The 113,761-nt window shown below is 71.1% G+C and carries 106 protein-coding genes, 1 tRNA gene and 1 pseudogene (2 of these 108 running past the window's edge); 54 read left to right on the top strand and 54 right to left on the bottom strand.

Annotated elements, in window-relative coordinates; genetic code table 11:
- Positions 1-1,140, bottom strand: partial view of a cytochrome P450 gene (locus ABZW11_RS06570; protein ID WP_355413333.1) — the 5' portion only. It extends 120 nt beyond the left edge of the window; the window shows 1,140 of its 1,260 coding nt (coding positions 1-1,140); it begins with the start codon at positions 1,138-1,140; the stop codon falls past the left edge of the window.
- 350 nt (positions 1,141-1,490) lie between these two features.
- On the opposite strand from ABZW11_RS06570, the gene ABZW11_RS06565 reads away from it, so the two are divergent.
- From ABZW11_RS06565 to ABZW11_RS06555, 3 genes are all read left to right on the top strand, one after another.
- The gene (locus ABZW11_RS06565; protein ID WP_355413331.1) at positions 1,491-1,898 is read left to right on the top strand and encodes a PaaI family thioesterase; all 408 of its coding nucleotides are present in this window, start codon (positions 1,491-1,493) and stop codon (positions 1,896-1,898) included.
- 224 nt (positions 1,899-2,122) lie between these two features.
- Entirely contained in the window at positions 2,123-4,924 is a 2,802-nt protein-coding gene (locus tag ABZW11_RS06560; RefSeq protein WP_355413329.1) for a CocE/NonD family hydrolase, read from the top strand.
- Positions 4,921-5,769, top strand: a complete 849-nt coding sequence (locus ABZW11_RS06555; protein ID WP_355413327.1) for an ABC transporter permease subunit — start codon at positions 4,921-4,923, stop codon at positions 5,767-5,769. Before ABZW11_RS06560 ends, ABZW11_RS06555 begins: the two co-directional genes overlap by 4 nt.
- Before the next feature lie 30 nt (positions 5,770-5,799).
- Here the strand turns inward: ABZW11_RS06555 and glpK are convergent, their stop codons facing one another.
- The 3 genes and pseudogenes from glpK to ABZW11_RS06540 form a co-directional block, all read right to left on the bottom strand.
- Entirely contained in the window at positions 5,800-7,311 is a 1,512-nt protein-coding gene (gene glpK / locus ABZW11_RS06550; RefSeq protein WP_355413325.1) for a glycerol kinase GlpK, read from the bottom strand.
- Positions 7,312-7,320: 9 nt separating this feature from the next.
- A complete protein-coding gene (locus ABZW11_RS06545) occupies positions 7,321-8,127 on the bottom strand; it encodes an MIP/aquaporin family protein (protein WP_355413323.1) in 807 nt (268 codons plus the stop codon).
- Between the two features lie 121 nt (positions 8,128-8,248).
- Positions 8,249-8,389 (bottom strand): annotated as a pseudogene (locus tag ABZW11_RS06540) (GNAT family N-acetyltransferase); the annotation flags it as partial.
- A 231-nt stretch (positions 8,390-8,620) separates the two neighbouring features.
- On the opposite strand from ABZW11_RS06540, the gene ABZW11_RS06535 reads away from it, so the two are divergent.
- Positions 8,621-10,741 (top strand): ATPase, encoded by a 2,121-nt coding sequence (locus tag ABZW11_RS06535; protein WP_355413321.1) that lies wholly within the window; start codon positions 8,621-8,623, stop codon positions 10,739-10,741.
- Positions 10,742-10,751: 10 nt separating this feature from the next.
- Here ABZW11_RS06535 and ABZW11_RS06530 read toward each other — a convergent pair whose 3' ends face one another.
- Complete coding sequence (locus tag ABZW11_RS06530; protein WP_355413319.1) at positions 10,752-11,753, bottom strand: hypothetical protein; 1,002 nt, start codon at positions 11,751-11,753, stop codon at positions 10,752-10,754.
- A gap of 554 nt (positions 11,754-12,307) precedes the next feature.
- Here ABZW11_RS06530 and ABZW11_RS06525 point away from each other — a divergent pair.
- The gene (locus tag ABZW11_RS06525) at positions 12,308-13,207 is read left to right on the top strand and encodes a PAC2 family protein (RefSeq protein ID WP_355413317.1); all 900 of its coding nucleotides are present in this window, start codon (positions 12,308-12,310) and stop codon (positions 13,205-13,207) included.
- A 63-nt stretch (positions 13,208-13,270) separates the two neighbouring features.
- Entirely contained in the window at positions 13,271-14,365 is a 1,095-nt protein-coding gene (locus ABZW11_RS06520) for a Gfo/Idh/MocA family oxidoreductase (RefSeq protein WP_355413315.1), read from the top strand.
- Positions 14,366-14,501: 136 nt separating this feature from the next.
- Here ABZW11_RS06520 and ABZW11_RS06515 read toward each other — a convergent pair whose 3' ends face one another.
- The gene (locus ABZW11_RS06515; protein WP_355413313.1) at positions 14,502-15,305 is read right to left on the bottom strand and encodes a tyrosine-protein phosphatase; all 804 of its coding nucleotides are present in this window, start codon (positions 15,303-15,305) and stop codon (positions 14,502-14,504) included.
- Positions 15,306-15,486: 181 nt separating this feature from the next.
- Here ABZW11_RS06515 and ABZW11_RS06510 point away from each other — a divergent pair, with 181 nt between their 5' ends.
- Complete coding sequence (locus ABZW11_RS06510; protein ID WP_355413311.1) at positions 15,487-16,242, top strand: hypothetical protein; 756 nt, start codon at positions 15,487-15,489, stop codon at positions 16,240-16,242.
- A 125-nt stretch (positions 16,243-16,367) separates the two neighbouring features.
- Here ABZW11_RS06510 and ABZW11_RS06505 read toward each other — a convergent pair whose 3' ends face one another.
- Positions 16,368-18,467, bottom strand: coding sequence for a M6 family metalloprotease domain-containing protein (locus tag ABZW11_RS06505; protein ID WP_355413309.1), 2,100 nt, complete (start codon positions 18,465-18,467; stop codon positions 16,368-16,370).
- Between the two features lie 106 nt (positions 18,468-18,573).
- On the opposite strand from ABZW11_RS06505, the gene ABZW11_RS06500 reads away from it, so the two are divergent.
- The gene (locus ABZW11_RS06500; RefSeq protein ID WP_355413307.1) at positions 18,574-19,731 is read left to right on the top strand and encodes a helix-turn-helix domain-containing protein; all 1,158 of its coding nucleotides are present in this window, start codon (positions 18,574-18,576) and stop codon (positions 19,729-19,731) included.
- Here the strand turns inward: ABZW11_RS06500 and ABZW11_RS06495 are convergent.
- Positions 19,698-20,144 (bottom strand): MarR family transcriptional regulator, encoded by a 447-nt coding sequence (locus ABZW11_RS06495; RefSeq protein WP_355413305.1) that lies wholly within the window; start codon positions 20,142-20,144, stop codon positions 19,698-19,700. The two genes, ABZW11_RS06500 and ABZW11_RS06495, sit on opposite strands and share 34 nt — an antisense overlap.
- A 71-nt stretch (positions 20,145-20,215) precedes the next feature.
- On the opposite strand from ABZW11_RS06495, the gene ABZW11_RS06490 reads away from it, so the two are divergent.
- From ABZW11_RS06490 to ABZW11_RS06460, 7 genes are all read left to right on the top strand, one after another.
- On the top strand, positions 20,216-21,949 hold the full coding sequence (locus tag ABZW11_RS06490; RefSeq protein WP_355413303.1) for an ABC transporter ATP-binding protein: 1,734 nt from the start codon (positions 20,216-20,218) through the stop codon (positions 21,947-21,949).
- A 182-nt stretch (positions 21,950-22,131) separates the two neighbouring features.
- On the top strand, positions 22,132-22,281 hold the full coding sequence (locus tag ABZW11_RS06485; RefSeq protein WP_355413301.1) for a hypothetical protein: 150 nt from the start codon (positions 22,132-22,134) through the stop codon (positions 22,279-22,281).
- On the top strand, positions 22,281-22,979 hold the full coding sequence (locus ABZW11_RS06480) for an MFS transporter (protein ID WP_355413299.1): 699 nt from the start codon (positions 22,281-22,283) through the stop codon (positions 22,977-22,979). Before ABZW11_RS06485 ends, ABZW11_RS06480 begins: the two co-directional genes overlap by 1 nt.
- Before the next feature lie 109 nt (positions 22,980-23,088).
- Positions 23,089-23,520 (top strand): Hsp20/alpha crystallin family protein, encoded by a 432-nt coding sequence (locus ABZW11_RS06475; protein ID WP_355413297.1) that lies wholly within the window; start codon positions 23,089-23,091, stop codon positions 23,518-23,520.
- A gap of 59 nt (positions 23,521-23,579) precedes the next feature.
- Positions 23,580-23,891 carry a MerR family transcriptional regulator gene (locus ABZW11_RS06470; protein WP_355413295.1) on the top strand — a complete coding sequence of 104 codons (312 nt, stop codon included), beginning with the start codon at positions 23,580-23,582 and terminating at the stop codon, positions 23,889-23,891.
- 46 nt (positions 23,892-23,937) lie between these two features.
- Positions 23,938-25,482, top strand: a complete 1,545-nt coding sequence (locus ABZW11_RS06465) for a gamma-glutamyltransferase (protein ID WP_355413293.1) — start codon at positions 23,938-23,940, stop codon at positions 25,480-25,482.
- 126 nt (positions 25,483-25,608) lie between these two features.
- Positions 25,609-25,932 carry a DUF5709 domain-containing protein gene (locus ABZW11_RS06460; RefSeq protein WP_355413291.1) on the top strand — a complete coding sequence of 108 codons (324 nt, stop codon included), beginning with the start codon at positions 25,609-25,611 and terminating at the stop codon, positions 25,930-25,932.
- A gap of 23 nt (positions 25,933-25,955) precedes the next feature.
- On the opposite strand, the gene ABZW11_RS06455 is transcribed toward ABZW11_RS06460, so the two are convergent.
- The 3 genes from ABZW11_RS06455 to ABZW11_RS06445 form a co-directional block, all read right to left on the bottom strand.
- Positions 25,956-26,609 (bottom strand): HAD family hydrolase, encoded by a 654-nt coding sequence (locus tag ABZW11_RS06455; RefSeq protein ID WP_355413289.1) that lies wholly within the window; start codon positions 26,607-26,609, stop codon positions 25,956-25,958.
- 105 nt (positions 26,610-26,714) lie between these two features.
- Positions 26,715-30,638: an ATP-dependent RNA helicase HrpA gene (gene hrpA / locus ABZW11_RS06450; RefSeq protein ID WP_355413287.1), complete on the bottom strand. Its 3,924-nt coding sequence runs from the start codon at positions 30,636-30,638 to the stop codon at positions 26,715-26,717.
- A 92-nt stretch (positions 30,639-30,730) separates the two neighbouring features.
- Positions 30,731-31,090: a VOC family protein gene (locus ABZW11_RS06445; protein WP_355413285.1), complete on the bottom strand. Its 360-nt coding sequence runs from the start codon at positions 31,088-31,090 to the stop codon at positions 30,731-30,733.
- A gap of 57 nt (positions 31,091-31,147) precedes the next feature.
- On the opposite strand from ABZW11_RS06445, the gene ABZW11_RS06440 reads away from it, so the two are divergent.
- A complete protein-coding gene (locus tag ABZW11_RS06440) occupies positions 31,148-31,579 on the top strand; it encodes a MarR family transcriptional regulator (RefSeq protein WP_355413283.1) in 432 nt (143 codons plus the stop codon).
- Positions 31,580-31,651: 72 nt separating this feature from the next.
- Here ABZW11_RS06440 and ppgK read toward each other — a convergent pair whose 3' ends face one another.
- Entirely contained in the window at positions 31,652-32,374 is a 723-nt protein-coding gene (ppgK, locus tag ABZW11_RS06435) for a polyphosphate--glucose phosphotransferase (RefSeq protein WP_355413281.1), read from the bottom strand.
- A gap of 219 nt (positions 32,375-32,593) precedes the next feature.
- Between ppgK and ABZW11_RS06430 the strand changes: the two genes are divergently transcribed.
- A complete protein-coding gene (locus ABZW11_RS06430; RefSeq protein WP_355413279.1) occupies positions 32,594-33,619 on the top strand; it encodes a TIGR03118 family protein in 1,026 nt (341 codons plus the stop codon).
- A gap of 155 nt (positions 33,620-33,774) precedes the next feature.
- On the opposite strand, the gene ABZW11_RS06425 is transcribed toward ABZW11_RS06430, so the two are convergent.
- Positions 33,775-34,380: an HAD-IA family hydrolase gene (locus ABZW11_RS06425; protein ID WP_355413278.1), complete on the bottom strand. Its 606-nt coding sequence runs from the start codon at positions 34,378-34,380 to the stop codon at positions 33,775-33,777.
- 110 nt (positions 34,381-34,490) lie between these two features.
- Between ABZW11_RS06425 and ABZW11_RS06420 the strand changes: the two genes are divergently transcribed.
- Positions 34,491-35,309, top strand: coding sequence for a DUF4253 domain-containing protein (locus ABZW11_RS06420; RefSeq protein ID WP_355413276.1), 819 nt, complete (start codon positions 34,491-34,493; stop codon positions 35,307-35,309).
- A gap of 65 nt (positions 35,310-35,374) precedes the next feature.
- Here the strand turns inward: ABZW11_RS06420 and ABZW11_RS06415 are convergent, their stop codons facing one another.
- Positions 35,375-36,202 carry an SAM-dependent methyltransferase gene (locus ABZW11_RS06415; protein WP_355413274.1) on the bottom strand — a complete coding sequence of 276 codons (828 nt, stop codon included), beginning with the start codon at positions 36,200-36,202 and terminating at the stop codon, positions 35,375-35,377.
- Between the two features lie 183 nt (positions 36,203-36,385).
- On the bottom strand, positions 36,386-37,642 hold the full coding sequence (locus ABZW11_RS06410; protein ID WP_355413272.1) for a Scr1 family TA system antitoxin-like transcriptional regulator: 1,257 nt from the start codon (positions 37,640-37,642) through the stop codon (positions 36,386-36,388).
- Positions 37,643-37,866: 224 nt separating this feature from the next.
- Between ABZW11_RS06410 and ABZW11_RS06405 the strand changes: the two genes are divergently transcribed.
- The 5 genes from ABZW11_RS06405 (at position 37,867) to ABZW11_RS06385 (ending at position 43,684) form a co-directional block, all read left to right on the top strand.
- The gene (locus ABZW11_RS06405; RefSeq protein WP_345387553.1) at positions 37,867-38,604 is read left to right on the top strand and encodes a hypothetical protein; all 738 of its coding nucleotides are present in this window, start codon (positions 37,867-37,869) and stop codon (positions 38,602-38,604) included.
- A gap of 775 nt (positions 38,605-39,379) precedes the next feature.
- A complete protein-coding gene (locus ABZW11_RS06400; RefSeq protein ID WP_355413270.1) occupies positions 39,380-39,592 on the top strand; it encodes a hypothetical protein in 213 nt (70 codons plus the stop codon).
- Positions 39,593-39,650: 58 nt separating this feature from the next.
- On the top strand, positions 39,651-40,397 hold the full coding sequence (locus ABZW11_RS06395) for a hypothetical protein (protein WP_355413268.1): 747 nt from the start codon (positions 39,651-39,653) through the stop codon (positions 40,395-40,397).
- A complete protein-coding gene (locus ABZW11_RS06390) occupies positions 40,394-41,611 on the top strand; it encodes an FAD-dependent monooxygenase (RefSeq protein ID WP_355413266.1) in 1,218 nt (405 codons plus the stop codon). The genes ABZW11_RS06395 and ABZW11_RS06390 overlap by 4 nt, the downstream gene beginning before the upstream one ends.
- A gap of 48 nt (positions 41,612-41,659) precedes the next feature.
- A complete protein-coding gene (locus ABZW11_RS06385) occupies positions 41,660-43,684 on the top strand; it encodes a hypothetical protein (protein ID WP_355413264.1) in 2,025 nt (674 codons plus the stop codon).
- A 35-nt stretch (positions 43,685-43,719) separates the two neighbouring features.
- On the opposite strand, the gene ABZW11_RS06380 is transcribed toward ABZW11_RS06385, so the two are convergent.
- Positions 43,720-45,642, bottom strand: coding sequence for a Xaa-Pro dipeptidyl-peptidase (locus ABZW11_RS06380; protein ID WP_355413262.1), 1,923 nt, complete (start codon positions 45,640-45,642; stop codon positions 43,720-43,722).
- Between the two features lie 71 nt (positions 45,643-45,713).
- Between ABZW11_RS06380 and ABZW11_RS06375 the strand changes: the two genes are divergently transcribed.
- Both ABZW11_RS06375 and ABZW11_RS06370 read left to right on the top strand, forming a co-directional pair.
- On the top strand, positions 45,714-46,802 hold the full coding sequence (locus tag ABZW11_RS06375) for an ADP-ribosylglycohydrolase family protein (RefSeq protein WP_355413260.1): 1,089 nt from the start codon (positions 45,714-45,716) through the stop codon (positions 46,800-46,802).
- Between the two features lie 61 nt (positions 46,803-46,863).
- The gene (locus tag ABZW11_RS06370; protein WP_355413258.1) at positions 46,864-47,523 is read left to right on the top strand and encodes a FadR/GntR family transcriptional regulator; all 660 of its coding nucleotides are present in this window, start codon (positions 46,864-46,866) and stop codon (positions 47,521-47,523) included.
- A 148-nt stretch (positions 47,524-47,671) separates the two neighbouring features.
- Here the strand turns inward: ABZW11_RS06370 and ABZW11_RS06365 are convergent, their stop codons facing one another.
- The 7 genes from ABZW11_RS06365 to ABZW11_RS06335 form a co-directional block, all read right to left on the bottom strand.
- Entirely contained in the window at positions 47,672-48,394 is a 723-nt protein-coding gene (locus tag ABZW11_RS06365) for a hypothetical protein (RefSeq protein WP_355413256.1), read from the bottom strand.
- Positions 48,395-48,891: 497 nt separating this feature from the next.
- Positions 48,892-49,413: a nuclear transport factor 2 family protein gene (locus ABZW11_RS06360; protein WP_355413255.1), complete on the bottom strand. Its 522-nt coding sequence runs from the start codon at positions 49,411-49,413 to the stop codon at positions 48,892-48,894.
- A gap of 302 nt (positions 49,414-49,715) precedes the next feature.
- Positions 49,716-50,114 carry a nitrite reductase small subunit NirD gene (gene nirD / locus ABZW11_RS06355; RefSeq protein WP_355413253.1) on the bottom strand — a complete coding sequence of 133 codons (399 nt, stop codon included), beginning with the start codon at positions 50,112-50,114 and terminating at the stop codon, positions 49,716-49,718.
- Positions 50,111-52,537, bottom strand: a complete 2,427-nt coding sequence (gene nirB / locus ABZW11_RS06350; RefSeq protein ID WP_355413251.1) for a nitrite reductase large subunit NirB — start codon at positions 52,535-52,537, stop codon at positions 50,111-50,113. Before nirB ends, nirD begins: the two co-directional genes overlap by 4 nt.
- The gene (locus ABZW11_RS06345; RefSeq protein WP_355413249.1) at positions 52,534-53,928 is read right to left on the bottom strand and encodes an FAD-dependent oxidoreductase; all 1,395 of its coding nucleotides are present in this window, start codon (positions 53,926-53,928) and stop codon (positions 52,534-52,536) included. Before ABZW11_RS06345 ends, nirB begins: the two co-directional genes overlap by 4 nt.
- The gene (locus ABZW11_RS06340) at positions 53,925-55,952 is read right to left on the bottom strand and encodes a molybdopterin oxidoreductase family protein (protein WP_355413247.1); all 2,028 of its coding nucleotides are present in this window, start codon (positions 55,950-55,952) and stop codon (positions 53,925-53,927) included. The genes ABZW11_RS06345 and ABZW11_RS06340 overlap by 4 nt, the downstream gene beginning before the upstream one ends.
- Entirely contained in the window at positions 55,939-57,249 is a 1,311-nt protein-coding gene (locus ABZW11_RS06335) for an MFS transporter (protein ID WP_355413245.1), read from the bottom strand. The genes ABZW11_RS06340 and ABZW11_RS06335 overlap by 14 nt, the downstream gene beginning before the upstream one ends.
- Before the next feature lie 201 nt (positions 57,250-57,450).
- Here ABZW11_RS06335 and ABZW11_RS06330 point away from each other — a divergent pair, with 201 nt between their 5' ends.
- Positions 57,451-57,741 carry a hypothetical protein gene (locus ABZW11_RS06330; RefSeq protein ID WP_345387581.1) on the top strand — a complete coding sequence of 97 codons (291 nt, stop codon included), beginning with the start codon at positions 57,451-57,453 and terminating at the stop codon, positions 57,739-57,741.
- A 90-nt stretch (positions 57,742-57,831) separates the two neighbouring features.
- Here the strand turns inward: ABZW11_RS06330 and ABZW11_RS06325 are convergent, their stop codons facing one another.
- Entirely contained in the window at positions 57,832-58,299 is a 468-nt protein-coding gene (locus ABZW11_RS06325; RefSeq protein ID WP_355413242.1) for a GNAT family N-acetyltransferase, read from the bottom strand.
- Between the two features lie 162 nt (positions 58,300-58,461).
- Between ABZW11_RS06325 and ABZW11_RS06320 the strand changes: the two genes are divergently transcribed.
- On the top strand, positions 58,462-59,439 hold the full coding sequence (locus ABZW11_RS06320) for an aldo/keto reductase (RefSeq protein ID WP_355413240.1): 978 nt from the start codon (positions 58,462-58,464) through the stop codon (positions 59,437-59,439).
- Between the two features lie 177 nt (positions 59,440-59,616).
- On the opposite strand, the gene ABZW11_RS06315 is transcribed toward ABZW11_RS06320, so the two are convergent.
- Positions 59,617-60,081 (bottom strand): hypothetical protein, encoded by a 465-nt coding sequence (locus ABZW11_RS06315; RefSeq protein ID WP_355413238.1) that lies wholly within the window; start codon positions 60,079-60,081, stop codon positions 59,617-59,619.
- A gap of 38 nt (positions 60,082-60,119) precedes the next feature.
- Positions 60,120-60,599 carry a hypothetical protein gene (locus tag ABZW11_RS06310; protein ID WP_355413236.1) on the bottom strand — a complete coding sequence of 160 codons (480 nt, stop codon included), beginning with the start codon at positions 60,597-60,599 and terminating at the stop codon, positions 60,120-60,122.
- Between the two features lie 125 nt (positions 60,600-60,724).
- Here ABZW11_RS06310 and ABZW11_RS06305 point away from each other — a divergent pair, with 125 nt between their 5' ends.
- The 4 genes from ABZW11_RS06305 (at position 60,725) to ABZW11_RS06290 (ending at position 64,235) form a co-directional block, all read left to right on the top strand.
- Positions 60,725-61,441, top strand: a complete 717-nt coding sequence (locus tag ABZW11_RS06305; RefSeq protein WP_355413234.1) for a hypothetical protein — start codon at positions 60,725-60,727, stop codon at positions 61,439-61,441.
- Positions 61,384-62,049: a hypothetical protein gene (locus tag ABZW11_RS06300; protein ID WP_355413232.1), complete on the top strand. Its 666-nt coding sequence runs from the start codon at positions 61,384-61,386 to the stop codon at positions 62,047-62,049. The genes ABZW11_RS06305 and ABZW11_RS06300 overlap by 58 nt, the downstream gene beginning before the upstream one ends.
- A gap of 325 nt (positions 62,050-62,374) precedes the next feature.
- Positions 62,375-62,668 (top strand): hypothetical protein, encoded by a 294-nt coding sequence (locus ABZW11_RS06295; protein WP_355413230.1) that lies wholly within the window; start codon positions 62,375-62,377, stop codon positions 62,666-62,668.
- A 151-nt stretch (positions 62,669-62,819) separates the two neighbouring features.
- Positions 62,820-64,235, top strand: coding sequence for a glycoside hydrolase family 28 protein (locus ABZW11_RS06290; protein ID WP_355413228.1), 1,416 nt, complete (start codon positions 62,820-62,822; stop codon positions 64,233-64,235).
- Here ABZW11_RS06290 and ABZW11_RS06285 read toward each other — a convergent pair.
- Complete coding sequence (locus ABZW11_RS06285; protein ID WP_355413226.1) at positions 64,225-65,241, bottom strand: hypothetical protein; 1,017 nt, start codon at positions 65,239-65,241, stop codon at positions 64,225-64,227. The two genes, ABZW11_RS06290 and ABZW11_RS06285, sit on opposite strands and share 11 nt — an antisense overlap.
- Positions 65,242-65,323: 82 nt before the next feature.
- Here ABZW11_RS06285 and ABZW11_RS06280 point away from each other — a divergent pair, with 82 nt between their 5' ends.
- Positions 65,324-65,956, top strand: a complete 633-nt coding sequence (locus ABZW11_RS06280) for a 1,4-alpha-glucan branching protein (RefSeq protein WP_355413224.1) — start codon at positions 65,324-65,326, stop codon at positions 65,954-65,956.
- Between the two features lie 52 nt (positions 65,957-66,008).
- On the opposite strand, the gene ABZW11_RS06275 is transcribed toward ABZW11_RS06280, so the two are convergent.
- Positions 66,009-66,320: a DUF5997 family protein gene (locus ABZW11_RS06275; protein ID WP_355413538.1), complete on the bottom strand. Its 312-nt coding sequence runs from the start codon at positions 66,318-66,320 to the stop codon at positions 66,009-66,011.
- Positions 66,321-66,433: 113 nt separating this feature from the next.
- Here ABZW11_RS06275 and ABZW11_RS06270 point away from each other — a divergent pair, with 113 nt between their 5' ends.
- The gene (locus ABZW11_RS06270) at positions 66,434-67,123 is read left to right on the top strand and encodes a LysR family substrate-binding domain-containing protein (protein ID WP_355413222.1); all 690 of its coding nucleotides are present in this window, start codon (positions 66,434-66,436) and stop codon (positions 67,121-67,123) included.
- 13 nt (positions 67,124-67,136) lie between these two features.
- Here ABZW11_RS06270 and ABZW11_RS06265 read toward each other — a convergent pair whose 3' ends face one another.
- The 5 genes from ABZW11_RS06265 to ABZW11_RS06245 all read right to left on the bottom strand — a co-directional run bounded on the left by ABZW11_RS06265 (position 67,137) and on the right by ABZW11_RS06245 (position 69,279).
- A complete protein-coding gene (locus ABZW11_RS06265; RefSeq protein ID WP_355413220.1) occupies positions 67,137-67,589 on the bottom strand; it encodes an NUDIX hydrolase in 453 nt (150 codons plus the stop codon).
- A 62-nt stretch (positions 67,590-67,651) separates the two neighbouring features.
- Complete coding sequence (locus ABZW11_RS06260) at positions 67,652-68,098, bottom strand: hypothetical protein (RefSeq protein ID WP_355413218.1); 447 nt, start codon at positions 68,096-68,098, stop codon at positions 67,652-67,654.
- Entirely contained in the window at positions 68,098-68,283 is a 186-nt protein-coding gene (locus ABZW11_RS06255) for a hypothetical protein (RefSeq protein ID WP_345387610.1), read from the bottom strand. Before ABZW11_RS06255 ends, ABZW11_RS06260 begins: the two co-directional genes overlap by 1 nt.
- Before the next feature lie 44 nt (positions 68,284-68,327).
- Positions 68,328-68,597, bottom strand: coding sequence for a hypothetical protein (locus ABZW11_RS06250; RefSeq protein WP_355413216.1), 270 nt, complete (start codon positions 68,595-68,597; stop codon positions 68,328-68,330).
- Between the two features lie 190 nt (positions 68,598-68,787).
- Positions 68,788-69,279, bottom strand: coding sequence for an Imm21 family immunity protein (locus ABZW11_RS06245; RefSeq protein WP_355413214.1), 492 nt, complete (start codon positions 69,277-69,279; stop codon positions 68,788-68,790).
- Between the two features lie 68 nt (positions 69,280-69,347).
- On the opposite strand from ABZW11_RS06245, the gene ABZW11_RS06240 reads away from it, so the two are divergent.
- The gene (locus ABZW11_RS06240; protein WP_355413212.1) at positions 69,348-69,869 is read left to right on the top strand and encodes a GNAT family N-acetyltransferase; all 522 of its coding nucleotides are present in this window, start codon (positions 69,348-69,350) and stop codon (positions 69,867-69,869) included.
- Here the strand turns inward: ABZW11_RS06240 and ABZW11_RS06235 are convergent.
- Complete coding sequence (locus tag ABZW11_RS06235; protein ID WP_355413210.1) at positions 69,866-70,444, bottom strand: hypothetical protein; 579 nt, start codon at positions 70,442-70,444, stop codon at positions 69,866-69,868. The genes ABZW11_RS06240 and ABZW11_RS06235 overlap by 4 nt on opposite strands.
- A 376-nt stretch (positions 70,445-70,820) precedes the next feature.
- Between ABZW11_RS06235 and ABZW11_RS06230 the strand changes: the two genes are divergently transcribed.
- Positions 70,821-71,285, top strand: a complete 465-nt coding sequence (locus tag ABZW11_RS06230; protein WP_355413208.1) for a hypothetical protein — start codon at positions 70,821-70,823, stop codon at positions 71,283-71,285.
- Positions 71,286-71,620: 335 nt separating this feature from the next.
- Here ABZW11_RS06230 and ABZW11_RS06225 read toward each other — a convergent pair whose 3' ends face one another.
- The 11 genes from ABZW11_RS06225 to ABZW11_RS06175 form a co-directional block, all read right to left on the bottom strand.
- The gene (locus ABZW11_RS06225) at positions 71,621-71,857 is read right to left on the bottom strand and encodes a hypothetical protein (protein WP_345387620.1); all 237 of its coding nucleotides are present in this window, start codon (positions 71,855-71,857) and stop codon (positions 71,621-71,623) included.
- Between the two features lie 359 nt (positions 71,858-72,216).
- Positions 72,217-72,435, bottom strand: coding sequence for a hypothetical protein (locus ABZW11_RS06220; protein ID WP_355413206.1), 219 nt, complete (start codon positions 72,433-72,435; stop codon positions 72,217-72,219).
- Positions 72,436-72,876: 441 nt separating this feature from the next.
- The gene (locus ABZW11_RS06215; protein ID WP_355413204.1) at positions 72,877-73,290 is read right to left on the bottom strand and encodes a PIN domain-containing protein; all 414 of its coding nucleotides are present in this window, start codon (positions 73,288-73,290) and stop codon (positions 72,877-72,879) included.
- 1 nt (position 73,291) lies between these two features.
- The gene (locus ABZW11_RS06210) at positions 73,292-73,495 is read right to left on the bottom strand and encodes a hypothetical protein (RefSeq protein WP_355413202.1); all 204 of its coding nucleotides are present in this window, start codon (positions 73,493-73,495) and stop codon (positions 73,292-73,294) included.
- Positions 73,496-74,186: 691 nt separating this feature from the next.
- A tRNA-Val gene (locus tag ABZW11_RS06205) sits at positions 74,187-74,258 on the bottom strand.
- 17 nt (positions 74,259-74,275) lie between these two features.
- Positions 74,276-75,217 (bottom strand): ROK family protein, encoded by a 942-nt coding sequence (locus ABZW11_RS06200; RefSeq protein ID WP_355413200.1) that lies wholly within the window; start codon positions 75,215-75,217, stop codon positions 74,276-74,278.
- A 355-nt stretch (positions 75,218-75,572) separates the two neighbouring features.
- Complete coding sequence (locus ABZW11_RS06195; RefSeq protein ID WP_355413198.1) at positions 75,573-75,854, bottom strand: hypothetical protein; 282 nt, start codon at positions 75,852-75,854, stop codon at positions 75,573-75,575.
- Positions 75,855-75,926: 72 nt separating this feature from the next.
- On the bottom strand, positions 75,927-76,382 hold the full coding sequence (locus ABZW11_RS06190; RefSeq protein ID WP_355413196.1) for a peroxiredoxin: 456 nt from the start codon (positions 76,380-76,382) through the stop codon (positions 75,927-75,929).
- Positions 76,383-76,418: 36 nt separating this feature from the next.
- A complete protein-coding gene (locus ABZW11_RS06185) occupies positions 76,419-76,850 on the bottom strand; it encodes a DUF3052 domain-containing protein (protein ID WP_345387640.1) in 432 nt (143 codons plus the stop codon).
- Positions 76,851-76,967: 117 nt separating this feature from the next.
- Complete coding sequence (locus ABZW11_RS06180; RefSeq protein WP_355413194.1) at positions 76,968-77,375, bottom strand: secondary thiamine-phosphate synthase enzyme YjbQ; 408 nt, start codon at positions 77,373-77,375, stop codon at positions 76,968-76,970.
- 9 nt (positions 77,376-77,384) lie between these two features.
- Positions 77,385-77,567 carry a DUF1918 domain-containing protein gene (locus tag ABZW11_RS06175; protein ID WP_355413192.1) on the bottom strand — a complete coding sequence of 61 codons (183 nt, stop codon included), beginning with the start codon at positions 77,565-77,567 and terminating at the stop codon, positions 77,385-77,387.
- Between the two features lie 718 nt (positions 77,568-78,285).
- Between ABZW11_RS06175 and aceE the strand changes: the two genes are divergently transcribed.
- The 3 genes from aceE (at position 78,286) to ABZW11_RS06160 (ending at position 83,489) form a co-directional block, all read left to right on the top strand.
- On the top strand, positions 78,286-81,033 hold the full coding sequence (aceE, locus tag ABZW11_RS06170) for a pyruvate dehydrogenase (acetyl-transferring), homodimeric type (protein ID WP_355413190.1): 2,748 nt from the start codon (positions 78,286-78,288) through the stop codon (positions 81,031-81,033).
- Positions 81,034-81,220: 187 nt separating this feature from the next.
- On the top strand, positions 81,221-82,741 hold the full coding sequence (locus ABZW11_RS06165; RefSeq protein ID WP_355413188.1) for an alpha/beta hydrolase: 1,521 nt from the start codon (positions 81,221-81,223) through the stop codon (positions 82,739-82,741).
- A 10-nt stretch (positions 82,742-82,751) separates the two neighbouring features.
- Entirely contained in the window at positions 82,752-83,489 is a 738-nt protein-coding gene (locus ABZW11_RS06160) for a maleylpyruvate isomerase family mycothiol-dependent enzyme (protein ID WP_355413186.1), read from the top strand.
- Positions 83,490-83,829: 340 nt separating this feature from the next.
- Here the strand turns inward: ABZW11_RS06160 and ABZW11_RS06155 are convergent, their stop codons facing one another.
- The gene (locus tag ABZW11_RS06155) at positions 83,830-84,552 is read right to left on the bottom strand and encodes a YafY family protein (RefSeq protein ID WP_355413184.1); all 723 of its coding nucleotides are present in this window, start codon (positions 84,550-84,552) and stop codon (positions 83,830-83,832) included.
- A 225-nt stretch (positions 84,553-84,777) separates the two neighbouring features.
- Positions 84,778-85,800, bottom strand: a complete 1,023-nt coding sequence (locus ABZW11_RS06150) for a PHP domain-containing protein (RefSeq protein WP_355413183.1) — start codon at positions 85,798-85,800, stop codon at positions 84,778-84,780.
- A 129-nt stretch (positions 85,801-85,929) separates the two neighbouring features.
- Here ABZW11_RS06150 and ABZW11_RS06145 point away from each other — a divergent pair, with 129 nt between their 5' ends.
- From ABZW11_RS06145 to ABZW11_RS06105, 9 genes are all read left to right on the top strand, one after another.
- Entirely contained in the window at positions 85,930-86,445 is a 516-nt protein-coding gene (locus ABZW11_RS06145; RefSeq protein WP_355413182.1) for a hypothetical protein, read from the top strand.
- A gap of 3 nt (positions 86,446-86,448) precedes the next feature.
- The gene (locus ABZW11_RS06140) at positions 86,449-87,594 is read left to right on the top strand and encodes a glutathionylspermidine synthase family protein (RefSeq protein ID WP_355413180.1); all 1,146 of its coding nucleotides are present in this window, start codon (positions 86,449-86,451) and stop codon (positions 87,592-87,594) included.
- A gap of 32 nt (positions 87,595-87,626) precedes the next feature.
- A complete protein-coding gene (locus ABZW11_RS06135; RefSeq protein ID WP_355413178.1) occupies positions 87,627-88,058 on the top strand; it encodes a DUF350 domain-containing protein in 432 nt (143 codons plus the stop codon).
- A 115-nt stretch (positions 88,059-88,173) separates the two neighbouring features.
- On the top strand, positions 88,174-89,298 hold the full coding sequence (locus ABZW11_RS06130; protein WP_355413536.1) for a helix-turn-helix domain-containing protein: 1,125 nt from the start codon (positions 88,174-88,176) through the stop codon (positions 89,296-89,298).
- A 103-nt stretch (positions 89,299-89,401) separates the two neighbouring features.
- A complete protein-coding gene (locus ABZW11_RS06125) occupies positions 89,402-90,298 on the top strand; it encodes an ACP S-malonyltransferase (protein WP_355413176.1) in 897 nt (298 codons plus the stop codon).
- A complete protein-coding gene (locus tag ABZW11_RS06120; RefSeq protein WP_355413174.1) occupies positions 90,295-91,251 on the top strand; it encodes a beta-ketoacyl-ACP synthase III in 957 nt (318 codons plus the stop codon). Before ABZW11_RS06125 ends, ABZW11_RS06120 begins: the two co-directional genes overlap by 4 nt.
- A 75-nt stretch (positions 91,252-91,326) precedes the next feature.
- Entirely contained in the window at positions 91,327-91,566 is a 240-nt protein-coding gene (locus ABZW11_RS06115; protein ID WP_043614464.1) for an acyl carrier protein, read from the top strand.
- Between the two features lie 56 nt (positions 91,567-91,622).
- Positions 91,623-92,855, top strand: coding sequence for a beta-ketoacyl-ACP synthase II (gene fabF / locus ABZW11_RS06110; protein WP_355413172.1), 1,233 nt, complete (start codon positions 91,623-91,625; stop codon positions 92,853-92,855).
- Complete coding sequence (locus tag ABZW11_RS06105) at positions 92,856-94,280, top strand: carboxyl transferase domain-containing protein (RefSeq protein ID WP_355413170.1); 1,425 nt, start codon at positions 92,856-92,858, stop codon at positions 94,278-94,280.
- 198 nt (positions 94,281-94,478) lie between these two features.
- On the opposite strand, the gene ABZW11_RS06100 is transcribed toward ABZW11_RS06105, so the two are convergent.
- Complete coding sequence (locus tag ABZW11_RS06100; RefSeq protein ID WP_355413168.1) at positions 94,479-94,973, bottom strand: DUF3145 domain-containing protein; 495 nt, start codon at positions 94,971-94,973, stop codon at positions 94,479-94,481.
- A gap of 174 nt (positions 94,974-95,147) precedes the next feature.
- Between ABZW11_RS06100 and ABZW11_RS06095 the strand changes: the two genes are divergently transcribed.
- From ABZW11_RS06095 to ABZW11_RS06080, 4 genes are all read left to right on the top strand, one after another.
- A complete protein-coding gene (locus tag ABZW11_RS06095) occupies positions 95,148-96,173 on the top strand; it encodes a S8/S53 family peptidase (protein ID WP_355413166.1) in 1,026 nt (341 codons plus the stop codon).
- A gap of 72 nt (positions 96,174-96,245) precedes the next feature.
- A complete protein-coding gene (locus ABZW11_RS06090) occupies positions 96,246-96,782 on the top strand; it encodes a sigma-70 family RNA polymerase sigma factor (RefSeq protein ID WP_355413164.1) in 537 nt (178 codons plus the stop codon).
- Entirely contained in the window at positions 96,779-97,228 is a 450-nt protein-coding gene (locus ABZW11_RS06085) for a hypothetical protein (protein WP_355413162.1), read from the top strand. Before ABZW11_RS06090 ends, ABZW11_RS06085 begins: the two co-directional genes overlap by 4 nt.
- A 66-nt stretch (positions 97,229-97,294) precedes the next feature.
- Positions 97,295-99,817: a CHAT domain-containing tetratricopeptide repeat protein gene (locus tag ABZW11_RS06080; protein WP_355413160.1), complete on the top strand. Its 2,523-nt coding sequence runs from the start codon at positions 97,295-97,297 to the stop codon at positions 99,815-99,817.
- A 22-nt stretch (positions 99,818-99,839) separates the two neighbouring features.
- Here ABZW11_RS06080 and ABZW11_RS06075 read toward each other — a convergent pair whose 3' ends face one another.
- The 4 genes from ABZW11_RS06075 to ABZW11_RS06060 form a co-directional block, all read right to left on the bottom strand.
- Positions 99,840-100,664: a sulfurtransferase gene (locus ABZW11_RS06075; RefSeq protein WP_355413157.1), complete on the bottom strand. Its 825-nt coding sequence runs from the start codon at positions 100,662-100,664 to the stop codon at positions 99,840-99,842.
- A complete protein-coding gene (locus ABZW11_RS06070; RefSeq protein WP_355413155.1) occupies positions 100,661-101,776 on the bottom strand; it encodes a nucleotide pyrophosphatase/phosphodiesterase family protein in 1,116 nt (371 codons plus the stop codon). Before ABZW11_RS06070 ends, ABZW11_RS06075 begins: the two co-directional genes overlap by 4 nt.
- 98 nt (positions 101,777-101,874) lie before the next feature.
- Complete coding sequence (locus ABZW11_RS06065; RefSeq protein WP_355413153.1) at positions 101,875-102,465, bottom strand: DUF5998 family protein; 591 nt, start codon at positions 102,463-102,465, stop codon at positions 101,875-101,877.
- Between the two features lie 145 nt (positions 102,466-102,610).
- Positions 102,611-105,256, bottom strand: a complete 2,646-nt coding sequence (locus tag ABZW11_RS06060; RefSeq protein ID WP_355413151.1) for a GNAT family N-acetyltransferase — start codon at positions 105,254-105,256, stop codon at positions 102,611-102,613.
- Between the two features lie 182 nt (positions 105,257-105,438).
- Here ABZW11_RS06060 and ABZW11_RS06055 point away from each other — a divergent pair, with 182 nt between their 5' ends.
- On the top strand, positions 105,439-106,332 hold the full coding sequence (locus ABZW11_RS06055; RefSeq protein WP_355413149.1) for a sugar kinase: 894 nt from the start codon (positions 105,439-105,441) through the stop codon (positions 106,330-106,332).
- Between the two features lie 44 nt (positions 106,333-106,376).
- Here ABZW11_RS06055 and ABZW11_RS06050 read toward each other — a convergent pair whose 3' ends face one another.
- Positions 106,377-108,491, bottom strand: a complete 2,115-nt coding sequence (locus ABZW11_RS06050) for a RecQ family ATP-dependent DNA helicase (protein ID WP_355413147.1) — start codon at positions 108,489-108,491, stop codon at positions 106,377-106,379.
- A gap of 60 nt (positions 108,492-108,551) precedes the next feature.
- Positions 108,552-109,376 (bottom strand): TauD/TfdA family dioxygenase, encoded by an 825-nt coding sequence (locus ABZW11_RS06045; protein WP_355413145.1) that lies wholly within the window; start codon positions 109,374-109,376, stop codon positions 108,552-108,554.
- Positions 109,377-109,775: 399 nt separating this feature from the next.
- Here ABZW11_RS06045 and ABZW11_RS06040 point away from each other — a divergent pair, with 399 nt between their 5' ends.
- The gene (locus ABZW11_RS06040) at positions 109,776-112,277 is read left to right on the top strand and encodes a DNA topoisomerase IV subunit A (RefSeq protein ID WP_355413143.1); all 2,502 of its coding nucleotides are present in this window, start codon (positions 109,776-109,778) and stop codon (positions 112,275-112,277) included.
- Between the two features lie 132 nt (positions 112,278-112,409).
- On the top strand, positions 112,410-113,761 hold the 5' portion of the coding sequence (locus ABZW11_RS06035) for a glycoside hydrolase family 3 N-terminal domain-containing protein (RefSeq protein WP_355413141.1). It continues 1,699 nt past the right edge of the window; only the first 1,352 of its 3,051 coding nucleotides appear in the window; the start codon lies at positions 112,410-112,412; the stop codon falls past the right edge of the window.

The following is a 113,761-nucleotide window of genomic DNA, read 5'->3' as shown; positions in this document are numbered from 1 at the left end:
CACCGAGCGGAGCTGGGCGCGGGCCAGGTGCGCGCCGAGGCAGAAGTGCGGGCCGAAGCCGAAGCTGACGTGGTCGTTGGGGGTGCGGGCGATGTCGAAGCGGTCGGGGTCGGTGAAGACGGCCGGGTCGCGGTTGGCGGAGGCGTGGTAGACGACCACCTTCTCGCCCGCCCTGATCGGCTGCCCGCCGAGGGTGAGGTCGCGGGTCGCCGTACGTCTGAAGTGCATGACCGGCGGCCAGAACCGCAGCATCTCCTCGATGGCGGAGCCGAGCAGCTCGGGGTGCGCGCGCAGGCGCTCCATCTGGTCCGGGTGCTCAAGGAGGGTGAGCAGGCCGCCGGGGATGCCGTTGCGCAGGGTCTCGTTCCCGGCGACGGCGAACAGGAAGAACATGTTCTCGAACTCGGCCTCCGTCAGGCCGCCCTTCCGCATGGCGGACATGACGGACTCGTCGTCCACGGGGGCCTCCCCCAGCGCGTGCGCGTAGGCGAACATGTCGGCCAGGGCCGCCCGCGACCGCGGGTTGACGCCGGGCTGCGGCTCCGGCCTGGCCGTGATGGCTTGACGGCCCATGGGGGTGAGGGAGGCGACGTCCGCCGTGGACAGGCCCGCGTAGTCGGCGTCCTGGTAGCCGATGACGCGCGACGCCCAGTCGTACAGCAGCCGCCTGTCCTGCGCGGGCACCCCCATGATGTGCGCCAGCGTCCAGACGGGCAGGTCGGCGGCCACCTCCACGACGTCGCACTCCCCTTCCTCGAACAGCGCCGCGGCCCGCCGCTCGATCGTCCGCTCCAGGGCGCGTACGGCTCGGGGCGTGAACGCCGCCGCCACGATCCTGCGCAGCCTGGAGTGGCCTGGCGGGTCCATGTTCAGCATCTGCACCTGGACGAACTCCAGGTCGGACGGGGTGTCGGGGTCGCGGATCTGGGTGGCGCCGAGGTGGGAGGAGAAGTCCTCCGGGGTACGCAGGACGTGCTTGACGTCGGCGTGCCGGAACACCGCCCAGTACCCGGGCCCCGCCCGCCACGGCCCCACCGGAGGCTCGGGGACGCGGCAGACGGGGCTCTCCTCGCGCAGCCGGGCGAAGAGCTCGTACGGGACGGCCCGGTCGTAGGTGGAGGGCAGGAACACCTCGACCACTTCACCCCCAAGCCCCGCCTCCGTCGCCCGGCGCCGCCGATCCCGCTCCCCCGGTCTCTGATCCGCCTCCGTCACCTGGCGCCACCGATCCCGCTCGCCCGGCCTCTGGTCCGCCTCCGTCGCCCGGCGCCGCCGATCCCGCTCGCCCGGCCTCTGGTCCGCCGCCTCGGGCGTCGGTCGTCGGGGGCGTCGGGGGCGTGGGGGGCGTCGATCCATCGCACCGTCGTCGTTCGCGGCCGACATGTGCATCCTCCGGGCTCGTCCACAGGCAGTTCGCGGGGCGTGGCCAGTTGTCCACAGGTCGTGCGTGCGGCGGCCCGCCCGTCCTGTCCAGCGTGCATGATGTCCGCGTGACTCCAGAAGACGCAGAGGCGATCCTCCAGGAATACTTCGCCCCCTGGATCCGTCAGCTCGGGCTGCGCGTGGAGGAGGTCGGCGAGCGCCACGCGATCGTCCGCCTCCCCTGGTCCGACGACCTGGCGAGGGAGGGCGGCGGGCTGTGCGGCCAGGCCATGATGGCCGCCGCCGACACCGCCACGGTAGTCGCGATCTCGGCGGCGCGCGGCGGGTTCGTGCCGATGACGACGGTGCAGCAGTCCACCACGTTCCAGCGGCCGGTGGTCGGCGACGACGTGCTGATCGACGTCCGCATCACCAAGCTCGGGCGCACGCTCGCCTTCTCCGAGATCACCTTGCGTGCGGCGGGCGGCTCCGAAACGGCCGCCCACGCCACAACCGTCTACGCACTCCTGGCCTGACCCCCGCCTCGGCTAGGGTCCGCGCCCTGCCAGCGAGAGCGTTCGTTCAGGGCGCGCGGGTTCGGGGCCTGAGTGGCGAGGGTTCGGGGCCTGAGTGGCGAGGGTTTGCGCGATCTTGCCGGAACGGCCGCTGACCAGTCCTTTCAATCCCGGTTCACTCCTGGGCGGTGTCCGCGCGGGCGCCGTCTCAGGGATCTCTCAGGTGCGGAAAGTAGGCTCACCACATGAAGCGTGTGGCCGCTCTGGTAGTGGCACTCGCCCTCATCGGGGTGGCGACATGGCTCGTGTGGCCGTCGGCGCCCCAGGTGCGGGGCCAAGACCAGCAGATAACCGTCGTCGACGGACCGTCGGACGACCAACGGGTCGAACTCGACACGACGTTCTTCCCGCCGCCGGAAGGCGGAAAAGCGCCCGTCATCCTGCTCGCCCACGGTTTCGGCGGCAGCAAGCAGAGCATGCGGGACCAAGCGGTCCGCCTCGCCCAGCAGGGCTACGGCGTGCTGACCTGGTCGGCGCGCGGCTTCGGCCGTTCCGGCGGCCAGATCGCGCTCAACTCGCCCGACTACGAGGTCAAAGACGTCAAGCAGCTGATCGACTGGCTCGCCAAGCGTCCCGACGTGCAGCTCGACGCGGCGGGCGACCCGCGCGTGGGCATCGCGGGCGGCTCCTACGGCGGCGCCATCGCGCTGATGACGGCGGCGTACGACCAGCGCGTCGATGCGATCGTCCCGCAGATCACCTGGTCCGACCTGGCCGACGCGCTGTTCCCCAACGCGGCCGCGCCGAGCTCGGGCGAGACGGCCGGCGGGGTCTTCAAGCGCATGTGGGCCGGCATCTTCTTCGGCCAGGGCGTCTCGCTCGACGCCTCGTCGCTGCTGGGCCGGCGCGAGGCCGCCGCGCCGCTGACGCCTGAGCAGGCGCGGTGCGGCAGGTTCCTGCCCGCCATCTGCGACATCTACCAGCAGGTCGCCACCGACGGCCGGGCCACGCCCGAGGCGGTGGAGCTGCTGCGCAAGTCCAGCCCTGTCACGGTGGCCGGGCAGATCAAGGCGCCGACGCTGCTCATCCAGGGGCAGCGCGACTCGCTGTTCCCGATCGGCCACGCCGACGCCAACGCCAAGGCCATCGCCGCCGCCGGCACGCCGGTGAGCATCGCCTGGTTCGACGGCGGGCACGACGGCGGCAACGGCGAGGCCGACTGGCTGTTCGAGCAGACCTCGGCCTGGTTCGGCCGCTACCTCAAGGGCGAGGGCGCGGGTGACGCCGCGACTCCGGTGAGCGCGTTCACGGTGACCCGCGACGGCGGGCGCGACCCCGGCACCCGCCAGCGCATCCGCCTGCACCCCGAGGCCGACTCCTACCCCGGCCTGACCGGCACCGACACCACCACGGTCGAGCTGAGCGGCCCCGCCCAGCACATCGTCAACCCGCCGGGCGGCGCGCCCGCCTCCATCTCCACCGTGCCGGGCATCGGCGGCCTGCTGGGCGGCCAGGGCGCCGGCGTCTCCCTCGACATGCCGGGCCAGAGCGCCGCCTTCGAGTCCCGGCCGCTCACCGCGCCGCTCCAGCTCACGGGCAGCCCGACCGTCAAGGTCACGGTGACGGGCAAGGGCGAGGCGACGCTGTTCGCCAAGCTCTACGACGTGGCCGACGCCCTCCAGCCGCCCACCCTGCCCGCGGGGCTGGTGGCGCCGTTCCGGGTGACCATCCCCGAGGGCGCGGGCAGCGCCGAGGCGACGATCACGCTGCCGGCCGTCGACCACCGCTTCGCCGTGGGCCACCGCCTGCGCCTGGTCGTGACGACGACCGACATGGGCTTCGCGACGCCGGCCCAGCCCGCCGCGTACCAGGTGGCGCTGTCCTCCCCCGCCCTGACCGTCCCCACGGTCTCGACGCTGGCCGCCGCGCCGACGGGGGTCGCGTGGTGGGTGTGGGCGATGCCGCTGGTCGCCGTGGTGATCGCCGTGATCATCCTGGCCACGGGCCGCACCACCTCCCGCCGCCGCCCGACCTCCTCCACCAAGCCCGTCCCCTCCGACGCCACCGAGGCGAGAGAAGGCGTGGCCGCCAACGTCACGGCCGACCTCACCACCGCCGGGGCGTCCAGGAGCACGGCCGGCCCGAACGGCAAGACGCACGACCACGCAGCATCCGGCGGCACCGCCGCCATCGGCGCGTCCGGCGCAGCGGCTCGTCCCAACGGCGAGACGCGCGAGCGTGACGTGGCCGGTGGCGCCACCGCCCTCAACGAGGATGCGGGGAGTCGTGAGGTCGCCGGGGCCGGTGCGGTGGTGCCGCTGGAGATCAGTGGGCTGACCAAGGCGTACAGGAACGGTGAGCTGGCCGTCGACGACCTGTCGTTCCGCGTCGAGCAGGGCCAGGTGCTGGGGCTGCTCGGGCCCAACGGCGCGGGCAAGACGACGACGATGCGGATGATGATGGGCCTCATCCAGCCCGACGCCGGCGAGATCCGCATCTTCGGCGAGCGGGTGACGCCGGGCGCGCCCGTGCTGTCGAGGCTGGGGTCGTTCGTCGAGGGGCCTGGGTTCCTGCCGCATCTGTCGGGGCGCGACAACATCCAGCTCTACTGGGCGGCCACCGGCAGGCCCACCGCCGACGCGCACTTCGACGAGGCGCTGGAGATCGCCGGTCTCGGCAAGGCGCTGGAGCGGGCCGTACGCACCTACTCGCAGGGCATGCGGCAACGGCTGGCCATCGCCCAGGCGATGCTCGGCCTGCCCGACCTGCTCGTGCTCGACGAGCCCACCAACGGGCTCGACCCACCCCAGATCCGGGAGATGCGCGAGGTGCTCAAGCGCTACGCGCGAGACGGCCGTACCGTGATCGTCTCCAGCCACATGCTGGCCGAGGTCGAGCAGGCCTGCAGCCACGTCGTGGTGATGCAGCGCGGGCGGCTGGTCTCGACCGGCCCCGTCTCGCGGCTGCTCAGCTCGGCCGCGACAGGAAACGGGCACGGGCCGCGCCTGGAAGACGTGTTCCTCGACCTCATCGGAGACAAGGGATGACCACCGCGACCGGTTACGCGCCGCGCCGCACGCTGCCGCTGCGGGTGGAGATCGTCAGGCAGTTCAAGCGGCGGCGGACGATCGGCATGTTCGCGCTGCTGCTGGCGTTGCCGTGGATCCTGGTGATCGCGTTCCAGTTCGGGCCGCAGTCGAGCGGGCAGGGGCAGTCGTCGCTGCGCATCTCCGACCTGGCCACCGAGAGCGGCCTCAACTTCGCCGCGTTCGCCCTGTCGGTGTCGGCCAGCTTCCTGCTGGTGGTGGCGGTGGCGCTGTTCTGCGGCGACACCGTGGCCAGCGAAGCCAACTGGTCGTCGCTGCGCTACCTGCTGGCGGCGCCGGTCCCCCGCGACCGGCTGCTGCGCCAGAAGCTGATAGTCGCGCTCGGCTACTCGGCGGCGGCGGTGATCTGCCTGCCGCTGATGGCGCTGCTGGCGGGCACGCTGGCGTTCGGCTGGGACGACATCCAGGTGCCCGGCACGGGTGAGGTCATCCCGGCGTTCGACGTCCTGCCCCGGTTCGGCATCGTGATCGGGTACGCCCTGGTCAGCCAGCTCGTGGTGGCCGCTCTGGCCTTCCTCATCTCCACGATGACCGACTCGCCGCTCGGCGCGGTGGGCGGGGCCGTCGGGCTGTGGATCGTCTGCACGATCCTGCAGGCGGTCGAGGCGCTGGGGTCGCTGCGCGAGTTCCTGCCGACGTTCTGGAACAACGCCTGGCTCGACGCCCTGGCGCCGGAGCTCGACTGGAGCGGCATGGCCAAGGGCGCCTCGATCTCGATCACGTACGCCGCGATCCTGATCGCCGTCGCCTTCCGCCGCTTCCGCAGAAAGGACGTAGTGAGCTGACGCTCCACCCCCGGCTTCGGGAGGCCTGGGCTAGTCGAGCCAGGCGAAGGACTTCGTCACCGCCTTCTTCCAGCCGGCGTAGCCTTCCTCGCGTTGTTCTTCGGTCCACGTTGGTTCCCAGCGGCGGTCTTCTGCCCAGTGGGTGCGGAGTTCGGTGGTGTCTCTCCAGTAGCCGACGGCGAGGCCGGCCGCGTACGCGGCGCCCAGGGCCGTGGTCTCCGAGACCGTGGGGCGGCTGACGGGGACGCCGAGGATGTCGGACTGGAGTTGCATGCACAGGTCGTTCGAGGTGACGCCGCCGTCCACGCGCAGGACGTCCAGGACGACACCCGAGTCGCGCTGCATGGCCTCCACCACGTCGCGGCTCTGGTAGCAGATGGCCTCCAGGGTCGCGCGGGCGAGGTGGGCGTCGGTGTTGTAGCGGGACAGGCCGACGATGGCGCCGCGGGCGTCGGCCCGCCAGTACGGCGCGAACAACCCGGAGAAGGCGGGCACGAAGTAGACGCCACCGTTGTCGGGCACCTGCCGCGCCAGCGTCTCGCTCTGCGGGGCGGAGGTGATGATGTGGAGCTGGTCGCGCAGCCACTGGACGGCGGAGCCCGTGACGGCGATGGAGCCCTCCAGCGCGTAGACGGCCGGCTGGTCGCCGAACTTGTAGGCGACGGTGGTGAGCAGGCCGCTCTCGGAGCGTACGCGGGAGGTGCCGGTGTTGAGCAGCAGGAAGTTGCCGGTGCCGTAGGTGTTCTTGGCCTCGCCGGGCGAGAAGCAGACCTGGCCGACCGTGGCCGCCTGCTGGTCGCCGAGGATGGCGGTGATGGGCACCTCGCCGCCGGCCGGGCCGTACCCGAGCGTGACGCCATAGTGGGAGGGGTCGGCGGAGGGGCGGATCTCGGGGAGCATGGCACGCGGGATGCCGAAGAAGGACAGCAGCTCGTCGTCCCAGTCGAGGGTGCCGAGGTCCATGAGCATCGTGCGGCTGGCGTTGGTGACGTCGGTGATGTGCACGCCGCCGTTGACGCCGCCGGTGAGGTTCCACAGGGTCCAGGTGTCGGTGTTGCCGAACACGGCCTCGCCGCGGTCGGCTCCCTCGCGGACGCCGTCCACGTTCTCGAGGATCCACTGAATCTTGCCGCCGGAGAAGTACGCCTCGGGCCGCAGCCCCGTCTTGTCGCGGATGACCTGGCCGCGGCCGTCGCGTTCGAGTGCGGCGGCGATGCGGTCGGTGCGGGTGTCCTGCCAGACGATGGCGTTGTAGTAGGGGCGGCCGGTGCGCGGGTTCCACACGACGGTGGTCTCGCGCTGGTTGGTGACGCCGAGCGCGGCGAGGTCGCTGTGGTGCAGGCGGGTGCGCTGGAGGGTGGTCTGGATGACGGCGGCGGTGCGCGTCCAGATCTCGATCGGGTTGTGCTCGACCCAGCCGGCTCTGGGCAGGATCTGCTCGTGTTCGAGCTGGTATTTGGCGTATTCGGCGCCATCGTGATCGAAGATCATGAAGCGGGTGCTGGTGGTGCCCTGGTCCACCGCGCCGACGAAATCAGGCATGGCTCACTCTCAATCTGACGGCTTCACGGTGTCGCGGTCCTCGCCCTGCGGCAGGAAGCGGGCGATGCACAGCTGGTAGAGGGCGGCTCCGAGTGCTGCGCCGACCAGCGGGCCGACGATGGGGACCCACCAGTACGGATCGCCGTACTGATCTCGCCAGGCCCCGTCGTACCCGGTGAGCCAGCTGGCCAGGCGGGGGCCGAAGTCGCGGGCGGGGTTGATGGCGTAGCCGGCGTCGGTGCCGAACGACATGCCGATCCCGACGATGAGCAGGCCGATGATGAACGGGCCCAGGTTCGCCCCCGGCGCCATGTTGAGGACGTCGGAGAGCGCGAAGAGGACGAACAGCAGGATCGCGGTGCCGATGATCTGGTCGCGCAGCCCGCCCCACATGGAGACCGGCAGGGTGCCGTTGCCGGGCAGGGTGGAGAAGACGATCTGGGTCTTGATCGTGTGGCCGGGGTCGGCCATGGCCAGGACCTCGGTGTAGTTCCAGCGCACGATGAGCGCGGCCACGAACGCGCCGAGTGTCTGCGCCAGCGCGTACGGCAGCACCTTCGGCCACGGGAACCCCCGGAACAGCGCGAACCCCAGGGTCACGGCCGGGTTGATGTGGGCTCCCGTCGTGCGGCCCGCGACGTACACGCCGAGCGTCACGCCGATGCCCCACGCCCACGCGATGCTGTCGTGGTCGCCCAGCTCGGCGGCGATGACCTGCGCGACGACGCCGCAGCCGAACAGGATGAGCACCATCGTGCCGAGGAACTCCGCGATGAGCTCCCCCGTCAGCTTCCGCTGAGTGAGCAGATGCGCCACCGATCCACCTCCTTGCCGTGCTTGTCGGCTTTCCCGATCAACGGGTGCCGCATACGGATTGTGGTGGATAGGTTGCGCAAAGTGCTGGAGGGCGAACCTCTCAGAGAGCGCGGGTGAAGGTGACCAGGCTGGTGGCGTGGAAGTGGTCGAGGAAGAGCCGCGGGAGCGCGGCGCGGACCGGCCGGCCCCACCAGTCGTCGACCACGGCGGCGATGGCGTCGTGGTCGGCCGGTGCGGCGGGGCGGAGATCGTAAGGGGGCACCTGGTCAGTCCCAGTGCGGGGGGCGGTTCTCCAGGTAGAAGGTGTCGTCGTCGGTGTCGCGCCACTCGCCCCAGCCGAGGTCGGTGTCGTCGGAGGTCTGGTCGGGTAGGAATTCCTTCACGTCGTACATGCTACCGAGGCGTACAAACCTGTCCCCGGTGTGTCCGCTGGATCAAGGACAGTTCGCAAGGTCAGCGGTACGATGCGTAGGCAGGTGTCGCCGATCCCCCCGTGAGGCTGCTCATGGCCACCCCGACAGGCTGGCGGCGAGAAGGCAATCTACCGGCGGAGCTGACCAGCTTCATCGGCAGGACACGTCTCCTCGCCAACCTCAAACGACACCTCAACGAGTCACGCCTGGTGACCGTGACCGGCATCGGTGGTGTCGGCAAGTCGCGCACGGTGCTGCGCCTGGCCCATCAGGTGCGCGCCCACTACCCCGACGGCGTGTGGTTCGCCGATCTCGCCCGGCTGCAGGACGCGGGCATGGTCAAGCACACGATCGCCTCGGCGCTCGGCATCGCCGACCAGTCCTCGCGCACGGAGTCGGAGTCGCTGTCGGAGTGGGTCGGCGAGCGCGACATGCTGCTCATCATCGACACCTGCGAGCACCTGGTGCAGGGCTGCGCCGAGCTGGTGCACGAGCTGCTGGAGGCGGCGCCCAACCTCAAGGTGCTGGCCACCAGCCGCCAGTCGCTGCACCTGCCGTACGAGCACGTCGTGCCGGTGCCGCCGCTGCAGGTGCCGGGCGACGACCCGGCGGAGAGCCTGTTCACCAACGAGTCGGTGCAGCTGTTCGCGGCCCGTGCGAGCGCCAGCGTGCCCGACTTCGTGCTCGACGAGGACAACATCGGCCCGGTGGCCGAGCTGTGCCGCAGGCTCGACGGCATCCCGCTGGCGATCGAGCTGGCCGCGGTGCGCCTGCGCGCGCTGTCGGTCGAGCAGATCCTGGGCCTGCTGGCCGACCGGTTCAGCCTGCTGGCGGGCGCGAGCCGCACGGCGCTGCCCCGGCACCAGACGCTGCGCGCGGCGATCGGCTGGAGCCACGAGCTGTGCGAGCCGGCCGAGCGGCTGCTGTGGGCGCGGCTGTCGGTGTTCGCCGGTGACTTCGAGCTCGACGCGGCCCGGTTCGTCTGCTCCGACGGGCGGCTGCCGTCGGAGGACATCACCGACCTGGTGACGGGCCTGGTGGAGAAGTCGATCCTGCTGATCAGGAGCAACCACGCGGGCGTGCGCTACAAGCTGATCGACACGCTGGCCGAATACGGCGAGGAGTGGCTGGAGAAGCTGGGCCAGACCGAGCAGCTGCGCCAGCGCCATCTGGAGTACTACCTGAGCCTCGCGCAGCGCAGCGAGGACGCCTGGTCGGGGCCTCGGCAGATCTACTGGTTCGTCCGCATGCGGCAGGAGCACGACAACGTCCGCCTCGCGCTGGAGCACTCGCTGTCCACGCCGGGCAAGGAGCCGCTCGCGCTCACCCTGCTGTCGTCGCTGTGGTTCATGTGGGTGTGCTGCGGCTTCGCCCGCGAGGGCCGCCTCTACCTGGAGCGCGCGCTGGAGGCCAATCCCACGGTGAGCAAGGAGCGCTGCAAGGCGCTGTGGGTGCTCTCCTACACCAAGAGCGCCCAGGGTGACAGCGCGGGCGCGCTGGCGGCGGCCGAGACGTGCAGCACCGAGGCCGTGCGCGTCGGCGACTCGCGCGCGGTGATCCTGGCCTCGAAGATGCAGGGCACGGCCGCGCTGCTCCAGGGCGACCTGCAGAAGGCCAGCGCGCTGCTCGGCGTGGCGATCGAGTTCAACACCGACAACAAGGAGCTCAACCCCGGCCTGCTGCCCGCGATCGTCGAGCTGTCGATCGTGCTGACCACGCAGGGCGAGCTCTACGAGGCCGAGTCGCTGCTGCAGGACTGCCTGCAGGTGTGCAAGGAGCGCGGCGAGCTGTGGGTGGGCTCCCACGCGCAGTGGGCGCTGGCCAGCACCAGACTGGCGGCGGGACGCACCGAGGACGCGCTGCAGAACGCGCGGGAGTCGCTGCGCATCAAGCGGCACTTCCACGACACGATGGGCACCCTGACGGCGCTGGAGACGACGGCCCGGATCCTCGTCATGCTCGGCCGGTCGCTGACGGCCGCCCGCCTGCTCGGGGCGTTGCAGCAGAACTGGAAGACCGCGGGGCTGCCGCAGCTCGGCGCGCCGTGGATGACCGGCGACCACAACGGGTGCGTGCGCGAGTGTCAGCGCCAGCTCGGCGAGCTGGCCTACAAGGACGCCTTCGAGGAGGGCGCCAGGCTCGACCTCGACGAGGCGTCCGCGCTCGCGCTCGACGACGCGGACGCCCTTGACGAAGGCTGATGCGGGACCGTCAGACGGCCTTCGGCCACTGGGTGCCGTCAGGCCAGGCGTGCACGTACCGCGCACTGCCGAGGGAGAACTCGATGTGGCCGCGAACCCAGTGTTCGAGGCCGCGAACGTACTTGCGCACCGGGGGCGGCGCCCACTCTTCGAGCGCGGCGCGCCGGGCGACGAACGCCGCGATCGCGTCGTTGTGCATCTGCGCGACCTCGCGCAGAGCGTCCTGCAAGGTGAGGGACTTGTGCGTGGCGAGCACCGTCACGAGGTTGTGCCGGGCCTTGTCGTTGCCGCGCTCCTTGGCGTACGACAGCAGGTCGTTGTCCCAGCCGATGAGGTCGCACGCCAGGTCGGAGAGCATGCGCACGTCGGGGTGGTGCCATTCCTCGGCTTCGAGCCGGTAGCCGCCCCCGACGTCGATCAGCGCGAAGCAGGTGTAGGTGGCCCCCGTGATGCGGCGCATCAGGACATAGTCCTCGGGGGTGGGGATGAGATCGACCTCCCGGTTGGCGGCCTCCCAGATCTGGGCGAACAGGTATTCCTTCACCGTGATGCGCCACCGGTCCACCTGGGCGGGGGTGGCGTACTCGGAGATCCGCTGCTGGAGCTCCTGGAGCGCCAGGCCGAAGGGGTCGTCGGCGGTGGGCCGCCGGCGGCCGTCGAGGATCTCGAGGAGCGGCGGAAGGGCACGGGCGAGTGCGGAGGCCCGGTGCCCCATCAGCTCGTTTTCGCAGAACGCGTCGTCGAAGGCGAACAACCAGTTGTACCAGTCGTTGATCAGCCGGAGGCTCTCGCGCGGCACGGTGGGATTGGTCCGTGCCGCGAGCAGGCCGATCTTGGAGCGCCGGAAGTGCTCAATCGTCTCGGCGCCGTTCAGCATGTTGGAGGCGGCCAGCCACAGGTGGCTCTCCGTGTCGACCTCCGAGGCATGGACGTTGACCTCGTTCGGGAACGGACATGGCAGCGGAGGGATGTGGAGCGGTCGCCTACTGAAGGGATGCGCAGATGTAGCCACGTCTCCCAGCATGACTAGAGGGTGTTCGAAAGGCCACACTCGGCAACTTCGCGTCCTTAAATGCTTATTTCATACTATGAAGCGCTTTGCGGGAAGCATTGGATAAACAGGCTAATCGCCAACATTCGCGCATTCTGCCGGGCGGACGGCAGTCCCGCACCAGGGTCCGCTCCGGTGTCCGGCAACGCTCTGACCACGGCAGACTCTTTCATGAGCACCGCACAGGCCGCTCACGGTCATCGGCCCCATGAGCATCGGCAGCCGCGTGTGACAAGCATGCGTACAGACCCGGCGTGACCGTAATAAGCCGCCGGCATCAGCAAAGTGTCACCTTCGCCGTCGATCAGGCCGGCCGGCGCCCCGGCCTCGGCGTACGCCCCCGGCGCCGCCGCCTCCCCCCGCCCTGGCCAGGTCGAACGGCTCGGTCGCGGGCCCTTCGGGCTTCTGGTCCACGTCCATGTACGCATTCTTCCCTCGATAGGGTGCCCTGCACGGAATCGTTCCGACGCGCCGTAGGTTCTGGTGAAGAGTACCTAGGGAAAGGCTGTCCAACCGTGTTCGACCCGAAGGATCTCTACGAGCTCGCAGACGACGCGCCCGAGCTGCCCGATCCGGTGTTGCTGTACCACTTCGACGGTTTCGTCGACGCGGGCGGTGCCGGACGTCTCGCGCTGGGCCACCTGCTGGCCGAGCTGGAGCACCGGGTCGTGGCGACGTTCGATGTGGACCGGCTGCTCGACTACCGGTCGCGGCGTCCGATCATGACGTTCGACACCGACCGGTGGGTGGATTGGGAGAGTCCCGAGCTGGCCGTGCACGCCGCCAAGGACGCGACCGGCACCCAGTTCCTGGTGATGAGCGGGCCCGAGCCCGACCGGGAGTGGGAGCTGTTCGCCAAGGCCGTGGCCGAGCTGGTCGAGCGGCTGAACGTGAGCAAGCTGGTGACCCTGCACGGCATCCCCATGGCCGTGCCGCACACCCGGCCGCTCGGCGTCACCGCGCACGCCAGCCGGCCCGAGCTGATCTCCACGCAGACCAGCGTGTTCGGCCGGGTGCAGGTGCCCGGCAGCGTGGCCGCCCTGCTGGAGCTGCGGCTGGGCGCCAAGGGCCACGACGCCGTGGGCTACGCGGTGCACGTGCCCCACTACCTGTCGCAGGCCGAATACCCGACCGCCGCCGTGGCGGCCCTGGAGGCGGTGACGCGCGGCACGGGGCTGGTCTTCCCGATGGAGTCGCTGCACGACGCCGCCCGGCGTACGACGACGGAGATCGAGGAGCAGATCAAGGCCTCCGCCGAGCTGTCCACCGCGATCACCGGCCTCGAGCAGCAGTACGACGCCTTCGCCGCGGGCGCCGAGCGCGAGAACCTCATGGCCGAGACCACGCCGATGCCCACGGGCGACGAGCTGGCCGCCCAGTTCGAGCGGTTCCTGGCCGAGCGCGACGACGACTAGCGCCGCCTGGAGGGGCGTGCGGACAGCACGGTCGCGGGAGGGGCGGGCGGATAACCTGGGCCGATGAGTGATCAGGCAGACCGGCCGCAGCCGCGGCGCGCCTCTCAGCCGTCCGCCGGCACGGACATCCGTGTCGGCCTGATCGGCTACGGCACCGCGGGGGCCTACTTCCACGCCCCGCTGATCCACGCCACCCCCGGCCTGTCCCTGGCCGCCGTCGTGACCAGGAATCCCGATCGCCGGGCCGAGGTCGCCGCCACGTACGGCGCCGCCGCGGTGGACGACGTGCAGGACCTGTGGGGCCGCTGCGACCTCGTCGTGGTCGCCTCGCCCAACCGCACCCACGTCGCCACGGCCGCGGCGGCCCTCACCGAGGGCCTGCCCGTGGTCGTGGACAAGCCGCTGGCCAGGACCGCGGAGGAGGGCCGCGGGCTGGTCCGCCTGGCCGAGGAGCGTGGTCTCATGCTGACCGTGTTCCAGAACCGGCGCTGGGACGGCGACTTCCGCACCGTGCGCCGCCTGGCCGGCGAGGGGCTGCTGGGCCGGGTGCTGCGCTTCGAGTCGCGCTTCGAGCGCTGGCGTCCCGTGCCCAAGGGCGGCTGGCGCGAGAGCGGCGGGCCGGATGAGGTGGGCGGGCTGCTGTACGACCTCGGCAGCCACCTGGTGGACCAGGCGCTGCAGCTGCTCGGCCCCGTACACGCGGTCTACTGCGAGAGCGACGTGCGGCGCGAGGGCGTGGAGGCCGACGACGACACCTTCATCGCGCTCACGCACGCGAGCGGCGCCAGGTCGCATCTGTGGGCCAGCTCGATGGCCGCCCGGCTCGGGCCCAGGTTCCGGGTGCTCGGGTCGGCGGCCGGCTTCGTCAAGTACGGCATGGACGTGCAGGAGGAGCGGCTGCGGGCCGGGATGACGCCCGGCGCGCCGGGGTTCGGGGACGACCCGGAGGAGCGCTGGGGCGAGCTGGGCACGGAGAGCGAGCGGCGCGTCGTGCGTACGGAGGCGGGGGCGTATCTGGACTTCTACCGGGAGGTGGCGGCGGCGCTGCGCGACGGCGGCCCGCCGCCGGTCGACCCGGCGAGCGCCGTCGAGACGCTCGCCGTCATCGAGGCCGCCCGCCTGTCGGCCTCCCAGAGCATCGTCGTCCACCTCGGCTGAAGGCCCCGGGAAGCCGGTGGGGCCGGCTGAAAGCCCAGGCCGCCGTTCAGGCGTGCTGTCCGGGCGGGCTGTCCGGGCGGGCTGTCCGGGCGGGCTGTCCGGGCGGGCTGTCCGGGCGGGCTGTCCGGGCGGGCCGTCAGTCGCGCAGGCGGGCGCGCAGGGCGGTCGTGTCGGCGTCGGTCCAGCCGTTCGCGGCCAGCCAGCCCATCGGCCCGCCGAACCGGTCGTCGAGCACGCCCAGGAACTGCTCGATGTAGCGGGCCCGCGGCATGTGGTCGTCGGCCGGCCGCGAGTCGAGGTCGTCGCGGTAGGTGTCGCTGCCGCGCAGCCGCTTGAGAATCAGCTCAAGCCGCTCCCCGGTGGCAACGTAGTCCTCGACGATGGCCTCTCTGGTGGCGCCGGCGACCTCCAGGGCCAGCGCCGCCAGCACGCCGGTGCGGTCCTTGCCCGCCGCGCAGTGCACCAGCGCCGCGCCGTCGTCCAGCGCCATCGCCCGCAGCGCCGCGACCACGCCGTCGGGCCGGTCGCGCAGATAGCCGAAGTAGAACCCGGTGACCCGCAGCTCCTCGTCGAGCACCCGGTCAGCCCACGGCAGCACCCGCTCGCCGTCGATGCCGTCGGGCGCGACGTCCGCCTCGACGTCGGTGTGCCGGCCGCCCTCGGCGAACAACGTCAGGTGATGGTGGCGCACCTCGGGCACCCGGGTCAGCGGACCAGGCCCCTCCAGCGTCACCTCGGCCGTCGAGCGCAGATCCACGACGTGCCGCAGGTTGAGCTCGCCGACCAGCAGTTCCACGTCGGCGGGCGTCAGCCCCTGCAGGTTGTCGGCGCGATAGAGCCGGCCGCGACGGGTGCGGCCGCCGTCACGAGTGGGCAATCCGCCCAGGTCACGCGCGTTGACCGCGCCTTCAAGGTCGATCCACCTCGTCATCTCGCTCATTATTACGACCCTATATGTCCGGCAGAACGCAGCGAATTCGAGGTTCATAACGCAGCATGAACGTATGGATCCACGAGCTCTGCCTCCACGGCTGGTGATCGATCCATCGCTGCCCCCGGAAATCTCGGTCGAGTTGCGGTCGAGCCCGCACATCCTCCGCCAGGCTCGATCGGGCGCGCGAATGGACACCACGCGAAACCCCGCCACCCTGTTCGTCCTGCCGGCCTTCCTGTTGCTGCTGTTCATGCTGACCAGCAGCACGCCCCTGTTCATCATGGGCACGGGGGTCGGCATGATCGTCGTGATCAGGTGGTTGGCGACGGACGGCACCTACCGCTCGACCAAGCGAAGACTGGGGCTCGCGCGGGCCCACGCCGAGCACTACATCCTCCCCGAGGACCTCGACCACCCCTGCCAGATGCTGCTGCGCAGGGCGCAGAACGCCGTGGAGGCCATTCTCCACTCCAACGTGCACAAGGCCGGGCTCATCGACAGCGTCGACAACCAGGTCTCGCTGCCCGAGGAGGTCTGGCAGATCGCCCAGCGGCTGCGGCGGCTGTCGTCGATGCACGCCGAGCACGGCAAGCTGGTGCCGCGCGAGCTGCCGCCGGACATGGAGGCGGCGTTCAAGCCGTACACGAGCGCGCTGGACGCGGCCTGGACGTCGCTGACGCACCGCGTACGGCATCTGGAGAAGTACGCCAAGCAGGTGCTGAAGGCCGACAAGGTCTACCACGCCCACCTGCGGCTGGAGAAGCTGGCCGCGAAGACGCCGGAATACCAGCAGCTGCTGGCCGAGACCGTGCGCGACGAGCTGGCCCACGGCCGCATCAACGAGCTGTCGGACCAGGCGGCCCATGTGCGCAAGCTGTTCGAGGAGAGCATCCTGCAGGCCAGGCAGACGGCGGGCGAGCTGTTGCGCTCGCCGCTCACTTAGGCGGGGCACGAAGGGAACGGGGCACAAGCGAAGGGGGCACAGGCGAACGGGCACGGGCGAACGGGGCACGGGCGAACGGGGCACGGGCGAACGGGGCACGGCGCCGGCCGTGCCCCGCCGTCATGTCAGCCGATCACGGTGCAGCTGGCCGTGGCCTTCTTGGCCGGGTCGCTCTCGGACGTGGCCGTGAGCTTGATCTTGCCGACGTGACCGCCGCCGGTGCGTACGGCGTCCACGCTGATGAGCTGCTGCTTGCCGAACTCGACGGAGGCCAGCGCGTTGGGCAGCCGGACGTCCCAGCCCTTGCCCTGGGCCTCGGCCTTGAGCCGGTAGATGTCGGCGTTGAGGTAGGCGCTGACGTCCTCGGGGTGCTGCCCACGGGCCGCGGCCTTCTTGCCGGTGTTGAACAGCGGGAACTTGCAGGTGGAGACGTTCTTGCCGGACGGCGGCCCCACCGAGGGCAGCAGCCTGACGCCGCGCCGCTGCGGGCCCGCGCCGTCGAGCGAGCGGATCGCGACCGTGTACGACAGCTGGCCCTTCTTGTCCCGGTGCAGGTCGGTGACGTAGAAGTGCAGGCGGTTGGCCTCGTCGACGTACTCGTACTCGCTGCCGGAGTCGGTGCCGGCGTGGAAGAGGGCGTCGGACAGCTGGCGGTAGTCGCCGATGGTGATCGGCACCTTCGTGCCGTCGGGCAGCACGTAGTCGGTCATGCCGATGTCCTGCGGGTTGGCGTCGATCACCCACTCGAACGGCGACCTGTCCTCGTTCTTGGTCTTGGCGAGCAGCACGCCGGAGTCGGGCGTGAACGAGTCGGCGCCCATGCGGTCGACGACCTCGACGGTGTAGTTGTCGTAACCACCGCCGTCGCACAGCGGATCGCCGCTGTCACAGGTGCTGCGGTCCTGGTCCATCGCGATGTTGACGCCGGACAGCCCGTTCTTGCCCGGCTGCACCACGCGGGCCGTCACCTTGGCGGTCACCAGGCCCGACTCGGCGAGCGCCTCGCGGCTGAGCCGCAGCACGTTCGCCTCGTCCACCATGTTCAGCTTGATCTTGTTGCGGAGCATGTGCTGGGCGCCCATCGACCCGCCCGCGGTGGGCGGGATGAGCCAGCGGGAGTGCGGGCCGCCGGGGCCGTTGAAGCTGCCGCGGCTCAGCATCTCCCAGATGCCGGTGTACGACCGCCGCGGCGGCACCCCGTACGGGTTGTTGTAGTTGTCGGCGATGCCGAAGATGTGGCTCAGCTCGTGGGCGTAGACGCCCATGCCGGAGCTCTCGGCCTGCACCGAGTCGACGCCGAAGCGGGCGTTGGGCCAGAAGTTGGAGCCGGCCTGCCAGGAGGTCCACTCGACGTAGCGGGTCGGCGACCAGTTGGGCAGCGCGGGGTCGTCGGGGCCCCACTCGTCGGGGACGTCCTCCTTGGCCGGGAACTTCATCATCCCGAACTCCTGCCAGGTGGCCGATTCGTCCTGGCCGGCGCTGAGGTAGAAGACGAAGTCGAACTGGTCCGCCACGTCCTGGCCGACGTCGGCCAGCCAGGCGGCGTTGCCGTCGGCGCGCAGGTTCTTGGTGCAGCTGTCGCCGGAGGGGCACGACTGGCGCTGGTACTCCATCGCGTACTCGTGGTCCTTGCCCGGCATCGTGTACGGGCCGAACCCGGTCAATTCCACGCCGATGCGGCCACCGGAGTCCTCCATCCAGTATTCGTGGATGGTGTGCCCCTTGTTGAGGTCGTTCGGGGTGTTGAGGAAGTCCTGGTAGAACGTGGCGACCTGGTCGCGCGGGATGTCGTGGGCCTCGGCGCTCGGGTTGGCGTACACCGTCGAGTTCTGCGGCTGGGTCATCACGAACGGCTGGTTGGGGTAGTCGAGCAGCACGAGCGCGCCCTTGAAGGTGCGCTGCGACCCCTTGACGGCGGGGTCGTTCCACTTCGTGCCGGGGGGCTTCTTGTAGTCCGCCCACGTCATGTTGTCGGGGTTCACCCAGTTCTGCGGGTCGACGGGCTTGAGGCCGGCGCTGGGAGTCTTGCGCAGGGCCCGCTCATCGGCAGGGGTGTCGAGGGATTCGTCGAGCTGCCAGGGCTGGGTCTGCGGCCAGTGGTTCTGCCGCCACGGGTGCTCGGGGTTCTCGGGGGGTGCTGCGGAAGCAGGGGTCGCCATCAGGCTCACCGGGATCAGCACGATGGCCGCCAGCAGACCCTTCAGCAGCTTCTTCGGGGCGTTCACGGCTTGACCGTATAGACGTTGTTGACGGAGATCACCGAGCAGTTGTAGGGAAGACCTGTACTGACATTTCCGTCATTTGTCGAAAAGTCCACGTAAGGGGGTGGTTGTGGCGGATCTTCAGCGGGCCGTGGACGAGCTCGCCGCCCGCCTCGAACGCCCCCTGCTCCTGGAGGACCGCCACCAGCGCGTGGTCGCCTACAGCGAGCAGAACGGCGCGATGGACGACGTGCGCCGCGACTCGATCCTGCGCCGGCACACCGTGCCCGAAGTGCGGCGGTGGCTGCGCGCGGCCGGGATCGCCGAAGCGACCGGGCCGCTGCGCACGCCTGGCGCGCCGCAGCTCGGGCTGCTGCCGCGGGTCTGCGTCCCCGTACGGCACGCCGACGGCCTGCTCGGCTTCCTGTGGTTCATCGACGCCGAGCCGCCCATGCCCGAGCCGGCCGTCGCCGAGGCCGCCCGCGCCGTGCCGGGGCTCGCCCTCGCGCTGTTCCACGAGAGCCTGGCCAGCGGGCTCGCCTCGCAGCGGGAGCTGGAGGCGGTGACCGGGCTGCTGCTCGGCGAGCGGGACGCGGCCAGGCAGCTCATCGAGGCGGGCGCGTTCCCGCAGGCGCAGCCGGTGACCGTCCAGGTGGCCAGGCCGCGTACGGCCGAGCCCGACGACGCGCTCCGGCTGGCGCTGGAGCAGGGGCTGCTGGCGCTGCGGCGGCGGCTGAGCGGGCACCACCCGCTGCACCTGATGCGCTACGACCACGCGGTGCTGCTCACGGCGGGACCGCCGGTCCCGGCCGACGAGCTGCACGCGGCCATGCCGGTGCCGGTGGTGGTCGGGGTGGGGCGGCCCAGGCCGGAGCTGGCGCTGGCGGCGGAGTCGTACCGGGAGGCCAGGCACGCGGCCGAGGTGACGGCGCGGGTGCCCGGCCTCGGGCGTACGGCGGAGTGGGCCAGGCTGGGCGTCTACCGGATGCTCACCCAGCTGCCCGACCAGGAGCTGCACCCGGGGCTCGAAGGGCTGCTGGCGGACGCGCAGTACCTGCCGCTGCTGGAGACCCTGGAGACGTACCTGGATCTGGCGGGCAGCGCGGTGGCGACCTCGAAGGCGCTGCGGCTGCACAGGACCTCGCTGTACTACCGATTACAGCGGGTGGAGGAGCTGGCCCGCACCGATCTGAAGGACGGCGGCGAGCGGCTGGCGCTGCACCTCAGCCTGAAACTGGCCCGCCTGTCCGGGCGTTATCTGCCGCGCGAGCCGCCCGGCCCGTCCTGACCTCCGCTCTCGACGCGTTCGAGCAGCTCGCGCAGCGACGCGCGCTGCTCGGGCGTGAGCACCGCGAACAACTCCTCGCCCGCTTCCCTGCGCGCCTCGCGGGCCCGCTCGGCCAGCGCGCGTCCCTCGCCGGTGAGCACGACCAGCGTGGAGCGCCGGTTGGCCGGATCGACCTGCCTGCGCACCAGGCCCGCCGTCTCCAGCGCGTCCACCACGGGCGTGAGCGAGCGCGGCACGATGCGCAGCTCGTCGGCCAGCCGGACCATGCGCATGGGCTGCCCTGCGTCGGCCAGAGCCCGCAGCGCCCGCGCCTGGCCCGGGTTGAGCCCCAGCGGCACCAGCCGGTGGGCGTAACCGTGCCGCACGCGCTTGCCGACCAGGTAGAAGAGCTCCGCGAGCTCCTTGTCTGTCATGCCGAGAAGTTTAGCCGGAACAAATATGAGCTAACCTCTGTTCGAATGGGCAGCCGAAAGGAGGTTCCACGTTGGCGGAGGAACCGCGCGCGCCGATCGGGCGCATCATCAAGCTGTTCGGCGCCTACCGCGGCCGCCTCACCGTGGTGGCCTCGCTCATCGTGCTGTCCTCGCTGGTGGGGCTGGCCTCGCCGTTCCTGCTGCGCGAGGTGCTCGACGTGGCGATCCCGGCCAGGGACGCCGGGCTGCTCACCCTGCTCGCGCTCGGCATGGTCCTCGTGGCGGTCACGACGACCGTGTTCGACGTGCTGCAGACGCTCGTCTCCACCACCGTGGGCCAGCGGGTCATGCACGACCTGCGGCTCTCGGTCTACAGCCACCTCCAGCGCATGTCGCTGGCCTTCTTCACCAGGACCAGGACCGGCGAGGTGCAGTCGCGCATCGCCAACGACATCGGCGGCATGCAGGCCGTCGTCACCTCGACGGCCGCGTCCCTGGTCTCCAACCTGACCACGGTGATCGCCACAGTCGTCGCCATGGCCGCGCTCGACTGGCGGCTGACCCTGGTCTCGCTCGCGCTGCTGCCGGCGTTCGTGTGGATCAGCCGCAAGGTCGGCTCCGAGCGCAAGCGCATCACCTCCGAGCGCCAGCGCAAGCTCGCCGGCATCGCCTCGATGGTGCAGGAGTCGCTGTCGATCAGCGGCATCCTGCTCGGCCGCACAATGGGCCGCTCCGCCGAGCTGACCGAGCGCTTCGGCAAGGCCTCGCACGAGCTGGCCGAGCTGGGCGTGGCCACCAGCATGGCGGGGCGCTGGCGGCAGGCGTCGATCCAGCTCGTGATGGCCGCCATGCCCGCCGCCATCTACTGGGCCGCCGGCCACACCGCGGCGATCTCGGTGGGCACGCTGGTGGCGTTCACGACGTTGCAGACGAGCCTGTTCCGGCCGATGGTGTCGCTGCTGCGGCTCGGCGTCGAGGTGCAGACCTCACTGGCGCTGTTCGGGCGCATCTTCGAGTATCTCGACCTGCCGGTGGACATCAGGCCGGGCACGCGGGAGCTGACGGACGTGCGCGGCGAGGTCCGCTTCGAGCAGGTCGACTTCGCCTACGGCGACACCCCCACGCTCACCGGCGTCGACCTCACCGTGCCCGCCGGCTCGTCGCTGGCCATCGTGGGCGAGACGGGCTCGGGCAAGACCACGCTCAGCTACCTGCTCCCCCGCCTGTACGACGTCACCGCCGGCCGGGTCACCATCGACGGCGTGGACGTGCGGGACCTGACGTTCGAGACGCTCAGCGACACCGTGGGGGTCGTGTCGCAGGAGACGTACCTGTTCCACGCCTCGATCGCCGACAACCTGCGCTTCGCCCGCCCCTCGGCCACCGACGAGGAGCTGGAGGCGGCGGCGCGGGCGGCGCGCATCCACGACCACATCGCGGCACTGCCCGACGGCTACGACACGGTGGTTGGCGAGCGCGGCTACCGCTTCTCGGGGGGTGAGAAGCAGCGCCTGGCCATCGCCCGTACGCTGCTGTGCGACCCGCCGGTCCTGGTGCTCGACGAGGCCACCAGCGCGCTGGACACGCAGACGGAGAAGGCCGTGCAGGAGGCGCTGGACGCGCTGGCGCGGGGGCGTACGACGGTCACCATCGCCCACCGCCTGTCCACCGTGCGCGACGCCGACCAGATCGTGGTGCTCGACCACGGGCGGGTGGTGGAGCGCGGCACTCACGACGAGCTGATCGCCCGCGGCGGCCACTACGCGGCCCTGGTGAGCCGCGACCATCCCGTGGAACGCGTCTGACCGCGTTCTCAACGTGCTTTGCCTCACATTACAGTCAGACCGGAATCCGCTTCGCGGAAGCGCTTGTTCATCCCCCGGTGCTTCCCCAAGGCAAGGATTCTTCGTGTCTCTGTCCTCCTCCACGTTTCAGGGCCCTGCGTCATCACAATTACCGGCTCTGGGCGGGAGCCGACATCGTCTCCGTGACCGGTACCCGGATGCAGGTGCTGGGGGTGAACTGGCTCATCCTGACCCTGACGGGCTCGGCGACCAGCGTGGGACTGAGCCTTGTGATGCAGGCGCTGCCGACGCTGGCGGCCTGTTCGTGGTCAACGCCGCCAGCTTCTTCGTGATGATCGCGGCCGTGCTGGGCATGCGGCGGCGGGAGTTCCATCGGCTGGCCGCCGCCGACCGGCAGCCCGGCGCCGTGCTCGACGGCCTGCGGTACGTGCTGCGCACGCCCTGGCTGCTCGTGGTGCTCGCGCTCTGGTTCGTCTCGGGCAGCGTCGGGCGCAACTACCAGGTCACCATGGCCGCCATGAGCGCGGGGCCGCTGGAGTCGGGCGCGGGCGGCTACGGGTTGCTGTCCACGGTCTTCGCCGTCGGCACGGTGCTGGGCGGCTTCCTCGCCGCCGCGCGGCCCCGGCTGACGCTGCGGCTGCTGCTCATCATGGCGTTCCTGACGGGGCTGGTGCAGGCGCTGAGCGGGCTGATGCCGTCGCTGTGGTCGTTCGCGGCCCTGATGGTGCCGATCGCGGCGGGCGCGGTGGCGCTGGACACCACCGTCTCCGCCCGCGCCCAGCTCGACAGCCCCGACGCGATGCGCGGGCGGGTCATCGCGGCGCTGTCCATCGTCAGCGCCGCCGCGGGCGCGGTCGGCGGGCCGCTGCTCGGCTGGCTGAGCGACACGCTCGGGCCGCGCGTCGCCCTGGAGGTCGGCGGCGTGGCGTGCCTGTCGGCCGCGCTGCTCGCGGCGGTGGGGCTGGCCCGGCTCTCCGGACGTACGGTCAGGCAGGCCATCCGGCTGCGCCCGCAGCTGGAGAACGCCTGACCACCTGTTGGAATGCTCTTTCCCTCTGTTGGGTTGCATATCAGCGAACAGTTAACCTATAACTGGAGTTGGAGGTTAGCTGCGAGCGAGCAACCAGAGGAGGGTGGAAATGCTTCTGACCTCTATCGACCCGTTCCTGCAGGAGTTCGAGCGGCAGTTCGACCGTCTCACCCGTCACACGTTCGACAACGGCCGCGCGATCATGCCGATGGACGGGCTGCGCCGCGATGACGACGTCATCCTGCGCTTCGACCTGCCCGGCATCGACCCGGACTCCATCGAGGTGACCGTGGACCGCGGCGTCCTCAGCGTCACCGCCCGCCGCGAGCAGGAAGTCACCGACGACGAGCGGCTGTTCGTCCACGAGCGGACGATGGGCACGTTCACCCGCCGCGTCTACCTGTCGGAGCACCTCGACGCCGACAACATCGACGCGGGCTACGCCAACGGCGTCCTCACCGTGCGCATCCCGGTCATGGAGCGGGCCAAGCCGCGTAAGGTGGCGATCCAGCGCGGCGAGCCCAAGGCCATCAGGGCCTGACACGCGGTCTCGGGGGCGGGCGTCCCTGACCGCCCGCCCCCGACCCGTGAGGAGATGACATGCCGGACCTGCCCTTCGACGACGAGCACGCACCTCTCTACTCGCTCGGGCAGGTGGCGGAGATGCTGCAGGTGCAACACGCCTTCCTGCGCCGGCTCGACCAGCACGACGTCATCAGGCCCAGCAGGTCGAGCGGCGGCCAGCGGCGCTACTCGCGGCGCGACATCGTCGTCGTCCAGCACGTCACCCGCATGGCCGGGGAAGGCATGACGCTCATCGCCATCCGCCGCATCCTGGAGCTGGAGCGCGAGGTCGCCGCCCTGCGCCAGGAGCTCGAAGAGACGCGGGCACGGCTGCGCGAGCAGGAGTGACACCGGAGATCGGCCCGGAGATAGGAGGGGCGCGTACTCTCGTGGCGTGCACAACACGAGATACGCGCCCTCCGGCATGGTGTGCAGCGTCGACCACCTGGCCTCGGCGGCCGGGCTGGCGATGCTGGAGCGCGGCGGCTCGGCCGCCGACGCGGCGATCGCCGCCAACGCCGTGCTGGCGGTCGTCGCCCCCCACATGTGCGGCCTCGGCGGCGACCTGTTCGCCCTGGTCCACGACGGCGCCACCGTCACCGCGCTCAACGCCTCAGGACGTGCGGGGTCCGGCGCCGATCCGGCCCGGCTGCGCGCCGAAGGCCACACGCGCATGCCCCACCTGCACGACATCAGATCCGTCACCGTGCCAGGGTGCGTCGACGGCTGGGCCGCGCTGCACGGCAGGCACGGCAGGCTGCCCATGGCCGAGCTGCTGGCGCCCGCGATCCGGCTGGCCTCCGCCGGGTTCCCCGCCTCTCCGCTGATGGTGGCGGGCGCCGCCAACGCGGCCCGGCGGCCCGGTGGCGGCGACTTCGCCTCCGTACGCGCGGCGGGCGACCGCGTCACCAGGCCCGGCGTGGCCCGCGCGCTCCAGGCCGTGGCCGGGCACGGCCGAAACGGCTTCTACCTGGGCGAGTTCGGGCAGGGCCTGGTCGAGGCGGGCGCCGGCGAGTATGTCGAGGCCGACCTGGCCGCGCCTGGCGCCGACTGGGCCGAGCCGCTCAAGACCCGCGCCCACGGCCACGACGTCTGGTCCATGCCGCCCAACTCCCAGGGCTACCTGCTGCTGATGTCCCTCGCCATCGCCGAGGGGCTCGACCTGCCCGCCTCCCCTTCCCATCCCGTCTGGGCCCACCTGCTGGCCGAGTCCGCCAGGATCGCCGGGCACGACCGGCTCGACGTGCTGCACGAGGACGCCAAGGACCTGCTCGACCCGGCCGAGATCACCCGGCGGCGGTCGCGGATCGACTCGCGGTCCCGGCTGCGGCTCGGCGGGCCGGCCCAGGACGGCGACACGACCTACCTGTGCGTGGTCGACGGCGACGGCATGGGCGTCTCGCTCATCCAGTCGAACGCGTCCGGGTTCGGCAGCATGGTGTTCGAGCCCCGTACAGGGATCAACCTCCACAACCGCGGCATCGGCTTCTCGCTCAAGCCCGGCCACCCGGCCGAGTACGGGCCGGGCCGCCGCCCGCCCCACACGCTCACCCCCGCGCTGATCACCCGCCCCGGCGGCTCGCTCAGGTCCGTCGTCGGCACCATGGGCGGCGACGCCCAGCCCCAGATCCTGCTGCAGGTCATCACCCGCCTGCTGCGCCACGGCGAGGAGCCGGGCCGGGCCGTCGCCGCGCCGCGCTGGCGGCTCGGCACCGGCGGCACCGGGTTCGACACCTGGGACGCGCCCGACGACGCCGTGCTCGACCTGGAGGAGGGCGGCGGCTGGTCCGACGGCCTCGCCGCGCTCGGGCACCGGGTGGCGGCGCTGCCGTACGGGAGTTCGTTCGGCCACGCCCACCTCATCGACGTCCGCCCCGACGGCATGCTGGCCGGCGCCGCCGACCCGCGCTCGCTCGTCGGCGCCGCGATCGGGCGCTGAGCCGCCGGGTAGCGGGCGCCGCCGGCATCCCCGGCCGGTCGCAGATGGGCAGGCAAGAGCCGGCGCAGGCTGTGAAGAAGGCCGGATCCTAGGATTCCGGCCCGTTCAGCGGGTAGGGGTACCCGTATGACGGAGCTGCCTCCGGACCGGTTCGGCCTGGCTGACGAGCAGGAGATCGAAGTCGAGGAGTGGACCGACGACCTCGGGTTCCGGCACGAGGTCGTCCCCGACGACCCCCGGCACCACGACTCGCTCGACGAGCGCCTGCGCCGCGAGGCCCCCGACCGGCTGCGCGGACCCCGCCCCAAACACCGGCTCACCCAGCCGGACGAGGGGCTCGGGCCCGACCTGGACGACGAGGAGATCGCCACGGTGTACTCCGACGACGCCGACGACCTCTCGGCCGAGGAGCGCGCGATCCGCATCGACTCGGAGGACGACCTCACCTAGCGTGAAGCGCCCTCGGCCGGCGCTCAGGCGAGGCGGCGCAGGGCGGGGAGGATGGCGTGGAGGTCGTCGACGATGACGTCGGCGGCCTTCGCCTGCGGCCGCTCTGCGTGCAGGTAGCCCCACGGGCCGCGGCGCAGCAGCGCGGTGCGCATGCCCGCCGCCGCGGCCGGCAGCACGTCGTTGTCCAGCCGGTCGCCGACGTACAGGATCTCGCCGGGCGCGCATCCGGCCACCGCGGCGACCTTGGCGAAGAAGCCGGGGTCGGGCTTGGCCACGCCCCAGCCGTCGGAGGTGTGGACGGAGTCGGCGGGCAGGTCCATCGCCACCAGCGCGTCGTAGGCGCGGCACGGCTGGTTACCGGCGATGATCACCTGGTGTCCCGCCGCCCTGATGGCCGCCAGCGCCTCGCGCACGTCGGGATAGAGATCGCCGGCGTCGAAGTGGTTGCGCAGGCCGTCGGGGTCGTCACGTTCCCAGGCCGCCACCTCGGCGTCGATGTCGATGCCGGGACGCACGAGCCGGAAGGCGTCGCTGTGCGACCTGTCGAGGGCCGCCATCCCGCCCAGGGCGCCCATGAGCAGGAAGGGGCTGATGCCCAGCCGCTCGGCCCAGCGGTGCCAGATGCGGCCCTCGCTGATGAGCGTCTCACCGACGTCGAACACCACTGCCTTGATCATTGATCCCCCTGCTCACCTGGCGGCTAGGCGCACCGGCCGGCCTGGCAGAACAGGGCAAACGGTGCACGGGTGATTTTCTCACGGCACGGCCGCGAACCACACGTCTCAGGGCGCCAGCCGGTCCATCGCCTTCGCGATGCGCTTCTCCGACACCGGGGTCGGCGTGCCGAGGGTCTGGGCGAAGAAGCTCACCCGCAGCTCCTCGATCATCCACCGGATCTCCACCACGTCGGGGTCGCCCCGCCGCGCCGGATGCAGCTTGGCCAGCAGGTCGTCGTAGTCGTCCTCGACCTTGTGGACGCGGTCCATCCACTCCTGGTCGCGCCACGGGTCCTCGGGGAGCTTGGTCAGGCGACGGTCGATGGCCCGCAGGTAGCGCAGGACGTCGGACAGCCGCCCGTGACCGGTCGCGGCGACGAAGCCCGGGTAGACGAGCCTGCCGAGCTGCTCGCGTACGTCGTCGGTGGCGGCGCTCGCGCGCAGGGCGTCGAGCCGGGCCCCGGCCTCGTGCCACACGCTGAGGATCTGCTCGACCTTGCCCAGCACGTCGCGGGCGGTGTCATAGAGGTTGGCGCGAACGTGCTGGTAGAGGCGGTCGTAGCCGACCGGCTCCCAGACGACGCCGCCCGCCTCCAGCATGAGCTTGTCGACCGCCGCGTTGACGACGTCGTCGAACAGCGCCACCGCCCCGCCGTGCGGGCTGCGCGACAGCGCCAGCTTGGCCTGGTTGGACAGGCCGCCGAGCAGGGACTTCGCGGGATTGGTGACGTTGAGCAGGAGCAGGCGGCGCAGGCCCGGCCAGTGGGAGCGGCGCTGCTCGGCCTCGGTCTCGAAGATCTTGACGGAGACGGAGTCGCCGGCGTCGACGAGCGCCGGATAGCCCTTCATCCGGCCCTGCTCGAACACCTTGGGCAGGGTGCCGAAGCTCCACGTGTGCAGGCCGGTCTGCTCGAGGTCGTCGCCGGCTTGCGAGAGGGTCTGGCGCAGGCGCGGGGCCAGCCGCCGCTTGAGCGCGTCGAGGTCCTTGTCCTCGGCCACCGTACGCCGCTTCTCGTCGATCACGCGGTACGTGATGCGCAGGTGGTCGGGCACCTGGTCGAGCTGCCACGCCTCGCGCGGCACCCGGACGCCCGTGAGCCGCAGCAGCTCGCGCTCGACCGCGGCCAGCAGCGGCTCACCGCCCTGCTTGACGCCGGCCAGCACCTGCTTGGCGTAGTTGGGCGCGGGCACGAAGTTGCGGCGCAGGTGCTTCGGCAGCGACCTGATGAGCGCGGTGATGAGCTCTTCGCGCAGGCCGGGGATCTGCCAGTCGAAGCCGTCGGAGCTGACCTGGTTGAGCACCGCCAGCGGCACGTGGACGGTGACGCCGTCGGCGTCGGCCCCCGGCTCGAACTGGTAGGTCAGCTTCATCCGCTGGCCGAGCTGCTTCCACGTGTCGGGGTAGTCGCGGGCGCTGATGTCGGCGCCCTCGTTGACCAGCATCCCGGGCGAGAACGTGAGCAGGTCGGGCTGCTCCCGCCCCGCTTTCTTCCACCAGGAGTCGAAGTGGCGGGCCGAGACGACGTCGGCGGGCACCCGCTGGTCGTAGAAGTCGTAGAGCGCCTCGTCGTCCACCAGGATGTCGCGGCGGCGGGCCCGATTCTCCAGCTCCTCGACCTCGCCGAGCAGCCGGCGGTTGTCCTTGAGGAACTTGTGGTGGGTGTCCCAGTCTCCCTCGACCAGCGCGTTCCTGATGAACAGCTCCCGCGACAGGTCGGGGTCGATGCGGCCGTAGTTGACCTTGCGGCCGACGACGAGCGGGACGCCGTAGAGGGTGACCTTCTCCAGGGCGATCACCGCGCCCTGGTTCTTCTCCCAGTGCGGCTCTGAGTAGGTGCGTTTGACCAGGTGCTGGGCGAGCGGCTCGACCCAGTCGGGCTCGATCTTGGCGTTGACCCTGGCCCACAGGCGCGAGGTCTCGACCAGCTCGGCCGACATGACCCACTGCGGCTGCTTCTTGGCCAGCGCGGAGCCGGGGAAGATGGCGAAGCGGGCGTTGCGGGCGCCGATGTACTCCTGGATCGGCCGCCGGCCGTCCTGCCCGCGCTGCTTGTCGATGACGTCCTTCACGCCGATGTGCGACAGCAGGCCCACCAGCAGCGAGGCGTGGATGTGGTACGGCTCGGCGGGCTGGGAGTTGGGCTGGGCGCCGAGCGTCTGGCGGAGCTGGCTGTAGATGTCCTGCCACTCGCGTACGCGCAGGTAGTTGAGGAACTCGGCCTTGCACAGCCGCCGGAACGCGCTGGACGACAGCTCCTTCTGCTTGTCGCGCAGGTGGTTCCACAGGTTGAGGTAGGCCATGAAGTCGGACTCGGGGTCGGCGAAGCGCCGGTGCTTCTCGTCGGCCTGCTGCTGCTTGTCGGCGGGCCGCTCGCGCGGGTCCTGGATGGACAGGGCCGCGGCGATCACCATGACCTCGCGCAGGCAGCCGTTCTTCTCTGCCTCCAGCACCATGCGGCCGAGCCGCGGGTCGACCGGGAGCTGCGCCAGCTTGCGGCCGATGGGGGTGAGCTTGTTGTGGGCGTCGAACGCGCCCAGCTCGTGGAGCAGGTTGACGCCGTCCTTGACCTGGCGGCGGTCGGGCGGCTCGACGAACGGGAACGCCTCGATGTCGCCCAGCCCGATCGAGGTCATCTGCAGGATGACCGAGGCCAGGTTGGTGCGCAGGATCTCGGGGTCGGTGAACTCCGGCCTGCTGAGGAAGTCGTCCTCCTCGTAGAGCCGGATGCAGATGCCGTCGGACGTACGGCCCGAGCGGCCCTTGCGCTGGTTGGCGCTGGCCTGCGAGATCGGCTCGATCGGCAGGCGCTGCACCTTCGTGCGGTGGCTGTAGCGGGAGACGCGCGCGTAGCCGGGATCGACCACGTATTTGATGCCCGGCACGGTCAGGGACGTCTCGGCGACGTTGGTGGCCAGCACGATGCGGCGGCCGGTGTGGCGCTGGAAGACGCGGTGCTGCTCGGCGGCGCTCAGCCGGGCGTAGAGCGGCAGCACCTCGGTGTTGCGGAAGTCGGCCTTCCCCAGGGCGTCGGCGGCGTCGCGGATCTCCCGCTCGCCCGACAGGAACACCAGGATGTCGCCAGGGCCCTCACTGATCAGCTCGCGGCAGGCGTCGACGATGCCCTGGGTCTGGTCGTCGTCGTCGTCGAGCGGGCGGTAGCGCACCTCGACGGGGTAGGTGCGGCCGGAGACCTCGACGATGGGGGCGTCGTCGAAGTGGCGGGAGAAGCGCTCGGGGTCGATGGTGGCGCTGGTGATGATGATCTTGAGGTCGGGGCGCTTGGGCAGCAGCTGTTTGAGGTAGCCGAGGATGAAGTCGATGTTGAGGCTGCGCTCGTGGGCCTCGTCGATGATCAGCGTGTCGTACTGGTCGAGCATGCGGTCGTTCTGCAGCTCGGCCAGCAGGATGCCGTCGGTCATGAGCTTGACCAGCGTGCGGTCGCTCGCCTGGTCGGTGAAGCGGACCTTGTAGCCGACCACCTCGCCGAGCCCGGTGCCGAGCTCTTCCGCGATGCGCTCGGCGACCGTGCGGGCGGCGATGCGGCGGGGCTGGGTGTGGCCGATCAGGCCGCGTACGCCCCGGCCCAGCTCCAGGCAGATCTTCGGGATCTGGGTGGTCTTTCCCGAGCCGGTCTCGCCGGCGATGATCACGACCTGGTGGTCGCGGATGGCGGCGAGGATGTCGTCCTTACGCTGCGAGACCGGCAGGTTGTCCGGATAGGTCACCGCCGGGACGGCGTCGCGGCGGCGTACGAGCCGCTGCTCGGCCCGCTCGACGTCGGCGAGGATCTCGGCGGCGATCTTGTCACGCGCGTCGCGGGAGCGGACCCTGCGCATGCCGTCGAGCCTGCGCCGCAGCCGCCGCTGGTCGCGCGGCATGAGCTCGGGCAGGCGCGACTGGAGCTCCGCGAGTGACCCGGAGGGCCGCGCGGGCCGGGAAGGCGGGGCCGGAGACGGCGAGGACGGCGAGGACAACGAAGACGTTCCCATACTGCTTTCAGGATATTTGAGCTCCGCTTCGCCGGAGCCAACCGCCCATGGTGCCCGAGCCGCCCGCCGCGCGCATCCCAATATCGCCGTGACTAGCGGCTGTGCGCGGTGACCACGTAGCCGTCGGGGTCGGTGAAGCTGAACGAGCGGCCGAACGGGCCGTCCGCCGGCGGGGTCGCGATCGGCACGCCGGCCGCCTGGAGGTCGTCGTGCAGCCGCTGGGCGTCGCCGCACTCGAACCACAGGACGACGCCCGTGCCGGGGCGTTCGGGCAGCTCGACGCCGGGGAGCGGCTCGCGTACGGCGAAGGGGACGGGCTCGGTGGCGAACACCACGGCTCCGGGCGGGCCGGCGGGGGCGCGCTTGAGCCCGAGGCGCCGCTCGTAGAAGTCCGCGGCCTTGGTGAGGTCGCGGACCTGGAGGGCGACGAAGTCGATGCCGGTGACGGCCATGGTTTTCTCCTCGCATGTCAGAACATTGACATAGGAACTGTATGTCAGAATGTTGACATGACGCAAGACGAGCTTGGGCGCAGCGTCGGATACCAGCTCAAACGGGTGCAGGCGGCTCTGCGGGCGGCCATGGACGGCGTGCTGCGCGCGCACGGGCTCACCACGCCGCAGTACTCGTGCCTCGACGTGCTCGGGCAGCGGCCAGGGCTGTCGAACGCGGAGCTGGCGCGCGCGGTGTTCGTGACCCGGCAGTCGATGAACGTGCTGCTGCAGCACCTCCAGGAGGCCGGGCTGGTCGAGCGGCCGTCGACGGCCCCCTCGGGGCGCGCGCTGCCCGCCCGGCTCACCGAGGCAGGCGGGCGCCGCCTGGCGGCCGCCAAGGCCGACGTGCTGGCCGTGGAGCGGCGGATGAACTCCCCGCTGGCCCCGGACCAGGCGGAGGAGCTGGCGCGACTGCTGGCCCGCATGGCCGAAGCCCTCACGGACTGACACCCGCGGGCCCCGCACAGCGTCGGCGGCTACATGGGGGAGGGGCGGCGGCGCTATGCGTAGGCAGCGGCGCTACGTGTGGGAGGCGGCGGCGTGGGCGGCGCCGATGATGCCGGCCTGGTTCTGGAGGCCGGCCGGCACGATCGGCGTGTCGAGCCGTACGTGCGGCAGGAACTTCTGCGCCTTCTTGCTCACTCCCCCGCCGAGGACGATCAGCGACGGCGAGAACAGCATCTCGACGTGCCGCAGGTACTCCTCGACCCGCTCGGCCCACTTCTCCCAGCTGAGGTCGTGCTCCTCGCGCACCCGGGCGGCGGCGCGGTGCTCGGCGTCCTTGCCGTGCAGCTCCAGGTGCCCCAGCTCGGTATTGGGAACGAGCACCCCGCCGGTGAACAGGGCGCTGCCGATGCCGGTGCCGAAGGTGAGCACCAGCACCGTCCCCTGGTGCCCGCGGCCGGCGCCGAAGCGCATCTCGGCGAGGCCGGCCGCGTCGGCGTCGTTGAGCACGGTCGCTCCGCCGAACAGCCGGCCGGCGTCCACGCCGATCCACGAGCGGTCGACGTTGGCCGCCGAGCGCACCACGCCGTCCACGACGACGCCCGGAAAGGTGACTCCGACCGGACCGTTCCACCCGAAATGTTCGCGCAGCTGAGCCACCACGCCCGCGACCGCGTCCGGGCCCGACGGCTCCGGCGTAGGGATGCGCAGCCGCTCCCGCAGCAGCTCTCCTGCGTCCGTGTCGACCGGCGCGCCCTTGATGCCGGAGCCGCCGATGTCGATGCCCAAGACGTCCATGCTCTTCCTCTCCCCGCTACGACGCCGGCGAACTCTCTTTCCGGTCCGGCTGAACCCGCGTCCCGCCCGCATACGTATCTCGCGTCACAAGCGCTCATTAGGAGGCACCGGATGCGGCCACGCATCATCACACTCTGCGCTGTTGCGGTCGTTGTGGGAGCGACTCTCACCACTCCCGCACACGCCACCACCAGGACGCGTTTCGACGTCATCAACCTTGTGTCGGACGTCAAGGGCAAGGCCCCTGTCACCGACCCCAAGGTCGTCAACCCGTGGGGCCTGGCCATGGGCAAGACTCTGTGGGTCTCGAACACCGGCACCGGCACCGCCACCGTCTACTCCGGCACGGGCAAGAAGGAGAAGACGGAGGTGGCGATCCCGGGCGGAGCCCCGACCGGGCAGGTGTTCAACCCCGGCCAGGGCTTCACCGTCAAGGGCAAGCCGGCCACGTTCATCTTCTCCAGCCCGAGCGGCGCCATCAGCGGCTGGAACGCGGAGGTCGACCCGGCCAACGCGATCATCGCGGCCTTCACCCGCGGCGCCGACTACAAGGGGCTGGAGCTCGTCCAGACCGAGGACGAGGCGTTCCTGCTGGCGGCCGACTTCGCCGGTGGGCGCATCCACGCCTTCGACCAGGACTTCCGGCATGTCAAGCTGGCGCGCTGGCAGTTCAGGGACTCGGCGCTGCCGAAGGGCTACAACGCCTACAACGTGGCGGTGGCCAACGGCAACATCTGGGTCGCCTACGCCCTGCGTGACCCGGCGACCGGCAAGCCGGTCTTCGGCAACGGCAAGGGGTTCGTCAGCCGGTTCGACGCCAACGGGCGGCTGACCGGGCGCATCTCCCGGGTCGGGCTCAACGCCCCCTGGGGACTGACCGCCGCGCCCAAGGGCTGGGGCCGCGAGTACGCGGGCTCGCTGCTGGTCGGCAACTTCGGTGACGGCACGGTGCACGCGTACAAGCGGGGCCGGCACCTCGGCGCCCTGCGCGACTCCGGTGGCAGGCAGATCGTGCTGCCCGGGCTCTGGGACCTTGAGCCGGGCACCGCCGCCACCGGCGGCGAGAAGGCCCTGTGGTTCTCCGCCGGCATCGACGGCACCAAGCACGGCCTGGTCGGCGTGATCGCGCCTAAGGGCACGAAGGTCAGCTCGAACGGGGCGGCCGCGGCGCCGAAGCCGTCGGGCCAGAAGACGAGCGCCCCAGCGACCCGGCCCCCCTCCCAGAATCCCTACGGCGGGTACTGACCGGCGCTCAGCCGCCGCCGTCCCCTCCAGCCCGGCGAGGAGCGCAGCTCGCCCACAGGGGCGAGGGGGCGGCGGTCGGGGGTCTCCGGCGCGGCCGGCGCGAGCCGCGCCGGAGACGCCCGCGACCCTCGCGATCGCGGACCCCGCGCGGCCGGTCATGTGAGGGCGGTCAGGTCAGGGCGGTCATTGAGGGCGGCGGTCAGGTCGGCGAAGGTGCGGTAGTGGACGCCGGTCATGCCGAGCGCCACGGCGGCCTCGACGTTCTGCGGCCGGTCGTCCACGAACAGGCAGCGCTCAGGCGCCGCCCCGGCCAGCTCGGCGGCGATCTCGTAGATGCGCCGGTCGGGCTTGGCCACGCCGACCCTGGCGCTGCTGACCACGGCGTCGGCGAAGTGTGTGAGACCCAGCAGGTCGAGATGCGACTCCAAGGTGTCCATGGCGTTGGTCACGATGACCACCGGCACGTGCTCCTGCACCCGGGCCAGCAGCTCCCTGACCTGCTCGTCCACCCAGAATGTGATCTCCACGAACTCGGCCACCGCCTGCCTGGCCCGCTCGTCTCCCCCGAGCGCCACGGCGACCGACTCGGCCCATTCGGCCTCGGTGCGCTCGCCGAGCGTGGCCGGCATGATCAGATCGGGGTCGAAGGCCGTCGTCGTGAGCGGCAGCCCGTAGCGGGCCTCGATCTCGTCCTGGGCGGCGTGGTCGAAGTGGCGCAGCACGCCGTCGAAGTCGGTGAGAACCGCGTCGTAGGGGATCACAGCCCACCATTCTGCCCGGTGCCCGCAACCCCGTCCCCCTGCCACAGGTGCTGAGGGGACCCGCGGCACTACCATCTCCGAGACAGGATTCGGTATCGGAACGGTAGGGCATGAGCGATCACCGGCTGCCACGCGAGCTGTGCCAGCTGTTCGCCGACGGCGGCAAGGGGAGGAGACTGCCCGTGGCGCTGCCTCCCGGCGACGTCGTATGGCCGGATCCCGGCTACACCGGGCAGGGGGAGGCACCGCGACCGGCGTTCTGGATGAGCGACGAGCAGGCGGGCGGCGCCGACTGGGCGCTGCTGCGCGAGTGGCACCCGCACAGCGGCTTATGGCCGCTGCTGCTGGACGAGTCGGCGCAGCCGTGGGCGGTCGGGCAGGTCGTGCCGGACGATCCCCGTCAGATCGACCACTTCACCGCCGAGGGGTTCATGGCCGAGGTGTGGGAGGAGTGGGTGGCGCAGATGCCGGCGGACGCGCTCGAAGAGCTGGAGCCGTACGGCGCGATCTGTCCTGGTCCGGCCCCGCCCGGCGTGCTGCGGGCCGATCCCGAGGCGGTGGCGGCGTGGCTGGCGGGCGAGCTGGCGGCGAAGGGGATGCCGCTCGGCCTGGTCGCCGCGGGCCGCGGCGCGGACGCGCTGGCCGTCATGGGCTGGCAGGGAGCGCTGCACCACAACGAGTGGATGGTGCCGATGGCGGCGGTGGTGCGCAGCTGGGAGGACCGCTTCGGGGCGCGGGTGGTGAGCGTCGGGTTCAACACGCTCGACCTGAGCGTCGCGGCGCCGCCGGTCGATCCTGAGCACGCGCTGCACGTGGCGGCCGAGCACTGGACGTTCTGCCCGGACAACGTGGTGCAGGGTCCTGGCGATCTGCAGGGGTACGCGGAGCAGATCATCGGCGGGCACGCCTGGTCGTTCTGGTGGGACTGAGCGCTCCAGGGCGCCCCTGACGCGCGGGGGCCGGTTTCCGTGCCGTCCCGGCCCCGTCGTCCGCGTCAGGGGACGCGCGCCACGGCCCCGTACGTGCCGGACGCGCCGGGATCGCAGGCGTCGTCGGAGCCGTCGGGCCGCCAGTCCGGGACCCACACCAGCCCCGGCTCGACCAGTACGAGCCCTTCGAGCAACGCCTTGACCTCCTCCCTGGTGCGTACGGCATGCCCCGGCAGCGTCATCGCGAGCAGGTCGTGAATGGCCGGCAGCAACTCGGGGGGAATGGCGTCGAACGTGGTCTGCACCAGCGACAGATAACTCCGCTCGGGAACGACCTGCCGAATGCGTTTGATCACGTAATGGAAGTATTCGTCGTCGTTGAGGCTGTAAGCCGACAGCAGTAACAGGGCCATGGGCCGGTCCCAATCGAGGAACGTCTGCAGGACGCGGTCGTCGAGCACCGCGTCGATCTCGCGCAGGTCGCCTTCGACGACGCGGACGAGATCGGTGACGGGCTCGATGGTGGCCCGCGCTCCGGCCAGCACCATCGGATCGTTCTCGACATAGACCACGCGCGGCACCGAGTCGAGCAGCGCCTTGCGCGCGACGTCGTGCAACTGGCGGCCGGCGGGCAGCCCGCTGGGCACCCCGCTGCCGACGATCACGAACTGGTCCACACCGCGTACGGCCAGGTGACGGACCACCCGGCACAAGAACCGCAGCACGGCACGGGCGGCCGTCGTGGTGACGGGGGCGGCCAGGTCGTAGCGCCGCACGGCGTCCCGATCGGCCGTGAAGTGGTTCTTCCCACCTGCGGCCGCATCGAGAATCCGGGTGACTCTCGCTTGGGTCAGCTCCAGCTTCGCCAGATTTCGGATGGCACGCTGACGCATTGAGTGTTGCCCCTTTCCCCTCGCCCACAATCTCGGGAAAAGATGATCCTTTCGGACCCCACTCGATGACCCAGACCATATGATCCTCGCCACACGGGGAAAGACAACCGGAAAAGCCATTAGTTTTGGGTATATGTCACTAACCACTCGCCGGCATAAATGATCTCGCGGGCGGGAAAGGGCTCATTTTCCGAACGAACGCGAAAGCCTTTCGCGATGGTGGTTGAGCACCTCGAAGGTCTCTTCACGGGTGGTGGTCGTCACCGACAGCTTGGTGAACGCCTGGTGGTAGACCTCCACCTCGGCCGCGTCGCCGGTCAGCCGGTCGGACTCGATGCCGTGGGCGCAGGCGATGTCGGGCTCGAACGCCTCGGCGAAGCGCCAGATCGTGAACGGGCCGGTGCGCGGGACGTAGACGGGATCGTCCGTCGGCACCACGTGCAGCGAGACGTTGGGCCGCTTGGCGTGCTCAAGGAGCACCTCGAGCTGGCGGAGCTGGACGTGCTGCCCGACGATCGAGCGGGTCAGCACGCTCTCGTCGATGACGGCCCACAGCACCAGGCCGTTGTCGCGGGGCAGCGCCTCCTGGCGGGCCATGACGAGGGCGAGCGCCTCGTCGACCGTCTGCTGGCCGAGGGTGGCGGGGCCCGCGACGGTGAGCGCGGCCCTGGCGTACTCCTCGGTCTGCAGCAGCGGCGGCACGAACTGGGGGTGGTAGCTGCGGATCACGGTGGCGCGCTGTTCGAGCGCGTAGCCGGTGGCCAGCCAGACGGGCACCGACTGGGCGTCGTACCAGGCTGCCTCGCGCTCGCCCCTGGCCAGGCTCAGCACGTATTCGCGGATGGGCGGCGACGAGACGCCGTAGACGGTCAGCAGGCGCTCGACCGTGATGGGGGCGGGCGCGATGCGACCCTCCTCGATGGCGGGGATCGCCGCGGCGCCCTTGCCGATCGCGGTCTCGACCTGCTCGACGGAGAGCCGGGCCGAGACGCGCAGGCCGTGCAGCCGCTTGCCGAGCGCCCTGCGCTGCGGCCCGCTCAGCGGCGCGACCGCCTCAGGAATCTCGGAGGTGGGCTCGGGCTCGTCGGGCAGCCCCTCGGCCTTGCGCGCCATCTCCACGACGCCGCGCAGCACGGCCAGCGAGCTCTCGGACAGCCCTGAGGCGGACAGGCCGATGGTGGCGGCGCGCAACTGGAGGTCCTCGACCGACCCTGACTCGAGGTAGTCGTCGCCGACCAGCCAGCCCACGCTCACCTGAAGGCACGAGGCCAGCGCCCGCAGCACCTGGAGCGTCGGGTTGGTCTGCTTGCCCGTGCGCAACTGGCTGACGTAGGCGCGCGTGATGGGGATGCCCGCCTCCGTCAGGGCGGAGGCGACCTGCGCGCCGGTGAAACCGCGCTTGGTCAGCGCGAGATCGAGCCGTTCGGCGAAGTTCGCCACGGCACACCTCCTACCGCCCGTGAACTTTTCCAGCGTAAGGGACGCGGGGCCCGGTGTCCCCTGCCATGCGGGCAAGCTCTGCCCCGCGATGGGGTATCAACTTATTCGCAAACTGTCAGTTGACATAGTCCCCCCCGAAAGCGGACTATCGGAAGCGCATGGTAACTGTGGCTTAACAGCCTACGGGTTCTGGAGAGATTCCCCGGGCAAGGAGGTGGCCGGACATGACCATGGAGCATCGGGACGGTTCCCGGTTCATGGACGATCCGGTCTCCGCCGGGCAGGAAGAGGCGGTGCGCCGCATCTGTGCCCGCGTGACCGGGCCGGAGGCGGGCGACGACGTCCAGGTCGCCGGCCTGCCGCTGGGCGGTCTCCAGGTCTGGCTGGAAAGCCCTCGTCACCGCTGGCGCTTCTACCACCGGATGGCCCGCGAGCTGCGGCTGGCCGGCTGGCACACGGAGACGGGACCGGAACGGCTGCTGTTGCTCGGGTGGAGTGCGGTCTGCCTGAGCCACCGCGTCAGGATGCTGGGCGCGGCCCTCAAGGGACGGCTGGCCGACTTCGACCAGACGGCGTTCACCGCCGTCATGCTCGCCACCCGGCTGTGTCACGACGGGTTCCCGATGGCGGACGTGCCCGCCGAGGTCGAGGCTCGCTGCGCCGACGCGCTGCGCTGGCCGGCCCGGCTGGCCGACCTCGAAGGGCTCGAACGCCGGTCGTCGCTGGAGCCCATGCGGCTCAGGCTGGCCCAGGTGGCCGGTCTGGAGGCCAAGGTGGCCAGGCGCTGCGGTGAGCACCTCGTCCTGGCCTCGAAGGTCGCGCGTACGGTCGCCGGTGGTGCGGGACCGGCACGGACGCGGACGGCCGGGCCCCGATCGGCGGCACAGCGTGCCGGGCTGACGGAGCGCATGGTCTGCGTCAGCGTCCCGAACGTGGCCGAGAGTGCGGTGACGGCCCGATGACGAACACCAGCCGCCAGGGCGCGACCGCGGTCATCACGGCCGCGCCAGGGCCAGGACCGCGGGGAGGACGGCCCGATCCCTGCATCGGAGCCGCGATGCGGTTCCCCGTCTCGCCCGCGCCGTTCGCCGGCGAGCGGTCCACCGGACGCGTGCCTCCGGGCACCGCGCCGACGCGCGTGAGCGCAGGCGCCGGAATGCCGGCGCTGCCATCCGGCGGCGGGAGGTGGCGGGCCGCGCACGGCCTGCCCGGCCCGTCCGCCTTCAGTGCGGGAACGGTGGCAGCGCGCGAAGCGCTGGCCCCGGCGCTTCCCCGCCCCCCCGGCACCGTGCGGCACGTGCCCGACTCAGTCGGTTCGGTGCTGTTGGCCAGCGCGGTAGCGGCTGGCGTGCTGGCCAACTCGAGGGGTAGCGCCTGGGGTCGGCTCAACTTGTTCCAACCCGGCTTCGGCGGGGAGATCGGCAGGGCGGGCGCCACTGAGCCGATCGACCGGCCGTCCCGGCGGGCAGCGGTGCCCGGGCGTGCGCCCGTGACCGTTCCGCCGGCCGCCGTTCTGCTCGCCGCCACGGCGCTGGTGCGGGTCGCCGTGGCGTCGGGACGTGAGACCGGACGTCGATCTCAGCGCGCGGCGGAAGAGGGGCCGGCGACAGCCCGCCGGCTCCTCGCCGCACGACGCGCGGCCTTCCTCCCGGTACGCGGCCACGCGCCGCGCCCGCGCGGAGGCCCCCGACTCAGCCCGCAACCGTTCAGGACACCCGCTATAGATCAGGAGCGATCATGCTCACCGACGAAACGCGCAGGTCACAACCCCATGAAGTGCATCCGCGAAGCGTGAGGCCCGGCCCGCCGCCACCCTACGGCGACGAGGACAGGGCGGCTGCGCCCGCGCAGGCGACGGCGCGCACCGTGCACCGGCTGCGCCGCATCCGTCAGGTGTCCGTCGACGCCATCACCGAGATCGACCAGGCGCTCCGGCACCGCGCCTCGTGACCCTTTCTCTCGCCTTCCCGCACAGGAGGAAGACCATGCGCACCGTCCGGGGCACGCTGTGAGCCGCGGCAGGGTCGGCGTGATCGTCGCGCCGGAGAACCCCTCCGCCGAGCCGGAACTCACCCGGCTGTTCGGCTCGCGTGCCGACATGTACGTCGCCCGCCTCCCCATCTGTCCGCGTCCCTCGCTGACCGACCGCCTGGAGAGCTACAACGCCGCGCTGCCCGCCATGGCGCGCGCCTTCGGCGGCCTGCGGCTGGACGCGCTGGTCATGGCCTGCACAGAGCCGCGCTACCTGCTGGGCCCCGACGAGGACCGCCGGCAGTGCACGGAGCTGACCACGGCGACCAAGCTGCCGATCGCCTCGGCGACGCTGGCCACCCACGAGGCGCTCGACCATCTCGGCGTGAGCGACATCGTGCTGGTCTCGCCGTACGAGCCGTGGGTGACCGACCTCGCCGAGCGGTTCTGGAAGACGGCCGGCGTCACCGTCACGCAGGTCGTGCAGATCCGCGCGGGCGACGGCTACTCCTCGTACGCGGTCACCCCCGAGGAGCTGATCTCCCAGGTCGAGTCGGCCGAGCCGCCCGATGACGCGGCGCTGCTGTTCACCGGCACAGGACTGCCGACGCTGCCCGTGCTCGGGCCGCTGACCACCGGCAACGACCGGCGGCTGCTCACCACGAACCTCTGCCTGGCCTGGTGGGCGCTGTCCAGGGCGTTCGGCCGTCAGGTGACGCTCAGCCCGCTCCCCCACCGCAGGACGGCCGCGCGGAGGGTGGCGCACACGGGAGGCCGCGCATGAACGGCGTCATCGTCGCCGGAGCCGGGCCGGCCGGCCTGACCGCGGCGCTCTCCCTGGCCAGGGCCGGGATCCCGGTCACCGTGCTGGAGCGCGAGAGCGAGCTGCCCAGGCAGCCCCGTGCCTGCACCTTTCACCCCGCCACCCTCGACCTGCTCGACGACCTCGGCGTGGCCGCCAGGCTGGTCGCCGGCGGCCGGGTGGTCGACCGGGTGCAGTGGCGCGACAGGTCGGGGCTCGTCCTGGCCGAGATGGGCATGAACCGGCTCGACGGCCTGACCAAGCATCCCTTCAGGGTCCACGCCGACCAGAGCGCGCTGACGCCGCTGCTGCTGGAGGCGCTCAACGTCTACCCCGACGTGGACGTACGCTTCGGCGCGCAGGTGGACGGCGTCGCCGAGGGCGGCACGGGCGTCCGGGTCCGCGTCGGCCACACCTGGACGCGGGCGCGGTACATGATCGCCGCCGACGGCGCCGACAGCAGCGTGCGCGGGGCGCTGGGGCTGCCGTTCCCCCGGGCCGCCTGCCCGGCCCAGGCGCTGCGGGTCTTCACCGAGGCGCCGCTGGACCGGCTGCTGCCGAGCCTGGCGCCGCTGACGTACGTACGGGACGTGCAGCAGTCGTGCACCCTGCTCAAGCTGCCCGACCACTGGCGGATCATCTTCAAGATCCCCTGCGAGGCGTACGAGCCGCTGTCGCCGTCGAACCTGTCGCTGCTGGTCCGGCGGTCCCTGCCGGGCGCCACCGAGCCCATCAGGGTCACGGGGGCCGACCGGTTCGGGCTGAACCGGGGGGTGCTGACCTCGTACCGGTGCGGGCGGGTGCTGTTCGTGGGCGACGCGGCGCACCTGACCTCGACCATCGGCGGGCTGAACATGAACGCCGGCATCCACGACGCCGCCGAGGCCGCCCAGGTCATCGCGGCGGTGATCGGCGGGTACGCCCCGGCCGCCGCGCTGGAGGCGTGGGCCTGGCGGCGGCGCTCGGTGCTGATGCACCGGGTGATCCCGCGCGGCGAGACGCGTCCCGCGGGCGTACGGGAACGTGACAGTGCCCGGCTCGCCGCGGCCATGGCCGGATTACGCGCCATCGCCGGCGACCCCGACGCCACCCGCGCCTACCTGGCGCAGGCGTCGCTGCTCGACCCGGTGCCGAACCAGGTGCCGAACCAGGTGCGGAACCAGGTGCCCGTGCGGAAAGCCGTGGGGAGGGCCTGACGCTTGAACATCACCCGACCGCGTACCGAATGGAGGAGGTGACACCGGATGTGGCGAACCCTGTCAGACGACGCGCGCCAGGCCATACGTGACCTGTGCGACAAACACGGAGCCCGGCTCTACGACTACTGCCGCACCGAGCTCGCCGCCGGCGACGCCGAGCAGGCCGTGGCCGGCGCCGCGATGACGGCGCACCTGTACGCGGACCGCGTGGTGGACCCGGCCCTGCGCCGCCCCTGGCTGTACGCCGTGGCCCGCGCGCACCGGGCGTTCGTCGCCCGGCCGGCCAGCATCGGCTCGTGGTCGCGGCCGGGCCGCATGTCGGAGTTGCTGCCCGAGGCCCTGCTGTCCCTGGAGCGGCCCCAGCGGGAGCTGCTCGACCTGTCCATACGTCACGGCCTGTCCGACCCCGAGCTGGCCGCGATCTTCGAGCTGCCCGCGGCCGAGGTGCACGCCATCGTCACCAGGGCCGCGTCCGGCCTGGAGGAGTGGTTCGCCGCGATCGTCGCGGCCCGCTCCCCCGACGGCTGCCGCGACCTGACCGCCCGGATGGAGGCGTGGGTCGCCGCGCCGGGCCGCCGGGCCAGGGCCAGGATCGGCCGGCACATCCAAGCGTGCGCGACCTGCCGGGCCGCGCCCAGGACGATGACGGCGGCGGCGCTGCTGCGCCGGCTGCCCATCGCCACACTGCCCGGCACACTTCCCAACCGGCTGGCGTCGGCGCAGCCGTTGCCCGGCGAGGGGCCACTCTGGCGGGCCGACGGCTTTCCTGTGCAGGCCCGCACACTGGTGGAGACCTCCTCGTCGCAGGCTCCACCGGCCGCCGACGCCATGCCGTCCGCCCCGGTCGCCGGCCCCACGACGGCGACCCCGGGAAAGCCCTGGTCGGAGGCGGGCGCGGCCGCCTCCGACCAGGAGCCCCCGACCATTCCCGCGGCCCGGCTGCCGCTGGAGTCCCTTCCGCGGCCGATGTCCATGCCGCTGGCGGCTCCCACGTACGCGGAGTACGACACCGAGGACGACGCGGAGTACGACACCGAGGACGACACCCAGCACGACACTGGGGCGCCGGAAGAGGTCGCCGAGGAGCCCATCGCGGCGCCGGCCGTGCGGGGGCGGCATCCGTTCACGCCACCGAGCCGCACCAGGGCCTTCCGCGGCGGCGTGGCCGGCGACAAGCTCGTCTACCGCACCGCGCTCAAGGGTGAGAGCAACGGCATGCCGCACGACGCCCCTGTCATCCGCTACGGCGGGATCACGGTGTCCAGCACGGTGTCCAGCACGGCGTCGAACTTCGTCCAGCCGCCCGGGGGCGGGGACGGCGGGCAGTGGCAGGAGTACTGGCGTGAGCCGCCCGACGACGATCCCGAGCAGGGGACCCCGATCAGGGCCGTCGCCAGGCTGGCGCTGATCCTCGGTGTGGGGCTGCTGGCGGCGGGGCTGATCTGGGCCATCATGAACGGCCAGGCCGGCACCCCGGCCCTCACCAAGGCCGCCGCCCAGTCCAGCGCCGACCCCGAGGCCCAGACGGGTGCCCAGGCCGGAGCAGGGAGCGAGGCCAAGAGCGGGCCGCAGAGCAGCGCCCAGCCCGATGAGCCGGCGCGCGAGGCGGCCGGTTCTGACGCCGCCGAGCGAGAGGTGTCCGGGCGGGAGGCGTCCGGGCGGGAGGCTTCGGGAGGCGGGGCTGAGGAGAGCGCCGGGTCCGGGTTGACGGCGGTGCCGAGGAAGAGCGCGCTGCCCAAGCCGGCCGCGCCGGTGGCCAGGCTGTCTCCGTCGTCGGCGTGGCTGGGCGAGCGGCACACCGGGTCGTTCGCGCTGGCGTGCACCGGCCGCTGCCAGGTCGTCTCCGCGGCCGGCACCGCCGGCATCGCCGTGTCGGGCACCCGCTTCCGCGTCGCCGACCGGCTGGAGAGCTGCGACCCCGCACCGGCCGTACGGCGCGGGAAGATCACCGTCAAGTGGGCGGGCACCGCGAAGGGCGACGGCGAGCGCACCGGCGGCACCACCGCCGCGAGCGGCACGCTCACCATGAACGTGACCTGGACGCCCTCCCCCGACGCGAGCTGCGGGTAGGAGGCCCGGAACCGGGCCCCCTACCAGGGGACTTCCTAGAAGAAGTGGAACCCGGGCTCGGGCTCCGGCAGGTCCAGCTTCTCGGGGCCGCGGAACGTGGTGGCGTCCTTCGGCACGTCGGCGAGCGGCGTCCCGAGCACGAACGGCACGCTGACGCTGCTCCTGGTCAGATCGAGGGTGACGTTCGCGCCGGTGCCCTGCTCACCGGTGTAGGTGCCGTCGGTGCCTGCCACGATCAGGCCGATGCGGTGGCCCTTCTTGAACGTGTAGTCCTGCGGCAGCGTCAGCCACTTGACCGTGCCGTACGTGCCGGGGGTCAGCGGCTTCGCCTGGCTGAGCGAGTCGCGGTTCTGCACGTCGATCCAGCCGCGGGCGACGATCTCCAGCGGGCGGGTGGCCACGTTCGTGACGACCTTGCGGTAGCAGGCGTCGTCGTCAGCGGTGCTCTCGCCGTGGCAGTCCTCCTCGGTGAGCGTGGTGATGCCCTGGCCGGTCCGCCAGTCGACGCGGGTGTCGGTGCCGAAGTCCACCAGGAGCGCGGTCAGGTTGGCGGTCGGCTTGTCGAGCTTGACCCGCAGGTCGGCGGTGGGCGTGCCGGACAGGCGCAGGCTCAGCGGGAGCGGGCCCGTGGTGAACGCGACCCGGCCGGGCTTCGCCGTGCCCACGTCGGCCACCATGTCGTTCTCGCTCATGCGGACGTCGGTGAAGGAGGCGGTGCTGTTGCGCTTGGCGGGCTTGAGCCCGAGCGTGCCGTCGGCCGACGGGCGCAGCGGCACCTTGAGGGCGTACGGCGCCGGCCAGTCGCGCTGGCTGATCCACTTCGCCGGTGCCACCTCGACGTCCGCGCGGGGCTCGTTCGTGATCCCGTTGCGCACGCCGTGCAGCCAGTGGTCGAACCAGCGGTGCAGCGTGTCCACCCAGAGGTCCCTGCGGCCCTCGAAGTCGAACGGGTCCACGTGCTGGGTCTGGCCGACCCAGATCTTGCGCGGCACGTTCCTGTCGGCCAGCGCCTTCCACCAGACGGAGAAGTTGTCGGGCTTGACGTTGAGGTCGTTGACCGTGTGGATGACGAAGACGCTCGCCTTGACCTTGGAGACGTCGCCGAGCAGGCCCTTGATGTAGTCGCGCTCGGCCCAGAACGTGTTGTGGTTCCCCGTGTCGTCGCCGTCCTCGGCGTCCATCTTGTCGCGGACCTGGCGGCACTTGTCCTCCGGGTCGGTGTCGACGTAGTTGGCCAGCCAGGACGCGTAGTCGTAGTTGTAGATCACGCCGTTCGAGCGCTGGTACTTGTACCAGGAGCTGATCGCCGAGATCGGCACGATGGTCTTCAGGCCGTCCACGCCGGTCGCGGCGACGGCGTTGGCGAGGGTGCCGTCGTACGACTTGCCGATCATGGCGGCCTTGCCGGTCGTCCAGTCGGCCACAGCCGGGCTGCCGTCCGCCCTGAACGCCTTGGCGCGGCCGTTCAGCCAGTCGATGACGGCCTTGCCGCCCAGCACGTCGGCCTTGCCGCCGATGTCGGGGCAGCCGTCGGACTTGGTGGTGCCGAGCATGTCGACGTTGAGGACGGCGTAGCCGCGGGGGACGAAGTAGTTGTCGTAGAAGAGCGGAAATTTCACGACATTTCCGGCGGCGTCGTAGACCTTCCGCTCGCCTTCGTTGCCGCGGCCCGAGTTGTCGTAGTACGGGCTCTCATCGATGATCACCGGGACCTTGAGCCCCGGGCCGGACTCCTTGGGCCGGATGATGTCCACCCTGACCTTGTCGAGGGCGCCGTCGAGGTCGCTGTCGACGGTCGACTCGACGTACACGTGCTCGCGGACGGCGTCCGCGTACGAGAAGACCGGTTGCGTCCGGCCGTTCTCGACGGTGATGGCCGGGCCGGCGGCGGCCTGGGCCGGAGTCGCGATCGCGAGGGTGAGGGCGACGGCGAAGAGGGCTGGGCGTAATTGTGACACGCGTGACCTCCGGGACATGTGACAACAGACGCCACCGTCTCAGACGGCCTGGGAGGTGGCAAGATCCGACTGTGGATGTTCTGGATCGGGTGCTGGGCTGTCTTCTGGGCGGCGCGATCGGTGACGCGCTGGGAGCGCCGATCGAGTTCCAATCGCTGCGGGAGATCCGCAGCGCGTACGGGAGAGAGGGCGTCAGCGACTACGTCACGGATTGGCGGGGTAAGGCCGGCCTGATCACCGACGACACCCAGATGACCCTGTTCACCGTCGAGGGCCTCCTGACCGCCCGCGAAGGACGAGCGGAAACACCCGCCACCACCCCGGCCGACGCTGGGGATGCGCGGACGGTGGCGGCCGTACGGGCGGCCTACCTGCGGTGGCTGGACACGCAGGACCACAAGGCGCCGCCCCCGGCGAGCCTGCCGCACCACACGGGACGGCTGCGCGAGGAGGGCTGGCTGTACTCTCGGCGCGCCCCCGGCAACGCCTGCCTGTCCGGCCTGCACCGGCCCTTCCCAGGCCCGGCGGCGTGGGGCGCGCCCGGCCCGGTGAACCCCGGCTCCAAGGGCTGCGGCACCGTGATGCGCTCGGCCCCCTTCGGCCTTCTCGCCGCCCTCACCCATCAGGCGCCTGCCGACAGTGGGGAGCGGGCGGTGCGGGAGGCGTTCGAGCTGTCGGCGGTGTGCGCGCAGATCACGCACGGGCACCCGACCGGGTACCTCGCCGCCGGGGCGTTCGCGGCGATCGTCGCGCAGCTCATGGCGAGCGAGGCGCTGGAACCCGCCGTACGCCGCACCCTCGCCCTCCTGGCCACCTACCCCGGCCACGAGGAGACCACGGCCGCCCTCCACGCCGCCCTGGAGCTGGCCGCCACCGGGCAGCCCACCCCCGAGGCGATGGAGTCGCTCGGCGGCGCGTGGGTGGCCGAGGAGGCACTCGCCATCGGCGTCTACTGCGCCCTCGCCGAGCCCGAGGTGGAGCGCGCCCTGCTGCTGTCGGTCAACCACTCGGGCGACAGCGACTCGACCGGCTCGGTGTGCGGCAACCTCGTCGGCGCCCTGTACGGCAGGGACGCCCTGCCCGCCGCCTGGCTGCGTCCGCTGGAGGGCCGCGAGACGATCGAACGGCTGGCCGCCGAACTCGTCGCCGCCCCGGGGTGATCGTCCGCCCCCGCCCCGCAGCATCTAGGGTGGTGGGCGTCAGCCGTTGAGGAGAAGGTGGATGCGTAACGTCGCTCGGACCTCGCTCGTGGACGCCGCCATCGCCGAGCTCCGCCGGGAGATCGCCGAAGGGGTGTGGCCGGTCGGCACCAAGATCCCCTCGGAGAGCCGCCTCGCGGAGAGCCTCGGCATGAGCAGGCTGTCCGTACGCGAGGCCGTACGCGTCCTGGCCCACGCCGGGCTGCTGCACACCCGGCAGGGCGACGGCACGTACGTCACCGCCACCGACGAGTCCGAGGTCGCCCTGCGCCGCCGGCTCGACACGGCCGCCGCCATGGACATCATCGACGTACGCCGCGGCCTCGACCTCGTCGCCGCCCGGCTGGCGGCGGGCCGGCGCACCGACGACGACCTGGCCGCGATGCGCGCCACCCTGGCCCGCCGCGACACCGCCGCCCAGGCGGGCGACCTCGACGCGTTCGCCGACGCCGACGTGGCCTTCCATCTGAGCGTCGCGGAGGCCGCACACAACGCCCTCCTCGGCGACCTCTACCGCAGCATGAGCGCGGCCCTGCGCGACAGCGTCAGAGACCAGGAACAGGCGGCCCTCGACCCTGACCCCTGGCACGCCGAGCTGCTCAAGGCCATCGAGAACCGCGACCCCGCCGGAGCGGTCGCCGTCTCCATCGCCCTCCTCGACAAACAGGAACGCGACCTCTGACCCTCAGCGACGCGGCCGGGTTCGGCAAGGGCGCGGGCAGGCCGGACAAGGAGTCCGCACATGCCCGGCACAGGCCCGGTTCCGCGTCGGGCACGCGCGTGCGCGAGTGCCCGGGACGTGGTCGCGTCCCGGGCGCGCGGTGCCTTTCTCATGGGATGGCCAGGGTGTCCGCGGCGGGGTCCGCCGGTGGGTCGGGGGCCTGGCGCCGGCGGCGGGCCGCCCGCCACAGCGCCGCCGCCGCGAGTGCCGCACCTCCGGCGGCGGCGAGCAGCAGGGTGTAGGCGGGGATGCCGGTGCTGGTGGCCGCGCTCTGAGCGCCGGCCTTGGCCACGTCGTCGACGGTCTCGGCGGCTGCTGCGCCTGACGTGCCTGTTCTGCCTGTTCCTGACGCGTCATCGTTCGTTGCCGAGGCGGGGTCGTTCTGGGTCTTGGCCGGCAGCGGGGGTTGGCCGAGGGCGTCGGGAGGGGCGGGGGCGGAGACCGGGACCTCGCCGGGGACGACCTTCGGGGGCCGGATCGCGCCCCAGCGCTCCTCCGTACGCCGGCCTCCCACCATCTCGGCGGGCACGGGCGCGACGCGCATGTCTCCGGGGACCTTCAGGACGCCCACCTCGTACGTCGGGAACCAGCCCTGCAGCGCCTCCACCTTCCACTCCCCGCGCGGGACCGCCAGGGACGTCGCGTAGTGCGCCGCCTCGGGCAGCGGCGTGGCCTCGAACGTCACGCTGCGGCCGTCCGCCCGGGTGAGCCGCAGCCCGACACGGTCGAGCACGCCCTCGAACGGATGGGTGCCGTGCTGCAACACCCAGAACCCCACCGTGTACGTGTGCCCGGTCTCGAACCGCCCCGGCAGCGGATCGAGGTACGTCACCGCCCATCCCCCACGGGCCCCCGCTTGGGCCCCCACTTGGGGTGCCGTCTGGGATGCCGACACCGGCATCGGCGCCAGGACCGGGGCCCCCGCAAGTGCCAGGGCCGCCAACGCGACCATCGTCTTTCGCATGAAAGCCACCTCCGGTGTGCATACACCGCAGGAGTGCCGGAGGTTCTGGAGGCCGTGCCATCGCGGGCGACATTTCCTGACAAGGGTGCGCACATCTCCCGACCAGGGCACGCACAAGGGAGATCAGGCTCACGTCACAGCAGGCCGACGCGTGGACGCGGGTGCTTTCGCGGTCTACCTAACGCTGGTGGACCAGCGCCGCATCAGCCCCCGCATCCCCGGTGATGCTCCACATCATTGACTCGAAAAGTGCATGTTTCCGGCGCTCGCCGCGCCGGGAGGGGCGGGTCCGGTCGGCGGCCGGCCGCCTGCGACCCGCCGCCTCCCCCGCCCTCGGGAACCCCGTCAGGGCGTCACCGACCTCGTCAGCCCTTGTTGTTCATGAACTGCGAGATCTTCCACTCCTCGCCTTCCTTCGTGAGCACGAACAGCTCGCGCATGTTGTCGTTGCCCTGCTTGCTGGTCGCCCTGACGATGGCGTCGTCGGGGCCGGCGGTGCGGGTCTCGTCGATGGTGTGGGTGGCCTGCTTCATGCCGTTGCCGCCCTGGAGCTGCTTCTGGAACAGCGACTTGATGGCTTCGCCGCCCTCGGCGGTGGGCTGCCCGGCGAGCAGGACCACCGCGTCGTCGGCGAAGGTGTCGGTGACCTGATCCACGTTGCCCGACTTGAGCGCGTCGAAGAAGCCCTGGACGGCGGTCTCCGCCTCGCCGCCGCCCGGTGACGCCTCGGGCGAGTCCTCGGGTGAGGTGTCGGGCGCTACGGAGTCCATGTCGGTGGGGCTGGCCGCCCCCTTCATGGCCTGGGTGTTGCCGGAGCAGCCCGCAACCAGGAGGGCGGGGACGATCGCGGCCAGCAGGAGTGCCCTGCGCTGAGAAATCTTGCTCATGGCCGCTTTGATGCCCCCGCCGATGAGTGGCGAATGCGGGGTTTAGGCACTCCGCACGACGCCTTTACCTGGTCGGGGTGGTCCGGACGGCAACGGTCAACGAATCAGGGAGAGACGCGTCAGAGGTTCGATCGTTGCCGTCCTGATACCAGCGGGCCGGACAGCGCCGATAGCGTGCCTACAGTGCCGCGAATCATGGCGAACGCCGAACCCCTCCCCCAGCGCGAAGACGCCGAACGCTGCGACAGTGTCGAAGCAGGCCGGCGCTGCGTGCTCCCGGTGGCGCATCGCAGCCCCCACGTCTACCCACCGGTCGAGGCGCCCGCCGTGGAGGCCAGCGCGTAGGCGGGCTCTTCCCGGGTGACCTCCGGTGCGGCTTCCAGGGTGACCTCGACGTGGCCGAGGGCGTTCACGCGTACCGGATGGACCGGCACCGAGACGCCCGGGTCGTCCAGGCAGCGGCCGGTGCGCAAGGAGAACACCTGCTTGTGCAGCGGCGACGCGACGGTCGGCTCGCCCATCCTGGTGCCGACGATGCCGCGCGAGAGCACGTACGCACCGCTGAACGGGTCGAGGTTGCCGAGCGCGTGCAGCTCGCCGTCGTACGTGCGGAAGACGGCCACCTGCGTGCCCTCGACGAGGGCGCAGACGCCGCGCTCGGGCAGCAGGGAGTCGTAGGCGCAGATCGCGGTCCAGCTCATCGGGCCATCACCGGCTTGATCTGGCCGCGCTCGCTGGCGAACACGATCGACGGGTCGGGCACCCCGGGCGCGTTGACGAAGCTGACGAACCTGCTCAGCTTGTCGGGGTCGTCCAGGGTGGCGGCCCACTCGTCGGTGTACGTGGCGATGTGGTGCTCCATCTGGGCGTCTAGGTCGGCGCAGATGCCGAGCGAGTCCTCCATGATCACCTCACGTAGGTAGTCGAGGCCGCCGTCCAGCGACTCGATCCAGGCGGCGGTGCGCTGCAGCCGGTCGGCGGTGCGGATGTAGAACATCAGGAAGCGGTCGATGGTCCTGAGCAGTTCGTCGGTGGTGAGGTCGTGGGCGAGCAGGTCGGCGTGGCGGGGCTTGAAGCCGCCGTTGCCGCCGACGTACAGGTTCCAGCCCTGCTCGGTGGCGATGACACCGAAGTCCTTCGAGCGGGCCTCGGCGCACTCGCGGGCGCAGCCCGAGACGGCGGACTTGAGCTTGTGCGGCGAGCGCAGGCCGCGGTAGCGCAGCTCCAGCGCGATGGCCATGCCCACGGAGTCCTGGACGCCGTAGCGGCACCAGGTGGAGCCGACGCAGGACTTCACGGTACGCAGGGCCTTGCCGTACGCGTGGCCCGACTCGAACCCGGCGTCCACGAGGCGCCGCCAGATCTCCGGCAGCTGCTCGACGCGGGCGCCGAACAGGTCGATGCGCTGCCCACCGGTGATCTTGGTGTAGAGGCCGAAGTCGCGGGCCACCTCGCCGATCACGATGAGCTTGTCGGGGGTGATCTCACCGCCGGGGATGCGCGGGACGACCGAGTACGTGCCGTTCTTCTGGATGTTGGCGAGGAAGGCGTCGTTGGTGTCCTGCAGCGCGGCCCGCTCGCCCTCCAGCACGTGCCCGTTGTGCAGGGAGGCGAGGATGGAGGCCACGGCGGGCTTGCAGATGTCGCAGCCGCGGCCCTGCCCGTGCTGGATGATCAGCTCGGAGAAGGTGGTGATGCCGCGCACCCGTACGATGTCGAACAGCTCGGCCCGCGAGTACGTGAAGTGCTCGCACAGCGCCTTGCTGACCTCGACGCCCGACTTCTCCAGCAGCTGCTTGAGCATCGGCACGCAGCTGCCGCAGGTCGTCCCGGCCCTGGTGCACGCCTTGATCGCGGGCACGTCGGTGGCGGAGCCGTCGGCGATGGCGGTGCGGACGTCGCCGGCGCACACGTTGTTGCAGGAGCAGACCTGGGCGTCGTCCGGCAGGTCGAGCCCGACGCCCGCGCCGGAGAAGAGCAGGTCCGAGGGCGAGGCGGGCAGCTCCTTGCCCACGAAGGGCCGCAGCGAGGTGTACGGCGCCGCGTCGCCCACGCAGATGCCGCCGAGCAGGGTGCGGGCGTCGTCGCTGATGAACAGCTTCTTGTAGATCCCGGCGACCGGGTCGAGGTAGGTGACGTCGAGCGCCCCTTCCATGGCCCCGAACTGGGCGACCTCGACGCCGAGCAGCTTGAGCTTGGTGGACAGGTCGGCGCCGCCGAACGTGGCCGTGCCGCCCATGATCTGGTCGGCGGCCACCTCGGCCATCGTCTGGCAGGGCCCGACGAGCCCGTACACCATGCCGCCGACCAGCGCGCACTCGCCGACGGCGTAAATGGCGGGGTCGGAGGTGCGCATGGCGGCGTCGACCACGATGCCGCCGCGCGGCCCGACCTCCAGGCCGGCGTCCCTGGCCAGCTCGTCGCGCGGCCTGATGCCCGCGGAGAACACCACGACCTGCGCGTCGATCAGCGTGCCGTCGGGCTTGCGCAGGCCGCTCACCTCGCCGCCGTCGGACACGATCTCCTGCACGCCCGCGCCGGCGTGCACGCTCAGCCCGAGCCCCTCGATGTGCGACTTGAGCACCGAGCCGCCGCCCTCGTCCACCTGGCGCGGCATCAGCCACGGGCTCATCTCCACGATGTGGGTCTTCAGCCCGAGCGCGCGCAGCGCGTCGGCGGCCTCCAGGCCGAGCAGCCCGCCGCCGACGACGACGCCCTGCTCGGCGTCCTTGGCGGCGGTCCTGATGGCGTCGAGGTCCTCGATGGTGCGGTAGACGAAGGCGTGCTCGGCGCCGGGCACCGGCGGCACGAACGGCGCGGAGCCGGTGGCCAGCACGAGCACGTCGTACGGCTCGCTGCCGCCGTCGGCCAGCGTGACCCGCCTGGCCTGCCGGTCGACGGCGGTGACCCGGGTGTCCAGCCGGGTGACGACGCCACCGGGCACGGTGTAGGTGAGGTCCTCTGCCGAGGTGCCGTTCAGGTAGGAGGTCAGGTGCACCCGGTCGTAGGCCGGCCGCGGCTCCTCCCCGATGACGGTCACGCTGCCGCTGAAACCCTTGCTCGTGAGGGTCTCGACGAGCCGGTGGGCGGTCGGGCCGTACCCGACGACGACGATCCTGTTCACACTGAGATCCCTTCCTGCTCGCACAGCCAGCCGACGATGCCCTCCACGGCGTCGCGGCAGGTCCCGCATCCGGTGGTGGCCCTGGTCGAGGCCGCCACTCCGGCCACGTCACGGGCGCCGGCCTCCCAGCACGCCCTGATCCGGCCCTTGGTCACGTTGTTGCAGCGGCAGACGATGGCCGCGTCCGGCATCAGCGTCGGGCTGTCGGCCACGGGCGCCGCCGCGAGGCCGGGGAACAGCAGCCCGGCGCGGTCGCCCGGCAGCGGCCCGCCGCGGTCGAAGAGCTGGGTGAGGGTGCCGACGGCGTCGCTCTCGCCCAGCAGGATCGCGCCGACCAGGCGGCCGTCCCTGATGACGAGCTTCCGGTAGGTGCCGCGGGCGCGGTGGCTGAAGCGCACCACCTCGGCGTGCTCCTCACCGAGCTGGGTCTCGCCCATCGCGGCCAGCTCGACGCTCTTGGCCTTGAGCCTGGTGACCAGGCGGGAGCCGCGGTAGAGCGCCTTGCCGCCGGTGATGACCTCGGCGGCCACGGTGGCCTGCTCCCAGGCGGGGGCGACGAGGCCGTACACGGTGCCGTCGTGCTCGGCGCACTCGCCGATCGCGAAGATGGACGGGTCGTCGGTGCGCAGCTCGTCGTCCACGACGATGCCGCGCCGCACCTCGAGCCCGGCGTCGGCGGCCAGGCCGGTGACCGGCCGCACCCCGCAGGCCAGCACGACCAGGTCGGCCTCCACCAACTCGCCGTCGTCGAGCCTGACGCCGTCGTCCTCGATGCCCGCGGCGCTGACGCCGGTGCGGATGTGCACGCCCAGCCCGGCGAGCGTCTCGCCGAGCACCTCGCCCGCCTCCACGTCGAGCTGGCGTTCCATGAGATGGCCGGCCAGGTGCAGCAGCGTGACGGGCAGGCCGCGCCCGGCCAGGCCGCGGGCGGCCTCGATGCCGAGCAGCCCGCCGCCGATCACGACCGCCGTGCGGGCCCGCTCGGCCTCGCCCAGGATGCGCTCGCAGTCGTCGAGCGTGCGGAAGGGGATGGCTCGCTCGACGCCGGGGATCGGCGGCACGATCGCGTCGCTGCCGGTCGCGAGGACCAGCAGGTCGTACGGCTCGCGCCGCCCGTCCTCCGTCACGACGTGCCTGGTCTCCCTGTCCACGTGCGCGACCGGGCTGCCGAACGCGGCCTCGACGTCGTGGGCGTCGTACCAGGCGGGGTCCACCAGGCGGACCTGCTCGGGCCGGGAGCTGCCGGCCAGGACGTTGGACAGCAGGATCCGGTTGTAGGGCCGGCACGCCTCCGCGCCGAACACGGTGATCTTCATGTGCGGGTCCCGGGTGCGTACCTCGCTGACCAGGCGCGACCCGGCCATCCCGTTGCCCACGACGACGAGCCTCATGAGTCCCTCTCCACCCTGACGGCGCAGACCTTGAACTCCGGCATCCTCGACGTGGGGTCGAGTGCCGGGTTGGTCAGCCGGTTGGCGCCCTCCCAGTGGAAGGGCATGAACACGGTGTCGCGCCTGATGGCGTCGCTGATCCTGGCCACGGCCTTGCTCTCGCCCCTCCTGCTGCTGACGCGCACGACGTCCCCTGCCGTGATGTCGAGCTGCTCGGCCAGGTCGGGGTGCAGCTCGACGTACGGCTCTGGGGCGGCCTGGACGAGCGGCGCGATCCTGCGGGTCTGGGCGCCGCTCTGGTAGTGGGCCAGCACCCGGCCGGTGCTGAGGTAGACGGGGTAGTCGGCGTCGATCTCCTCGGCGGCGGGCCGGTGCTGGACGGGCACGAACCTGGCCAGCCCGTCGGGGTGCGCGAAGCGGTCGAGGAACGGCCGCGGCGTCCCCGGGTGCTCCTCCGACGGGCACGGCCAGAACACGCCGGTCTCGTCCGCGATGCGCTCGTAGGTGATGCCGGAGTAGTCGGCTGGGCCGCCCGCGCTGGCGCGGCGCAACTCGTCGAAGACCTCGACCGGCTCGGTCCCGAAGGTGTGGCCGAGCCGGTGGGCGAGCGCGGCGATGACGTCGAGGTCGCTGCGCACCCCCGGCGGCGGGTCCAGGGCCTTGCGGCGCAGCAGCACCCGGCCCTCCAGGTTGGTCATCGTGCCGGTCTCCTCGGCCCACTGCGTCACCGGGAAGACCACGTCCGCCAGCGCGGCGGTCTCTGACAGCACGAAGTCGCAGGTCACCAGCAGGTCCAGGGAGCCGATCCGCTCGGCGACGTGCTCGGCGGCGGGCGCCGAGATGATCGGGTTCGAGCCGAACAGCAGCAGCGCCCTGGGCCCCTCAGGGGTGCCCAGCGCGTCGAGCAGCTCGTACGCCGACCGCCCTGGCCCCGGGATGTCCTCGGCCGGGATGCCCCAGACGCGGGCCATGTGCGCGCGGGCCGCCGGGTCGTCGATCTTGCGGTAGCCGGGCAGCTGGTCGGCCTTCTGCCCGTGCTCCCTGCCGCCCTGACCGTTGCCCTGCCCGGTCACGCAGCCGTACCCGGAGCCCGGGGTGCCGGGCAGGCCGAGCGCGAGCGCCAGGTTGATGAACGCCGTGACCGTGTCGGTGCCCTTGGCGTGCTGCTCGGCGCCGCGTCCCGTCAGGATGTACGCCCGCTCCACCGCAGCGAGCGCCCTGACCGCCTGCCGCATCTGGTGCACGGGCACCCCGGTGATCCGCTCGACCCGCTCGGGCCACCAGGAGGCCAGCGAGGTCCGTACGTCGTCGAAGCCGGTGGTCCGCGCGGCCACGTACGCCTCGTCCACGAGCCCGTCGGAGATCGCGATGTGCAGCAGCCCGAGCGCGAGCGCCAGGTCGGTGCCCGGAGTGGGCTGCAGGTGCAGCCAGGCCAGCCGGGCGGTCGGCGAGCGGCGCGGATCGACGACGATGAGCCGCGGCCCGTCGAGGTGGCGGACGAACGGCGGCATGGTCTCGGCGACGTTCGCGCCCGCCAGCAGCACGACGTCCGCCTCCGCGAGGTCGGTGACGGGGAACGGCATGCCCCGGTCCATGCCGAACGCCCTGATGGACGCGGCGGCGGCCGACGACATGCAGAACCGGCCGTTGTAGTCGATCTGGCTGGTGCCGAGCGCGACCCTGGCGAACTTGCCCAGCGAGTACGCCTTCTCGTTCGTCAGCCCACCGCCGCCGAACACGGCCACGGCGTCGGGGCCGTGCTCGGCGCGGATGGCGGACAGCCGGTAGGCCACGTAGTCCAGCGCGACGTCCCAGTCCACGGGCTCGCCGTGCAGGAGCGGGGCGGTCAGGCGCTCGGTGCTCGTGAGCAGCTCACCCGCCGTCCACCCCTTCTGGCACAGCGCTCCCGGGGCGTTGGCCGGGATGTCGGTGCGCGGGCTGATGGCCGGCCCGGGTCCGATCTTCATGCCGCACTGCAGCGCGCAGTACGGGCAGTGCGTCGCCGTCACGTCAGACCCTGACATGGGCGAGGCTCGCCACCACGTTGACGCCGACCGTGCGCATGTAACACCACCACGTCAGGGCGAAGCAGGAGGCGTAGAACAGGCCGAAGGCGAGGAACGCGGCGGCCGGGCTGCCGGAGGCGGCGAACGACATGCCGAACGCCCGGTTGATGAGGAACCCGCCGAGCGCCCCTACCGCCGAGATGATGCCGATGGCGGCGCTGGCCTGGCGCTTGCCGTACAGCAGGGCCTCCTCGCCCTCGCCGCGCTCGGCCACGGCCTTGGCCTGGAAGATGGCCGGGATCATCCGGTACGTCGAGCCGTTCCCGACGCCCGAGGTGACGAAGAGCAGTTGGAAGGCCAGGAAGAACAGCCAGAAGTTGCCTCCCGTGCCGGCCAGCCAGACCAGCAGCACGCCGCCGCCCATCGCGGCGAAGTTCCACAGCGTCACGGGCGCGCCGCCGTGCCGGTCGGCCAGCCAGCCGCCGACCGGTCTGATGAGCGAGCCGAGCAGCGGCCCGACGAAGGCGACCGCCGCGTACGGCGCGTCGGGGAACAGGTTCTGGCTCAGCAGCGGGAAGGCCGTCGAGTAGCCGATGAACGAGCCGAACGTGCCGATGTAGAGGAACGACATGACCCAGGTCTGCGCCTTGCCCGCCACCGCGAACTGCTCGCGCGGATCCGCCTTGGCGCTGGTCAGGTTGTCCATGAAGAAGAACGCGCAGGCTCCGGCCACCACGATGAACGGGATCCAGAACCATCCGGCGGCGGCCAGCCCGAGCGAGCCGATCACCAGCGGCATGACGAGCTGCACGGAGCTGACGCCGACGTTGCCGCCCGCCGCGTTCAGCCCGAGTGCCACGCCCTGCTTGTCGCGCGGGTAGAAGTAGGTGATGTTGGCCATGCTGGAGGCGAAGTTCCCGCCGCCCAGCCCGGCCAGGGCCGCGATCACCAGGAAGAGCCAGTACGGCGTGGCCGGGTTGTTCACCGCGACACCGAGCAGCACCGCAGGGATGAGCAGCAGCGCGGCGCTGACCACGGTGAAGTTGCGCCCGCCGAACCTGGCGGGCCCGAACGTGTAGGGCACCCGCAGCACGGAGCCGATCAGGTTGGGCACGGCGACCAGCCAGAACAGCTGGTCGGTGGAGAACTCGTACGACCCCATCTTGGTCGCCACGATGCTCCACAACGTCCACACGGTGAAGCCGAGGTGCTCGGCCACGATCGAGAAGACCAGGTTGCGCCGGGCCACCCGCCGGCCTGAGCTCTCCCAGAAGGCTGGGTCATCGGGGTGCCACTCGGCGATCCAGCGCGCCATCGACCTCTCCTACGCTCGGCGTCCGGGATCCCCAAGGTAGGAAGGGCTCATTACGCACGATGACCGTGCGTGGCAGTGCGTTCGTTACGGGTGATTCACCGCGGTAACAAGCTCCGCACAACCGTCACCCGCGAAACATGATGTTAATGATCGGTTATCGGCCTCTTGCTGGGGTAACAGCACTCAGACAAGGGGGGAAACATGATCAAACAGCTGCACAAGATGGGCGTTAAGTCAGGCCACATGTACACCTGCGGCCTGGCGTCGATCGCGCTGGCCTTCGCCAGCTGGGCGGTGTCGACGAAGGCCGAGAAGGCCGGGCTCGACCGGGCCGACCGGTGGGGCATCTTCGTCGGCGAGTGGGCGCCGACGTTCTTCGCGATCGGTGTCGCGCTGCGGATGGAGGAGACCCACCGCGAGCTCGACGAGTCCGAGATGGGCATGTTCGATCAGTCCGAGAGCACGCGGAGCAGGACGCACGCCGGCGTCTGAACCGTATGTGTCACGCAGGTCACGTCACCGTGCGTGACCTGCGTGGCCGTGTGCGGGGGTGCTGTGCGGGGGTGCTGTGCGGGTGTGCTTTCAGCCGGCCAGGCGGCGCAGCGGCTCGTCGGTCAGCCGGTAGCGGTACCACTCGCTCTGGTTGACCGCGCCGAGCTTCTCGTAGAAGGCGATGGACGGCTCGTTCCAGTCGAGGACCGCCCACTCCAGGCGCTCGTAGCCGCGCTCGGCGCAGATGCGGGCCAGCTCGCGCATCAGCGCCACGCCGTGGCCGCCGCCCCTGTGCTGCGGGCGGACGTACAGGTCCTCCATGTAGATGCCGTGCACGCCGCGCCAGGTGGAGTACGTCAGAAACCACAGCGTGAAGCCCGCCACCTCGCCGTCCTGCTCGGCCATGTGCGCGAAGGCCGCGGGGTGGTCGCGGAAGAGGGTGTCGTGGAGCTGCTCCTCGGTCACCCGCACCTCGTGTGCGGCCTTCTCGTACTCGGCCAGCTCGCGGATCATGCTGACGATCTCGGGCACGTCAGCGGGTGTGGCGGGACGAATCATGACAGACAGGGTACGTGCCCTCGTCCATCCCCCGTGCCGCGCCGAGGTCCCGCCGAGGTAGCGCCGAGGTACCGCCGAGGTACCGCCGAGGCCCCGGCGTGCGCGGCGGGTGCCGGCATCCGGAAGACTGGTGCCGGTCACGTTCGAGAAAGGCAGACACCCATGGAACAGCGCGTTTTGGGACGTACCGGACGCCAGGTCGGTGTGGTCGGCCTCGGCGCCTGGCAGCTCGGCGCCGACTGGGGCCAGGTGACGGAGTCCGACGCGGTCGCCACACTGGAGGCGGCGGTGGACGCGGGCGTCACCTTCATCGACACCGCCGACGTCTACGGCGACGGCCGCAGCGAGCAGATCGTCGGCCGCTTCGCCAAGAACCACCCCGGCCTCACGGTGGCCACGAAGATGGGCCGGCGGGTGGAGCAGATCCCCGCCAACTACGTGATGGACAACTTCCGCGCCTGGAACGAGCGCTCCCGCCACAATCTCGGCGTGGACACTCTCGACCTGGTGCAGCTCCACTGCCCGCCGACGCCGGTCTACTCGACGGACGCGGTGTTCGACGCGCTCGACACGCTGGTGGCGGAGAAGAAGATCGCCGCGTACGGCGTGAGCGTCGAAACCTGCGAGGAGGCGCTGACCGCGATCGCGCGTCCCGGGGTGGCGAGCGTGCAGATCATCCTCAACGCGTTCCGCCTCAAGCCGCTGGAGCAGGTCCTGCCCGCCGCACGCGCCGCCGGGGTCGGCATCATCGCCCGAGTCCCGCTGGCCAGCGGCCTGCTGTCGGGCAAGTACGACGAGCACACCACGTTCTCCTCCGACGACCACCGCTCGTTCAACCGGCACGGGGAGGCGTTCGACGTCGGGGAGACGTTCTCGGGCGTCGACTTCGCCACCGGCCTGGAGGCGGTCCGCCGCCTGGCGCCGCTGGTGCCGCAGGGGGCGACGATGGCGCAGTTCGCGCTGCGCTGGATCCTCGACCAGGAGGGGGTCTCGGTGGTGATCCCGGGCGCCCGCAACCCCGCCCAGGCCCAGGCCAACGCCGCCGCCGACGCCCTCACCCCGCTGGACGACGCGGCGCTCGCGACGGTCCGCGACGTCTACGACGAGCTCATCCGCCCCCAGGTCCACCACCGCTGGTGACAGGGCTGCCGGCGTCCCGCCCGGAGCGGCAGAGGCACTGTCGAGCGGCGGCGGGTCTGGTGACCTCGCCGGTCACCGCCACCCATCTCGCCGTCCGGGCGGGACTACCCGCCGGGGACACGCCCCGGCCGGCTCTCCCTCACCTTCGTCCCGTAACGCCACCCCGGCAAGGGCCTTTCATGCTCGAAGCCGCCAGAGCACCACGATCAGCACGGCCAGCGCACCGAACGAGACGATGAGCGCGACCTCGCCGAGCCGGGCGTACCCGAGTCCCGAGAGCACGGCGATCGCCCCCGGCCCCACGACGGCCCACCGCAGCACGTCGAGCAGCGCGGCCGTGGATGAGTCGCCGGCGCGGCGGACGTGCCCGACGACGACGTCCACCACCGCCCAGACCGTCAGGTACGACCCGGCGGTGTACAGGGCCCCGGCCGCCGGGCTTCCGTCCATGGGTTCCGCGTCGATCAGCGCGAGAGCCGACAGAACGGCCATGCCGAGCGCGAGCCACCCGGCCTTGCTGGCCGGCCGCAGGTCGCTCACCCCGATCAGGCACAAGCACCAGCCGATCGGGTCGAGCAGCAGATCGAACGCGCCCAGCCGGATGGCCACGAAGGCGAACACCAGCCCCGTCGCGATCTTCAAGCCCGGCCGGACGGGTGGCGCCGGGTGCAGAGGCCGTGTCAGGACCACTCGTCACTCACCGCCTCGTTGCACGCCTGAGCCGCGAGTCCGCGCTGCCAGGCCAGCGTCACGTCGTCCCCCAGCCCGGAATAGCGCCAGGAGTCCGGCACCGCCTCCGACTCCCCCGACCACAGCGGGGTCCGGTAGGTGAACCGCACCGGCTGCGGCTCCCTCGGCACCTTGGCGCAGTCACCGACGTGCACGCTTCTGGAGATCGAGACCAACTCGTAGGCCGCCACCCTGACTGACGCCCGCTCGCGCTTCGTCCCGTCGGGAGGCAGCAGGCGCAGGCCGGGGACGTCGAGCGCGATCCCCGTGATCGTGAACGGGACCGGCCCCTCGTTCCATACTTCGAGCGTCATGGAGGTGACGAGCCGCCCGGCCTCGTCGCGGTAGGAGAGCCCTTCATCGGCCGTCCAGTCGGCCCGTGGCTCTGTCGCGCCCGCCCACGACAGAATGACGGCGACGACGGCGAGCACCGCACCACTCCAGCCCACCGCCCCGGACCCGGATAAGCGCCGACTGCCGATGCCTAATCGCCGCCATATTTCATCGGGATGCATGGCACAGCACCTTATATCGTGTCCCGGTGATGATATGGGTGATGGGGGCCGCTGCCATTTCCGCGGCGGCGATGACGGTGTCACGGGAAATGCTCACGAGGTTCGCCACGTTGAGCGGTTATCCGATCACCCTGGAAAATGCGCCGCAGGTCATCGCGTATTTCTCGCGATTACGCCGATGGCGGCTGGTCGCCGTCATTCTGGCCGTTCCGGTGGCGGGTTTCAGCGGCGACCCGTTCTATCTCGTCGCGGGCTGGTGCACCGGGCCGCTGTTGGCGGCGAGGCGCGCGCCGTTCTTCGACATGGCTGTCCCGCGTGCCCTGTGGCTGACGTCCGTGACCGCCGCCGCACTGGCCGGCGTCCACCTGGTCCTGTCGGATGACCCGGGCAGAACGCTGCTGCCGCACGCCGCCGTGGTCGTCGCCGTCGCGACGGCCGTGACGCTCGCGGACCGGCGCCCGCGCATGGAGGATCAAGATCAGGCGGCGCGGGCGCTGGGCGCTTGGTCGGCGCGGAACGTGCACCTCGCGGGCAGTGCGGTCGTGCTGGCGAGCGTCCTGCTCGTCCCCGGCCGCCCGCCCTGGGACGAACCGCCCGGCCACAGCGGACCCGCCGAGGTGACGGCGATTCCGGCCACGTTCGAGACCGTCGACGAGTACGACGCCCCGACCTGCCCGTGGTTCGACGAGACCGTGGCCCCGTGCCGGTTCTGGGGGTCGACGGCGAGCCGTTCCCGCAGGCGGCTGCCTATGTCGTAGAACCCGGCAAGGCGCCGCGCAGCGCTCCCTTCGCCGTCGCGGGGAACCGCAAGGCCGTGGTCTACCTGCACGCGAAGGACCGCCGTTTGACGTACCAGAACGCGCGCGGTACCCGTCCGCTCACCCCGCCCCTGACCGACGCCGACGTGCCCGCTGTCACCTTCAAAGGCCGTTTCGTGGTCATGTCGGGAGACGGCGCGCAGGTCATCGACACCCGCACCTGGGCGCCGCTGCTGACCGCCGGCGCGCGGGAGGTTCACGACGTCAACGCGGCCGGCGTCATCGTCACCAAGGGCGATCGGGTCCTCGTCCTCGACCTCAAGGGCAGGCAACGCATGCGGCTCCCGGTCGGAAAAGGCGGCGACACCTATCACCTGCGCCCCGACGGCGGCCGGCTGGTCGTCATCCGATGGGCGAAGCAGCGCGCGGAAACCTATGACCCGGCCACCGGGAAACGCCTGTCGGCCGTCACCTATCGCTTTCCCGGTGATGACTGGCTGGAGAATGTGCCGGGCTGGTCGAAGGGCGGGCGATTCCTGCTGCACAGCGCGTACGAGGACCGCTCCTATTCGCTCGACCTGGCGACGGGAAGGCTGACGCCCCGGTGAAAAGGCGGCGGCCCGCCGATTACCCTACCGGGGGCCTGAGAGAGGCCGCCATATCGCGGTGCCGGCGGCGTCTGCACCTGCCCGCGCGTCGAGCACATCCGGTTTTCTGCCAGACGTCGGGGTCCCTCCTGGTGAGGAGGGACCCCGGCGTCCGCCGGACGTTGGCGCTCCAGGGCCCCCACTGGAGCGATGCCAGATTAGTAGCTTCATGTCCGTTTTGTGAAGATATGCGGACCACTCCACTGCGCCATCGCGACATTGACTTTATGTAGTCAATAGATTACTACTCGTTGGGTCACTGATGGCAGCTGGAAGGACACGTTCCGTGCGCAAGACTCTCACCGCCCTCGCCGCCGCGTGCTGCGCCCTGGGTGCGGCCGCCGCCCCCGCCCAGGCCGCCCCCGCCGGCAACGCACCCTCCTGCGTGGTCGTCTGGCAGACGACCGGCACCATCACCAAGACCGGCTACGCGCGCAACGACTGCAGCAGGACGCTGCGCCTGAAGATCGTGTGGGCCCACGGCACCGACGGCCAGTGCCACACGGTCCGCCCCGGCGGGACGATCTGGTCGAAGGTGGCCCGCGGCGTCCGTACGTTCGACGGCGCCAACTCCTGCTGACCTCCTGAGTACGGCGAGGCCGCCTGGCCTCGCCGTGGTTTGCAACCGGTTGCACCGCGTTTCCAGCGGAAACAGGCGGCGGACGTCTGGATCACCGCAACGGGTCGGCATATGCTCCGGGCGGTCCCGAGCGTGACAGGGAGAGTTGCCCGTGCTGAGCCGCCGCACCGCCATGCGTGCCCTGGCGATGTCCGCCATCGCCGTCCCCATCCTCACCCCAGAAGCCGCCCTCGCCCGCGGGTCTGGAACACCCGCTGCTTGGGCCCGTGCGAACCGCATCGCCGCGCGCGTCCGCCCGCCCGTCTTCCCGCACCGCCGCTTCGCCATCACCCGCTTCGGCGCGCGCGGCGACGGCACGACCGACTGCACCGCCGCCATCCGCGCCGCGATCAGGGCCTGCCACCGGGCGGGCGGCGGCCACGTGGACGTGCCGGAAGGCCGCTGGCTCACCGGTCCCATCCACCTGCTCGACCGCGTGGACCTGCACGTCAAGGAGGGCGCCACGCTGCTGTTCAGCACCGACCCGAAGGCGTACCTGCCGCTCGTGCCGACCCGGTTCGAGGGCGTCGAGCTGTTCAACTACTCGCCGCTCATCTACGCCTACGGCCGCAGCGACATCGCCGTGACCGGGTCGGGCGTCCTCGACGGGCAGGCCGGCGACGAGCACTGGTGGCCGTGGAAGGGGTCGAGCGACCACGGCTGGGAGCCGGGCGAGCCGACCCAGGCCGCCGCGCGGGCCGCCCTGTTCGCCCAGGCCGAGCAGGGGGTGCCGGTCGCGCGGCGCCGCTACGGCGAGGGCGGTTACCTGCGGCCCTCCTTCATCGAGCCGTACCGGTGCCGCAACGTGCTCATCGAGGGCGTCACCATCGTCAACTCCCCCATGTGGGAGATCCACCCCACCTTGTCAGAGAACGTCCTCGTCCAGAACGTCATCGTCGTCTCCCACGGACCCAACAACGACGGCTGCAACCCCGAGTCCAGCCGCATGGTGGTGATCAGGGGCTGCACGTTCGACACCGGCGACGACTGCATCGCGATCAAGTCGGGCCGCAACGCCGACGGCCGCCGGGTGAACGTCCCCAGCGAGCACATCCTGGTCGAGAACTGCACCTTCCGCGACGGGCACGGCGGCATGACGATCGGCAGCGAGATGTCGGGCGGGGTGCGCGAGGTGTTCATCAGGGACTGCGCGATGTCCAGCCCCAACCTCGACATCGCGCTGCGGTTCAAGACGAACTCCGTACGCGGCGGGTTCATCGAGGGCTTCCACGCCAGGGACCTGGAGATCGGGCAGGTCGGCGGCTCGGTGATCGATGTGAACTTCTTCTACGAGGAAGGGCCTGGGCACGGGTTCGACCCGTCCGTACGCGGGATCGACGTCAGGGACGTGACCGTACGGACCGCCAGGCGCGCGCTCAACCTGCGCGGCTACCCGGAGGCGCCGATCCGCGACGTCACCCTCACCGACGTGGACTTCGGCGCCACCGCCACCGCGAACGTCATCGAGAACGTCGAGAACCTCGTGCTCAAGAACGTCACCGCCGACGGCGTCCCCGTCACGACCTGAGAATCGCCACGCTCTCCCGCCAGTCCGCAGGCATCTCGTGCCTGGTCAGGCCCGTCTCACCCGGCCTCCACGAAGCGACCACCCCCGCGTGGTCGCTCTCGCGGGGGTGGTCGTCCGCCGTGGTGACGAAGCCGCCCGCGAGCACCAGCCGTCCGTCCGGCGTCCAGCGCATGCGGCGGCTCCTGACGTCCACGGGGAGGGGCATGGACGGGACGTGCGTCCATGCGAGCGTGCGCGTGTCCAGCACCCAGACGTCCAGCGACTCGTGCGCGCCGAGGGTGGGGGTGAGGAACGGAACGGCGACGTACGTGCCGTTCGAACTCACCTCACCCTCGGCCACCGCGCCCGTGCCGATCGGCCTGCCGACCGGCCGTTCCTCCTCACCTGGCACCACCAAGGCGAGCCGCCCGTCCTTCCGCTCGACCAGCAGTTCCCTGGACGTCGCGGCGACGATCCGCGGATAGCGGGCGGTCTTCCGCAGACTGTCATGGGTCAGGAGCAGCGACTCGCGCCGGTGCCTGGCGTGCAGCCCGTAAGGCGTGTCGGCGTACGGCAGGGCACCGCAGGGGCTCCACTTGGGGCGGCGCAGGATCGTCCCGTCCTCGGCCTGCTCGCGTACAGTGCAAGGACCGCCGTACTCCGGCTGATCCGTCACCCAGAAACCCGAGCCGTCAGCGGCAGGGAACGCGTTCCAGCCGCTGGCGAGTTCGACCGCCTTGGACCCTTTGAGCAGATACAGCCGCACCTGGTTGACGCCAGGACCGCTCGCGGCGATCACCGTGTGCGGCCCTTGGACGGTGGCCGTGAGCGTGACCCTCTGATCCGCCGGCAGCCCGGTCACAGGCGTCGCGGCGCCGGTGTCCACGTCCACGATCGTCGTGCCGCCCACCAGCAACCGGATCCCGCTCGGCCGTGGACTCCCCGTGGCTCGCCCGGCCTGGGGAGCAGCGGCACAACCCACCGCGAACAGCAGCACGAGCACCGGCCACACCCTGCCCGCCCACATGCGGAGAAGCTACCGGAAAACCCTCTCTCGTAGCATGCGAAGATCCCGGTGTAGGCACGACGCGACGAAAGAGACCCCCGCCATGGCCGTCATCCACCGCACCACCCTCAAGCCGACCAAGCTGGAACTGCTCACCGCCTGGCTCCCCACCCGCCCGTGGCACCGCGGCTCGGCCGCGCCCGAGCTGTCGAAGGCGGGCGGCTTCCGGCTGGACGATCCCGAGGGCGCGGTAGGCATCGAGTTCATGGTGGTCAACGACACGTCAGGCGGCCGGGCGACGGCGTACCTGGTGCCGCTCACGTACCGGGGAGCGCCGCTCGCGGACGCCGAACACGCCCTCATCGGCACCGCCGAGCACGGCGTCCTGGGCCGCCGCTGGATCTACGACGGCTGCCACGACCCCGTACTGATCGCCCAGCTGACGGCCCTGCTCGAAGGCCAGGTGGCAGCCCAAGACCAGAACACCACCGACACCCCCGACCCCACCATCACCGTCTCCTACACCGCGACGCCGGCAGGCCCCGCTGAGACCGGCACCACCGACGATAGAGACGGCACGATCCTCCCCGGCCCGTCCGGCGCGGCTCTCCGCCTCCACCGCGTCCTCCAGCCCGCGGCCCGGCCGGCCACAACCGGCCACATCACCGGCCCCTGGTCCAACTCCGACGGCACCAAGGCCAGCGGCCCTTTCCTCACCGTCCACCCACGACATTGAGCGACCGCAAGGCCATCGGCCGGACGCCCACGGGAGGGACCGGCCGGACGATTCAGCGCTGCTTGAGGCGGGCGGCTTCCTTACGGGCCTCGGCCTGGACGCCGCGCTCGTGCTCAAGCCACTCCGGGTTCTCCGCCTTCAGCTGCTCGATCTCGGCCGTGGTGAGCGGCTCGGTGATGCCGGCCCTGGCCAGGCCGGAGATGGAGACGCCGAGCTTGGCGGCCACGACCTGCTTGGGATGCGGGCCGTTGCGGCGCAGGTCGGTGAGCCAGGCGGGCGGGTTGGCCTGCAGCGCGTTCAGCTCGTCCCTGGAGACGACGCCCGCGCGGAACTCGGCGGGGGTGGCCGAGAAGAGGACACCCAGCTTTTGGCCGCCGTCTCGGGCTTCATCGTCTGAATGCTCTTCGGTTTGGACGAGGTCATGGCGCCAAGCGTAGCCAGTCGGGAGGGGTTCGCTGACATCGGTACGCTGTGGCGGTGACCGATGGTGAGACGTTCCGGCTGGCGTACGTGCCCGGCGTGACCCCCGCGAAGTGGGTGAACGTCTGGACCGAGCGGCTGCCCGACGTACCGATCACCCTGTCCATGGCGCCCACCTCCGAGGTGGTGGCGCTCCTGCGCGACGGCGGCGCCGACGCCGGCTTCGTCCGGCTCCCGATCGACCGCGACGGCCTCAACGTCATCCCTCTGTACGTCGAGACCACGGTGGTCGTGACGCCGAAGGACCACGCGGTGGCCGCCGCCGACGAGGTGACGCTCGCCGACCTGGCCGACGACGACATCTTCCATCCCCTGGACGACGCTCTCCAGTGGACGGCGCTCCCCGGCCGCCCCGCCTTCACCCGCCCGCCCACCACGGCCGACACCATCCCGCTGGTGGCCTCCGGCGCCGGCCTCGTCCTGGTCCCCCAGTCGTTGGCCCGCCTGTACCACCGCAAAGACCTCACGTACCGGCCCGTGACGGACGCCCCGCAATCACAGATCGGCCTGACCTGGCTGACGGACGCGACGACGGACCTGATGGAAGACTTCATCGGCATAGTCCGCGGCCGCACGGTCAACAGCACCCGCGGCCGCCCCCGCCCCACCGTCCCCGAAAAACCCAAGAAGCCAGCACAAAAACGCCGCACCCCTCCCCCACGAAACCGCAGAGGCCGACGCCGCTGAGCCCGCCGTACCGCTACCGGAGAGCCCGACCATGTTCCAGGTAGCCGGTCAGACCACGTTCCCGTGCGGTGACGGCTGCCTTGACCCGACGGGCGAGCCGCTCGATCAGCAACCCGTCGAGCTCCTCGGCGGAATGAAAAGCGAAGGCGCTCAGCTCGCCGTCCGGGAAGGTGATCCGCTCAAGCACCTCGCCCTGCAGAACCCCGCCGTCGAACACGAACAACACCAGCTCGCCCGCCACCGCATCAGGCGCCCAATCGACCACGAGCAGCCGCCCGATCCGAGGCTCGATCCCCAGCTCTTCCCGCACCTCCCGGACGCACGCCTCGTACGGGGTCTCCCCCGGCTCCACGAACCCACCCGGGATGTCGAGGGTGGGCTTGTACGTGGGCGTGACCACCATCACCCGGCCACCCTCATCAACGAACAGCGCCCCAGCGGCAGCCCGAGCCCAAGCGAACCGCACACCCCCTTGATCACTCACACCCTCGCCCCTCACAACGGCCTGAACCGCGCCACCTGTACCCGCTACTCCGACGTGTATTGGTCGCGTCCCTGCTGAGCGGTGAACGACTTGCTGACCACCTGCTCGCCCACCTGAACTCGCCATTGGTAACGCCCAGGTCCAAGCTGGAGAGGAGGAATGCTGACGCTGAATGCCGCATCGATCAGCGTTTCTGCCGCAAGCTCGGGCGGCTGCCCTATCTCGAGATCGCCGCTATGAACGACCGGCGTCCGCTCGCCATCCGGCTTGGTCACCTGAACCGGCTGACCGTTCTCATCACAGAGTTGGAGCCGAAGTGGAATCTTCTGGTTCGCGCGATCCCGCGGGATGCCCATCAGCACGACGACAGCATGTGGCGCGACAGGCGCTCCGGTTACGGACCAACCGGCGCCGAGCATGTGCACCTTGCCGCTCGGATCAGAGACAGCCGCGTCACACAGGATGAGCTGGATATCGATGGGTGCGGCCATCAGCAGACGTTGACCAGTACGGAGCCGCTCGTCCTGGTCTCCCCGACCGTGGGCGTCCCCACGATCGTCAGGTGCTCGTTGAACCCACGATCGGGCCTGCGGGTCACCCGCTTCTCGCCACGCTCGAACGCCTCAAGGATGTCTTGGACGGGTTCGTCCTCTTCGTAGAAATCGTTGGCGCTCATGTACGTCATGATGCCCTCCAGAGCATGCTTGAGACCAGCGACGATCAGATTGGGTACGCGCTGCCGAGGTTGTAGACATCACCGTCAAGTTCAGTGGCGGGATAGAGGACGACCAGCGTCGTCATCCCCCGTATGCGCACCTGCACCAGGGCTCGGACGCCACGCTCCGGATGATGGTGCCAGGTGTACACCAGTCCCTCACGGCACACGACCGCGTCCCTTACCTCAAGGGCGCTCAGTCCATGGCGATTCTGGATCTTCTCTGCGGTCTTTGCACTGACATTCAGCCATGCAACCCACAGCTCCTCCCTCATGCCGCTCCGCCTGTCCGGGCACTACTGTGCGTGTCCGTACCAGCGCGCTACATGATGACCCGCCACGAAGATCGTTCGCATTGAGACGGTCACATCGGGCCGCGAGCAGAAGCGTCCCGGCGGAAAGACTCCACATACCGCCGACCTGCAAGCCGCTCGTCCGGAGCCGTCGTCGCCGTTCGGGATCAGCCTAGGCGAGGGCGACGAGGTGGTAGCAGCGGAAGCAGGTGCGTTCGTCCGGGCTGACTTCGCCGCGGTCCACCCAATACAGGCCCGGCTCTATCTCGGCGCTGATCGCCTCCGCATCCATCTCGCCCCGCGCCTGGTCGATCCGCACCTCCGGTCCAGGCGCCGCGGCGTCGAGAAGCACCATCGGCCCGCCGACGTCCACGATCGGCCCTTGCTCCCAGACGACGTCGCGCAATCTCGACACCGCCCGCTCCACGTCACCATCGGAATCGGCGTACATCCACTGCACGAAGAGCCGCTCGAAGAACGTGGTCCGCGCAGGCTCATCCCAGAGAATCACTGCCGACCGGTCTCGCCCGAACCCGATGACCCCGAAGCCTTCGACCGCGCATGCCGCCTCGTAGTCGGCGCCGTTCACGCCGGTCCACTCGTGCAACGCCTCCGCAGGCATGAGCGCCAGCGGTCCGCGCGAGGACTCCACCCAGATCCGCACGTCCCGTCCTTTCCCACACCGCTGAAATCCGCTTGGTCCCCAACGCCCACCCGGGCATCATGGTCGCCATGCCGGAACTCATCGACCCGACCAGCAAACTGAGGACATCGTTCGTGGCCGCGGTGAAAGAGTTCCGCGCCGACCAGGATTATCCGGTGCCGTGGTTCGTCGAGGACGTCGACCCGCAGGCTCTCGTGGATTCGGCGGCTTTCGAGGCGTACACCGTGCGCGTCATCAACGAGCGGACCGCATCGGGCGTACGTCCCGGATTCGTGCCGATGACCACCCTGTGGTGGGCCGACGGCGAGCAGTTCCTCGGAAGAATGGCCATCCGCCACCACCTCACTCCGGCTCTGGAGAAGTGGGGCGGTCACATCGGCTATGACGTCCGGCCCAGCGCACGCCGCCAGGGCCACGCGACGGCCATGCTGGCGGCGGCGCTCCCGATCGCGAAAAGCCTGGGCATTTCCCGGGCGCTGGTCATGTGCGACAAGACCAATGTCGCCTCCCGGCGGGTCATCGAAGCCAACGGCGGGCAATTGCTCGACCTCACCGACCAGAAGCGCCGCTATTGGGTCCCGACCATTTAGAACGGCCAGCCGGCGTCACCCCCGGCCTCCAGCAAAGGAATCAACGCGAACATGGAGTCGGAGAAACCGCCGAACTCGTGCCGGTTCCCCCGCCCGGCCGGCATGGCGGCGTACCGATAACCCTGAAGGTTGAAGCCGTACATGGGGACATGCTCAGGTGCGGCGGACGTGACGCCGCGCCCGATGGAGCGCGTCATGGTCTGCATGTCCGACAGGATGACGACGCGATCATGCCCCCGGTACGTGCTCCGCACGGCCTTCGCGATCCGCGTACCGTTCCCGACCTCCCCGATTCGCCGGCAGAACCGCCGCATCTCCGCCAGCACCGCGCCATCCGCAGGAACGGGGTGCTCGAAGACCCCGTCGGCGAAGCCGTACAGATCCACATGTGAGCCCCGGACGGCGAGCGTGACGCCGAACAGCGCCGCCGCCTGCACCGGCGAGACCGACGAACGCGCCGCGACCGCCCCCGACGTCATGGACGCGGACGTGTCGACGAGGACGAGCGTCCGCCCCTTGAACGACGGCACGTTCGAGGTCGCCAGCGTGAGCGCCCGGTCCAGCGTGGCCCCCATCGCGACGACGAGGACGCCCGGTACGCGGAGTAGAACCGGAACGGTAGCTGCCGCGACCTGGCCGCCTCGTCCGGGTCCGCGAGTTTCGCCATGATCTGTTCGGCGACGGCGTCACCGATGCCGGCCGCGTCGAAGTTGCGCGGTTCCGGAGCAGGGCCATGTACCCCATGCTCGGGATGATCACCTCCCACACCTGCACGTCCAGGGGCCCTTGGAGCCATCCGGCCAGCGCCTCCCAGGTCATGCCCGCGTCGGCGAGCGTCGCCGCGGGCCGGCCCTGGGTGAGGAGCGCGCGCCGCTCGGCGACGGGGATCGACATCAGGTACGCGCGCCGCCGTAAAACCTCCAGCGACTCGGGAAGGCCGTTGTCCCGGTTGTGGCGCCGATCGAGGGCATGCCGGAAAAGGTCCCCCTGCCATGGCTTGTCCGGGTGTGGGGCCGGGTGGACGAGGTCGATGACGTCCCCGAACCGGAAACCCTTGGAGCCGGTGTCGTACTTGAGCAGGCTCCGCTCGGTGTAGAGCCGCTGGACGGCGTCCGCGACGCCGCGCTTGACCGGCTTCGGGATGGATCGCCGATACGTGGCCGTCCAATAAGCGAGCGCCTCGCCCGGCTCGTCGGCGCGCTGCAGCACTCCGTCGACGAGCCCCCGGTTCAGCCCATGCTGACCCGCGGCGAGCCGCGCCTTGACCGCTTCGAGCGCGGCGACGAGCGACGCGGAGCGCATGTTCGCCTCGGTACGCAGCCACGGCAGGAATCGGGCCAACCATTCACCGTCCTCGACGGCCACCTGTGGACGAGCCGCCGGAACCGGCCGTCGCGATCACCGGCCCGCTCGTAATAGGTGTCCTCGCCGACCATGCTCGAGACCGCGATGAGGAAGAGCGCGCTCTTGGGGTCGCCTACGTAGCCGGAGGCGCCCTCGTACGTGCCGGAAGGCGGCTCCCGCTCCGTCACGACGGGAGACGTGCCACGGTCGAGCACCACGAAATGCCTCCCGAACGTAGCCCGAGGTCAGGAGAACGTGCCCGAGATCAAAGCGGCGAAGCGTCACGACCGATGCTCTGCCATCTGAGCTACCGAGGCCGAAGCCTGCGGGCAGGACTCGAACCTGCGACACACGGGAGAAGAATTCCTCGCCTGCGCACCGGGCACGTTCCCGGAGATCCTATCCCGCTACTTCCTCAGCCAGAGCATGTAGAACGGGCTGTCCCAGCGGCAGTCGTATTCCTTGTAGTTCTCCATGATCAGCTTGGCCGTCCCCGCCTGAACGCAGGTCGTCAGCGTCCGGAATCCCTGATACGGGAACCAGCCGGCAGCCGCGGCGCTGGCCGGGGCGGCGGTGAGGGTACCGGTGGCGAGAGCGCCGGCCATGGCCATTGTCACGCCGAAACGTGCGGCTTTGCGTCGCATGACATCGTCCTTTCTCTATGGGCGACACACGCGCCGCCCGTACGGATGACCTCACGCTACGGCCTGTTGATCTAGAAAATCCCCGATCATGGATCTTGTCGGAAAAGTATGGATCATGAGCGGACGGCGCGCAGGGGCAGCTCGGCCAGGGCGTTGCGGCTGTTGCTGGGGGGAGCGGCGAGCCGACGACCCCTCATACGCCTTGCCGGCTGGAGCCACCTGCTCTTCGTCGCTCGGCTCAGCCCGCGATCCCGCTGTTCAAGGACCCGGCCCAGTGGCCGCTGGTCAGTATGTCAACGGCGGCCTCAACGCGTCGTAAGCTTCTTCAGAAGAAGCACAGAACGAGTCCCGATGCCGGGTCACATCTCCTTGTCACCGGACTTGATGAAGCGCTCAAGAAGCCACCTCGAAAGCCGTATGGTGACGCCCGCCAGAAGCGCGCAACAGACCAGCATCACCAGAACCACCCCGATGCCGACAAGCGCAAGAATCTTCCCGGAGGAGGCACTGAAAAAGTCGCCGGCCGTTATGCCCAACGCAGTGAGTACGCCTCCACCCATCAGGGCGAACACCAACATCAGCCCAGCCCGGATGGAAACAGCTAACAACCTCTCAGCATGCATGCGCGGTGACCCCAGTCGGCTCTCGCAGAACATCCGCCTCGCTGACAGAGTGCTGCATCAGCCTACCTTTACGATGAGCAAGACCGTAGTGCCGGGTCAGGGACATCGACCTCGGCGCTCACCCTCTGAAGCGGCCGTGAAGATCCCGGTCCCGCAAAGGGAACACGGGAAGGCAGGACAATGACACGAACCCCCGTTTCCATGATCGGAGACGGGGCTGATGTCGCAGGTGGGCGGTACTGGGTTCGAACCAGTGACCCCTCGCTTGTAAATCAACCCAGAAAGGGGCGGGCCCAGCACCGGCACCCGCCCTGACCTGGGCGCATGGTCCACTGCTGTCCGAACTTGTCCAAGGCGATTGTCCCCAGATAGTCACTCAGTCAGGAGCGTTCGTGATCAGCCGGGCAACAGCGTGAAGGCCTCGACGTGGCGTGGGCGCACGATCCGGAAGTGCCGGTGGTCGACTGTCGCGACCTCCCTCAGCCCCAATCGCTCGGCAATCGCGATGACGGCGGCGTCCACCAGTCCGAGAGGGAGGTCGACGTATCTCTCGACGAGTTCGGCCATACGAGGAAGGTCCTCGCCCTCCAGCTCGGCCAGGTGGAACCCATTGCCACCGAACGACTTCAGGAACGTGACCTCAGCCTGCGGTCCGACACGAGATTCCAGGAGATAGCCGACCTCTCCCATCACCGGGGACGGCACCAGCAGCGGCCCCTCCGCCTGACGGAGCAGCTTGAGACAGGCATGGTGGTGCTCATCCTTGACGTTGCCGGCGGCCAGTAGAACACCGGTGTCGCACAGGAGCACCTCAGCGGCCCATCTCCGAGCGCAGGATCTCCTCGTGCCGTTCGGCGAGGTCAGGCTCAGCCTCAAAGGATGCGAAGAACGGGAGGTCGCGATCCACAGGGGCAGGTTCGTCCAGCCGACCACGGATCAGCTCCAGAGCGGGCCGCAGCTCCGACTCCGGCAACTGGTCCACGAGATGGTGCAGTTCTTCGCGCATTACGCTCATGTCACCAGTCTAGGTCTGAGACCTGAGGAGGGCACGAGTATCAGACGCAGCCCGGCCCCTCAAGCAGGGAAAGGTCTACTCAGGGAGCCGCGCCGATGCCCTCTGGAGTGTCGTAGCCGTGCCGGGCTGCAAGCGACAGAAGGACTCTGGCCAGGCAGACATCGGCACCGAACCCAGCGAACTCGAGACGCCGCTGGTTAGCCCATTGCAGGCGATCGCCCAAAAAGTCCTGAGACGGCGAATGCCGCGACGGGGTTGCGCTGCAGCAGCCAACAAAGGCCTTTCCATGGATGGCAAGGACCTTCACCGCGCCGCAGGCCGTCACGTCAGCGCTACGTAGGCCGCTTCCCACCACTGCCATCTCGCCGCTGAGATCCCCGCCAATGAAGCCGCTCAGCAGTGGGAAAGCTACAGCTCTGACCTAGGCCCGATGGCGCTCCGACACCGCGGTCACGAGACGGTGTACCACGACCGGTTCAGGTGATCAGCTGCCCTCTACCAGCGCGTCACGTCTGTCGGCACAGAACGGCGGAAACGACGACAAGATCACCGATGTCTCAACAGCACGATCGCGCAGTTTCTGCCGACCGAGGCGAGTGGTGACTGAACAAGATTGAATTGCGTTGGCTACTGACACGTTGATGGCACGAAGCCCCGTTTCCATGATCGGAGACGGGGCTGATATCGCAGGTGGGCGGTACTGGGTTCGAACCAGTGACCCCTCGCTTGTAAGGCGAGTGCTCTACCGCTGAGCTAACCGCCCCTGATCGGCACTACACCTTACGACACCAACGGACCCGATCGCACATCCACGACCCACCCGGGCCCCAGCTCGGGGCGGCCGGCGGCGCGCCAGCCCAGGAGGGCGGCGCCGAGCATGCCGGCGTCCACGCCGAGTGCGGCGGGGACGAGCGGGGGCGCCTCGCGGAAGGCCAGGCGCTTGATCAGGCGCGTGCGTACCGGGTCGAACAGGGCGGGGCCGGCTTCGGCGAGGCCGCCGCCGAGGACGATGACGGACGGGTCCAGGAGCAGCGTGTACGTGGCCAGCGCCAGCGACAGCGCCTCCACGGCCTCGTCCCAGACCTCGATGGCGATGGGATCGTCGGAGGAGACCACCTGCTCGGCCTTGACGCCCTCGACGCCGGCCCGCTGGCTGTAGCGGCGCCCGACGGAGGCCGCCGACGCGTACGTCTCCAGACAGCCGAACTGCCCGCACGCGCACTGTTCGCCGTCGGGGAAGACGGGAGTGTGGCCGATCTCGCCCGCCCAGCCTGCGGCGCCGCCGTACGGCTCGCCGTTGATGATCGAGGCGCCGGCGATGCCGGTGCCGATGGGGAGGAAGAGGAAGTCGGAGACGCCGCGGCCCGCGCCGAGAATGCTCTCCGCCAGGCCCCCGGTACGTACGTCGTGCCCGAGCATGACCGGGATGTCCAGGGTGGTGAAGTCCGTGGCGGGGACGTCCCGCCAGCCCAGGTTCGTCGCGTATACGGCGGTGCTCTCCGTCACCAGCCCCGGTACGGCGAGCCCGACGCCGGCGGGGATGCCGTCGCCCGATCCGGCCAGGTGGCTGATGAAGTCGGAGATCGCGGCCACGACCGCCTCCGGTCCCTCGGTCCGAGGGGTGGGGCGCCGCTCGCTCAGCAGCACCGCGCCGGACTCGCTGACCAGGCCGCCCTTCATGGACGTGCCACCGACGTCAAGCGCGACGACGAACGAACTCATTGCGGACACGGAAGGAGACGATAGCGCAGCTCAGCAAATGTCCGGAAAGGGTGTCCGGCCCCAGGCACAAGATCAGCACGTGAACGCGACGTCGATCGGCCGCCGACCACGACCTTGATCAACCAGCCGGACCGGGGTCCGTGACAGGGGTACACGACCTGTGCGGAGGCCGGGGGGCAGGGCATCCCAGACATGTTCAATGCGGCGTCCCAGACACGTTCGGTACGGCGTCCCAGACACGATCAAGCTGTGGCGCGCATCCCGTTCAAGACGCCCCAAACCATCACACAGCCCCGCGAACCCAAGTGAAGCACCCTAAGCCCGCCACAACACCCGCAACCCCGCACAAGCCCCCTCAGGCCCGCCCGAGGACCCGGTTGAGCGCCGCCTCCACCTCGGCCGACAGTCCAGGGGGTGCGGCGACGGTGGGTGGGTGAATGGGGTCGGTGGACGAGCGGGCCATCCAGACGGCACCGCACCCCCGGCACTCCACCTCGCCCAGCCGGCAGAACAGCGCCGTCGACCCGCACGTCGCGCAGGAGTCGAGGTCGAGGTCGTGCAGCCGCTGACAGTCAGGGCAGATGAGCACCTGGGACTCGTGGCGCACTCCGCGCTGCCACGGGCTGGCTCCGCGCACCGGGTCCGTCTGCCGGGCCCCGCACCGGAAGCAGGGCATCGTTTCCTCCGAAGTCGGCGATGTCCTTGAACGTCATGCGATATCGGCGAGTGCCTTGACATAGTCGGCGACGTCACGTGCCGAAGAGATCGGATTGACCACCGACCACCGGATCACGCCCTCGCCGTCGATGATGAAGGTCCCCCGCTGCGCGAGCCCCTTCGCCTCATCGAAGACACCGTACGCCTGCGCGACCTGTCCGTGTGGCCAGAAATCAGAGAGCAGGGGGAACGTGTAACCCTCGCGATCGGCCCACGCACGGTGCGTGAAGACCGAGTCGACGGACACGGTCAGCAACCGGGCGCCCTCGATGGGCTGATCGCGCAGGGCGGACAGCTCGCTGCCGCAGATGCCGCTGAACGCCAGCGGGTAGAAGACCAGCACGACCTTCTCACCCCGGAACTGTCGCAGGCTCACCGGGGTGCCGTGCTGGTCCTGTAGCTCGAAATGAGGAGCCTGGGCGCCGACCTCGGCAGGATGTGCGTTCACAGGTCCATCCTGCCGTACGGCGGGCGCTCGGGGCTCCTACCGGCGGCTGCCCTTCGGCGGGACGAGCCTGGTCCCGGACCAGTCGGGTGCGGCGGAGATGCTGCTCGTCTGCGAGAGACCCGCGGTGGCGGCATCCTCCCCGATGTCGCTCGGCTCCACGTGGCCATCGCGCCCGGCCTTGGGAGTCAGCAGCCAGATCTGGCCGCCGTCGGCGAGTGCTCGCATGGCGTTGGTCAGAGCGTCGAAGAGGTCGCCGTCACCGTCGCGCCACCACAGCAGCACCACGTCGACGACGTCATCACTGTCCTCATCCAGCAGCTCGTTGCCGGTCAGGTCTTCGATGGAGTCGCGAAGCTCGTCGTCGACGTCCTCGTCCCAACCGATCTCCTGCACCACCTGACCCGGCTTGAGGCCGAGTCGTTCGGCCAGGCCGCGCTCGCCCTGCGCCTGACCCGCGGTCGCGCTCACGTTTATCCCTCCTGCTTGAGTGGCCCCGCTTATGCGGTTTATCGCTTCGGCACAGTCCACACGCTGTGACCCTCAGTCGTCAACGGTCGCCACGGGTGCGGCCCTGGTCGGCCAGAATCAATCAGACAAAAACGACAGCCGCACCTGGCGTTGCGGGTTGTCGACGTTCAGGTCGATCAAGGCGACCGACTGCCATGTGCCCAGTGCCATTCGCCCGCGCAGCACGGGGATCGTGGCGTACGGCGGGATCAGTGCGGGCATCACGTGGGACCTGCCGTGACCTCGCGAACCGTGGGCATGACGCCATCGATCGTCGGCGGGCAGCAGGTCGCGCAGCGCGGCCAGCAGGTCGTCGTCGCTGCCCGAGCCCAGCTCAAGCAGCGCGACCCCGGCCGTGGCGTGGGGCACGAAGACATGCAGCAGCCCGTCGCCGCCCTGACCGCGTACGAATTCGGCGCATTCGGCCGTGATGTCGTGCACGGTCTCCCGGGAACCGGTGGCCACAGCGATGACTTCAGATCTCACGCGAAAATCTTACTGATGCAGCACCACGGCATCGGGCCCGGGAAAGACCAGGCAGGTGTGCCCGTCGTCGTACTGAACCCGGTACGGGGGCGTGCCGTCCACGCCCTGGACCTCAGTGATGACGCCACTCCTGTCCCTTTCGCCCACGGTATTGCCATGTACCAGGAGGCGGTCACCAACCGTCGCATTCATACCTCTCACATTGGTACGTGGAATGCCGTACGAAAAGTGAGATTCCTAAGTTTTGCCGGGTCTGGAGGGCGCTCCAGAATCATGACCGGATTGTTACGGTGCATGGAGCGAACGTCGCCACCGCGAGAGCGACGGTTGGGAGCCCCGATCGGCGGCGACGCGCCCGGGCGGCGGGACACCGGACAGAGGGGCGAGGAGAGCCTCCAGGACACACCGGCGCAAGGCCCCCACGACGGAAGGAAGGCCGCGGCGGGCAGCCCGGGAACAGGCAGAGGCCGCCGCCCGCTCGCGCCGAAAGCCGGCGCATGACCCCGCTCAAGCCACCTGCGTGATCACAACCAAGAGGAGTCCGGCCAGGAGCGGCCGTCGGACGGCCGCGATCCCGTCCTGAGCGCCCGGACGACCTGGCCGGATAGACTCGCCCGCCGCGAGTGAGAAGCCTCCTCCGAGGGGGAGGCTAAGGCTACGGAGGAGACATCGCCGAAGCAGCCGGGAATCGAGCGAAATTTCGTTGGTTTTCTGGTCTTGTTAAATTGCTTCCGGGATGTAACCTTTGGTGGCGATTCGTCCTACCATCGGTGGTCTAGGCCATCAGGGGCGGCCCTGCCAGCAGGGACACTCTGGTTACTGGCTAGTAGAGATGCGTTTTCTCCGGCTAGAGACCAGGATGGAAGGCGACCCAGACCAGACATCAGTCCATCTCGGAAGGCGAGACCCAGTGGCTTCCGGACGCCAGCGATTCTCGATCATCAGCGACGGCCTACCCAGCCAGCTGCCTGATGTCGATCCCAGCGAGACCAACGAGTGGCTCGAGTCTCTCGACAACGTCGTCAAGACCGAGGGCCGCACCAGAGCCCGCTATCTCATGCTGCGCATGCTGGAGCGGGCCCGCGAGCACCAGGTCGGCGTGCCGGGCCTGCGCAGCACCGACTACATCAACACGATCCCGCCGGAGCGCGAGCCATGGTTCCCGGGTGACGAGCACGTCGAGCGCCGCATCCGTGCCTACATCCGCTGGAACGCGGCCGTCATGGTGTCGCGAGCCAACGCCCGCACCAACGTCGGCGGCCACATCGCCACCTACGCCTCGGCCGCCTCCCTTTATGAGGTGGGCTTCAACCACTTCTTCCGCGGCAAGGACCACGGCGAGTCCGGCGACCAGGTCTTCTTCCAGGGTCACGCGGCCCCGGGCATCTACGCGCGCGCGTACCTCGAGGGCCGGCTCAACGAGGCCCAGCTCGACGCGTTCCGCCAGGAGCTGTCGCACGGCTTCCACGGCCTGCCCTCCTACCCGCACCCGCGGCTCATGCCCGACTTCTGGGAGTTCCCGACGGTGTCGATGGGTCTCGGCCCGATCGGCGCGATCTACCAGGCGCGGTTCAACCGCTACCTGTTCAACCGCCAGATCAAGGACACCAGCCGCAGCCACGTGTGGGCCTTCCTCGGCGACGGCGAGATGGACGAGCCCGAGTCGCTGGGCGCGATCGGCCTGGCCGCGCGCGAGGAGCTCGACAACCTCACGTTCGTGATCAACTGCAACCTGCAGCGGCTCGACGGCCCGGTACGCGGCAACGGCAAGATCATCCAGGAGCTGGAGTCGTACTTCCGCGGCGCCGGCTGGAACGTGATCAAGGTCGTCTGGGGCCGCGACTGGGACCCGCTGCTGGCGGCCGACGTCGACGGCGTGCTGGTCAACCAGATGAACACGACCCCCGACGGCCAGTTCCAGACCTACTCGGTCGAGTCGGGCGCCTACATCCGCGACCACTTCTTCGGCTCCGACCCGCGCCTGCGCAAGATGGTCGAGCACCTCACCGACGACGACATCCGCAAGCTGTCGCGCGGCGGCCACGACTACCGCAAGGTCTACGCCGCGTTCAAGGCGGCCCGCGAGCACGTCGGCCAGCCGACGGTGATCCTCGCCCAGACCATCAAGGGCTGGACGCTGGGCAAGGACTTCGAGGCGCGCAACGCCACCCACCAGATGAAGAAGCTCACCAAGGCCGAGCTGAAGGAGTTCAGGGACCGGCTCTACCTGCCGATCCCCGACTCCGCGCTGGAGGGCGACCTGCCTCCTTACTTCCACCCGGGCGAGAACGACCCCGAGATCCAGTACATGAAGGAGCGCCGCGCGGCGCTCGGCGGCGTGCTGCCCAAGCGGGTCATCCGCGCCAAGCCGGTCAAGCTGCCCGGCGACGAGGTCTACGCCACCTTCCAGAAGGGCTCGGGCAAGCAGCAGGTCGCCACCACGATGGCGTTCGTGCGGCTGCTGAAGGACCTCATGCGCGACAAGGAGATCGGCCACCGGTTCGTGCCGATCATCCCCGACGAGGCCCGGACGTTCGGCATGGACGCCATGTTCCCGACGGCCAAGATCTACTCGCCCCACGGGCAGACGTACGAGGCCGTCGACAGGGAGCTGCTGCTGTCGTACAAGGAGGCGACGCAGGGGCAGATCCTGCACGAGGGCATCAGCGAGTCGGGCTCGATGGCCTCGGCGATCGCGGCCGGCACCTCCTACGCCACGCACGGCGAGCACATGATCCCGATCTACATCTTCTACTCGATGTTCGGGTGGCAGCGCACCGGCGACCAGATGTGGCAGATGGGCGACCAGATGGGCCGCGGCTTCCTGCTCGGCGCCACCGCGGGCCGCACCACGCTCAACGGCGAGGGCCTGCAGCACGAAGACGGTCACACTCCGCTCATCGCCTCGACGAACCCGGCCGCCGTCTCCTACGACCCGTCGTGGGCGTTCGAGGTGGCCTACATCGTCAAGGACGGGCTCAGGCGCATGTACGGCGACCAGCCCGAGGACGTCTTCTACTACCTGACCGTCTACAACGAGCCCTACCTGCAGCCGGCCCAGCCCGCCGACCTCGACGTGCAGGGGCTGCTCAAGGGCCTGTACAAGTTCGCCGACGGCCCGGAGACGCAGGGGCCCAAGGCCAACATCCTGTCCTCCGGCGTGGCGGGCCCGTGGGCCATGGAGGCGCAGCGGCTGCTGGCCGAGCACTGGGGCGTGTCGGCCACGGTGTGGTCGGCCACGTCGTGGTCCGAGCTGCGCCGCGACGCGCTGGCGTGCGACGAGCACAACCTGCTCAACCCCGACGCCGAGCGCCGCGTCCCCTACGTCACGCAGGCGCTGTCGCAGGCGCAGGGCCCGTTCGTGGGCGTCAGCGACTACATGAAGGCCGTGCAGGACCAGATCGCGCAGTGGGTGCCGGGTGACTGGTCCTCGCTGGGCACCGACGGGTTCGGCCTGTCCGACACCCGCTCGGCGCTGCGCCGCCACTTCCACGTCGACGCCGCCTCGATCACGCTGGCCGTGCTGAGCAGCCTGGTCAAGCGGGGCGAACTCGACGGCGAGGTGCTGCGCGAGGCCATCGCCCGCTACCACCTCAAGAACGGTGTCACCGAGGCGGGCGGCGCGGAGAGCAACGACACCCAGTCGATGGGTGTCTGACCCGACCGGGATACGGCGCTCCCGCGAAGATCTTCGCGGGAGCGCCGTCATATCAGGCCGTCCGGGCCGTCGGGCATCTGAGGCGGCACGTTCAGGAGGGGTACGTGCCGCCTCACTCACCATTGGTGCACGTTGCCGTATTGTGGGCACTACTTCCCCCTGAAGAGATGTGAGGGGAAGTTTCGTCATGCGTCGCGTTATAGCCGCCGCCCTGGCCCTTGCGGCCGCCGGCTGCTCCACCGCACCCGCCCAGCCGGCCTCGGAGGCCCTCGACGGCGCGAGCCCCGGGCCCGCCGCATCAGGGTCGATCGCCTGGGGGCCGTGCACCGACATCAAGCGTCCCGACGGCGAGCCGCCCGCCCGCCAGGACGCCTCCGTACGGTGCGGCAAGCTCGCGGTGCCCCTCGACTACGCCGAGCCGGACGGCGAGAAGATCGACCTCGCGCTCATCAAGCTGCCCGCCACCGGCAAGGCGAAGAAGCTCGGCTCGATGGTGTTCAACTTCGGCGGGCCAGGGGCCTCCGGCGTCGACACGCTCGACCAGGCCGCCAAGGCGCTGACCGCGCTGCGCGCCCGCTACGACCTGATCAGCTTCGACCCGCGCGGGGTCGAGCGCAGCTCCGGCGTACGCTGCGGCGACGGCGCCGAGATGGACAGGTTCACCTCGCTCAACACGTTGCCGGCCGACGCGCGGACGCACCAGGCGGCCGAGGCGGCCAACAAGGAGTTCGCCGCCCTCTGCCAGGAGCACTCCGGCAAGATCCTGCCCCACGTCGGCACCGTGAACGCCGCCCGCGACATGGACCGCATCCGCGAGGCCGTCGGCGACCCCGAGCTCAACTACGTCGGCATGTCGTACGGCACCCAGCTCGGCGGCGTCTACGCCACCCTGTTCCCGAAGAACGTCGGCCGCATGGTGCTCGACGCGCCGCTCGACCCGACCGTCACGTTCGAGCAGCGCACGCTGGCCCAGACGCGCGGCTTCCAGCAGGCGTACGAGAGCTTCCTCAAGGCGTGCGTGAAGGACGGCAGCTGCGCGGCCGGCAAGACGACCGAGGAGGCCAACGCGAACGTGGCCCGGCTGATGAACCAGCTGACCACCAAGCCGCTGCAGGTGGGCGGCCGCGCGCTGACCCAGGGCCTGGCCTCCACCGGCGTGGCCGCCGCGCTCTACTCGGAGCTGACCTGGCCCTTCCTCGAGCAGGCGCTGGGCGAGGCGCTCAAGGGGCGGGGCGAGGCGCTGATGTACCTCGCCGACTCCTACACCGGGCGCGACCAGAACGGCAACTACTCCACGCAGATGACCAGCTTCCCCGCCATCACCTGCGTCGACACCGCGGAGCGGCCCGACGAGGCGACGCTGCGCCGCACGGAGGCGGCGGCGCTGAAGATCTCGCCGCTGTTCGGCAGCGAGGGCTCGGGCGGGCTGTGCCGGGTTTGGCCGGCCAAGGGCAGCGACGAGGCCAGGCACGTGGACGCCACCGGGTCCGCGCCGATCCTCGTGGTGGGCGGCAAGGGCGACCCGGCCACGCCGTACGAATGGGCGCCCAAGCTGACGGCCCAGCTCAAGACCGCGACGCTGGTGACGTACGAGGGCGAGGGGCATGGGGCGTACCTGTCGGGCAGCAAGTGCGTGCAGGGGATCGTGGACGCCTACCTGATCGACGGCAAGATGCCGCAGAAGGGCACCACTTGCCCCGCGGCCTAATGTGGATCGGGTGACTGACTACCTCGCGAGGATCGAAGCCGAGACGAGCAGGCTGGCGGCGCTGTCGGGCGACCTGTCGGTGCCGGTGCCGAGCTGTCCTGGCTGGACGATCGCCGACCTGGTCACCCACGTCGGGCGGCTGCACCGCTGGACCGTGCACGTGCTGGGCAACCAGGTGCAGGAGCGGATCTGGTCGCTCCAGGTGCCGACCGGCCTGCCGGAGGGAGTCCCCGGCGACGCGGCGTGGCTGACGGCGGGGGCCGGCGAGATGCTGGAGACGCTGCGCGCCACCGACCCCGCGACGCCCGTGTGGTCGTGGGGGCCGGACAAGCAGGCCTCGTGGTGGCCGCGCCGGATGTTCTTCGAGCTGCTGATCCACCGGGTGGACGCCGAGCTCGCGCTCGGCATCGACCCGGAGATCCCGGCGGAGACCGCGATCGACGGCATCGAAGAGCTGCTGCACAACCTGCCGTCCGCCAGGTGGGTCACCAAGCCGCTGGCCGAGCTCGGCCTGGAGGGGGCCACGATCCACCTCCACGCGAGCGACGCCGACGGCGAGTGGACCATCACGCAGGGCCCCGCCGGGACGATCACCTGGGAGCGCGGGCACGCCAAGGGCGACGTGGCCGTGCGCGGCCCGGCCGCCGACCTGCTGCTCGTGCTCTACGGCCGCCGCTCACCCGCCGCGGTGACCGTGCACGGCGACCAGGGCCTCCTCGACCGCTGGCTGTCGGCCGCCTCCCTCTGAGCACCGCCCTGCTCCCTGACCGCCGCCTCCGAGCACCGACTCCGAGCACCGTCCGAGCACCGTCCGAGCACCGTCCGAGCACCGCGAGCGCAAGGGCCCTGGACGCGCCGCCGCGCGGCGATAGGCGGCGTGTGCAGGGCGACGGGTGACCCGCCCCGCGCAGGCGGGGCGGCCCGCTCGCCGGGACCGGGATCTCGCGGGGAAGGCGCTCTCTCCGGCCGGCGAGCGGATGATCACCTGGGATGGAAGATCATGCGCTCCTCGTTGTTCGAACACCACAAGGATGTATCCCTATGGCGACAACCCCCTGTCGGTGTTTTCGAAAAAACTCTCGGATCAGTCAGTCGAGCACCGTGCCGTGCACGACCATCTCGGGCACGTCGGTGGCGAAGCCCTCAAGGGGCCGGTCGGGGCAGCGCTCGGCGGTGACGGTGGCGGCCGCGATGCGGTCGAGGCGGAAGACGCGCACGTCGTCGCGCAGCCGGCACCACGCCACGAGATACCAGAACCCGCCACGCCCGCCCAGGAACACACCAGGCTCGACGTCGCGCGAGGTCAGCGCCCCCTTGGCATCGGCGTAGTCGAGCCTGAGCACCCGGCGGCGCAGCAGCGCCTCCTCGATGGCCCGGGAGATGCCCTCGCCGCCCATCGGCCGGACCTCCGGCTCGTCCTGCGGGCGCGCGAGCTGCACGCGCCTGGCCAGCTCTCTGGCCAGCTCGCCCTCGGTGCCCGGCATGGCGGCCACCACCTTGCGTAACGCGCTGCGGGCCTGGTGGCCGAACGGCTGGTCGCCGGCCCGGCTGAGCGCCACCGCGATGGCCACCGCCTCGGTCGGCGTGAAGTTGAGCGGGGGCAGGGAGGCCTTCCTGTCGATCGCGTAGCCGCCCTTGCGACCCGGCTCCGCGTAGATCGGCACGCCCGACTCCTGCAACGCGGTGATGTCGCGCTCGATCGTGCGTACGCTCACCTCGAACCGCGCGGCCAGCTCGCGGGCGGAGCGGCAGCGTGGCGCGATGGCGCGCAGGTCTTCGACGAGCGCGTAGAGCCGGTCGGTACGGTTCACAAGCGGAACGCTACGCGCCGCCACCGACAATCGCGGGCCGCGCGGCAGCCCCGCGACACCCACCTAACCGCGCCGCCACAGGGGTCTCACGCCCGCGTCACCACCCCGGGGACCCCCGACAAAAGCGGAACGACCTTCCACGCGACATGTGAGCCGTACTCGCCTTTCCGCCGCGTGACGATCCGCGGTTCTTTCCGGCATTCGACCGTGCATCCAGCCGTACAGTCAGCCCCGCGTCCAGCCGAGCAGCCGGTCGAGCGGCCAGGTGTTGACGATCCTGTCCGCCTCGATCCCGCACCTCGCGGCCCGCTCGCAGCCGTTGCGCTGCCAGTCGAGCTGCCCCGGCGCGTGCGCGTCGGAGTCGATCGCGAACAGACAGCCCATCTCGTACGCCAGCCGCATCAGCCGCTTGGGCGGGTCGAGCCGGTCGGGCCTGGAGTTGATCTCGACCGCCACCGAGAACCGCCGGCACGCCTCGAAGACCAGCTCCGCCTCGAACTCCGACTCCGGGCGCTTCACCCCCCGCCTGCCGCCCGCCCGCACGACGCGGCCCGTGCAGTGGCCGAGCACGTCCACGCGGGGGTCGGCGATGGCGGTGACCATGCGGCGGGTCATGTCCTCCGCGCCCATGCGCAGCTTGGAGTGCACGCCGGCGACCACCACGTCCAGCCGGTCGAGCAGCTCGGGCTCCTGGTCGAGCGAGCCGTCGAGGTTCACGTCCACCTCGATGCCGGTGAGGATCCTGAACGGCGCCAGCCGCTCGTTGAGCGCGGCCACCTCGTCGAGTTGCCGTTCGAGCCGCTCGGCCGAGAGCCCCTTGGCCACCGTCAGCCGCGGCGAGTGGTCGGTCAGGGCCAGGTAGTCGTGCCCGAGCGTGATCGCCGCCCGCGCCATCTCCTCGATCGGCGAGCCGCCGTCCGACCAGTCGGAGTGGCTGTGCAGGTCGCCCTTGAGCGCCGCGCGCAGCTCCGCGGTCTCCGCGTCGAGTTCCGTCCCGGCAGTCGCCCGCATTCGCCGCAAATAAGCTGGAACCTCACCCATAAGGCTTTCGTTAACCACAAGGGCGGTGACCTTCCCGATGCCGGGCAGATCACCGAGCCCGCCGTCACGGACCAGACGGGCGAGTTCTCCGGGGGACAGCTCATCGATCACCGCGGCGGCGCGGCGAAAGGCACGCACGCGGTACGGGGGCTCATCCGCGCGCTCGAGCAGAAAGGCGATCTCGCGCAGGGCCTCGACCGGATCCATGCGTCCAGTCCTACCCCAGGAGAGCGGCGACCGGGAGCACCAACCCTGATCAGGGCAAATCGGCCAGGGACCATTGATCAGGGCCAAGGGCCGCCGCTAGTCTGATCGGCCCAGGAAAGCAGGAGTTTCATGCCACACCCGTCGCAGGCGCCGAAGCAGCCGCCGCGCAAATCGTCCAAGATCGTTCCGCTGGCGGTCCTCGGCGTCCTCTCGGTGATGGTCGTGGGTTATTGCGCGGCGGTCGACGACGACGAGGAGGTCACGGCCGACTGCGTCCTGCTGGGCAGCCCGACCGGCGGCGGCGACTTCCCCACCACACCGACCCCCACCCCGACCGCCACCCCGACCGCCACCGACTCCCCGACCCCGACCAACAGCCCCACGGCCACGAGCACTTCCTCCGACGGCTCCTACCAGGTCGTGGACGACTCCTTCTGCGACGACGACAGCCGCTCCTCCTCCACCGGCGGCCACCACTACGGCGGCTCCCACGGCGCCTACGTCTGGTACTACGGCGGCCACCGCGTCGGCACCCGCGTACGCGGCGGCACCACGCTCAAGCCCTCCGACGTCAACATCAGCAGCAGGAGCGGCAAGTCGATCCAGCGCGGCGGCTTCGGCCGCGGCTGGAGCGGCGGGAGCTGAGCCATGCGCCGCGAGCACGCCGCTCCCAGGGACGGCTGGGAGAAGACCATCGAAGGCCAGGGCCTGGCCTACCACCGCGCCGCCCACCCGGCCGGGCTGAGCCGCCCCTACTGGGACGAGTCCGTCCACTACGTCTTCTCCATGGACGAGGTCGAAGAGCTCGAACGCCAGGTGGAAGAGCTGCATGAGATGTGCCTGCACGCCGCCGCGCACGTGGTGGAGACCGGCCGCTTCGCCGACTTCGCGATCCCTGAATGGGCGTGGGAGGACGTCGCCCGATCATGGGAGCGCCGCGACGACCACCTGTACGCCCGCTTCGACCTGCGCTACGACGGCACGGGCCCGGCCAAGCTGCTGGAGTACAACGCCGACACCCCCACGTCGCTGGTGGAGTCGTCGGTCGTGCAGTGGTTCTGGCTGCAGGACGTCTTCCCCGGCGACGACCAGTGGAACTCGGTGCACGAGCGGCTCATCGACCGCTGGCGGGAGCTGCGCCTGCCGTCCGGCCCCGCCCACTTCGCCTTCACCAGCGCCGACGAGACCGGCGAAGAGGCCATGACCGTGGCCTACCTCCAGGAGACCGCCGAGCAGGCGGGCCTCGCGACCGTGGCCGTCGCCATGGAGGACATCGGCTGGGACGCGCTCAACCGCACGTTCGTGGACACCGAGGGCCGCGTCATGCGCTCGGTGTTCAAGCTGTACCCGTGGGAGTGGATGCTGTCCGACGAGTTCGGACGGCACGCCGTACGCCACGCCACCTGGATCGAGCCGCTGTGGAAGGTGCTGCTGTCGAACAAGGCGCTGCTCGCCGTGCTCTGGGAGCTCAATCCCGGCCATCCCAACCTGCTGCCCGCCTACCTCGACGGGCCCCGCGACCTGACCTCGTTCATCAGCAAGCCGCTGCTCGGCAGGGAGGGCGCCTCGATGCGCATCGTCACCCCTGAGGGCGTCCAGGAGACGCCCGGCCAGTACGGCCGCGAGGGCTACGTCCACCAGGGCTTCGAGGCGCTGCCCGTCTTCGAGGGCCAGCGGCCGGTGCTCGGCGCCTGGATGGTCGCCGACGAGGCGGCCGGCCTGGGCATCAGGGAGACGACCGGCTACATCACCGACGACACCTCCTCCTTCGTCCCGCACCGCATCCAGTCCTGAACCCGTACCCACCCGTTTCGAATGGATCTGCCGTGACCCTCTTTGAGACCCTCGCCCGCGGCTCGGGCGCCATCGCCGCGTACGCCGCCGTCGGCCTGATCCTGCTGATCATCGGCTTCTACGTGATCGACTGGGCCACGCCCGGCAAGCTGAGCGAGGTCATCCGCTCCGAGCGCAACCCCAACGCCACCCTGCTCGCCACCTCCGCCCTGGCCGCGATCGGCCTCATCGTGGCCGCCTCCATCTGGTCGGCCGGCGGCCGCCTGGGGGAGGGACTCGCGGGCACGGCGGTGTTCGGCCTGGTCGGCATCCTGGTCCAGACGCTCGCCATGCTGGTCTTCGACAAGGTGGCCGGCATCTCCGTCCGCGACCTCGTCAAGGAGCAGGAGCTGCAGCCCGGCGCCCGCCTGCTCGCGGTCACGCACGTCGCGATCGGCCTGATCACCGCGGTCGCGGTCATCTGAGCCGCGAACCCGTCGCGCTCCGAACCGCCGTTCCGGACATCCGGAGGGACCTGGCACTCTAGGAGGCGTGACAGACCGGACCCGGGAGGACACCACCCGCCGCCTTGAGCGCGCCATGGGCGCGCTCGGCACCGCGGCGATGGCCCGCATGGACGAGCAGCTGCCGTGGTTCCGCGCGCTCAGCGCGGAGGACCGCTCGTGGGTGGGACTGGTGGCCCAGGCCGGCATCGCCGCGTTCGTCGAGTGGTTCCAGCACGCCGGCGAGGGCCGGCTCACGCCCAGCATCGAGTTCTTCGGCACCGCGCCGCGCGAGCTCAAGCGCTCCATCTCGCTCCAGCAGACCGTCGACGTCGTCAGGGTCGTGGTCGAGGTGGTCGAGGCGCAGACCCACGAGCTGGCCGCCCCCGGCGGCGAGGACCAGCTCCAGCAGGCCATGCTGCGCTACACCCGCGACGTCGCCTTCGCCGCCGCCCAGGTCTACGCCCGCGAGGCCGAGGCCAGGGGCTCGTGGGACGCCAGGCTGGAGGCGCTGATCGTCGACGCGCTGGTCCGCGGCGAGGTGGACGACGGCCTGCACTCCTGGGCCGCCGCGCTCGGCTGGACCTCCTCCCCCGTGGTCGTCATCGCCGGCAACGCGCCCGACGACGACCCGCGCGCGGTCATCGACGGGCTGCGCGAGAAGGGCCGCCGCATCGGCATGGACCTGCTGGCCGGGGTCCAGGCCGACCGGCTGATCGTGATCGTGGGCGGCGCGAGCGACGCGAACCACGCGGCCAAGCAGGTCGTGGCCAGGTTCGGCGTCGGTCCCATCGTCATCGGGCCCGAGGTGCCCGACCTGCACGCCGCCGCCAGGTCCGCGCGGGCGGCGCTGGCCGGGCTCAAGGCGTCCTGCGGCTGGCCCGACGCGCCCCGCCCGGTGCACGCCGAGGACCTGCTGGCCGAACGTGCGCTCGACGGCGACGCCGACGCCAGGGAGCAGCTCATCGAGAGCGTCTACCTGCCGCTCGCGGGCACGCCGCTGCTCGACACGCTGGCGACGTACCTGGAGCAGGGCACCTCCCTGGAGGCGACGGCGCGGCTGCTGTTCGTGCACCCCAACACCGTGCGCTACCGCCTGAAGAAGATCACCGAGCTGACCGGCTACCAGCCGACGGAGGGCAGGTCCGCCTTCACCCTCCAGGTGGGTCTCATCCTCGGCAGGCTCTCGGAGAGCGCCGAAACGTGGCGAGCGCTAACGTAACGTCGCTGAAATCCCCACTGTGGGGAACCTACAAATCACCCCGGACAAAGTTCGTACGGATCTCCATCCGCGTGTCGAAGTTCTACAGGGCAAGGTGGTTTTTGTGCTTGTACTCGTCGCCCCGGGCCAAGGTGCCCAATCACCGGGCTTCCTGACTCCCTGGCTCGAGCTGCCCGGTCTGGCCGACAGACTCGGCGCCTGGTCCGACGTCGTCGAGCTCGACCTGATCGCCTACGGCACCACCGCCGGCGCCGACGAGATCCGCGACACCGCCGTGGCGCAGCCGCTCCTCGTGGCCGCCGCGCTGGCCGCCGCCGAGGCGCTCGGGGCGGCCCCCGACGTGCTGGCCGGCCACAGCGTCGGCGAGTTCGCCGCCGCCGCGCTCGCCGGGGTGCTCACCCCGGAGCAGGCGCTCGGCCTCGTCCGCGAGCGCGCCCAGGCCATGGCCAGGGCGGCCGCCACCACCGAGACCGGCATGACCGCGGTGCTCGGCGGCGTCGAGGAGGACGTGCTCGCGGCCATCGAGAAGCACGGCCTGACCCCGGCCAACATCAACGGCGCCGGCCAGATCGTCGCGGGCGGCACGCTCGAGCAGCTCGCCGCGTTCAAGGACGACGCTCCCGCCCGTGCCAGGCTCATCCCGCTGAAGGTCGCGGGCGCCTTCCACACTCACCACATGGCCTCCGCGGTCGAGAGCCTGCGCGCGGCGGCCGCGGCCGTCGAGCCCGCCGACCCGTCGGTCACGCTGCTGTCCAACGCCGACGGCCAGGCGGTCGCGTCCGGGGCCGAGTTCCTGCAGCGGCTGATCAAGCAGGTGAGCAACCCCGTCAGGTGGGACTCCTGCATGGAGTCCATGGCCGCGCTCGGCGTGACCGACATGATCGAGCTGCTGCCCGGCGGCACGCTGACCGGGCTGGCCAAGCGCGGCCTGCGCGGCGTGCGCACCGCGGCGCTCAAGACCCCCGACGACCTCGACGCGGCCAGGGAGCTGATCCAGTGAAGATCCCCGACATCGTTCCCGGCGCGAAGGTGCTGGCGCTCGGCCATTACCAGCCCGCCAACGTCGTCACCAACGACGACCTCGCCAAGACCATGGAGACCAACGACGAGTGGATCCAGTCGCGGGTCGGCATCAAGGAGCGCAGGGTCGCCCCGGCCGGCGAGTCCGTCGAGGACATGGCGACCATCGCCGGCGGCAAGGCCATGGCGGCCTGCGGCATGTCGCCCGACGACATCGACCTCGTCATCGTGGCCAGCTGCACGCTGGAGACCCAGATCCCCAACGCCTCCGCGGTCGTCGCCCACCGCCTGGGCGTCCACGCCCCCGGCGCGTTCGACGTCAACGCCGCCTGCGCCGGGTTCTGCTACGCGCTCGGCACCGCCAGCGCCGCCGTCCGTGCGGGCTCGGCCAAGAACGTGCTGGTCATCGGCGCCGAGAAGCTGTCGCAGTGGGTCGACTGGACCGACCGGTCCACGGCCGTGATCTTCGCCGACGGTGCCGGCGCGGCGGTCGTCGGCCCGTCCGACACTCCCGGCATCGGCCCTGTCGTGTGGGGCAGCGCCGGTGACAAGTCCGACGCCATCATCATCAAAGACCGCAACGACAGCCTCCACCAGGAGGGCCAGACGGTCTTCCGGTGGGCCACCACCGCCCTGCACCCGGTGGCGCTCGAGGCCTGCAGGCGCGCCGGCGTCGAGCCGTCTGAGCTCGCCGCGTTCGTGCCTCACCAGGCCAACCTGCGCATAGTCGAGTCGATCGCCCGTAAGCTGGGCGCCGACAACGCCGTCATCGCCCGCGACATCGTCCACGCCGGCAACACCTCGGCCGCCTCCATCCCGCTCGCGCTCTCGCGCATGCTGGAGCGTGGCGAGGTGCAGTCGGGTGGCCTGGCGCTGGTGCTCGGCTTCGGCGCGGGCCTGACGTACGCAGGACAGGTGATCGAGATCCCGTAGGGAGCTCGCCCACCCTTCCGTACTTGTGCGGCATCGCCCGCACAGAATCCAGAAAACCAAAGGAGAACTAGCGACATGGCTGCCACCGAGCAGGACATCCTCGAGGGCCTCGGCAAGATCATCAACGAGATCACCGGCATCCCGGCGTCCGAGGTGACCCCCGAGAAGAGCTTCGTGGACGACCTCGACATCGACTCCCTGTCCATGGTCGAGATCGCCGTGGCCGCCCAGGACGAGTTCGGCGTCGAGATCCCCGACGACCAGCTCAAGAACCTGAAGACGGTCAAGGACGTCCTCACCTTCATCCAGAACTGAGCGATCGATCACCGATCCGATCCATCCATGACTGATTCCAGCAAGGAGCGCGAAACGTGAGTGCGAACCGGGTACGTGTCGTCGTCACCGGGCTTGGCGCGACGACGCCCGTCGGTGGAGACGTCACCTCGACCTGGTCGGCGCTCCTCGCCGGTCAGTCGGGCGTCAAGACCCTGACCACGGACTGGATCGACACCGTCCCCGTGACGTTCGCGGGGACGGCGGCGGTCGATCCCGCCGAGGTGCTGCCGCGGCCCGAGGCCCGCCGCCTCGACCGCAGCGAGCAGTTCGCGCTGGTCGCCGCCCGGGAGGCCTGGCAGGACGCCGGCGCCCCCGAGGTGGCGCCCGAGCGGCTCGGCGTCGTGGTCTCCAGCGGCATCGGCGGCATCAACACCACGCTGTCGGCGTACGACACCTACCGCGAGCGCGGCTGGAACCGGCTGTCGCCGTTCACCGTGCCCATGCTCATGCCCAACGGCCCGGCCGCCTGGATCGGGCTCGACCTGGGCGCCATGGCGGGCGTGCACGCCACGGTGTCGGCCTGCGCGTCCGGCGCCGAGGCCATCGGCTACGCGATGGACATGATCAGGGCGGGCCGCGCCGACGTGGTCGTGGCCGGCGGCACCGAGGCCGCGATCCACGGCCTCAACATAGCCGCCTTCGCCGCCGCGCGGGCCATGTCCACCCGCAACGACGACCCCGAGGGCGCCTCCCGCCCGTGGGACCGCGACCGCGACGGCTTCGTGCTGGGCGAGGGCGCGGGCGTCGTCGTGCTGGAGTCGGAGGAGTACGCCAAGGCGCGCGGCGCGCGCATCTACGCGTACTGCGCGGGCGTCGGCTACTCCGCCGACGCGCACCACATCACGCAGCCGGAGCCCGAGGGCCGCGGCCAGATCATGGCGATGACGATGGCGCTCAACGACGCCGACATCACGGGTCTCGACGTCAAGCACGTCAACGCCCACGCCACCTCGACCCCCGCGGGCGACATCGGCGAGGTCCAGGCCGTGGCCAAGGCCATCGGCACCCACCCGCTCGTCACCTCCACCAAGTCCATGACCGGGCACCTGCTCGGCGGAGCCGGCGGCATCGAGTCCGTCTTCACCATCAAGGCTCTGCAGGAGCGGATCGTCCCGCGCACGATCAACATCGACGACCTCGACGACGGCATCGAGGTCGACCTCGTCCACGACGCGAACCGCGCGCTGCCTGACGGCGACATCGCCGCGGTCAACAACTCGTTCGGGTTCGGCGGCCACAACGTGACCGTCGTGTTTAAGGGGGCTTAAATGACCGTGCTCGACAACCGGGTGGTGAGCGAGGGCTCCGATCAGGAGCCCGCTGATCCCCGCGATCCCGTCGTCCGCCTGACCGCGCTGCTCGATGAGGGCTCGCTGCGGCTGATCACGCCCGAGGACAAGAGCGGCGCGCTGGCCGCGATGGGCCGCGTCGAAGGCGTCCCCGTCGTCGCGTTCTGCAGCGACGCCCGCGTCCAGGGCGGCGCCATGGGCGGCGAGGGATGCGAGCACATCGTCCACGCCTACGACGTCGCCGTCCGTGAGCGGGTGCCGGTCATCGGCATCTGGCACTCCGGCGGCGCGCGGCTCGCCGAAGGCGCCGAGTCGCTGCACGCGGTCGGCCGGGTCTTCGCCGCCATGACCAAGGCGTCCGGCATCGTGCCGCAGATCTCCGTGGTGGTCGGCCCCGCCGCCGGCGGCGCCGCCTACGGGCCCGCGCTCACCGACCTGGTCATTCTGGCCGACACCGGCCGCATCTTCGTCACCGGTCCCGACGTCGTGCGCAGCGTCACCGGCGAGGACGTCGACGCCGCCGCGCTCGGCGGGCCCGACCCGCACAGCAAGCGCAGCGGCGTGGCCCACATCGTCACCAAGTCCGAGACCGACGCCCTCGTCAAGGCGCGCCAGCTCGCGACGCTGCTCGGCCACCAGGGCCGCATGCGCACCGGCGAGATCGGCGAGGTCGACTTCTCGTCCCTGCTGCCCGACTCCGCCCGCCGCGCCTACGACGTCAAGCCGCTGGTCAACGGGCTGCTCGACGAGCCGGGCCTGGAGCTGCACCCCAAGTGGGCGCCCAACATCGTCACCTCGCTCGGCCGCATGGGCGGCCGCACGGTCGGTGTCATCGCCAACAACCCGATGCGTCTGGGCGGCTGCCTCGACGCCACGTCCGCCGAGAAGGCCGCCCGGTTCGTCCGTATGTGTGACGCCTTCGGGGTGCCGCTGGTTGTCCTGGTGGATGTCCCCGGTTACCTCCCGGGCGTCGGGCAGGAGCACGACGGCGTGGTCCGGCGCGGGGCCAAGCTGCTGCACGCCTTCGCCGAGGCGTCGGTGCCGCGGGTCACGCTGATCACCAGGAAGGCGTACGGCGGGGCGTACATCGCGATGAACTCCCGCGCGCTCGGCGCCACCAAGGTCTTCGCCTGGCCGACCACCGAGATCGGGGTCATGGGCGAGGTGGCCGCGGTGCGCGTGCTCAAGCGCCGCCAGCTGGCCGCCGTCCCCGAGGAGGAGCGGGCCGAGCTGGAGCTGCGCCTGGCCGAGGAGCACAAGCAGGAGTCCGGCGGGCTGGTCAGGGCTCAGGAGCTGGGTGTCGTCGATGAGGTGATCAAGCCGGACGAGACGCGCGGCGCGATCGCCAAGGTGCTGTCCCAGGCCACCCCGGCCAGGGGCGCCCACGGCAACATCCCGCTGTAACACGCGACCTCACGGCAGAGGCCCCGCACCGGAATCGGTGCGGGGCCTCTGCCGTGTCTTCTGGCGCCCTTCACGGGTCTCGGGCGCTCGTCACCAGCAGGTCGGGCGTCTCACGGGCTCATACGGCCGGTCGGGGCGTCTCCCTCACGGCCCGGTGCTCACGGCAGGGTGCGCGCGGCCGGGTGCTCGCTCTCGGGGTCAGACGGCCGCGTGCAGCCACCTGACCGGGGCGCCGTCGCCGGCGTACCGGAACGGCTCCAGCTCCTCGTCCCACGGCCGGCCCAGCATCTTGTCCAGCTCGTCCTCAAGCACGCACCGGCCCTGCGCGGCCATCATCATCGCCGAGCGCAGCCGGTCCTCAGGGATCATGATGTCGCCGTTGACGCCGATCACGGCCGTGAAGGGGCCGAGCGTCGGCGTGTAGGCATGGCGGGAGCCGTCGACACCGGGTGAGGCGTCCTCCGTGATCTCGAACCTGAGGCGCTGCCAGCCCATGAGGGAGGAGGCGATGGCCGCCGCGATGCCCGGCCGGCCCTCCCACTCCGCCTGGGCCCGCACGACGTTGGGCGCGGCGGGTTGCGGAGTCCACGTCAGGTCTACGGGCACGCCAAGGACACCCGCGACTGCCCATTCGATGTGAGGGCACAGCGCGGGCTGAGCCGAGTGGACGTAAAGGACGCCACGAGCAGACACCGGACCTCCCGTTCGGTACGAGGTGCGCCTTCCCCAACGGCCTCGTCCCGGGATGATCACAAGTGACTAGGGAGAGACTACCGTCGGTCGCTATCCGGCACCAGAGGGGGGCCATACCAAGTTGGTGCGCGAGTGGCGGGTGACAGGTCGTCTCCGCAGGAAACATACCCGCTCATGGAAATCCAATCAGTCGGGGAGGCGTTCGTCCGCCCGCGCCAGGTGCTGACCGACCGGACGGCGCTGTCGGCCGCGCGGCGCTGGACGCAGGCGGTCTCGGAGGCGGACGGCGTCTGCGTGCTCCATCTGGCCGACGGCGTCGATCCGTGCGAGCTGACCGCCGAGTTGCGCGCGCAGGGCCTGCGGGCCTCCCCCAACCACGTCTTCCGCGGCCAGCCGCTGTTCTTCGGCGGCCCGGCCTCACGACCCTTTCCCACGCCGCCGATCGGCGTCAAGAGCCACAGATCCCGCTCCGACGTGGTCGTGGGCCTGCTCGACACCGGCGTGTCCAAGCACCCCTGGTGGTCGGGCAGCGAATGGTACGCCCGCCTCGGCCCTCAGGAGGCCGACGCCGTGGAGGGCGAGCAGGCGGGGCACGGCACGTTCATCGCGGGTCTGCTCACCCGCCGCGCCCCGGGCGTGTCGCTGCGTGTGGAGCGGGTGCTCGGCGCCGACGGCGTGACCGACGAGGCGACCGTCGTCCGCGCCCTGCACCGCATGCGCGAACGTCCCCCGCACGTGCTGAACCTCTCCTTCGGCGGCCACACCTTCGACGACCGGCCGCCGCCCCTGCTGTCCGACGCCATCGGCGCGCTGGGCGCCACGTCCACGGCGACGGTGACCGTGGCGTGCGCCGGCAACACCGCGTCCGACCGGCCGTTCTGGCCCGCGGCGCTGCCCTTCGTGGTCGGCGTGGCGGCCGTGGACGCCTCCCAGCAGTGCCGAGCCCCCTACTCGGGCTACGGCACCTGGGTCGACGCCTGCGCCCGAGGCGACTGGCTGACCAGCAGCTATCTCGACGTGGGCGAGTTCGGCGGGTACGCGGCGTGGAGCGGCACGTCGTTCGCCACCGCGCTGGTGGCCGGCGCCATCGCCGACGCGGCCAGGGACGAGCCCGCCAGGCAGTGGATCGACCGGCTGCTCGACTCCGAGGAGACGCCGCAAATTCAGGATCTGGGGGTCCTCTTCCCGGCGAGTCTGTAGAGTTTACGCTCAGTCCCCGGACCATCACGGGGAGGCATGATCGCCTCCCCTGGCCGGGCGGAAGGAGGCCGTATGCGTGATCTGCGTGATCCAGCGGAGCTGCTCACGGCCGCTGCCAAGGGCGACCGGGCGGCATGGGACGAGCTCGAAGCGAGGTTCGGGCCGCGCATGTGGGCGGTGGCCAGGGCCTGCGGCCTGAGCACCGTCGACGCGGCCGACGCGGTCCAGGGCGCCTGGCTCCGCCTGCTGCAACACCTCACCGACATCAGAGACCCGGCGAGCGTGGGCGGCTGGCTCGTGACGACGGTGCGTCGCGAGGCCCTGCTCATGCAGCGCAAGGACCCGCCCCTCGTCTCCGCCACCGAGCCGGTCGGCGAGCCCGACCCGGCCGCCGCCGTCCTGGAGGCCGACGGGCGGCGCCGGCTCTGGCAGACGGTCTCCACGCTCGACGAACCCTGCCGCTCGATCCTCGAACTCGTCGCGAACGAGGCCGGCAACCAGCAGGTGGCATCGCGGCTCGGGCTGCCCGCCGGCAGCGTCGGCCCGACGAAGGCACGCTGCCTGGAGAAACTGCGCACTCTGCTCTCACTACAGGAGACAGCGCAATGATCAACGACGAATACTTCCTGGCGGCCCTCCGGCTGGGCGCCGGGAACGACCCGATCCCGGGTCACGTGTCCGCCGCCGCACGTGACGCCTATCGGCTTCGGGTGCCGATGGCGGTGACCGCCGCCGCCCACGCCGAGTCCGCCACGATCCGCAGCGTGCGCGACGACGACAGCTCGCATCTGGTCAGGTTCATCGCCGCCGGCCTCACGTTCGACCTGGAGGTGACGGAGGGCGACGGGCTCATCGACGTCGCCGGCCACATCTCCCCCTACCCTGGCGAGGGCGCCCTCGTCGACGTGCGGTCCCCGCATCTGACGCTGACCAGGCGCATCGCCCCCACCGGCCACTTCGTCGCCACGGGGCTGCCGCCCGGCTGGCTGAGCGTGGTGTGCCACCGGCCGGGCCACGCACCCGTACAGACCACGTGGGTGCGCATCCGCCCCTGACCCGCCAATGACCCGGCCGGGAGAGCCGCGCAATTCTCCCGGCCGTCTTCTCCTCCGAGGCCGGCCATGAGCGCATCATCGGACCCCCACGACCTCCATCCGGACCTTCATCCGCTCGTCAGAGCGGCCGAGGCCGCCATGATGCGTTCCCTGATCGACCCCGAGCACGCTCTGCGGGCCTCCCGTGCCGTCCGGGAGGCCGCGCGGCGCGACGGGTGCCGTGAGGCCGAGGCCGTCGCACTGCGCTCGATGGCGCTGGCCGCTCGCGAGCTGGGCGACCTCGAAGGCGCCGAGCACCACCTGCGGGCGGCCATCGCCATGACCGACATCCCGCCGGAGCGCGTGGCGCAGGCCAGGCTGTCGCTGGTCACCGTACGCACCGAGCGCGGCCACCCGCTGCAGGCGCTGCGCGTGGCGGCCCTCGCCTGGGCCTACCTGTCGCCGCTCGACCAGGCCAAGCTCGACACGCAGCGCGCGGTGGCGCTGGCGCGGCTCGGCCGGCTCCAGGAGGCCATCGCGTCCTGCGACCGGGCGCTGCGGGCGCTGGTGAGGGCGCCCGGCACGCTCGACGACCGCAGGTTCCTGGCCGGCGGGCTGCTCAACCGGGGGCTCATCCACTCCTGCCGGGGCGACTGGGACGCCGCCCTGCGCGACCTCACGGCCTGCCTGGAGATCGCCAAGCATGCCGGGCTGCGGCACCTGGAGCGGCTGTCGGCCGCCAACCTGCCGTTTCTCTCCGTACGCAGGGGCGATCTCGGCGCCGCCTTCAAGCACTACCACGAGGCCGAGGACGCCCTGTTCGGCTATCCCGAACGGCTGGCCACGATGCGGGCCGACTTCGCCGGCGCGCTGCTGGCCGCCCACCAGCCGGGCGAGGCCAGGGCGATGCTGAGCCTGGCCGTGCCCGACCTGGAGGCGTCGGGGGCGCGGGTCGCGCTGGCCGAGGCGCGGCTGAAGCTGGCCCAGGTCGAGCTGCTCACCGGCGATCCCACCAGGGCCTGGCAGGTGGCCGAGCAGGCGGCGGCCGAGCTGTCGGAGCAGCAGCGCATGTCGTGGCTGCCGCTGGCCAGGGAGGTCGTGCTGCGCTCGCGGCTGGCGCTCGGGCCCGTCACGCGCGAGCTGGTGGGCGAGCTGGCCGAGTGCGCCCGCGAGCTGGAGGAGTGCGACGAGCACGGCGCGGGGGCGGCGGCGCTGCGGCTGGTCGCGGCCGAGGCGGCGCTCGCCGTGGACGACCGCGGCACGGCCATGGCACAGCTCGCCCGGCTCACCCGCAACGCCGGGCCTCAGGAGCGGCGGCCGCCCGCGGGCACCCGGCTCACCCGCCTCGCCTCCGAGCCGCAGGCCAGGCAGCTCGCCCGTACGTCGCCGATCCCGGTGCCGGTGCGCCAGCACGCGCTCGCCCTCAGGTCGGCGCTGCAGGAGGACCTCGCGGGGGCCTTCGCCGCCGTACGCGACGGGCTGGCCGAGGTGAGCGGGTGCGTCGAAGGGCTGGAGGACCCGTCGCTGCGGGCCCACGCGGCGAGGGCGGGTGAGCGGCTGGCGGCGTTCGGGCTTGAGCTGGCCGTACGCGACGGGAGCGCGGGGGCGGTGTTCGAGTGGGCCGAGCGGTGGCGGGCCGTCGCCGCGCCCGCCCACGCGTGCGCGCTCGTGGACCCCGACCGGGTGCGGGCCGAGCTGGGGCGGGGCGCGCTGGTCGAATACGTGGCCGACCGCGACACGCTGCTCGCCGTCCTCATCACCGGTGAGCGCCTGCTGCTGCGGCGCATCGGTGACCTGCGGCAGGTCAGCGAGGCGATCCTGCGGCTGCGGTACGCGCTGCGCCGGCCCGCGCAGCGGCACGACGCCGAGGCGGCCGCCGTCGCGCTCGAAGAGCTGGTCCTGCGGCCTCTGGCTCCGGCGATCGGTGACCGGCCGCTGGTGGTGGTGCCGGTGGCCGGCCTGCACACGCTGCCCTGGGGCGCGCTGCCCGGCCTGCGCGAGCGGCCGGTGAGCGTGGCCGCCGGGGCGGCGGCGTGGCTGCGGGCCCGCACGTCCGCCCGTCGTGCCGGCGTCCCGCCCACGCTGGTCGCCGCGGCCGGGCCCGCGCTTTCGCACGCGCACGCCGAGGTGGAGCACGTCGTACGCTGCCATCCCGGCGGGCGCTCGGTCCCCGGGCGGGTGGGGCCGGTGATGGAGGCGCTGGCCACGGCCGACGTCGTGCACCTGGCGGCGCACGGGGTGTTCCACTCGCGCAGTCCGCTGGTGTCCGGCATCACGCTGGAGGACGGGGCGCTCATGGCGTACGACCTGCTGGATCTGCCCCGTACGGCGGGGCTGGTGGTGCTGTCGGCGTGCAACTCGGGGATGTCGCGCACGCCCATGGAAGGGGCGCCGCTCGGGCTGTCCGGGACGTTCCTGTCCAAGGGCACGTCGTGCGTGATCGCCGGCATGCTGCCGGTAGGCGACGAGTCGGCGCGGGCCCTGATGAGCGCCTTTCACGAGCTGCTCACCGCCGGACAGGCTCCCGACGCGGCGCTGGCCTGCGCGGCGGCCAAGACAGGCGAGCTGGGCTTCACCTGCTTCGGCGCCGGCGACCTGCCCGTCTACTGAGCCGCACGGCCCCGACTCTCGGTCAGCCGGTGGCGATCGGGCGGGCGGGGTCGGTGACCCAGTCGGACCAGGAGCCGACGTAGAGGGCGGCGGGCAGGCCCGCCACCTCCAGGGCCAGCACCTCGTGTGCGGCCGTCACGCCCGAGCCGCAGTAGGCGCCCGTCTCTACGCCCTCGCCCACGCCCAGCGCGGCGAAGCGGGAGCGCAGGTCATCGGGGGCGAGGAAGCGGCCGTCGGGGGCGACGTTGCCGGTGGTGGGGGCGCTCACCGCGCCGGGGACGTGGCCGGCCACCGGGTCGACCGGCTCCACCTCGCCCCGGTAACGCTCGCCCGCGCGGGCGTCGAGCAGCACGCCGCGCCCGGCCAGCTCGCCCGCCTCGTCGGCCGACAGCACCGGCATGCCGCCCGGCCTCGCCGTGAAGTCGCCCTCGGCCGGGGCCGGCGCCTCCTTGGTGAGCGGGAAGCCGGCCGCGAGCCAGGCGGGCAGGCCGCCGTCGAGCACGCGTACGTCCTGGTGGCCGAAGTAGCGCAGTGTCCACCAGGCGCGGGCGGCGACCGTGGCGGCGGCGTCGTCGTACACGACCACCGGGCGGCCTGCGGAGACGCCGAGCCGGCGCATCGCGCTCTGGAACGCCGCCGCGCCGGGCAGCGGGTGGCGCCCGCCGGCGCCGGGCGGCGCGGCGAGGTCGGTGTCGAGGTCGCAGTAGACGGCGCCCTCGATGTGGCCCTCGCGGTAGGACTCGAGCCCGGGCGGCCCGCCGAGCCGCCAGCGTACGTCGAGCACGGTGACCTCGCCCTGCCTGACGAGCTCCGCGAGCGCGGCGGGGGTGATGAGCGGGCTGGTCACGGGCGTACCTCCAGGAGCGGGACGTGCTGCTCCGCCGAGGTCAGCGAGCCGTGGTAACCGGTGAACGCCGCCTCGACGGGATGTCTGCTGGGAGCGGTGATGGCGAGGTCGGTGCGGGGGACGGCCACGACGTCGCCGATGCGGGCCAGCCACGGCTCGCGTACGCGGGGGCCGAACCAGCCCGACTCGACGGCCTCCTGCCGCGACACCACCCAGGCCCGCTCGCCCAGCGTCTCCCGCCAGGCGTCGAGCACCTGCGCGGCGGCCCCCGGCCGTGCGTAGACGTGGCGCGCCCTGGCCTCGCCGCCCAGCATCGCCACCCCTTCCGTCAGCTCGGGGACGCTCTCCGCGTCGATCTTCTCGGTGGCGTTGATCATGCCGTGGTCGGCGGTGACGTAGAGGGCGGAGCCGGGCGGCAGGCCCTCGGCCAGGCGGCGGGCCATGTCGTCGACGATCTCCAGCTGGCGCAGCCACTCCTCGCCGCCCCAGCCCTGCAGGTGGCCCGCGGCGTCGAGGTCGCCGTAGTAGACGGTGACGTGGGACCGGCGGCGGGCCCGCAGCGCCTCGTGGACGCGGGCCACCCGGTCGTCCACGGTGGCGGCCGGGACGTAGCGGACTCCGCGGTAGACGGCCCTGGTCAGGCCGGTGCCCTCGAACTCGGCGGGGGCGACGTAGACGGGCTCGACGCCCGCGGCGGCGGCGCGCTCGTAGACGGTGGCCGCCGGCTGCCAGGTATCGGGGTCGATCGGCTCGCCGCCGGGGAAGGTCCAGCGCAGGCAGTTGAGCATGGCGCCGGTGCCGGGCACGGCGAGCAGCAGGCCGACCATGCCGTGCTCGCCCGGGGTCAGGCCGGTGCCGAGCGAGGTCAGGCTGGTGACGGTGGTGGCGGGGAAGCCGGCGGTGAGCCGTTTGGAGGTGCGATGTGCCGCCAGGAACGGGGCCCGCTCGGGGTGGGCGTCGAGCAGCTCGGCGCCGAGGCCGTCGACCAGGAACAGGCAGACGCGGTCGGCCGGGTCGAGGGCCAGCGGGTTGGGCTCGCGCATGCCGAGCGCGGCCAGCAGCGAACCTGGAAGGTCGGCCAGGGACGCGCCACCATATCCGGGCACCAGCATGCCCCTCAGTCTAGCCCCGCCCCGATCACCGACCCGGTGCCGGCGAACGCATGGACACGGTGACAAGCGCCGGCTCGGCCGGGTTGCCAGGTAAGGGGTCAGGCGGTGGCGCGGGCGGTGGCTTCGGAGAGGGCCTTGGCGAAGGCGAGGACGTGGGTGACCGCCTCGGGGCCGTCGGCGGCCTCGCTGACCCGCAGCGACAGGTCGTCGGCGGTGATGGCGCCGGTGTAGCCGTGGTCGGCCTCGCAGTTTTCGTCGCCGCACGTGGCCGGCTCGAGGTCGACGTGGGAGATGGCGCCCCAGCCGATGGTGAGCGTCACCTCCGTGGGAGGGATGCCGGGCACGTAGGAGGCGGGGTCGGGCACGACGCGGGTGACGGCGACCGACTGGACGCGGCTCAGCCGCACCGCCTCGGTGGTGGTGGAGGCATGGGACGCCGAGACCCCCTCCACCGCGGGGTGCTCGTCGGTGTGGCAGACCAGCAGCCGCGTGCCCGTCAGCACCAGCACGGTGACGTGGCGGCGCACCTCCATCGCGGGATCGAAGGTCGCCTCGTGGTGGACCACGAACGCGGTCACGGCCTCCTTGCCCAGCGCGGATTCGACCGCATCGGTGACGAGGTCGGGGTAGTAGCCGCTGCGCTCGATCGCTTCGCGCAGGCCCGCGGCTGAGACTCGGGTTTCCCTCATGGCTCCATCCTGCCAGGGACGGGCAGTACACTCACCCGCCGGATATAACGCTCTATAACGTCTTATGCCGGGTCATCAGGGGGCACTCGGTCCCCTCCCTTCGCTCAGGGCTGACCGAGGGCCCGCGCGGAGCCGGGCGGGCCGGTCAGGACAGCCGTCGCGGGCCCCCGTCGAGCCGCGGGCCCGCCGGGGTGCGCAGGGTGGCGCGGGCCCCGAGGATCATCACCGCCGACTCCCCCACGAGCACCTGGTCGAGGTCGAGCCTGGCCACCTCGGGCAGATCGTGCGCGAGACGGCCGACGCGGACGAGCAGGTCCTCCAAGGCGTCGACCGCGACCGGCGGGTAGCCGTACTGGCCGAAGAGCAGGGGCGCGGCGCGTACGGACCTGATCAGGTCGGAGGCGTCCTCCGGGGTGAGCGGCGCGAGGCGGAAGCTCTGGTCGAGCAGGAGCCGCGCGGTCACCTCGCCCAGCCCGAACGACACCACAGGCCCGAACGCGGGATCCTCGACCACCCCGATGACGGTCGGCACCGCGGGCTGCGGCGCCATCCGCTGCACGGCCAGCTCCGCGTGCTCGCCCAGCAGCTCGGCGTAGGCGTGGCGGACCATGTCGGGGCCGGTCAGCCCGAGGCGTACGGTGCCGGCCCGCCGCGAGGCCGCGGGATCGGCCACCTTGACCACCACCGGCCAGCCCAGCCGCTCGGCGGCGGCCACGGCCTCGTCCGGCGAGCGGACGGTCTCGGCGGGCCAGACGGTCAGCCCGTAGCAGGACAGCAGCTCGGCCGCGTCGACCTCGACGGGCGGCCCCTGCTGGGCGAACCCGCCGGGCGGGATGTCGGGCGCGGTGCCCGCCAGCGTCTCGCGGGCCAGCGTCTGGGCCCGGTGGGTGTCGATGCCGCTCAGCTCGGGCGGCGGCTGCACCGGCTGGGCGCGCCAGCGGGCGTAGCGGACGACGTGGGCGAGTGCGCGTACGGCCTCCTCGGGGGCGGCGTACGACGGGATGGACCCGCGCGCGGGCCCGTCACCGGGGACGCGCAGCGCCGGATGCATGCCGAGATGCCCCATGAACGTGGCGAGCACCGGCTTGCCGGAGTCCTGGGAGGCGCGCAGCAGCTCGGCGGCCACCTCGTCGGTCTCGCCCGGGATCGGCGGCATGTAGATGACGACGGCGGCGTCCACCTCGGGTGAGGCCAGCTCGCCCGCGAGCGCGGCGCCGTACTCGGCGGGCCCGGCGGCGGGGCCGAGGTTGACCGGCTTGCGGGGTTCGAGGCCGGCCGCCAGGCAGGCGTCGGCGGCGAGCAGGCCGAGCGCGTCGGAGTTGGTGACGAGCGCGGTGCGCGGCCCGCCGGGCAGCGGCTGGTAAGCCAGTAGCTGGCCCACGTCGAAGAGCTGGATGAGGTCGTCGACCCTGATGAGCCCCGCCTGCTCGAACAGCGAGCTGATCGCGGAGTCGGGCAGCCCCAGCTCGGCGGCGGAGTGGCCGGACGGGGTGCCGCCGCTCTTGACCACCACGACGGGCTTGCGGCGGGAGATGCGCCTGGCCAGCCGGGTGAACTTGCGCGGGTTACCGAGCGACTCGAGGTAGAGCAGGATGACCTCGGTGGAGTCGTCCTCCTCCCAATACTGCAGGAGGTCGTTGCCCGAGACGTCGGCGCGGTTGCCGGCCGAGACGAACGTCGAGATGCCCATGCCGCGCTGGGCGACTCGCTGGAGCAGCGCGGTGCCGAGCGCGCCCGACTGGCTGAAGAAGCCCACGTTGCCGCGGCCCGGCACGGTGGCGGCGAGGGTGGCGTTGAGCTTGACGGCGGGGTCGGTGTTGGCGATGCCGAGGCAGTTGGGGCCGACGACGCGCAGGCCGTAGGAGCGGGCGATGCGGGCCAGCTCGTCCTGCCTGGCCCGGCCCTCGGCGCCGGTCTCGCCGAACCCCGACGACACCACGACCAGGCCGTGCACGCCCTTCTCCGCGCACTCCTTGACCACGTCGATGACGCCTTCGGCGGGCACGGCGACCACGGCGAGGTCGACCTCGCCGTCGATGGCGGTGACGCTCGGGTGGGCGCGCACGCCCGCCACCGCCCGGACCTCGCGGTGCACGGGGTAGACGGGGCCGGTGAAGTCGGCGGCCAGCAGGTTGCGCAGCACGGTCTGGCCGACGCCGCCCGGCTCGCGCGAGGCGCCGATCACCGCCACGGATCCGGGGGTGAGCAGCCGGGCGATCGAGCGGGACTCGGCGCGGTGCTCGCGGGCCGCGGTGACCTCGGCGGAGGTGTCGGTGGGGGTGAGGTCGAGCGTCATGCGGACGACGCCGTCCTCGAACTGGCTCTGCGCGGTGTAGCCGGCCTGGCGCAGCAGCCCGGTCATGCGCATGTTGGCGGGCAGCACGTCGGCGATGAAGCGTTCGATGCCGCGCTCGCGCGCGGTGGCCGCGAGGTGTTCGAGCAGCACGGAGGCCACGCCCCTGCCCTGGTGGGCGTCCTCGACGAGGAAGGCGACCTCGGCCTCGCCCGGGCCGGTGCGGTCGTAGCGGATCACGGCCACCATCTCGGTGCCGATGGTGGCGATCAGCGCGACGCGGTTGACGTAGTCGACGTTGGTGAAGCGTTCGACCTCGCGGTCGGACAGCCGGGGGCGCGGCCCGAAGAACCGAAAATAGATCGACTCGTCGGACAGCCGGGAGTAGAACGAACGGAGACGGTCGGCGTCGGCGGGCCTGATGGGGCGCACGTGCGCGGTGCCGCCGTCGGCAAGGACGACATCGGCCTCCCAATGGGCCGGATATTGTGCCTCCACAGAAATGAGCGTAAACCCGCATCCCACATGCCAAGACGCTGGGGCCCTGTTGGGCAACGCTTGTGCATCGACTCCTGCCCGGTGTCGGGGGTACGCCCCACGAGCAGCTCGGAAGCTGTTAGTTTTGCCGTGGCGTTTTGCCGTGGCCAGGCTCGATCTGAAGGCAGCAAGGTGGTGACATCATGACGCGGGTCGTCGTGGTGGGCGATCTCATGACCGACGCGGTGGCGCGCGCCCGTTATGCGCTCGCCAGGGCGAGCGACACCCCGGCGATCGTGACGATGCACGGCGGCGGCTCGGGTGCGAACATCTCGTCCTGGCTGGCCGTCGAGCGCAACGAGGTGGCCTTCATCGGCCGCAGGGGCGCCGACATCACGGGGCGTAACCGCGACATGGAGCTGATGGGCTACGGCGTCGACGCCCGGCTCGTCATGGACCCCGAGCGGCCCACCGGCACGTGCGTGGTGCTGGTCACGCACAAGGGTGAGCGCACGATGCTCTCCGACCCCGGCGCCAACGCCGCGCTGTCACCGGAGGACCTCCCGCGCGACCTGTTCGTCCAGGGCTCCCACCTGCATCTGTCGGGTTACACGCTGATCAACGAGGGCTCGCGCGACGCCGGGCTCGCGGCGCTCGACATGGCCGGGCACACCGGCATGTCGATCTCCGTCGACTGCGCGTCGTCGGCGCCCCTTGAGCGTACGGGCGCCGAGCCGTTCCTCGAGTGGACCAACGGCGCGAAGCTGCTGTTCGCCAACATCGACCAGGCCAAGGTGCTGACCGGCCGCGACGACCCCGAGGCCGCGGCCAAGGTGCTCACGGCGTGGTTCCCGCAGGTCGTCATCAAGATGGGCGCCGAGGGCGCGCTGTGGTTCAGCAACGGGCGCCCCGACCCCGTGCGGGTGGCCGCCGAGCCGGTCGACAAGATCGTCGATGGCACGGGGGCCGGTGACGCGTTCTGTGCCGGGTTCCTGCCGCCGTGGCTGGAGGGCAAGCCCCCGGCCGAGGCGCTGACCTCCGGCTGCCGGCTGGCGTCGAAGGCGATCATGCACCTCGGCGCCCGCCCGCCGTTCTAGACCTTCCTCCAGCCGGCCACTCAGCCGGTCGCTCAGCCGGCCATTCAGCTGGTCACCGCGAGCGCCAGCGGCAGCACGGCCGGCGCGCCCGCGTGGCGCACCTGCGCCGCCGCCAGCGTCATCGTCCAGCCGGTGTCGACGCGGTCGTCGACCAGCAGCACCGGCCCGCCGCACTGCGCGATCGCGGCACTGAGATCCTTGGGCATCGCGAGGGTGCCCCTGATGGCCTGCACCCGCTTGGCGCTGTTGAACTGCTTGCCCGGTGAGCCCGCGCGGTAGCCCAGCTCCCCCAGATACTGCAGCCGCCCCACCTGCGCCAGCCGCTCGGCGAACCCGCGGACCAGCTTGGGCCGGCTCGCCGACGGCACGTTGACCACCGCGACGGGCCGCTCCCGCCACTCCCACGCCGACAGCACCTTGATCACGGCGGCGAACATGTCGTCGGGCATCGGCCCGTCGTCGCCGGCGAACAGCTCGCGCAGCCGGTTGCCCCAGCCGATGTCGGTCAGCCGCCCGAGCGCCCTGCCCGGCTCGGCGCCCAGCTCGGGCTTGATGCGCCCGGACAGGTCGGCCAGGCCGGTGGGCCACTGCCTGCGGGCGTCGATCTCGACGCCCGGCCTGCTCAGGCGCTCTCGGGCGGTCTCGACGGCCTGCGCGGCGATCTCGGGCGAGCGGTGCCTGCCGGTGCAGTTGTCGCAGCGGCCGCAGGGCGTGGCGGTGTCGTCGTCGAGGTGGCGGCGCAGGAACTGCTCGCGGCACTCGGTGGTGGTGAGGTAGGCCAGCATGGCCTCCTGCTCGGCGCGGCGCTCGGCGGCGATGCGGGCGTAGCGCTCGGTGTCGTATGCCCAGGGCTCGCCGGTGGCCTCCCAGCCGCCCTTGACCCGGCGTACGGCGCCTTCGACGTCGAGCACCTTGAGCATCATCTCCAGCCGGCCGCGGCTCAGGTCGACGGCGGTCTCCAGCGCCGGGGTGGACATGACGCCGCGCTCCTCCAGCGTCTGGAGCGTGGTGCGCACGACGGGCTCGGGCGGGAAGGCCAGCGAGGCGAAGTAGGCCCAGATGTCGCGGTCTTCGACGCCGGGCAGCAGGATGACCTCGGCCCGCTCGACCCCGCGCCCCGCCCTGCCGACCTGCTGGTAGTAGGCGACCGGCGACTGCGGCGCCCCGACGTGGATCACGAAGCCCAGGTCGGGCTTGTCGAAGCCCATGCCGAGCGCGCTCGTGGCGATCAGCGCCTTGATCTTGTTGCCGAGCAGCGCCTCCTCGGCGGCCAGCCGCTCGGCCGGCTCGGTCTGCCCGGAGTAGGCGGCCACTTCGAGGCCCTGCTCACGCAGGTAGCCGGCGATCTCGTGGGCGGCGGCCACGGTGAGGGTGTAGACGATGCCGGAGCCGGGCAGCTCGCGCAACGTCTGGGCGAGCCAGGCGAGGCGCTGCTCGGCGGTGGGCAGGCGGACGACGCCGAGGTGGAGGCTGTCGCGTTCGAGCGGGCCGCGCAGGACGAGCGTGTCGTCGCCCTCGGGACGCAGCTCGGGCGGCAGGCTCAGCTGCTCGGCGACGTCGCGGGTGACGCGGGCGTTGGCCGTGGCGGTGGTGGCCAGCACGGGGACGCCGGGCGGCAGTTGCGCGAACAGCGTGGACAGCCGGCGGTAGTCGGGCCGGAAGTCGTGGCCCCAGTCGGAGATGCAGTGGGCCTCGTCGACCACGACCAGCCCTGCGCTCTCGGCCAGCTCGGGCAGGACGTTGTCGCGGAAGTCGGGGTTGTTGAGCCGCTCGGGGCTGACCAGCAGCACGTCGACCGTGCCCTCGGCGACCTGGCCGTAGATCTCCTCCCACGCCTCGGGGTTGGCGGAGTTGATCGTGACGGCTCTGATGCCCGCGCGCTCGGCGGCGGCGATCTGGTTGCGCATGAGGGCGAGCAGCGGCGAGACGATGACCGTGGGGCCCTCGCCCATCTCCCGCAGCAGCGCGGTGGCCACGAAGTAGACGGCCGACTTGCCCCAGCCGGTGCGCTGCACGACGAGCACCCTGCGGCGGTCGAGCACCAGGGCCTCGATGGCGGACCACTGGTCGTCGCGGAGCCTGGCGTGCTCGCCGGCCAGCGCCTGCAGCCGCTCTTCGGCCTCTTCCCGCAGCATCGCGGCATCGGGGGCATCAATCATGCCTCCCTTGTTACCAGCTCCGGGCGACGAAATTCGCCGCTGCCGCGACGGAAACGCCTCTCAGGCCTGGTCGGCGTGCTCGGGGAAGGCGTTGACGGTGACGCGGTGCATGCGGCGGCGCTCGGTGTAGTCGGCGACGGCGTAGTGCTGGGTGGGCCGGTTGTCCCAGAAGGCCAGCGTGCCGGGCCGCCAGCGCAGCCTGACCTGGAACTCGGGCGAGCGGATGTGGTCGATGAGGAGCGGCAGCAGCGCCTCGTTCTCCCTGTCGGTCAATCCCACCAGGCGGGTGGTGGACGCGCGGTTGACGAACAGCGCCTTGCGGCCGGTCTCGGCGTGCACGCGGACGACCGGGCGCTCCACGGGCGGCCACGTGGCCTGGATCTCGGCCAGGTCGAACGGGTGCCCCTTGGCGATGGCCTTCTTCATGGACATCGTGATGTCGTGCACGGCGGTCAGCTCGTCGCACAACCGCTGGATGGAGGGCGAGAGCGTCTCGTAGGCCAGGTACGTGTTCGCCCAGCACGTGTCGCCGCCCACGCTGGGCAGCTGCACGCAGCGCAGCAGCGAGCCCATGGGCGGCGTCGGCTCGAAGGTGTTGTCGCTGTGCCACTCGTCGCCGCCCTCCCCCTTGGGCGAGGTCTGGTCGAGGACGTGGATGGGGCTGGTGGCGTCCTTCTTGAACGCGGGGTGGTTGAGCGTGCCGAAGTTCAGGGCGAACTGCAGGTGCTGCTCGTCCTCGATGGGCTGGTCGCGGAAGAACAGCACGAGGTGCTTGAGCCAGCCCGCCCGCAGGGTCGCGACCTCTTCCTGTGACAGGGGCTTGCGCAGATCGACCCCGGTGACCTCGGCGCCGATGTGCTTGGTCACGGGATGGAACTCGATCATGACGCCCTCCGGAGACAGATGCGGATCCCTCCGATCGAACGTACGACCCAAGCAATTGCTTGGTCAAGTCACTCGTGTCGCTCGAACAAGTCAGCGATAACTCGTGCGGATCGAGTAGGATCTGAACCTCGGCAGGATCCCTCCCAGGGCACCGGAAGCGTGAGCGACACCATGGATACGCCACAGAAGACCTGGCTCATGCGATCATCTGCCATAGGCGAAGACGCCCCCACCCTTCCGGTCGCGTGGCCGCGCCGGCTCGGGAGAGGGGTCGCATCGCCGTCTCGCACGCCGATCTGACGCTTCTCCAGCGGGCTGACGGCTACCGTTAGAGCACAAGAACAGAAGGAGGATGCGCTTCCCCTCGGCGCGACGGCCGAGGCAGCCGCGCAGCATACGATGGCCCGACGCACGACAGCACCCCCGCCCGAGGACTTCGAGGAGCGGATCGTCGACATCGACGTCTCCTCCGAAATGCGCAGGAGCTATCTCGAGTACGCCTACTCGGTGATCTACCAGCGCGCGCTGCCCGACGCACGCGACGGGCTCAAGCCGGTCCAGCGGCGCATCCTCTACTCGATGAGCGAGATGGGCCTGCGGCCCGACCGCGGCCACGTCAAGTCCTCCCGCGTCGTCGGCGACGTCATGGGCAAGCTGCACCCCCACGGCGACGGCGCGATCTACGACGCCCTCGTCCGCCTGGCGCAGCCGTTCTCCATGCGCCTGCCGCTCGTCGACGGCCACGGCAACTTCGGCTCCCCCGACGACCTGCCCGCCGCCATGCGTTACACCGAGGCCAGGCTGGCCCCGGCGGCGATGCTCATGGTCGAGTCGATCGACGAGGACACCGTCGACTTCAAGCCCAACTACGACGGCCAGGAGACCGAGCCGGTCGTCATGCCGTCGGCCTTCCCCAACCTGCTGGTCAACGGCACGAGCGGCATCGCGGTCGGCATGGCCACCAACATGGCGCCGCACAACCTCGTCGAGGTCGTGGCCGCCGCCCGCCACCTCATCAAGAAGCCCGACGCGACGCTCGACGAGCTGATGAGGTTCGTGCCGGGGCCCGACCTGCCGACGGGCGGGCAGATCATCGGGCTGCAGGGCGTGCGCGACGCCTACGAGACCGGGCGCGGCACGTTCCGCATGCGGGCCAAGTGCACGATCGAGCAGATCACGCCGCGGCGCAAGGGCATCGTCGTCACCGAGCTGCCGTACAACGTGGGTCCCGAGCGCGTGGTCGCCAAGATCAAAGAGCTCGTGACGAGCAAGAAGCTGCAGGGCATCGCCGACCTCAAAGACCTCACCGACCGCCACAAGGGCCTGCGGCTGGTCATCGAGATCAAGAACGGCTTCATCCCCGAGGCGGTCCTCGAGGAGCTCTACCGGCTCACGCCGATGGAGGAGACGTTCGGCATCAACAACGTCGCGCTGGTCGACGACGAGCCCCGCACTCTCGGGCTGCGCGAGCTGCTGCAGGTCTACGTCGACCACCGGCTCGAGGTCGTGCGCCGCCGCTCGGAGTTCCGCCGCCGCAAGCGCGAGGAGCGCCTGCACCTGGTCGACGGCCTCATCATCGCGCTGCTCAACATCGACGAGGTCATCCAGGTCATCCGGTCCAGCGACGACTCCGCCCAGGCGCGCACCCGCCTGATGGAGGTCTTCGACCTGACCGACATCCAGGCCGCCTACATCCTCGACACGCCGCTGCGCCGCCTGACCCGCTACGACAAGCTGGAGCTCGACCGGGAGAAGGAGACGCTGACCGACGAGATCGCCAAGCTGACCGAGATCCTCTCCTCCGACACCAAGCTGCGCCAGGTGGTCTCGGGCGAGCTGGCCGACGTCGCCAAGAAATACGGCACGCCGCGCCGCACGGTCCTGCTGGAGTCGCCGGGCGTCACCCGCACCCCCGTGGTGGAGCTGCAGGTGGCCGACGACCCGTGTCTCGCGCTGCTGTCCTCGACCGGCCTGCTGGCCCGCACCTCCGACGCCTCGCCGCTGCCCGGCGAGGGCGAGCGGGCGGCCCACGACGTGCTGGTCAGCGTCGTACGCACGTCCGTACGCGGCGAGGTCGGCGTCGTCACCTCGCTGGGCCGGCTGATCCGGGTCCAGGTCGTCGACCTGCCCACGCTGCCGTCCACGGCCAACCCGCCATCGCTGTCGGGCGGGCACCCGGTGTCCGAATACGTCTCGCTGGAGCCCGACGAGAAGGTGGTCGGCCTCGGCTCGCTCGATCCCGAGGGCCCGGGCCTGGCGCTCGGCACCGCACAAGGCGTGGTGAAACGGGTTGTTCCCGACTATCCCGCCAACCGCGACGACTTCGAAGTGATCACACTGAAGGACGGCGACCGCGTGGTGGGCGCGGTCGAGCTGGTGTCGGAGTCCCACGACCTGGTGTTCATCTCCTCCGACGCCCAGTTGCTGCGCTACCCCGCCTCCCTCGTACGCCCTCAGGGCCGGCCCGCGGGCGGCATGGCCGGCATCAGGCTCGACGACGGCGCCAGGGTGATCTGGTTCGGCGTGGTCGATCCCCAGGTTCCCGCCCGGGTGGTCACCATCGCGGGCTCCTCCACGGCGCTGCCCGGCACCCAGGTGGGCGGCGGCAAGGTCTCCGACTACGCCGAGTTCCCCGCCAAGGGCCGGGCCACCGGCGGCGTACGCGCCCAGCGCTTCCTGAAGGGCGAGGACGAGCTGCTGCTGGCCTGGGCGGGCCCGGCGCCGGCCAAGGCGGTCTCGGCGGTGGGCAAGCCGGTGCCGCTGCCCGAGGAGCTGGGCCGCCGCGACGGCTCCGGCGTACGCCTGACCAACACGATCGGCGCCATCGGCGGCGCGCTCGCCTCCACGCCCGACGCCCTGCCGGATGGCAGCGGAGGCCAGGCGCCCGCCGAGGACGAGTAGCGGGCGAACGTTGGGGGGCGCTCCCGCGCCCCCCACGTCTGTCTCACTTCGGTCACCGCGCTCCTGTTATGAAACACGTCCCGCCACCGATCCTCTGAGAGAGCGCTCTCATCGTCCGGATCTGGAGGAAACGTGTCCCGACTCAAACCCCCGTTATGGGCGGCCCTCGTCCTCGCCGCCTCGCTCGTCGTCGCCCCTGCTCCCGCCCAGGCCGCCGAGCCGCTGACCGTCACCGACTTCGAGTCGGACGGCGTGCCCGCCGGCGTGTACGCCTGGGGCAACGACACCGCCTCGACCCCGGCCCTGACCGTCGAGCCGGACGCCGAGCGTCCCGGCGCGCCCGCGACGAACCGGGTGCTCACCTCCGCCTTCACCATCAGCCAGTGGGGCGGCTGGTCCCACGATCTGCCCGCCACGGCGGACTGGTCGGCGTACGAGGGCTTCTCCTTCCACGTCAAGGGCACCGGCTCGGGACAGCGGGTCTTCTTCGAGCTCAAGGACGGCGGCGGCGGTCCCGGCACCGCCGAGCTGTTCGAGTCCTCCTTCACCGACGACGTCGCCGGCTGGCGCGAGGTGCGGATGCCGTTCGCCGACTTCACCCGGCGTACCGACTACCAGCCGGGCGGCGCCCCCACCGACGGCGAGCTGGACCTCCTGGAGATCTGGGGCTACGCGATGCGCCTGCCCATCGGGACGGGCACGTTCACCTGGGACGAGGTGCGCCTCTACGGCACCGCTCCCCCGCGCCCGGTCCGGCTGAGCGCCGACCGGCCCGTCCTGCCGGTGGACGAGAAGGGCAGCGCCGAGCTGCGCGTCACCGTCACCACCGCCGACGGCGCACCCCTGCCCGCCGACCTCGCCGTGGACTACCGCACCGGTACGGGCACCGCCACCCCCGGCGCCGACTACACCCCCGTCCAGGGCACGCTGAGGTTCCCGGCCGGCACCGCGTCGGGCTTGGCCAAGACGATCACCGTCAGGACGCTGCGCGACCACCAGAACGAGGTGGCCGAGACCATCCCGATCGAGCTGTCAGGCGAGGGCGCCCGCCCGCCCGCAGAGCCGCCCGTCGTCGTCGTCAACGCCCACGGCCTGCCCTACCTCGACGCCCGCAAGCCGGTCAAGCAGCGCGTCGCCGACCTGCTCGCCAGGATGACACTGGAGGAGAAGGTCGGCCAGATGACGCAGGCCGAGCGCGGGGCCCTCGCCAAGCAGAGCGACATCGCCGCGTACCGGCTCGGCTCCCTGCTGTCCGGCGGCGGCTCGACGCCCCCGCAGAACACCCCGCAGGCGTGGGCCGACATGATCGACGCCTTCCAGCTGCAGACCCGGCAGACGCGCCTGCAGGTGCCGCTCATCTACGGCGTGGACGCCGTGCACGGCCACAACAACGTGGTCGGCGCCACGATCTTCCCGCACAACGCCGGACTCGGCGCCGCCCGCGACCCGCGCCTGGTCGAGCAGGCCGCCGCGATCACCGCCAA

The organism is Nonomuraea sp. NPDC004580 (genome assembly GCF_040609855.1).
Classification (GTDB): domain Bacteria; phylum Actinomycetota; class Actinomycetes; order Streptosporangiales; family Streptosporangiaceae; genus Nonomuraea; species Nonomuraea salmonea.
Note: the sequence above shows the minus strand (reverse complement) of the source record. Positions and strands in the feature narration are given on the sequence as shown.

Excerpts from the sequence above, each read along its gene's own strand:
- ABZW11_RS06560 (WP_355413329.1), top strand. The coding sequence starts at position 2,123 with ATGAAGCGTGTGGCCGCTCTGGTAGTGGCACTCGCCCTCATCGGGGTG.
- ABZW11_RS06555 (WP_355413327.1), top strand. The coding sequence starts at position 4,921 with ATGACCACCGCGACCGGTTACGCGCCGCGCCGCACGCTGCCGCTGCGG.
- glpK (WP_355413325.1), bottom strand. The coding sequence starts at position 7,311 with ATGCCTGATTTCGTCGGCGCGGTGGACCAGGGCACCACCAGCACCCGC.
- ABZW11_RS06520 (WP_355413315.1), top strand. The coding sequence starts at position 13,271 with ATGAGTGATCAGGCAGACCGGCCGCAGCCGCGGCGCGCCTCTCAGCCG.
- ABZW11_RS06515 (WP_355413313.1), bottom strand. The coding sequence starts at position 15,305 with ATGAGCGAGATGACGAGGTGGATCGACCTTGAAGGCGCGGTCAACGCG.
- ABZW11_RS06510 (WP_355413311.1), top strand. The coding sequence starts at position 15,487 with ATGGACACCACGCGAAACCCCGCCACCCTGTTCGTCCTGCCGGCCTTC.
- ABZW11_RS06495 (WP_355413305.1), bottom strand. The coding sequence starts at position 20,144 with ATGACAGACAAGGAGCTCGCGGAGCTCTTCTACCTGGTCGGCAAGCGC.
- ABZW11_RS06480 (WP_355413299.1), top strand. The coding sequence starts at position 22,281 with ATGATCGCGGCCGTGCTGGGCATGCGGCGGCGGGAGTTCCATCGGCTG.
- ABZW11_RS06475 (WP_355413297.1), top strand. The coding sequence starts at position 23,089 with ATGCTTCTGACCTCTATCGACCCGTTCCTGCAGGAGTTCGAGCGGCAG.
- ABZW11_RS06470 (WP_355413295.1), top strand. The coding sequence starts at position 23,580 with ATGCCGGACCTGCCCTTCGACGACGAGCACGCACCTCTCTACTCGCTC.
- ABZW11_RS06460 (WP_355413291.1), top strand. The coding sequence starts at position 25,609 with ATGACGGAGCTGCCTCCGGACCGGTTCGGCCTGGCTGACGAGCAGGAG.
- ABZW11_RS06455 (WP_355413289.1), bottom strand. The coding sequence starts at position 26,609 with ATGATCAAGGCAGTGGTGTTCGACGTCGGTGAGACGCTCATCAGCGAG.
- hrpA (WP_355413287.1), bottom strand. The coding sequence starts at position 30,638 with ATGGGAACGTCTTCGTTGTCCTCGCCGTCCTCGCCGTCTCCGGCCCCG.
- ABZW11_RS06445 (WP_355413285.1), bottom strand. The coding sequence starts at position 31,090 with ATGGCCGTCACCGGCATCGACTTCGTCGCCCTCCAGGTCCGCGACCTC.
- ABZW11_RS06440 (WP_355413283.1), top strand. The coding sequence starts at position 31,148 with ATGACGCAAGACGAGCTTGGGCGCAGCGTCGGATACCAGCTCAAACGG.
- ppgK (WP_355413281.1), bottom strand. The coding sequence starts at position 32,374 with ATGGACGTCTTGGGCATCGACATCGGCGGCTCCGGCATCAAGGGCGCG.
- ABZW11_RS06420 (WP_355413276.1), top strand. The coding sequence starts at position 34,491 with ATGAGCGATCACCGGCTGCCACGCGAGCTGTGCCAGCTGTTCGCCGAC.
- ABZW11_RS06415 (WP_355413274.1), bottom strand. The coding sequence starts at position 36,202 with ATGCGTCAGCGTGCCATCCGAAATCTGGCGAAGCTGGAGCTGACCCAA.
- ABZW11_RS06405 (WP_345387553.1), top strand. The coding sequence starts at position 37,867 with ATGACCATGGAGCATCGGGACGGTTCCCGGTTCATGGACGATCCGGTC.
- ABZW11_RS06400 (WP_355413270.1), top strand. The coding sequence starts at position 39,380 with ATGCTCACCGACGAAACGCGCAGGTCACAACCCCATGAAGTGCATCCG.
- ABZW11_RS06390 (WP_355413266.1), top strand. The coding sequence starts at position 40,394 with ATGAACGGCGTCATCGTCGCCGGAGCCGGGCCGGCCGGCCTGACCGCG.
- ABZW11_RS06385 (WP_355413264.1), top strand. The coding sequence starts at position 41,660 with ATGTGGCGAACCCTGTCAGACGACGCGCGCCAGGCCATACGTGACCTG.
- ABZW11_RS06370 (WP_355413258.1), top strand. The coding sequence starts at position 46,864 with ATGCGTAACGTCGCTCGGACCTCGCTCGTGGACGCCGCCATCGCCGAG.
- ABZW11_RS06360 (WP_355413255.1), bottom strand. The coding sequence starts at position 49,413 with ATGAGCAAGATTTCTCAGCGCAGGGCACTCCTGCTGGCCGCGATCGTC.
- nirD (WP_355413253.1), bottom strand. The coding sequence starts at position 50,114 with ATGAGCTGGACCGCGATCTGCGCCTACGACTCCCTGCTGCCCGAGCGC.
- ABZW11_RS06345 (WP_355413249.1), bottom strand. The coding sequence starts at position 53,928 with ATGAGGCTCGTCGTCGTGGGCAACGGGATGGCCGGGTCGCGCCTGGTC.
- ABZW11_RS06340 (WP_355413247.1), bottom strand. The coding sequence starts at position 55,952 with ATGTCAGGGTCTGACGTGACGGCGACGCACTGCCCGTACTGCGCGCTG.
- ABZW11_RS06335 (WP_355413245.1), bottom strand. The coding sequence starts at position 57,249 with ATGGCGCGCTGGATCGCCGAGTGGCACCCCGATGACCCAGCCTTCTGG.
- ABZW11_RS06330 (WP_345387581.1), top strand. The coding sequence starts at position 57,451 with ATGATCAAACAGCTGCACAAGATGGGCGTTAAGTCAGGCCACATGTAC.
- ABZW11_RS06325 (WP_355413242.1), bottom strand. The coding sequence starts at position 58,299 with ATGATTCGTCCCGCCACACCCGCTGACGTGCCCGAGATCGTCAGCATG.
- ABZW11_RS06320 (WP_355413240.1), top strand. The coding sequence starts at position 58,462 with ATGGAACAGCGCGTTTTGGGACGTACCGGACGCCAGGTCGGTGTGGTC.
- ABZW11_RS06305 (WP_355413234.1), top strand. The coding sequence starts at position 60,725 with ATGGGGGCCGCTGCCATTTCCGCGGCGGCGATGACGGTGTCACGGGAA.
- ABZW11_RS06285 (WP_355413226.1), bottom strand. The coding sequence starts at position 65,241 with ATGTGGGCGGGCAGGGTGTGGCCGGTGCTCGTGCTGCTGTTCGCGGTG.
- ABZW11_RS06280 (WP_355413224.1), top strand. The coding sequence starts at position 65,324 with ATGGCCGTCATCCACCGCACCACCCTCAAGCCGACCAAGCTGGAACTG.
- ABZW11_RS06260 (WP_355413218.1), bottom strand. The coding sequence starts at position 68,098 with ATGGCCGCACCCATCGATATCCAGCTCATCCTGTGTGACGCGGCTGTC.
- ABZW11_RS06255 (WP_345387610.1), bottom strand. The coding sequence starts at position 68,283 with ATGAGCGCCAACGATTTCTACGAAGAGGACGAACCCGTCCAAGACATC.
- ABZW11_RS06250 (WP_355413216.1), bottom strand. The coding sequence starts at position 68,597 with ATGAGGGAGGAGCTGTGGGTTGCATGGCTGAATGTCAGTGCAAAGACC.
- ABZW11_RS06240 (WP_355413212.1), top strand. The coding sequence starts at position 69,348 with ATGCCGGAACTCATCGACCCGACCAGCAAACTGAGGACATCGTTCGTG.
- ABZW11_RS06235 (WP_355413210.1), bottom strand. The coding sequence starts at position 70,444 with ATGGGGGCCACGCTGGACCGGGCGCTCACGCTGGCGACCTCGAACGTG.
- ABZW11_RS06225 (WP_345387620.1), bottom strand. The coding sequence starts at position 71,857 with ATGCGACGCAAAGCCGCACGTTTCGGCGTGACAATGGCCATGGCCGGC.
- ABZW11_RS06220 (WP_355413206.1), bottom strand. The coding sequence starts at position 72,435 with ATGTTGGTGTTCGCCCTGATGGGTGGAGGCGTACTCACTGCGTTGGGC.
- ABZW11_RS06210 (WP_355413202.1), bottom strand. The coding sequence starts at position 73,495 with ATGAGCGTAATGCGCGAAGAACTGCACCATCTCGTGGACCAGTTGCCG.
- ABZW11_RS06200 (WP_355413200.1), bottom strand. The coding sequence starts at position 75,217 with ATGAGTTCGTTCGTCGTCGCGCTTGACGTCGGTGGCACGTCCATGAAG.
- ABZW11_RS06175 (WP_355413192.1), bottom strand. The coding sequence starts at position 77,567 with ATGAATGCGACGGTTGGTGACCGCCTCCTGGTACATGGCAATACCGTG.
- ABZW11_RS06165 (WP_355413188.1), top strand. The coding sequence starts at position 81,221 with ATGCGTCGCGTTATAGCCGCCGCCCTGGCCCTTGCGGCCGCCGGCTGC.
- ABZW11_RS06150 (WP_355413183.1), bottom strand. The coding sequence starts at position 85,800 with ATGGATCCGGTCGAGGCCCTGCGCGAGATCGCCTTTCTGCTCGAGCGC.
- ABZW11_RS06145 (WP_355413182.1), top strand. The coding sequence starts at position 85,930 with ATGCCACACCCGTCGCAGGCGCCGAAGCAGCCGCCGCGCAAATCGTCC.
- ABZW11_RS06140 (WP_355413180.1), top strand. The coding sequence starts at position 86,449 with ATGCGCCGCGAGCACGCCGCTCCCAGGGACGGCTGGGAGAAGACCATC.
- ABZW11_RS06130 (WP_355413536.1), top strand. The coding sequence starts at position 88,174 with ATGGGCGCGCTCGGCACCGCGGCGATGGCCCGCATGGACGAGCAGCTG.
- ABZW11_RS06115 (WP_043614464.1), top strand. The coding sequence starts at position 91,327 with ATGGCTGCCACCGAGCAGGACATCCTCGAGGGCCTCGGCAAGATCATC.
- ABZW11_RS06105 (WP_355413170.1), top strand. The coding sequence starts at position 92,856 with ATGACCGTGCTCGACAACCGGGTGGTGAGCGAGGGCTCCGATCAGGAG.
- ABZW11_RS06095 (WP_355413166.1), top strand. The coding sequence starts at position 95,148 with ATGGAAATCCAATCAGTCGGGGAGGCGTTCGTCCGCCCGCGCCAGGTG.
- ABZW11_RS06090 (WP_355413164.1), top strand. The coding sequence starts at position 96,246 with ATGCGTGATCTGCGTGATCCAGCGGAGCTGCTCACGGCCGCTGCCAAG.
- ABZW11_RS06085 (WP_355413162.1), top strand. The coding sequence starts at position 96,779 with ATGATCAACGACGAATACTTCCTGGCGGCCCTCCGGCTGGGCGCCGGG.
- ABZW11_RS06080 (WP_355413160.1), top strand. The coding sequence starts at position 97,295 with ATGAGCGCATCATCGGACCCCCACGACCTCCATCCGGACCTTCATCCG.
- ABZW11_RS06070 (WP_355413155.1), bottom strand. The coding sequence starts at position 101,776 with ATGCTGGTGCCCGGATATGGTGGCGCGTCCCTGGCCGACCTTCCAGGT.
- ABZW11_RS06065 (WP_355413153.1), bottom strand. The coding sequence starts at position 102,465 with ATGAGGGAAACCCGAGTCTCAGCCGCGGGCCTGCGCGAAGCGATCGAG.
- ABZW11_RS06055 (WP_355413149.1), top strand. The coding sequence starts at position 105,439 with ATGACGCGGGTCGTCGTGGTGGGCGATCTCATGACCGACGCGGTGGCG.
- ABZW11_RS06050 (WP_355413147.1), bottom strand. The coding sequence starts at position 108,491 with ATGATTGATGCCCCCGATGCCGCGATGCTGCGGGAAGAGGCCGAAGAG.
- ABZW11_RS06045 (WP_355413145.1), bottom strand. The coding sequence starts at position 109,376 with ATGATCGAGTTCCATCCCGTGACCAAGCACATCGGCGCCGAGGTCACC.
- ABZW11_RS06040 (WP_355413143.1), top strand. The coding sequence starts at position 109,776 with ATGGCCCGACGCACGACAGCACCCCCGCCCGAGGACTTCGAGGAGCGG.